Raw genomic sequence first — 115343 nt, 5'->3', positions numbered from 1 at the left:
CCTCCAGTCCGCCGTCATCCCAGAGCCCTGGACCAACCACCCCGGCAACAGGCACTCCAGCAACCGTTACGCCGTTGACGGGCGGAACGCCGGCAGTCACCGGTTCCCCCGCGACCACCGCGGCTATCGACTAAAGGCCGCGAACAAAGGCCTGCGCCGACGGTTTTTGATGCCTCGGGCAATTGAAATTCAAATGCCGTTGGCAACCGTCAAATGATCGTTTAGTTGAACCGGTGCGTAATGTGTCCGTTCGCTTGCGGAAAGTATGCGGACCGAATAGCCGTTTTGCCCGAGAAGGCCATGGGTACCCGGCTGCATAACGCATTCCGGAACGGGGGAGGGTCGTAGGGAGGTATTCCTCAATGGGAATCGGTGATCGGCGTTTCTGCCCGCCGTGGGGCCTGGGGTGGTGACCATGGCTGACGCAAACAGGCCGCGCGATGCTCGCGAAGTACTGCTCGACGCGTTACTCGACAAGGTGGCCGACGAGCCGTATCCGTCCGCCACGATGCTCGATCAGATCGAAGCGTTGCTGGAACCGGACGAGGTCCAGATCTACGCCCGGCTGCTGGTGAAGAAGATCCGTTCGGACACCTACCCCAGCATCCCGATGATCCGGCGGGTCGCCGCCTTGGTGCAGTGATCCCGGATCACTGCGCACCGTAACTGTTTGTTGCCGAAAGCCACTTGGGGACCGCTCCGAGCTGGCACCACCACTGTGTAGGGAGAGTCCATGAATACCAGCGCCAAGGTGGCGGCTGCCGTCGCGAGCGGGTATCTGCTCGGCCGCACCAAGAAGCTGAGGCTGGCGATCACTGTCGGCGGCCTGCTGGCCGGCAAGCGGATCGCTACTGATCCGCGCGCTATCGCCCAGCAACTCACCACCGTCATCGAGCAGAACCCCGAGCTGTCGAAGCTGTCCGACCAGGTTCGTGGCCGGCTGGTCGCGGCGGGCCGGGAGGCCGCGGTCGCGGCGGCCAGCAACCGCCTCAACCGCGTCAGCGACTCCATCAAGGACCGCACGGACCGGATGCTGTCCTCCGGCTCGGGATCGGACGATTCCGAGGAGTCCGGGGAGTCCGAGGAGCAGGAGGAGCGGGAGGAGCGCCCGCGGCGTCGCAAGCGGCCGCGGCTGAGCAGCGTCGGTGGCCGCAGAAGCCGCGGTGACGACAGCGACGGTAGCGACGACTCAGATGACGGCGACGAGCGGTCCAGCCGTGGCGAGCGGTCCAGCCGTGGATCGTCGGATGACGACGGTGGTAGCGGCGGCGGGTCGCGTGAGCGGTCCGGGCGAGGCTCCCGGCGTACGAGTAGCAGCAGCCGCAGTGGTGGCAACCGCAGCAGCAGCGGCCGTAGTGCCGGCAGTCGGCGTGGCAGCAGCGACAGTAGCGACAGCGGGAGCGGCGGCCGGCGTAGCAGCAGCGGCGGTAGCGACAGCGGGAGTAGCAGCGGTCGTAGTACCGGCGGCCGGCGTAGCAGCAGCGGTGACAGCGACAGCAGCAGTGGTCGTAGCACCGGCGGCCGGCGTAGCAGCAGCGGCAGTAGCGACAGCGGGAGTAGCAGCGGTCGTAGTACCGGCGGCCGGCGTAGCAGCAGCGGCAGTAGCGACAGCGGCGGCTCGGCGACGAAGAAGACGGCGGCGAAGAGGGCGAGCAGCAGCTCGGGTTCCTCCTCGTCCGGCTCGAGTGCGCGCAAGACCACCGCCGCGTCGTCCAGCCCGCGCAAGACGACCGCCAAGAAGACGTCGAGTTCGCCGGCCAAGAAGGCCTCCGCGCCGGCGAAGAAGGCTCCGGCCAAGAAGGCCGCCGCCGCCAAGAAGTCGGCGCCGCCGCGTAAGGCGGCCGCCAAGAAGACCGCCGCGAAGAAGACCACGGCGAAGAAGACCGCGAGCAAGTCGACGAGTGGATCCTCGGCGCGGAAGCGCGGGTGACCGAGATGGCCGAACGATCGCGCACCAAGGACGAACCGCGCACCAAGGACGACGCGCGCAGCAACGACGAATCGCCCGCCGAGGACCAGAACGGTTTCAAGTCGATCCTCGACGAACTCCCGGTCGACCGGCTGAAGAGCGAACTGCAGGGAGCCCTCTCCGCGGCCGCCGAGCGCACGGCCGTGATGGCCGCCGACAAGATCTCCGACCTGACCGACAAGCTGACCGATGTCGCCTCGAACAGCGGTGTCGCGGGCAGTGCGCTGGCCGGCGGAGGCAAGGCCGCGACGAGCGGTGGATCGCCGGTGATGGGCGCGTTGAAGGGTGGGCTGACAGGGGTGAAGGACAAGGTCATGGACGCGATGAGTGGTGATTCCGGCGGCTCCAGCGGCTCCGGGGGCAAGCACCCGACCAAGGCCACCACGATCATCGAGTCGATCGACGTCGGCGTACCGATCGAGGTCGCCTACAACCAGTGGACCCAGTTCCAGGACTTCTCGGGCTTCATGAAGAAGGTCGAGCGGGTCGAGCAGAAGTCGGACGAGAAGCTCGACTTCAAGGCCAAGATCCTGTGGTCGCACCGCAGTTGGGAGGCGACCATCCTCGAGCAGGTGCCGGAGGACAAGATCGTCTGGCGGTCCAAGGGCGAGAAGGGCCATGTCGACGGCAGCGTCACGTTCCACGAACTCGCGCCGAACCTCACCCGCGTGATCGTCGTGCTCGAGTACTACCCGCAGGGCATGTTCGAGCGGGTCGGCAACCTCTGGCGCGCGCAGGGGCGCCGGACCCGGGTCGAGCTGAAGCACTTCCAGCGGCACGTGATGACGCGCGTCATCCTCGACCCGGACAAGGTCGAGGGCTGGCGCGGCGAGATCCACCGCGGCCGGGTGCAGAGCAACGGCCAGGGCGAGGACGTCGAGGGCGACGAGGGCGAGTACGACGACGAGTACGCCGATGAGTACGACGACGAGGACGAGGGCGACGAGGGCGACGAGGACGAAGCCGGCGAGGACGAGGACGGCGAGGGTCAGCCCGAGGACGAGTACGACGACGAGTCGGACGAAGACGAAGACGAGGACGCCGACGAGGACGTCGCTGACGAGGACGACCTCGAGGACGAGTACGACGACGAAGAGCCGGCCGACGAGTACGAGGACGACGAGGAAGACGACGACGTCGCCGACGAGGACGAGGACCTGGCCGACGAGGACGAGGACCTCGCTGACGAGGACGAGGATCTCGCCGACGAGGACGAGGACCTGGCGGACGAGGACGAGGATCTCGCCGATGAGGACGAGGCCGGCGACGACGAGGTCGAGGACGAGTACGACGAGGACGACGAGCTAGCTGAGGACGAGGCCGGCGACGAGGACCTGGCCGACGAGGACGAAGACCTCGCTGACGAGGACGAGGATCTCGCCGATGAGGACGAGGACCTGGCCGATGAGGACGAGGACCTGGCCGGCGAGGACGAAGCCGACGAGGACGAAGACCTGGCCGACGAGGACGAAGCCGACGAGGACGACCTCGAGGACGAGTACGACGACGAAGAGCCGGCCGACGAGTACGAGGACGACTACGAGGACGAAGAGTACGAAGAGGAACCCGACGAGCGGCCTCGGCGCCGAGCCAGCTGAGCCCTCGAGACCGATTGGAAGGTAGACCCATGACCGTCGCCACCACAGGTCAACGCCGCTCCGGTGGCTACCTGGAAAGGCCGGCCCCGAGCAGCCTCGGGGATGTCATCGACAGCATCCTGGACAAGGGCCTCGTGATCGATGCCTACATCCGGGTGTCCCTGGTCGGCATCGAGCTGCTGACCATCGACGCCCGCATCGTGGTGGCGAGCGTAGACACCTATCTGCGCTTCGCCGAGGCCACGAACCGCCTCGACCTGTACGAGAAGGGCGGCAAGGACCTCCCCGAGATGATCGGTGAGCTCTCCGAGAAGGGCGCTTCGGGCAAGTCGAAGGGTTTGCTCTCGGGCGCCAAGGAGGCCCTGCTCGGTCGAGAGGACGAGGACGACAGAGACGGGCGCCGGCGCGACGAGGACGAGGACCAGAACGAGCTCGAGGAAGCCCGTCCGCGCCGGCGGCCGGCGAAGAAGGCCGCGGCTCGTCGCCGGAGGACTGAGGAGTGACGGTGACGACGCCGAGTGACGTCGGCCTGGCGCTGTACCTGTACGGCATCGTCGCCGCGGATTTCGTCGTACCGGCGGATCTCCGCGGCGTCGACGGGCAGCCCGTCGAGCTGGTGCCGTTCGGCGAGGTCGCCGCGGTCACGAGTCCGCTGGACGCCGACCGCGCGCTGGCCGGCCGGGAGGACCTCTTGGCCCACAGCCGTGTCCTCGACACGGTTGCGGCCCAGGGGTCCGTCATCCCGGTCCGGTTCGGCTCGCTGCTGCAGGATCGCGAAGCCGTCGAGGCTGACCTGCTCGAACCGGGTCATGACGACTTCCGGTCGATGCTGGCGGATCTGGCCGGGCATTCGCAGTTCACGGTCAGAGCCCGGTACGACGAGCAGCAGGTGTTGAGCGAGGTCGTGGCCGAGGATCCCGAGATCGCAAGACTCCGGGCTGCGACTCGTGACCAGCCGGAGGAATCGTCGTACGGCGATCGGGTTCGGCTGGGGGAGTTGGTCGCGCGAGCCGTTGAGGCCAAGAGCGCGCAGGACGGCGAGACGCTGCTGGCCGAGCTGGAACAGTACGCGGCGGCGGTCAACGTCCGGGAGAGTGCCGGACTGGATCGCCTGCTCGATGTCGCGTTGCTGATCGAGGACAGCCGGCGTACCGAGTTCGAGGAGGGCGTGGAGGAGATGGCGCGCGCCTACGCCGGCCGGGCGATCCTGAAGCTGGTCGGCCCGACAGCGCCGTACGACTTCGTGTCCGCGGAGGAGTGACATGGGCCTGTTCACCCAACTCCTGACCCTGCCGCTGGCGCCCGTGCGGATGACGGTCGCCGTGGCGGAGCAGATCCGCAAGCAGGCTGAGCGCGAGTACTACGATCCGGCCCGGATCCGCCGGCAACTGGACGAGATCGGGGCACTCAGGGACAGCGGAGAGATCGATCCGCAGGACGCCGACGCGTTGGAGAACGACCTGATCGCACGATTGCTGGTCGCCAACGATCGACCGCAGAGGGAGAGCTGATCGTCAATGCCGACACCCCGGAAGTCCGCCGAGCGGAGCACTCCGGCCAGGCGAAGTCCCGCGAAGAAGACCTCCGCGCGGGCGTCGAGCAACGGGCAGAGCGAGTCCGCCGGTACGCCGCGCAAACGCGCGGCGGCGCCGCGGAAGTCGCTGCGCGCGATCGCGGTCGGCGCCGCCGCCGAACTGGCCGAACTGATCGGTCAGATGCCGGAGGGGATCGTGGGGGTCGAGAAGACCGACGACGGCTGGCAGGTCCAGCTGGAGGTGGTCGAGTCGCGCCGGATCCCGGAGACGACCGACATCCTCGCCATCTACGAGGTCGACGTCGACACCGACGGTTCGGTGACCGGCTACCGGCGACTGCACCGGTATGTCCGGGGCCGGACCGAGGAGTGAGGGACAGGCGATGACAGAACCGACGATCTCGCCGCGCCGGCCCGCGATGGACCGGTACGGCGTCGCTTCGGCGGCTCCACGGCCCGAGGGCCTGGCCGACATTCTCGAGCGGGTGCTCGACAAGGGCATCATCATCGCCGGCGACATCCGGGTGAACCTGCTGGACATCGAGCTGCTGACGGTCAAGATCCGCCTGCTGGTCGTCTCGGTCGACAAGGCGATGGAGATGGGCATCGACTGGTGGACCCGCGATCCGATGCTGTCCGGCGACGCGCAGGAACTGGCTGACGAGAACCGCGAACTCCGGCAGCGGCTGGAGGAGCTGGAGCGCGAGCGTGGCTGAGACCGGAACCTACGTCTACGCGGTCGGGCGCGAGCTGGACGGCGAGGTGCTGTCCGGCCTCGCGGGGGTCGGCGACGCTGCTGTCCGGACGCTGGCGCATCGCGATCTGATGGCGGTGGTCAGCACGGTCGACCTGGCCGAGTTCGGTGAGACCGCGCTCCGCCAGAACCTCGAGGATCTCGGCTGGGTGGAAAGGACGGCCCGCCGGCACGACGAGGTGGTCCGGCGGGCAGCGGCGATCACGACCGCGCTGGCCCCGTTCCGCCTGGTCACCATCTACCGATCGGACGACGCCGCCCGGGACCGGATCGAGGAGCTGTACGACGATCTGTCCGCTGCCCTCGACCGGATCGACGGACGCAGCGAGTGGAGCGTGAAGATCTACGGCCGCGGTCAGGCGATGCCGACTGCACCTGTGATGACAGAAGGTATGGGGACGGGCGTCGCCTACCTCGAACGACGCCGCGCCGAGATCCGCGGAAGGCAAGCAGCGGCTGCCGATCAGCAGGCGCTGGCCGATCAGCTGTTCTGGGATCTGGTGCCGGCTGCCGCCGCGACTCGGCGGCTCGCGCCGCAGGACCAACGGCTCAGTGGCCGGCGTCAGCCAATGGTGCTCAACGCAACCTTCCTGGTGGACGACGAGCGGAGTACCGAGTTCTTCGAGCTGATCGACGCGCTGCGGGCGCGGTACTCGACGTTCGACATCGAGGTGAACGGGCCCTGGCCGCCGTACTCGTTCGCCGTTCTGGACAAGCCGTGACGGCCGGGCCGATCGAGCAGCGGGCAACGATCACCGAGGAACCGTCGCTGGTCGATCTGCTGGACCGGTTGCTGGGCAAGGGAGTGGTGATCACCGGCGACGTGGTCATCTCGCTCGCCGACGTCGAACTGGTGCGGATCCAGTTGTCGGCCGTGATCCAGTCGGTGCGCAAGGAGATGAAACCGCTATGACCGAGCCGGTACTGCCGTTGGCCGAGAAGATCGAGGCGAACGCGGACACGGTGGAACGGGAACTGCTGAAGCTGGTGCTGACGATCGTCGAACTCGTCCGCCAGTTGATGGAGCGGCAGGCGATCCGCCGGATGGACGAAGGCGACCTGCGCCCGCAACAGGTCGAGGAACTCGGGCTCGGGCTGATGCGGCTCGAAGAAGCGATGACCACCCTGCGTGAGCAGTTCGGTCTGCAACCGGAGGATCTGAATATCGATCTCGGCCCGCTCGGCTCCCTCCTGCCCGGTGACGACGTCAGCGGACGGTAATTGCTGCACCGCGGCGGATTGAAATTACCGGTGCAGGGCACTTGGTATTAGAGGGTTATTCCTCACTCAATTCATCCTTGCATTTGGCTGGACGTGGTGAGAATGAAAGTACTTCGCGGGATCGGTGCGGCGCTGGTGTGGCTGCTGGCCACGGTCGTGATGATCGTGGCGGGCGTTCTGTGCATCACGCTGATTCTGCTTCCCCTGGGACTGCCTTTGATGGCTCTCGGGATGCGGTTATACGCGTACGGCGTACAGCTGCTCGTTCCGCGCGCGCCGGAGGTGAAGCGCGGTGTGCGCAAACGCCTCGGCCTGCGGGCGCGCGGCTCGGTCGCCGGTGATGTGAAGCGGGCCGGCAAGCGCGGCAAGAAGTCCGGCCGCAAACTGCGGAAGAACGCCGACAAGGCCGGTAAGAAGGCGGGCGGCGTCGCGGACCACGTGGGCAAGAAAGCCGGCGGAGTGGCCGACAAGGCAGGGAAGAAGGCCGGCGGGGTGGCTGACAAGGCGGGCAAGAAGGCCGGCCGCGGACGGAAGAGGCTGGCCGGCCTCCTCCACAGCTGACTGGAGACAGGTTCATGAAGCTCTTGATGCGACTGGTCGTCAACGCGATCGCAGTCGCCGCTGCCGCCTGGCTGCTGAACGACATCTCCATCACCGGATCGACCACCACCAACAAGGTCATCACGCTGGTCGTCGTGGCCGCGATCTTCGGTCTCGTCAACGCGGTGGTCAAACCACTGGCCACGCTGCTGTCGCTGCCGTTCATCGTGCTGACGCTGGGCCTGCTGATCTTCGTGATCAACGCCCTGATGCTGTTGCTCACCTCGTGGATCAGCGACGGGCTCGACATCCCGTTCGAGGTCGAAGGCTTCGGCACCGCGCTGCTCGGCGCGCTGATCATCACGGTCGTCAGCTGGCTGATGAACGTCCTGCTGCCGGACAAACTCGAAACCGATTGAAGGAACGATCATGCCGGAAGAACGGTTGGGCGAGAAGGTAGGCAACAAGCTCGAGGAAGGCCTCGGGCAGGTGACCGACAACGTCAAGGACCTCGCGGCGAAGGCCGGGGTGGGATCCGGGAGCCACTCGTCGTCGTCCGGCCGCGGGAATGACACACGGACAGTCGGCATGACTGGTGTCCGTGCCCGCTCCCGCGCCGCGACGGACCGGACCAAGGACGAGCTGTACGCCGAAGCGGCCCGCCTCAACATCAAAGGCCGTTCCAAGATGACCAAGGCAGAACTGGAGAAGGCCCTCCGCCGAAGCTGACCACCCGATTGCCGGCTCGCAGCGAAGGGGCCGCTGCGAGCCGGCCGACGTAAGGGCGCGATAACTGCTGGTCTCTGGGCAGCAACGGACACCAGACAAGACCACGGTCGACGTGGTGAAGTTGCCGGGAGCAAATGTCGCCAGACTGACCTTCCAGCCAGGCTGGCGCTGGTACGAGTGCATCCGCCCCGTCGTCGGCGGCGACTCCTGCCAGGTCCGGCACGTGGGTGCGCTGATCTCCGCCAAGCCGTAGCCGCGGAAACCTCCATCACCGCAGGCGAATAGACCTTCCGCACCAACGGAGCACTTTGCGGATAAGGCGCCCACGTGGTCATCGGGCCTCCCGATCTGGACTGAGGAGCGGAGGGAGCGAAGCGACCGCAGCGACGAGGGAAGATCGGGAGTTAAGCCCGATGACCCGCCGAGCCGAAGGCGAGGCCAAAAGCCTAGAGGAGGTCCGCAGTTTGGAGTTGTTGCCAGATTTCGGATTGGTCTACTACGGGGACGCCTTGTTTTTCGGCTTTGGTTAGTTTGCTGGCGCCTACGTCGGCTCCGGTGATCAACAGGTCGGTGCTGGCTGAGACTGAGGAGGCGATGGTGGCGCCTGCCTTCTCGCACAGGCGTTGGAAGGCTGGGCGGGTGACTTTTTCGCCGGAGCGGGGGTCGCTGATCGAGCCGGTGACGACTACCGTCTTGCCGGCTAGTGGGGCGCCGGCGACGACGACTGGTGGGAGGTCTTCTTCGCGGACGTCGAGTGAGACGCCGGCCGCGCGGAGACGCTCGAGCTCGGGCCGCAGCCGGTTGAGGTGCTCGATGAGGGAGGCGGCGACCTTCGGGCCGATGTCCTCGACGGCGACGAGTCCTTCGACACCCGCGTCGGCGACCTCTTCCAGGGATCCGAATCCCGCGCGGCACACCCTCGTCGCGGTGCCCTCGGACGCCATCGGGATCGCGAGGCCGATCAGTGCGCGGCGGAGGCCGACCTGCCGGCTGGCGTCGATCGAGTCGATCATCCGGGCGGCCGAGATCTCACCGATACGGTCGAACTCCAGCAGCTTCTCCTTGGTCAGCCGGTAGAAGTCCGACGGGTGTTCGAGGATGCCCGCCTCGGCGAGCCGCTCGATCCAGACCCCGCCGATCGCGTCGATGTCGGCGGCGGCCCGGGACGCCCAGTGGATCAGGCGCCGGACAGTCTGGGCGGGGCAAGCAACGTTGGTACAGAAGAGTTCGCGGCTGTTGCCCTGCTCGGTCAGCGGCTGCTCACACGACGGGCACACGGTCGGTGGCACGATGTCGCGCTCCGCGCCGGTGCGCTTGGACGCATCCAGGACGCCGGCCACAAAGGGGATCACGTCGCCGGCGCGGCGTACCAGCACGGTGTCGCCGATCTTGATGCCGCGGGCCCGGATCACCTCCTGGTTGGCCAGCGTCGCGCGGGTGACCGTCGTACCGCCGACGAAGACCGGCTCCAGCCAGGCGACCGGCGCGATCTTGCCGGTTTTGCCGACATCCCAGACCACGTCGGCCAGCACAGTCGTCTTCTCCTCGGCCGCGAACTTGAACGCCAGCGCGCCCCGCGGCGAACTCGATCGGGTGCCCGCGGCGGCGAAGGCGTCGCGATCGGCGAGCCGCAGTACGGCGCCGTCCAGGTCGTAGTCGAGGTCGTTGCGTTGCTGCTCGATCGTGGTGATCACCGCCTGCGCGGCGGCCGCGTCGTCGCAGTGCCGCATCTCGGCGACGGTGAACCCGAGCTCCCGCAGCGCCTGCTCGAGATCGGAGTCGGTGTTGTCGGACTCGCTGAGCAGGTCGAAGGCCAGGAACTGCAGTCGCCGCTCGGCCACAGTGGCCGGGTCCTTGGCACGCAGCGTGCCGGCGGCGGCGTTCCGCGGGTTGATCAGCGGCTTATCCGGGTGGGCGGCGTTGTAGGCGGCGAAGGTGGAGCGCAACATGACGGCTTCACCGCGGACCTCGACCCGCCCCGGTACGCCGAGCCGGTCCGGCACCCCGTCGGCGAGGGCCCGCACCAACGGGGTCACGTCGTCGCCGGTCGTCCCGTCGCCGCGGGTGACCGCGCGGGCCAGCCGGCCTTTCTCGTAGACCAGTGCCAGGGACAGGCCGTCCAGCTTCGGCATGACCACCACCGACTGGCCGGGAAAGCGGTTGAAGAACGCCTCGACCTGCTCCGGACGAGTCGCCTTCTCCAGAGACAGCATCGGTCGCGAGTGCCGGATCGGCGCGTGCAGGATCGCGGGCGCGCCCACCTGGTCCAGCGGGTTCGGATCGGGCGCCAGCTCCGGATTGGCCTCGATCAGCGACCGCAGCTCGTCCTCGATCGCGTCGTACTCCGCGTCCGCCACCACCGGTGAGCCCTGGTAGTAGGCGTCGCGCATCACGACGATCTGGTCGGCAAGTTCCTGAATACGCTCCCCAACGTCCACGGCCCAGACCCTACCCGCGCCCACCGACAATCCGGGCGAATTCAGGGCCGCCGGCCAGCAGCGTCGTGCGCGCGGACTGATAGGGACAGCCGGCGGCTTCGAACGCCGCCGCGGTGGCCAGCACCGCCTCCTGATCGCCGTCGAGCAGCGCCGCGGCCCGCTCGACCATCGCACCGGCGACCGGGTTGCCGGCGACGATGCGCTGGGCCTCGGTCACGCGGTCATGCGCAGAAGGGCTCCCGGCCAGTACGGCGGCCTCGGCGCGCAGGGCGACGTACCAGTGGTGCCAGATCCAGGTGACCCATTTCCACACCTGGGCGGGCTCGACCTCCGTCCGCTCCATTGCCTCTGGCAACTGTCCGTGGTGGAGCAGGAGCATCGCGTCGAAGACCGCTCCGTAGCCGTAGGCCCGCTCCGGTGAGTTCCCGAGCTGGTCCAGCACCTCCAGCCATTCGCGCCTGGCTTCCGCGTCGTCGCGGAGACCGTGGACCATCGCCACGGCGGCCACAGCCGGGCCGAGGAACGACCGGGCAGGTTCGCCCGCCCGCCGCCACGCGTCGAGGAAGCGGATGCCGCCGGTGAGCACCTGCTCGGTATTGCCCGCCAACGCGTCGGCGACCAGCAACCAGCTCACCGCGCGATGACCGACCTCGGCCAGCAACGGATGGTCGGCGAGCTGCCCCGCCCATCGCCGAGCGCCCACCAAGTCGCCGGTACCAAGGCTGGCCTCGGCGGCCTCACCAAGCGCCTCGATCAACTCGTGCGTTGCGGCCGGCGTACTTGGAGCAGACGACAACAGCGCGATCCGCCGCTTGGCCGTAGTCGCTGCGCCGAACGTGTCACCGGCCCAGCTGAAAGCACCGGTCAGTACGTCGAGCGCAGCCGATTCGGCCAGCGGATCGCCTGTACTACGGGTCATTTCGACCGCACGTTCCGCCCGCGCAATCGTCTCGGCCACGGACGTGCCGGGCTGCCCCTGGGCGGTAGTAATCGCAACAAAGAGCGCCTGGCCGGCCTCGGCCAGAGCCACATGAGCCTGCGCCACTGGATCATCGCCAGCCAACTCACGAGCCTCGGCGATCAACCCGGCCGACTCCTCCGGTGGCAGCGGCCGCACGAACTTGCTCGAGAACCGGTACGACGTGGTCGCGATCGCCGCCAGGTCGCGGGCGGCGCCAGCAGTCTCCCCAGCGCTGAGGGCTGCTTCGGCCGAAGCGCGGTACAGGCGGTACATGTCGTCCCCGTGCATCCGGCAGCCGGCTACAGCTGCGGCCTGCCGCAGTGCAGAGGCTGCCGCTTCCGGAGCTGGGGCCAGCTGGGCCGCCTGCTCATACCGCTGCTGGGATTCGCCGATCAGGTTGCGAGTGAAGGTCAGTTCGGCCAGGTAGTGGGCCAGCCGGTACGCCCCCTCGCGCTGCTCCGGCTCCTGCGCCGCCCACGCCAGTGCAGCTCGCAGGTCGTCGGCTACTGCGTCAAAGCCGGCCCGCCAGTCCCGGCGTACTGCTGCAAGACTCCCGGCCTTGTCCAGGCACCACTGCAGGTGCAGGGCTCGTACTGCGGCCAGCTCACCAGCCTCGGTCAGCTGCTCGGTCCCGTACTGGCGAATGGTCTCCAGAGCCCGGTACTCCGTTCCGCCTGGCGCCGAGGTGACCACGAGCAGGCTTTGGTCGGCCAGCCGGGACAGCCCGTCGGCGACCAGGTACTCCTCGGACTCGGCGATCTCCGCCGCCGCAGCTGCCGTGAACGGCGCCACGAACACCGACACCCGGCGCAGCAACTCCCGATCGGCTGGCTCCAGCAGTGCATGACTCCAGTCGAGCGCTGCCCGCACCGAGCGGTGGCGCTCATCGGCACGGAAGCCACCGGTGAGCATCCGCAGCGGATGAGACAGAGCTGCTGTGATGCCGTCCAGGCCAAGCGTGTGATACCTGGCGGCGGCCAACTCGATCGCCAGTGCCATGCCGTCCAGCCGTTCACAGATGGCGGCGATCTGGTCGCGCAGTGGCGAATCCAGCGGCCGCCCTACCGCGGCTGCCCGCTCCAGGAACAACGCGACCGCGTCAGACTCACCACCGGCGGGCAGCGACAGCGGCGGCACCGGGTACACCTGCTCGAACGGCACCATCAGTCGCGCTCGACTGGTCGCCAGCACGGCCACCCGGGGGCAGGCGGCCAGCAGCCGCTCAATGAACAGTGCAACCGCGTCCAGCACTTGCTCGCAGTTGTCCAGGACGAGCAGGGCGTGCCGGTCGGCCAGTGCGGCGACCACGGACTCGGTCATGTCGCGACCAGGCTGCTCACCGAGGCCGAGAGTCCCCGCGACGGCGGTCGCGATCATGCCCGGGTCGGTCACCGGTACGAGGTCGACGAACCACACGCCGTCGGAGTACTCACTGACTGCCTCGGCGGCCACTGCCAGCGCGAGCCGAGTCTTGCCCACGCCACCGGGACCGACGGCCGTCACCTCGCGGTGCGACTTGATCAACTCGGTCAGCTCGGACTGCTCGGTCGCCCGGCCGACGAACGAGGTCAGCGGAGCGGGTAGAACTGTGACGGGGTGAGACGGATCGGCTCCGGCCGGTTCCGGTGCGCGCTGGGCCAGCGCCCGCCGATCCGGTACCTCGAGCTTGCGCAGCAGCGAGGAGACGTGGCTCTCCACGGTCCGCACGGAGATGTGCAGCCGGGCCGCGATCTCGGCGTTGCTGAACCGGGCACCGACCAGCTCCAGTACGTCGCGTTCCCGCGGCGAGATCTCGACTGCTGCTATCACCGGACCATCTTCCCTCATGCCTCCGTGCCGGCGCCGCAATCGCCACTGAGCGGCCTCGGTGCCGGGCTCCGTGCCCGCATTCCGTGGAGCGGCTACGTACTGAAGTTCCGTGGTTTGCACGGATGTGTGGGGGACGGCTCCGGCGACAAGCTGTGACTACGCAAACAGCGCAACGCCGAAAGCCAAGACCACAGGAGCGACCGTGACCAGCCCACAGGGAACCACCACCGTCACCGAGGGAATCAAGACCGTCCTGCACCCGGTGTCCGACCTGGCGAAGGCCAAGGCGGTCTACGCGGCCCTGCTCGGTGTCCCGCCACAGACCGATTCGCCGTACTACGTCGGCTTCGAGGCCGAGGGTCAGCACATCGGCCTGGTACCGGACGGAGGCCCGCAGGGCATGACGTCGCCGGTCGCCTACTGGCACGTGCCGGACATCGAGGCCAAGCTCGCCGAGCTGACCGCCGCCGGCGCCACCGTGAAGGAAGCCGCGCACGAAGTCGGCGGCGGCCGCCGGGTGGCCACCGTCATCGATCCCGACGGCAACGTCCTCGGGCTCATCCAGGACCGCTGAAACACCCGCAAGAACCCCACCAGCCACTTCTTTGCAAAGGATCCATCATGACCTCCTTCGAATCCCTCACGCTGGAAGTTTCCGACCTCGAGACCGCCGGCACCTTCTACCAGGCGGTCGGCCTGAGCCCCTACCTGAACCTCCGCGCCACCGACGAGGCGACCACCGGCTTCCGCGGTTTCGCCCTCTCCCTGGTGGTGTCCCAACCGGGCAACGTCGACGCGATCATCGAGGCCGGCCTCGCCGCCGGTGGCACCACCCTGAAGCCGGCCGAGAAGAGCTTCTGGGGCTACGGCGGCATCATCCTCGCCCCGGACGGAACGATCCTCAAGGTCGCGAGCTCGAAGAAGAAGGACACTGACGCCGTTAGCAAGACCATTGACCAGGTCGCGCTCCTGCTGGGTGTCGCGGACGTCAAGGCGAGCAAGCGGTTCTACGTCCAGCAGGGGCTGACCGTGGCGAAGAGCTTCGGTGGCAAGTACGTCGAGTTCGAGACGTCCGCCTCGGCCGTCACGCTGGCGCTCTACCCGCGCCGCGCCCTGGCCAAGGACGTCGCTGTCTCCGACGACGGGACCAGGCCCCGCCGGATCGTGATCGGCAGCGACACCGGTTCGCTGACCGACCCCGACGGGTTCGTCTGGGAGTCCGCGGCCGCCTGACTCCGCAGTACCGACACCCAACCACTGCAGCGTTCGAAGGAGAAACTGACATGAGCACCACGTACGAGGGATTCAGCGCCGAAGAGCGGGCCGCGATGAAGGAGCACGCCCAGGACCAGAAGAAGGCAGCGCGTCGGGCGAGCAAGGCGGACAAGGCCGCCGAGGCGGTGCGGGACGTGATCGCGAAGATCGCCGAGATGAAGGACTCGGACCGGGTGATGGCCGAGCGGGTCCACGCTGTCATCACCGCCGGCGTGCCGGAGCTGGAGCCGAAGCTCTGGTACGGGATGCCCGCCTACTCGCTGAACGGCAAGTTGGTCTGCCACTTCCAGAGCGCGGACAAGTTCAAGTCGCGCTACGCGACGCTCGGTTTCAGTGATGCGGCGGCGCTGGACGACGGCGCGATGTGGCCGGCTGCCTTCGCCCTGACCGAGGTGACGCCCGAGGTCGAAACCCGGATCGCCTCCCTGGTGAAGCAGGCAGTCGGCGCGGACGGCTCCTGAGCGAGTGGCTCGGGGCTGGACTTCAGGACCTACCGGCTCAGCGGATCGCCTGACCGAAATCCTCCAGGACGAAACGGGGGATCAGGTCGGCGATACCGCTGAGGACCGGGAGCGTGGCGAAGGCCTGCCGCAGGGTCCAGGGGGTGGGGGAGTAGGTGACCAGCAGATTGCCGGAGATCCGGAAGCTCAGCTCGTGAGCGAGCAGCCACTCCATCATCCGCGGATGCACCATCGCCGAGCAGAAGCGCTGATCGTCGCAGGCCACGAAGTACTTGTCGTTGAAGGCCGCGCTCTCGGCGTCGAACCGGTACATCGGGTCGAACAGGTCGTCCAGACTGACCACGAGGTCGGGTAGCCGAACGGGTAGCTCGATCGCGATCAGGTGGTTGGTGCTCGTCGAGGGCAGTTTCTCCCTTTTGACGTAGAGGAAGTCAGCCATCCGGATCCGGCGGCCGAGGTGCTCGCTGACCATGATCCGGCGCAGGTCACCGTGATGGCCGAAGCACCGGTACCCGGCGGTCGCGAGCGTCCCGTCGGGGTCAGCACCCGGCAACCAGCCGTGCCGCCCGGCGTCGGCCTGCTCCCGGGCCAGCTGAGCCTTGGCCCGGTCCACCGACGGTCCGCCGACGTGGAGAATGAACCACCCGAGGAGCGCGAAACCACCGAGGAAGATCCCCGCTCCGATCTGCATCCCGACCAGAGCGTCCAGCCAGCGGGGCACCTCGAGACCAATCACCCCCGCAACCTAACGGACCGAACGGCCAACCAGCGGAAGGCGCGAAATCCGCTGCGCAGGACGGTAAAATGTTGTCACGAGTCGTTGACTCGGACGGCTCCTACGGTTGAAGGGGGCGATGGATGTGTCTGGGGTTTCTCCGAACGACCGTCTGGCGATCGTGCCGGTTGTTGTCTACGGCCGGGCAAGGTGTGAGTTGAGCGAGGGCGTACGCCGCTATCTGGAGCGCGCCGAGACGCCGTACCACTGGGTCGACCTGGACTCGAACCCTCAGGACGCGGCCCGGCTCGCGTGGGTTACCGGAGGTCGGGTGCACAGCCCGGTGGTGTCGGTCGGTGGCGAGGTGCTCGTCCAGCCGACCATCGGTGAGCTCGACTGGGCGCTCACCAGAGCACGGAGACCAGTGTCGGCGTGACCGCGACGCCGGGCTCGCGACGCCTGCTCCGCTGCGCGGTGGCGGGCCAGGTGCGTGAGGCCGGCGTGTGGGGTGGGCTCGCGGCGCCTGCTCCGCTGCGCTACGCCAGCTGCATCGCCGGTTAGTGCTGGCGCTGACGCGCATCACCGCGCGGCGGGTGAGGCTAGCGTGAACGGGGTGCCGTCTGGCCGACGGGCGAACCGCTTGGGGCTGAACGGGCCACGGGCGGTGCGGTCTCGGCGGCGGGCTCGCGACGCCCGCTCCGCTGCGCTACGCCGGCTGCGTCGCCGGTAAAAGCTGAAGCCGACATGCACAACCCTGCGATGGCGAACTGGCCCGCGGCTGCGGTGGTTGGACGGCTCGCGACGCCTGCTCCGCTGCGCTGCGCCGGCTGCATCGCTTGTGAGTGCTGGCGCTGACGCGCGGGACCTCGTGGTGGCGGACCAAGTGCGTGAGGCTGCATGAGACCGGCGTGTGGGCGACGCCCGCTCCGCTGCGCTCCGCCGGCTGCATCGCCGGTAAGAGCTGAAGCCGACACGCACAACCCTGCGATGGCGAACTGGCCCGGGGCTGCGTGCCCGACCTTCACCGCGGCGACCGGCATGGTCACCATCCCGGCACATGGACAGCGTCAAGGTTCCCCTCGTGAACTCTTCAGGCGCCGATTCGCGTGATCTGGCGTTGGTGGAGAGGGTGTGACGATGCAAGGTACTGAGCTGGGTCGAGTGGCTGCATTCAAGCAGGGCCTGCCGTGGCGGGTGGTGTTCCCAGACCTCCAGCACGAGGCAGTGTCGGGGTTTCTCGTGAGCTGGTAGCAGTCGGACTGCTCTCCTGCGACGTTGCGCAGCTACGCCTACGACCGGCTGCGGTGGTTCCGGTTCCTGCATAGCCGGTGGACGGCGTGGGAACGAGCTGAGCGTCCCGACGTGCGCGAGTTCATGGAGTTGTTGCGCGAGGCACCGGTCCGTCAGCGGTCGAACCGACGTCCTGATGCTCCGGCGTCGGGTTCGGCGAACCCTGTCACGGGCAAGGCGACGCTCGGTACGACGTACGCCGCGAGGACGATCAACCAACGATTACTCTCCTTCCAGCCGTTCGGTTGAGTCCGGCTCATCGTCGTTGGTCTGGTGCACGAACTCGCCGATCACCATCACGGCGATCCCCGGCAAGAACAGCAAATCTTGGTCCAGCAACGCTCCGGCCACGATGAGAGGGCCCGCTGCAGCGCTGATCCAGGCCAAGTGGCGGTGTTTGCGAACTGACAGCCACGTGGTCGAAGCGCGAGAAGTAGAGCCAGGCCGCAGAGGAAGGCCAGTTCGCCAGTCAAGTGGAGTCTCCAAACTTAGAAGCTAGGCGTGTTGCGTCCTGACAGCGATCGATAGAAGCCATAGCTGGCGAACGGGACGGGCCGGCGATCGGTACGGTCTGCGCTTGGATGCGCGCCTGACGCTGAAGTAACTGTATTCGCGGTTGTACCACCGGCGTACGCGGTTTCCCCGATAGTGGCGTTGTTTCTAATCTTGCCCATGGACCGAACCGCTTTGAATCGGCCAGCGAAGATGTCGATCGCCGTGTTCAACTCCACCTGACCGAACTCCTTTGGCGCCGATTGGAAGGATCGATGTTTGACGCGAGCGCATAGGTGCTGCACGGGACTGCTGTCTCGGGCAGATTCGAAGACTCGGTATCTCACCTGTTCGAATCACAGCGTCGCATCAGGCTCCGGATATCGTTCCAACGCTGATCTGACACCTGAGTTCTTGACAGTCGCCGGGCCAGAAGTGACGATCTCCGAGGCAGGCCGCTATCTCGACTCACGCTCGGGATCGAGACATTCATCATCGTCTCCGATACCGAGAGCCGCCCCGGCGAGCGTGCATGTCGTTTCTAGCGCCTGCTTCGTTTCGTGAGGAGGCGACAAACGTGGGGAATTGGACAGCGACCTCATCAGCGGGTCGGAACTCAAGAATAATTCGGGCAGTCGTGGCCACATTTTTCGTGGCTGCGCTTTTGATTGCCCGACCCGTCGAGGCACAGGGCGATACGCCCCAGCCGGACGGTCCACCGGACACGGGAAGCCACTCGTGGTGTTACCTGTCCGGATTCAATCAGAGGACGACCGCTGATGCCGCGATGACGTGGCTGCGCGATCAGACTGTGGTGCAGACGCTGTATCCCGGAGCTTGCGACGCACACACAGATGTTCGCTGGGGACAAGGCAATCTCAGTGGCGCGTACGGTGAAGCCAGGTGCCGGACCCGGTGGGACAACGGACGGTGCGACACCTACAACGTGACGCTCGACATGGGGGCGATCAACAATGCGGCTCGCCCCAACGAACAGCTCTCGAAGACCGCCTGCCACGAGTTGGGTCACACCGTCGGGGTGCGCCATTACTTCGACAACGATCTCCCCGGGGGCGACACCGCTCACAGTTGTCTTCGGTCCGGAGAGGTCCAGGCGTCGTGGACCAACCTCAGAGTCTATGGCCATCACCACCGCACCCAGCACATTAACCCGTGGTTCAGCTGACGAAGGGACGAGCTATGACGATTCGTAAGTTGCCGGTCGCGGCCGGCCTGGCGGGGTTCGTGCTGGTTTGTGCTGCCGCGTGTGGCGGGGTGGGCGATCCCCAGTCGTCGCAGCGGGTGGAACAACCCTCGGCGGAGCAGTCTTCGTCACAGTCGACCGAGACCAAGAAGCGACCACGTGTCGATGCAGCAGTCGTCCGCGGGATGACCGACTACGACTACGAGCGAGTGACCTCGCTGGCGGCCCTGGCCCGAAGGGCTCCTTCTGTCACCCTCGGAACGGTGGTCGGCTGGACCGACGGCCGGTCTCGGGTCGAAAAGAATGGCAGCGGCTATGTGGACACCTCTCTCTTCGCGGTCCTGGAGATCAAAGTTCTGAAGTCCTACCGTGCTCTGGACGGCCGCGGCGGAGATCGCGTCTACGTCGAGGTCCCGAGGGGAGGAGAAGTCCGGGTCGACGGAAAACTGCCCGAGGGCACGAAACCCGTCCTCGCGACGATCGATGAACTGAACTCGGCTGTACCGAGAGGCACCCGCGTCATCGTTGTCGGCCGAGCTGCGCCGACAGCTACTGAGCTGGAAAAGCAGACGCCGGGCAGCACAGTTCACAACGTTGCGGCCGGACATCCGCAGGGAACCGGGCTGTTGAGAGCTCATGTGCAAGGGCTGATCTTCGAGGACGAGCAGGGGAACTTTGTCAGCGGTCTTGCCGACGAGGAGAAAGAGTGGGGTTGGGTTCCCTCCGGCAAGTCTGCCGCCGGCGGCGGATTCTCCCACCTGACTGACCAGCTCGACGCGCTGGGAAGGTAGCTACCGGGCCACTCACCGCTCAGGCGAGGCTGCGGTGGCAGGCGCCCGACGCAAAATTGTGAAACGACTGCAGCACCGGGGTTGCCGGTGCTGCAGTCGTTCGCATCGCGCCTCCCCGCCTCCGCAGCGACCGCCTTCCAAACCCCGCTCCCAGGCGCCTGACAAGTGGGGGTCCAAGGCCCGCAGTCGCCACCGATCGCCAGCAGCTCGAAGGCTGCGTAGGCGGCTGGGACGGCAGCGGCCTTGGCGCAGGTCTTCGACGGGCTGGTGACCAGACGCTGCTGGAGCGCGTCGAAACCGAGCCGGCCGTCCGTGCCGAGATGACCAATTTGCCGTTGATCTCGAGTGATGTCGTTGGAGCCATCGTGTAGAGGCGGCTCGCGTGTTGTGGACATGCCCACAACGAAGGGTGTCGGGCGGTGGCGTTGCACTTCCCGATGGCAGCGGGCCGCCTCGGCAACCGTCAAGGCACCGACGACGTTGGGGTCAAGCCCGCTGGCCGGGCGGGCGGCAGCAGTGCGTCGACGTTCAGTGAAGTCTGGCTCGCTGCGCCTGCTCCGCTGCTACGCCGGCTGCAGCAGGTAAACGGATCTGTCCGGACTGACCTCTATATCTTGACAGCGTGAAGTAAGTGTTCCAATATCCTATCGGATCCGTGTTCCTGGGAGACGTGTGGATGAGTGCGAACACCAGGGATCGCGGCTGTCAGATGATCAGAGAGGTCGCCGCTCATGACCAGATCCCTTCGACACCAGGCGATGCGCGGCGTGGTCGCGCTCGTCGCTGTCGCCGCCTTGCTCCCCGCGAGCGCCGCGGCGACGTCCGCCGTACCGGGCGCCAGAGGTCCGCAACCGGGCCCTCAAGGCGCCACCACCAAGAAAGCTCCCAGCGCGGCCAGCATCAGCAGCCCTGCGACCGTCACCACAGCAGCCGGTACGCCGCAGGGCCCGGCCGGCGATGCGGCGCTGAAGCCCTACATGGGCTGGAGCAGCTACAGCATGCAGGTCTACTCCAACGACGGCGGCAACTGGATCTCGGCCGCGCAGATCATCGCCCAGTCGGATGCGATGCGGAAGAAGCTCCAGCCGTACGGGTACAAGTACATCAACATCGACGCCGCCTGGAACGGCGGTATTGACGGGTACGGCCGGCCCGTTCCGAGCAAGAAGTTGTACCCGAACGGTCTGCAGGCCGTGATCGACCACATCCACGGGAACGGCCAGAAGGTCGGGCTCTACGCCATTCCGGGCATCTCGAAGGCGGTGCTGGACGCCAACCTGCCTGTCTACGGCAAGCCGGGATGTACGACGGGCAATCTGGCCAAGCAGCCTCTGCAGCAGGGGGACTACTGGGGTTTCGGCTATCGCGTCGACATGACGAACCCGTGCGCCCAGGCGTACATCGACTCGATCGTGGACCAGCTCGCCTCCTGGGGCGTCGACTTCCTCAAGTTCGACAGCGTGACGCCGGGTTCGGGCAAGAACGACCTGTCCCTCGACGCGCGCGACGAGGTCAAGGGCTGGTCGCAGGCGCTGGCTCGGCACAAGATCTGGCTCGAGCTGTCCTGGGCTCTCGACATCAACTACGCGGAGTACTGGAAGCAGTGGTCGAACGGCTGGCGGGTCGACTGGGACGTCGAGTGCTACTGCCCTGGTGAGGCACTCACCGCCTGGCCGAACATCTCGCGGCTCTTCCCGAAGGTCGCCGACTGGTGGCGCCACGGCGGGCCGGGTGGCTGGAACGACCTCGACTCGCTGAATGTCGGCAACGGCACGATGGACGGGCTGACCAAGGACGAGCGCCGTACGGCGGCGACGCTGTGGGCGGTCTCGGCGGCTCCGTTCTACGTCGGCAACGACCTGACCAAGCTCGACTCCTACGGGTTGGAACTGCTCACGAACCCCGAGGTGATCGCGGTCAACCAGGCCGGGCGCCCCGCCCAGCCGGTGTCCACCAAGAGCAATCGGCAGGTCTGGTACTCGCTCAACGCGGACAACTCCTACACGGTCGCGCTGTTCAACCTCGGCACCACCGAGGCGAACATGACGGCGAACTGGGCGGACCTCGGTCTGACCGGTGCGGCGACGGTCCGCGACCTGTGGGCGAAGAAGAATCTCGGCCAGTTCGCGACCGGCTACACCGCCGCGACCGTGCCCCCGCACGGAGCCCGGCTGTTCAAGGTCACGCCGCAGAAGGGCTCGGTGATCCGCGTCAACGACGACGATCTGCGGGTCGGGTACGACGGCGCCTGGCAGCGCAACGGCAACCGCGAAGTCCCGGCCGTGTCGGAGCCGCTGACCGTCACGGTCACCGATTCGGGGGGATCCACCACCGGCCAGCCGGCCACCACCTCCGGCGTACGGACCGTCGAGTTGAACAACGACGACCCAGGCATTGTCTACACGGGTTCGTGGAGTCGCAGTACGGGCCGTGGGTTGGGTGACTATCAGGACGACGTGCACTACACCGAGGCCAACGGCGACGCCTTCTCCTACAGCTTCGTCGGCAACGGCGTCGACTACGTGACGGAGAAGGACCCGTCCCAGGGCGAGGTCGAGATCTACGTCGACGGTGCCCTGAAGGCGACCGTGGACACCCACGCGGACAGCCGCTCCGCCCAGCAGGTGGTGTTCAGCATCTCGGATCTGCCGAACGGGAGCCACACGATCCGCGGCGTGAAGAAGTCCGGCCAGTTCATGCTGGTCGACAAGCTGGTGGTCCGCCAGGAGAGCCTGCTGAACCCCGGTACTGCGTCCTTCGACAAGGCGACCCCCGCCGATCTGACCACCGAGATCGCCCGTGACCCCGCCGAGCTGGCCGGGATCGCGAACGGCAGCACGGTCCTTGCCAAGGGCACCGACTACACAGTCGACGGCAAGATCGTCACCATCAGGAAGGAGTACCTGGCGGCACAGCCGGCCGGAACGACGAAACTGGAATTCCGGTTCCGTGGTGATCACCGCGACGACGTCCACGCCACGACGGCGAACGGCGCGGCGATCGACTTCACGTTCCGCGGGACCGGCGTCAGCTGGGTGACAGCACTGGGCCCGGATCAAGGCGAGGCCGAAATTTCCGTCGACGGTAAGGTCGTCGGCCGGGTGAGCCTCTTCAACGAGTCGCGCGTCACGGCCCGGCAGGTGTTCACCCTTCCTGGCCTGAAGGCTGGGCAGCACACCTTGCGGATCGTGAAGCTCTCCGGCGAGGTACTACGAAACGACGTGATCCGCTACACGACCGGCTAGCGGGAACGCGTGGGTGGGACCTGGTACGACGACGCTGACCAGGTCGCCGGGTCGAGGTGCGCCTTGACCCGGCACCCGCGCCACCAACCGGGTGTTCGTGTCGGCGAGGTCGAGCCGGACCATCGCATCTGGTCCGTGGTACGCGATCGAGACCACGCGGGCAGCCAAGCCAAGGCCGACCGTCCCGAGGACGACCTGCTCGGGGCGAACCATGACCATCACCTCGCCGGTAACCGGTTCGGCGAGCTCGAGAGTGCCCAGAACACAGTCGACGACCCGCCCATCGGCCAGTCCCGGCAGCAACATCGTGTCGCCGAGGAACCTCCCGACCTCAGGCGTTGCGGGCGCGTCGTACACCTGAGCGGGGCTGCCGATCTGGGCGAACCGGCCGTCGAGCATCACCGCGACCTGGTCGGCGAACGAGAGCGCCTCGGTCTGGTCGTGGGTGACGAGCACGGTGGTGGCGCCGCGTTCGCGCAAGGCGGTCAAGGTCGCCTCGCGGGTCGAAGCGCGCAAGGCGGTGTCGAGGGACGAGAACGGCTCGTCGAGCAGTACGACGGCAGGCTCACGAGCCAGCGCCCGGGCCAGTGCGACCCGTTGCTGCTGGCCGCCGGACAGCTGGTCCGGCCGGCGCCGAGCGAGGTCGGGGGACAACCCGACGAGTTCGAGCAGCGCGCCGACCTGGGTGGCGCGGCGGCGTTCGGCCCGGGGGAGTCCGAAGAGAATGTTGCCGGTGACATCGAGATGCGGGAACAGCGCGCCGTCCTGCCGGACGTAGCCGATCCCACGGCGCTCCGGCGCGACCAGCACCTTGCCGTCGGTGAGGACCTTCCCGCCGATCTCGATCTGGCCGCTCGACGGCCGGACGAACCCAGCGAGCGCTCGCAGGAGCGTGGTCTTGCCGCTGCCGGACGGACCGAGCACGGCGGTGGTTCCGCCCGGGCGCACCTCCAGGCTGACGTGGTCGAGCACCGCCGGACCGCCGTACCCGACGGTCAGGTCGCTGATCTTGATCCCGGCGCTCGTCATCGCCGGTCTAGGATCTGCCGGCGGAGCAGCACGGTGAGCGGTGCGGACAGCGCGATCATCGCCGCGGCGTACGGCGCGCTCGCCTGGTAGTCGAGCTCGTCACTCGCCGACCAGAACGCGGTCGCCAGCGTCTCGGTCCCGGTCGGGGCGAGCAGCAGGGTCGCGGTCAGCTCGGTCACCGTCGCGAGGAAGACCAGGACGAACCCGGTCAGCGCGGAGGGGAGGACGAGCGGGAGCACCACGCGGGCAAAGGTACCCGGCCCGGACACCCCGAGCGAACGCGATGCCTCGATCAGCTCGGTCGGCGCCGCGGCCAGACCGGACCGCCAGGCCACCATTGCCCGAGGCAAGAACAGGATCGTGTACGCCGCCACGGCGAGCGCCGCGGTCTGGTAGACCGGGCGGGCCCACTGCACGGCCAGGGTGACGAGCGCCAGCCCGATCACCACGCCGGGCAAGGCGCTCGCGACATAGGTGACTCGCTCGAGGCCGACCGCCAGCCGGGACGGGTACCGGTGCAGCAGCCAGGCTCCGGGCAGCGCGGCGAGGGTCGCGGCCAGTCCCGCCAGGACCGCCAGACCGACCGTCGAAGCAGTTGCTGAGAGCAACGGTCCGGCTTCCACGCTACCGGCGCCGATCGCCCGCACCAGCCAGCGCAGCACGATTCCTCCAGGCACCATCACTGCCAGTCCGACCAGGATGGTCAGCGCGCCGAGAGCGGGTACCGTCCAGAGACCGAGGCGGTGGGCGACAGGTGGCTGCCGGGTTCCCGTGCCGAGTCTGGCGATCCGGGCGCGGCCGCGTAGCAGCACCTCGATCGCCAGAATGCCGAGGCACAGCACCACGAGCGCCGCGGCGAGCAGGCTGCCGGCGGTGTTGCTGAACCCAACCGCGAACTGCTGCAGGATCGCAGTCGTGAACGTGGGGAACCGCATCATCTGCAGCACGCCGAACTCGGCCAGGAGGTGCAGCGCCACCAGCAACGCCCCGCCGGCGACAGCGGGTCGCAGCTGCGGCGCGACCACCCGGAGTACGGCGCCGAGGCCTGAGGCTCCGAGGGAGCGGGCGGCGTCGACGTGGCCCTGGTCAAGTGCACGCATCAGAGCGGCCGCCGGGAGGAAGACGAACGGGTAGTAGGCCAGGGATGTGACCAACACCGCGCCGCCGAGGCCCTGGACCGATGGCAGCACTGAGGTCCAGGCATAGCTGCTCACGAACGCGGGGATGGCGAGTGGGGCCAGTAGCAAGGTGCGCCAGACCCCGGCGGCGGGCAGTGTCGTGCGTTCCACCAGCCAGGCTGCGGCGCAGCCGAGCACCACGGTGATGGGGACCGTGAGCACGACCAGCAGCATCGTGTTGCGCAGCAGCTCAGCGGTCCTCGGCCGGAACAACAGCCGAGACGCCTCGGCAGTGCCGGCCGCCCAGGCCTGCCCGAAAACCACCAGCACCGGGGCCAGCATCAGTACGGCGACCAGCGCCGCGGCGAGCACGACGAGCCACGGCGTCAGCGCGGACCGGTGAACCGGGACGGCCTGAGCCACCGGAGCCCCAGAACCCGGAGTCGCCGGGCCGTCGTACGGGAGGACGGCTCCGGTCGGGTCAGAGAATGCCGGCATCTGTCATCAGCGCGCTGACCTTGTCGGAGTTCAGCGCGAACGGGTCGACCGGCGGCGCCTGCAAGGTGCTGAGCGGCGGCAGTGCCGGTGCGGAGGCCACCCCGACGCCGACCGCGTACTCCATCGAGTTGGAGTCGACGAGCACCTTCTGGCCGGCCGGGCTGGTGACGTAGGCCAGGAACTTGCGCGCCTCTGCGGGCTTCTTCGAGCCGGCCAGCACCGCACCACCCGACAGCGACACGAACGCGCCCGGGTCCCGGTTGCGGAAGTAGTGCAGCGCGGTGTTGCCGCTGCCTTCCTTGCTGCCGGCCTGGTCGCGGTACCAGTAGTAGTGGTAGATCACGCCGCACGGGATCTCGCCGGCGTTCACCGACTTCATCGTGGCGATGTTGTTCTGCAGCGCCCGGGCGTTCTCCTTCAGGCCTTTCAGCCACTCGGTCGTCTTCTGCTCACCCTGCCCGGCGAGCATGCCGGCGACGATGGCCTGGAAGTCCGCGCCGCCGGGCGCGCAACCCCAGCGGTCCTTCCACTCCGGCCCTGCGAGGTCCATCAGGGACTTCGGCAGCTCGGCCTTCGGCAGCTTCTCCGGGTTGTAGACCATGACCGTGGACCGGGCGGCGATCGAGGTCCAGGCCTTCGACGATGGGGTCAGGTTGGCCGGCACCTGGCGACGGGTCGCCTCCTCGAGCGGGGCGAGCAGGTTGCTCCGCTCGACCAGCGTCATCGCCGGGCTGTTCTCGGTGAGGAACACGTCCGCGGGTGACGAGGAGCCCTCGGCAACGATCTGGTGGCCCATCGAGGAGTCGGAGCCCTTGCGGATCTGCACCTTGATCCCGGTCGATGCGGTGAACGCCTCGACCCACGCCTTGGTGACGTTCTCGTGCTGCGAGGAGTAGACCTGGAGCGAGCCCGGGTCGGCCTTGTACTCGTCCTTGGCCTTGTCCTCCGACCCGCAGCCCACCAGGCCCACCGTGCCGATGGCCCCCAGGCCGGTCAGGAACGTGCGTCGACGCATGGTCGATCCTCTCTCACAGAATTCAGCGCCGTCTGGAGACGGCGGATCAGGGTCCCACGCGCCGGCCGCGGCCCCGGCAATGGCAAGGGCAACGGCAAGGGCAACCGGCGGAGCACGAAGGTGCTGACCGCGCAGAAGGCGAGGCCGGCGGCGAGCGAGGCGAAAAACTGGACGATAGGGGTGCCGAAGAACGCGAACATCTGGAACTGGATCAGGTAGATGTGCAGCGACGCAGCGGCCAGTACGCCGAGCGGCCGGACCAGCAAGCCAGGGACCGGCACGGTCGGCAGCAACGCCAGCAACAGGAGCCCGGCCATGATGGTCAGGTTCCGCTCCCAGACCGGGAAGAACCCGATGGTCGCGGCCGCCGCGACGACAGCCGTGATCACCCGGCGCCGCCCGGTGTCCGCGAGTGCCATCGCGATACCGGCGACAAAGAGCCAAGCCACCGTACCCGGAAGGCCCCGCACCGGCCCTTCGACCAACGCGAGCACCAGATAGCGCGGTACCAGCAGGACAGCCAGGGCGACCATCGCGGTGCGCCAGGGGTTCGCGGCGTACGCCGCCCGCACGAGCGGCAGGGCGAGCACCGCCGTCGTCAGCACCGACAGCATCAGCAGGGCTTCGACGAACCAGAAGATGTTGATGTCCCGCGGCCGGACCAGCCAGTGGACCAGCGCCAGATTCGACCAGTGGATCGATCGGGAGACGAACACCATCACGGCAGCCACGACGAGAGCCGGTACTGCGATGCCGATGACCGCCCGAGTTGTCCGCCGGACCCGATCGGCCGTTCCCCGGGCGGTGAGGACGTACCTGGCGAACAGGAATCCGGCGACCGCGAGCAGGATGTGCGCCCCACCCGTCAGCTGGAACAGGTCGACGTGGCTGGCGCAGATCGTGATCACGGCCACTCCACGCAGGAGCACGGTGGTCTCGACCCGCTGCGTCATGGCACGGCGTACCGGTCGGCTCTGGCGGCGCTGGTCGGCCAGAACGGCGAGGTCGCGGATCGGCCGGTGATGCCAGTCGGGCGGCAGTTCGCCGATCAGCCGGGTCAGGCGGAGGGAGGCCATGACGTGGTTGAACGAGTCGCCTCCGAGCTCCGCGAAGGACCGGTCCGGGTCCGTCACGCCACCGCGGAGCAGCGGTGCGAGGAGGGCAACGACTGCCGTGAGCGATCCGTCGGCGCCGATCGCGGTCTCCGTCGCCACGTCATCCGATGGCAGCGCAGCCGTGGTGTGCAACGCGGCGCAGGCACGGCGATCCGGCTTGCCGTTGGGCAGGATCGGCAGCTCGGCGACCTCGTGGGTCGAGACCACGGACACCCCGAGACCGGCCGCCGACGCCGCCTGATCGCGGACGGCTGCCGGCTCGTGTCCACCCGATCGATAGGTGACTTGAAGCTGGTCGTCGGTACCGGTGACGCAGCACGGAACCCCGTTGGCGCGCAGTGCACGCTCGACCTGGCCGAGGTCGATCCGGATGCCCATGATCTTCACGTGATCGGATCGCCGGCCGACGATCCGGACCAGCCCGTCGGTATCGATCCTGGCGAGATCGCCGGTCCGCAGCTCGGTCTGAACCCGGCCCAGCGCAAGGTCGACAGGGTGTTCGGCGTACCCGAGCATCACGCCGGGACCGGTGAAGACCAGCTCGCCGACCGGACCGTCCAGAGAATCGGGCTGCTCGATGCCTTCCGGGTCCAGCCGGAACGCGGAGCCCGCGATCGGCCAGCCCACCGCGTCCGGGTACTGACCGGCCAGCTCTGGTGGCAGCACCGCCATCCGGGCGGTCGCCTCGGTCTGCCCGTACATGACCGCCAGCCCCCAGCCGCCAACGCGACCGCGCGCATCCAGTTCCTTCACCCGTACTGCGGGCAGCGCGCCGCCCGCTTGGGCCAGCAGCCGCAGCGAGGGGAGATCGTCCAGAACCCCTTGTACGTCGAGCAAATCGACCACATGGGGTGTCGCAGGCAACAAACTGACCGTGTTCCGGCGCAGTTCATCGGCGAAGGTGGGGTCGGTCACCGACCCATGCCACAGCACGGCGGTTGCGCCGGCCCGGAGCTGGGCGTGCAGCACCGACAGGCCGAAGCAGTAGTGCAACGGCAGTGAGGTGATGGCCCGGTCGTCAGGGCTGATCGACAGCGCCGCCGCAATCCCATCCGCGTTGCTGACGAGGTTCGCGCGGCTCAGCCGAACGAGCTTGGGTGAACCGGTGCTCCCCGAAGTACTCATCAGGACCGCGAGCTCCGGGTGGAGCTCGTACTGCGGATCAATAGCCTCGTCCAGCGAGCCAGTGAACGTGCCGTCGTCGTGGAGCCATAAATCCGGTGGGTAGGCGGTCGTGATCGAGGCGTGCTCGGGAGGTGTGATCAGCGCGACATGCCCGGCCTTGAGAACGGCGAGGTAGCCGACCACCAGTTCCCGCGTGGCCATCAGCGGGACGTGCACGAGCCGGCGTCCGGCCTGAACCCCCGGCAGCTCGGCGGCAAGCGCTTCCACTCGCTCGATCAGCGTTCCATAGGTCAGCGTGCCGCCTGCGTCGACGAGGACGGGACGGTTGATGTCGGCAGTGCCGGACCACAAGACAGCGCCGGCCGTCAGCCGGGCTTGGGGCTGGAACACGGAGGTGAGGCTAACCTAAGAGTTGATGCCTCCTCAACAACTCGGCCAGCGACGGTTTTCACCGCAGATGAGTGGGTTCAGCGTTAACGAGTGGCGAATGGACGGCCGGTAGCCGGCCTGGGTCGATGGCGTGAGGTCTTGACGTAGTGGTGCGGGCTCAGCGAGAGTACCTCGGACTGTTAGCGCTAACACATCATCAGTGAGGTCTCCATGCAGATCGGCACGCGCTCTTCCCGGTGGGCAGCAACCGCTGTCCTCGCCCTCCTCGGCGGCCAGCTCCTTCTGCCCCCGACCACTGCCGGCGCCGCGGCCGAGGATGTGACCGCGGGGCTGGTACTGCGCTACGACCTCGCGCAGACGTCCGGTACGACGGTGGCCGACAGCTCCGGCAACGGCCGCAACGGGACGCTGGTCGGCGGTGGGACCTGGAGCGGCTCGGACCTCACTCTCGACGGCACCGACGACTACGTGAAGCTGCCCGACAACGTGATGGCCGGGCTGGACTCCATCACCGTGTCCAGCGATGTGCTCATCGCGACCGACCAGGCCACGCCGTTCTTCCTCTGGGGTCTCGGCAACACCGCGTCGTCGAGTGCCGGCACCGGCTATCTGTTTGCCAGCGGCAACAGCTTCCGGGCCGGTATCACCACGACCAACTGGTCCGGTGAGAAGGTCACCGCGAAGACCCCGGCCGGCAACCTCGCGCGGGGTGTCTGGAAGACCGTCACCTACACCCAGACCGGCACCACCGGCACTCTCTACGAGGACGGGGTGCAGGTCGGTCAGAACACCGCGGTCAGCGTCCTGCCGAGCCAGGTCGGCGGCGGCGTGACCACGAACAACCTGCTGGGCAAGTCGAACTACGGCACCGACCGCACGCTGAAGGGCAAGGTCCGGAACTTCCGTGTCTACAACCGCGCACTCAGCGCGGAGGAGGTCGCGTTGATCGCACTGACCGACCAGGCCAAGGCCGACGGTGCCGCCGCGGCGCTCTCCGTCGTCCACGCCGACGACGTCCGTGGCAATCTGACCCTGCCGGCGACGGGCGAGTACGGCGCCTCGGTCACGTGGGCCTCATCCGCTCCGGACGTGGTCAGCAGCGCAGGTATCGTCCACCGGCCCGTGAACGGCGCTGGTGACGCCCAGGTCACGCTGACCGCGACCACCAAGGTCGGTGCGGCCACTGCCACCCGGCAGATCGCTCTGACGGTGCGCGAGCTCAAGGCGGCCGCGCCGTACACCGGCTATGCGTTCAGCTACTTCACCGGCAACTCGATCGCGGGGGAGAAGATCTACTTCGCCGCCAGCCGGGGCAACACCGCGCTCAAGTGGGACGAGCTCAACAACGGCCGGCCGGTGCTCGAGTCGACCAAGGGCACGCTCGGACTGCGCGATCCGTTCCTGATCCGTTCGCCCGAAGGCGATCGGTTCTTCCTGATCGCGACCGACCTGTCGATCGGTCGCAATGGCGACTGGGATGCCGCGCAGCGCCAGGGGAGCCGCTATCTGGAGGTCTGGGAGTCCACCGACCTGGTCACCTGGTCCGAGCAGCGGCACGTCCTGGTCTCGCCCGAGACCGCCGGGAACACCTGGGCGCCCGAGGCGTACTGGGACACCGAACTCCAGTCGTACGTCGTCTTCTGGGCCTCGAAGCTGTACGCCGCCGACGACCCCGGCCACACCGGTTCGACGTACAACCGGATGCTCTATGCAACGACTCGTGACTTCCGTACCTTCAGCAAGCCGGAGATCTGGCAGGACCGGGGCGAGTCCCGGATCGACTCGACGGTGATCAGGGAGAGCGGCACGTACTACCGCTTCACCAAGGACGAGGGCGGTGGCGGTACCGGCTGTTCGGACATCATCCAGGAGAAGTCCTCGTCGCTGACCGCGGTCGACCTGCCCGGCAAGGCCGCCTGGGCGATGCAGGACTCGTGCATCGGTCGCGACGCCGGTACGTCGGCCGTCGAGGGACCGACCGTGTTCAAGGCCAACCCCGGTGACACTTCCGGCTCGAACTACTACCTGTTCGTCGACGAGTACGGCGGCCGTGGGTACATCCCACTCGGGACGAACGACCTCGAGGCGCCGGACTGGAAGGTCCCGTCGACGTACTCGCTGCCGGCCAGCCCACGCCACGGCACGGTCCTGCCCGTGACCCAGGCCGAGCTCGATCGGCTGCGCGACGGCCTGGTGCTGCCGGAGCCGGTGAAGGCCGATGCGAACGGGATGGTTGCGCACTACCCGCTGGACCAGAATGCGAACGACGTGACCGGCCATGGGTACGACGGCGTTGTCTCGGGTGATGCGACCTGGGCCGACGGCGCGCTCAACCTCGGCGGCGTCAACGGCCATGTGAAGCTGCCCGACAACATGATGACCGGGCTGGACGCGATCACCGTCTCGACCAAGGTCTGGATCGACAGCGGCCAGGCGACGCCGTACTTCATCTGGGGTCTCGGCAACACCGCCGGCGACATCGGCAACGGCTATCTGTTCACGACCGGCAACAACTACCGGACGTCCATTGCCTCGGGCAACTGGTCGACCGAGCAGACCGCGACCGCGTCCGGGGCCGTACCGCGGGGTGTCTGGAAGGCGCTGACCTACACCCTCACGCCGGACGGCATCGCCACCATCTACCTCGACGGAGTGCAGGTCGGCCGGAAGACCGGCGTCACCATCGCGCCGGGCGACATCGGCGGCGGCCGGACGACGGCCAACTACATCGGGCGTTCCGTCTACACCTCCGACAAACACCTCAAGGGCAAAGTGCGCGATTTCCGGCTGTACAACCGGGCCCTGTCGGCCGCCGAGGTCAGCGACCTGGACGCCGATCCGCGAGCGATCATCGGCGCCGAGCTGGCCAGTCTCAAGGTGCCGGCGATCATCGACGACGCGTCGTCGACCGTCACGCTGCCGGTCGTCCCCGGCACGGACCTGACCAAGCTGTCGCCGGTTCTGAAGGTGGTTTCCAGCTCGACGATCTCGCCGACCGGCACGGTCGACCTCTCGACGCCGAAGACCTTCACGGTCACGGCCAAGGACGGAACCACGCGCACCTGGACGGTGAAGGCCCTCGTGATGCGCTCGCCCGTGCTGGCTGGGTTCAACGCGGATCCGAACATCGCGCGCTTCGGCGACACCTACTACCTCTACGTGACGACCGACGGAGTCGCCGGCTGGGGTGGCAAGGACTTCTACGTCTGGAAGTCGAAGAACCTGCTGGACTGGCAGCGATCGGCGCAGCCGTTCCTGACCCTTGATGGTGCCAATGGCAACGTTCCGTGGGCCGGCGGCAACGCGTGGGCGCCGACGATCATCGAGCGGGGCGGCAAGTACTACTTCTACTTCTCCGGCCACAACCCGACGTACAACCGCAAGACGATCGGCGTCGCGGTGGCCGACAGCCCGGAGGGCCCGTTCACCGCACAGCCGGCCGCGATGATCCTCAACAACGAGGCGGTCACCTCCGGACAGGCGATCGACCCGGCCGCATTCCAGGATCCCGTCACCGGGCGGTACTACCTGTTCTGGGGCAACGGTTCACCGGTGTACGCCGAGCTGAGCGACGACATGCTGGCCATCAAGCCGGAGACCCTCAAGAAGATCAGCGGTCTGACGGACTTCCGCGAGGGGACCTTCGTCGACTACCGCAGGGGGACGTACCACCTGACGTACTCGATCGACGACACCGGTTCACCCAACTACCGGGTGGGCTACGCGACCGCGACGAGTGTCGACGGGCCGTGGACCTACCGTGGCGTCATCCTCGAGAAGGACCCGGCCCAGGGCATTCTCGGGACCGGCCACCACTCGATCGTCCAGGTGCCCGGCACGGACGAGTGGTACATCGCCTACCACCGCTTCGGGATGCCGGGTGGCGACGGCACACATCGCGAGACCACGATCGACCGGCTGACCTTCGGCGCGGACGGGAGGATCGCGAAGGTGATCCCGACCCTGACCAGCATCAAACCCGTAGTCCCGTTGACGCCGGCACCGAAGCTGGTGAAGGTACCTAGAGCGGAAGGCAAGACGGTCGCGGGGTACACCCTGACGGCCACGCCTGGCGCGTGGGGCAAGACCGGTCTGCGGTTCGAGTACCAGTGGATGCGCGACGGAGTGTGGCTGCCAGGCGTGACGACCAAGCAGTACCGCCTCACCCAGGCGGATGTCGGTCATCGGCTGGCCGTGCGAGTGACAGCTCTGTACCCAGGTGCCGCGCCCGCGATCGCCCACTCGAACGCCACGGCCGCGGTAACCCCCGGATAGGTCTGGCCCCGTCCAACCCACCTGAGCGGGTTGGACGGGGTTCGACCGTACTTCGTCCGCGTCGTCAGCCGAGGCGGACGTCGAGCACGCGGATCGGCGACGGCGTAGTACCGGTGGAGCGTTGCTGGTACTGGAACGACAGAACGCCGTCGACCGCCACTCTGGACGCGTCGACGTTGACCTCACCGAACGCGTTCAGCGACCGGTCGAAGACCAGAGTCCAGTCGGTCCAGCCGGTCGCCTTGCTCGCCGAGACGATCCGCCCACGCGGCATCACCAGATACGCGTTGTCGTTGCGATCGAGGACCAGCTTGGTCCGCTGCGTGCTCCCCGGCGCGACCGGAACCTCGCGTTTGGTCCAGCTGCCGTTCGCGTTCCGTACGACGTGGAAAGTGCGCCCGTACTGCGTGCGCTGCTGCGCATAGTTGGAGACACACTGCGTGAACCGCCCCGGCACGTAGCTGATCACGACATGCGGCGTACCGGTGGAGTCCGCGCCCTGCCCTTCTTGGTTCATCAGACCGTGGTTGGGGTCCAACGGGTCCGCGACCAGGCCCGGCGAGTTGATCGAGACCCTCGTACCACCGGTGCTCCCGACGACCGTGCCGGCGCCATTGCGCCAGGTCCGGCCGCGGTCGTCGCTGTAGACATAGCCGGTGTCGTGGTTGGTCAGGCCGCCGGAGTTGCACAGCACGCGCGAATTGCCCTCACGCCAGGTGAATGCCGCGTGCAGCCGACCGCGGCGGTCGTAGGTGAGGCCGTGGAGATACATGTTCCGCGTCGTGGACACGACACCGTTCGGCCCGGTGTAGTTGCCGGTGGCGGACGACCACACGCCGAGCTTCCGCCAGGCTCCGTTGGAGTACTCGGCCAACTCGTTGACGCCGTTGCCCGACCCGCCGGTCCGGTAACTGAACTGCAGGGCGCCTTCCGGCGTCACGACGAACTGCGGATAGGTCAGGTTGCCCAGCTCGACCCCGCCCAGAGTCCGTTGCACCGTACCGAAGACCGCTGCGGACCATTGGTGTGAGCCGGGTTGGGTGGTGAGTCCCGCCACCGACTTCACGTAGTACAGGCGGGTGTTGTGGGTGTCCATGCCGACGTGCAGGGTGCCGTCGCGTGGGGAGATGCCGAGTGAGATGACGTTGTGGGAGTCGTTGATGCTCAGACGATGGGGGAGGACCGCCTTCTGCCAGGTGCTACTGCCCAGGGCACGCCTGGCGATGACGGCGTTGCGGGTGGAGGTGTACCACGCGGCGTACTGGTAGCCGTTGTAGGTGACCAGGGCGTCCTGGAATGCGTTGTTGTTGACCAGGCCGTCGTACGACACGAAGTACAGGGCGGACTGGTCCAGGAGGGTGTCGGCCAGGACGGTGACGCCCGGGCCCGCGTGCGCGACGGTGGGCTGGGCGATCGGCTGGATCAGGCAGGTGGCGAGCGCGATGGCCGCCACCGCTCTCTTCACCGGGCGACCCCGTCGATCTGGATTGTCTGTACTGCGCCTGCCGCGAAGGGGACCCGGACCGACTTGCTGGTCACCGTGAGGTCCTGGCGTCTGGTGTAGCGGTCCCCGGAGCCGGAGGTCAGGGTGGACCAGCGGGTGGCTGTGCTGTTGGGGACCGTGGCGAAGGGGGTCAGGTCGAAGGTCAGGTTCTGTGCGGCACCGTTGTTCGCGGCAACGATCACCAGGCGGCGCGCGGCCGGGTCGTGGGCCGCTATCGCGTAATCGACGCCGGTGTTGATGATCCGCATGCCCGGCCGGATGTGCCGGGTGAACTGGGCCAGTACGTAGAGCTTCGTCTCCACGGCGCCGGCCTGGCCCGCGTTGCCGTCGTACCGGATCGCGCCCCAGCCGGCCGTCGGGTCCATGATCTGCCAGTAGCACCAGGCCGTCGGCTTGAGCCAGCGGAAGTCCATCAGCAGGCAACGGGCCGTCATCATCCCGCTGCCGTCGCTGTCGCCGTGCTCGGAGTTCCACAGAATCTTGCCCGAGGCACGCACATCGTTGCCGAGCAGATCCCGCCGGCCGCTCAGACCTTGATAGCCATGCACATTGACCTGTCGCACCCGGCCCTTGGTGGCCGAGTCGAAGCCGTTCCACGTCGTCCGGGCGAGGTCGTAGTTGGTCTCGTCGGAGGCCGAGATCCCTATGCCGGTCAGGCCCAGCCGGTCCAGCTCGGTGCGCATGTTGGTGATGACGCTGCGCTGGGTGGTGGCGTCGATGTGGCAGCCTTCCTGCCCGCCGTCGGCCTTCCACCAGTTCGACGACGGCTCGTTGAACGGGTCGACCGTCCGGAAGTTCACACCCCACTGGTCACGGGCGCGGCGAGCGGTGACGGCCAGGTGCAGAGCGTGCTGGCGATGGTTCCACGACTGGAGATTGTTGCCGCCGTCCGCGGCGCCGGACGGGTTGTGGTTCGAGCACATCCACCACATCGGCGAGTTCGCGAAGAGTTCGCTGATCGCGCCGCGCTGGGTCGCCTTGACCAGCATCGCGCGCTGCTTGGCGTCGGCGTTCCAGTTCCAGGCCGAGGACGCCGGGTCCTCGTTGCCCCAGTCCTGCCAGAATCCCTCGATCTGCTTGAACCGCGGAATGTTGGGTGAGGCAACCATGCGCGCGCTGCCGACGGCGTTCCAGCTGCACGCACCGAGGTTGTAGCGGGCGATGTTCATCCCCAGGCCGGGCAGCGAGGCACCGTTGTAGCTGACCGTCTTGGTGGTGAAGAACAGGTCGGCGAAGTCGTCCCGGTCGCCGAACACGTTCGCCCACCACGCGAGTGAGGTGCCCCAGCCTTCCCACCCACCCTGGTCGCTGGCCGGGTCGACGCGGACGGTCGCGTCGGCGTGCGCAGTACCGGTGCTGAGTACTCCGGTTGCGGCCGTGACGCCGGCCGCGGCGAGCAGAGTTCGGCGGTTGATCCTTGCTGGTGAGTTCATGGGGGCGGTCTCCTCACTGACAGGTGGAAGACCATCCGAGTGGCTGGTCTGGTCTGCCGTCAACGTTCCGAACATGAACGATCACAGTCGACCAAACACAACCAACAGTTGTGGCGCGCCGCCGCCTCGGTTGTTTGTGCGCGCCGACCGGCCCTGGTTACATCGGCGCCTTCGGCGATCAGGAGGAGCAGCAGTGGCGGACTACGACATCCCGAAGGATTTCCGGCAACGCGTCGAGCGGGCGATCCGCGTGACCGAGCACCTCAACACCCTCCGGTACGACGAACTGGCGGCGATCCGCGCGACCTGGGCCGACCTGACCGGGCAGCCCGTCGACGACACGTTCGTCCTGATCCCGCCGGTGTACTCCGACCACGGGATCAACCTCCGGCTCGGGCGCAACGTGTTCGTCAACCAGGGCTGCCGGTTCAACGACATCGGCGGGATCGAGATCGGCGACGAGGTGATGATCGGCCCGGATGTCAGCCTGATCACCTCAGGCCATCCGCTCGACCCGGCGACGCGTCGCTCGGGCATCACCGCGGACCCGATCCGGATCGGGCGCAACGTCTGGATCGGCGCGCGGGCGATGATCCTGCAAGGCGTGACGGTCGGAGACGACGCGGTGATCGGCGCCGGCGCGATCGTCACGCACGACGTCCCGCGCGCGACGCTGGCCGTCGGCGTACCGGCGAGGGTCATTCGCCATCTCGGTACGCCGACAGGCCCCTGACGCGGTGCGGCCGGCGATGACCCTGTGCGTCGAGTTCACTGGATGATCTGCACGAGGCGTTCGTCAGGCACCCGGGGAGGTCGAATGCTCACCTTGCGGTTGAACGGGGTGGATCTGAGCCGGACGGTGGTGCGGTCGGCGCCGTCAGCGATGTCCGAGCTTTCCGCCGCCGGCAAGCGGATCATGCAGTCCTTGCCGGTGCCGCCGCATCTGGCCGCTTGGTCGGCTCGTACACGGGCGGCTGTCCGGCCGGTGATGGCGCCGTACCTGGAGCTGTGCCGGGTGCCGCGCTGGATGCCGGACTTCCTGACCCCGGTCTCGAGTGACAGCGACTTCGCGACCGCGCTCGAGCAGGTGCTTGCCACTCCGGCTGAGACGATGCTCGCCGAGCTTCGGCCGCGGATCGAGAGTGGAGACCTACCGGACCGGACCGCTCGGCTAGGTGATCCAGCGGCGCTCAGGCGGCTCCGCGCGGCCGCCGAAGCCTTTCACGCGGTGGCGGTCGCGCCCTACTGGACGGACATCGTCGCCTCGGTGCACGCGGATCGGGCAGCGCGTGGCGTCACCCTCGTCGACCAGGGCATCGACCGGGTGCTGCACACCCTCAGCCCTCAGCTTCGGTGGCAGGCCTCGACTCTGTCGTACGAATGCCCGGGCGGCGCCGACCTGGTGATCACGCCGGGCGGACGCGGCGTCACCCTCGTTCCGTCGTACCTGGTGCCGACTCCGAACTTCATGGATGTCGGTACGTCGCCGGTGATCCTCACGTATCCGATCAGCCACCAGCCGGACGAGTTGAGCTTCACCGAACCGCTCGGCGACCTGCTCGGACGGACCAGGGCGGCAGTACTCGCGGCGGTGGTCGGCGGGCGCAGTACCAGTGAGGTGGCCGCGGTCGTCGGGATCTCGGCCGGGTCTGCCAGCCAGCATGCCTCCGTACTGCGTTCGGCGGGTTTGATCACCACCCACCGGACCGGCTCTTCGGTTCGTCACCTGGTCACGCCGCTCGGGAGCGACCTGCTGAGTCGCGGGGTTCACGACGGCCGGACGCGCGGATCGATGAAGGCGTAGGCGATGTCGACGAGGGCATTGGCGACGATGACGAAGACCGTCACCACCAGGACGACGGCCATGATGACGGCCAGGTCGACGCCCAGCACCGCGTCGATCGTCAGCCGGCCCATGCCGTAGATGCTGAAGATCTGCTCGGTGATGATGGCCCCACCGAGCAGGCTGCCGAGGTCGAGGCCGAAGAGGGTGACGATCGGTGCCAGTACTGCGCGGAGCCCATGCCGGTAGATGACCCTGGTCTCGCTCAGACCTTTGGCCCGTGCGGTGACGATGAAGTCCTCGTTCATTACGTCGATCATGGTGGCGCGCGTCATCCGGGTGTACAGGGCGGCGTAGACCATGGCCAGCGTGATCCACGGCAGGGTGTACGACTTGAGCCAGGCTCCCAGCCCTGCGGACAAAGCGAAGTTTGCGGTGTCGGGGTGGGGAAAGAGCTGGAGCTTGACCACGAAGGTCAGGTACAGCAGGTTGCCGATCACCAGTGTCGGCATCGACGCACCGATCAAGGCCAGGCCGACTGCTGCTTTGTCGATCCATTCGCCTCTGCGGAGTGCGGCCGTGACGCCGAGCAGCACGCCACTGGTCAACCAGAGGACGGCACCGCCCGCCGCGAGCCAGAAGGTCGGCCAGAAAGCTTCGGTGATCGAGCCCCAGACCTGGACACCGGTGTGGATGGAACGGTCGAAGCACGGCCAGTCGCACTGCTCCTTCGTTCCTTCACTGCCCAGCTGTCGGCCGTTGGGGTTGACCAGCCCGCTCATGTAGGTGCCGTACTGGACGATCAGCGGTTTGTCGAAGCCGTAGGTCCGGTCGATCTCGGCGAACCGCGCGGTGGTGCAGTTGTAGTTGCAGATCTCCCTGGCCGGCCGTGCGTTCGACGTCCAGAACAAGGCGAAGGTGATGACGCTGATCAGCCAAGCGGTCAGCACCATCTGCAGCACCCTGCGAACGACAAAAGAGATCACGGCTCCGAGCGTGAACCGCCGAACAACCCCAGCCCACACCATTCGACTCTGCCTAAAAGGCGGAACACTCTGAAGTCAAGCGGTGACAAAGAGCGACATCGGTTACATACTGAAGCCGGTCACTGTCAGTGTCCGGGATCGCCCGGGCACGAGCGATCTGCTCTGGGGAGGGCGTATGGCCAGTGAGTTTCAGCGGCGCAAGGTGGCCGCGGTGTTCGAGGCGATGGATGCGGACGGTAGCGGGTATCTGGAGGAGTCCGACTTCGAGACGCTGACCGAGCGCTGGGTCGGCATCCGCGAGTGGCAGCCGGGCAGCGCGGAGTACGAGCGGATGCGGGCGATCATGATGGGCTGGTGGTCCGCGGTCACGACGCTGTCGGACGCCGGTCAGGACGGCAAGGTGTCGCTCGACGAGCTGATGACGGTCGTCGACCAGTTGCCGGCCATGGACGACGCGGTGTACGCGACAGCGGACGCGATGTTCGATGCGATCGATCAGAACGGCGACGACCGCATCGCGCTGGCGGAGCACAAGCAGGTCGTCTACGCCTGGAAGGGCTCCGCTGACGGTATCGAGGACGCCTTCGAGAAGCTCGACCTCGACGGTGACGGCCAGCTGTCGCGGACCGAGTTCCGCGACCTCTGGGCAGACTTCTGGCGAGGCGACGACCCGAAGTCACCGTCCCAATGGGTCTTCGGTCGGTACTGAGCTGGACTTCCTCTCGTGTTTGCGGGGGAGGAGCAAGGCGGGCACCAAGGTCAGGCCGACCAAGGCCCAGGCGACCCAGTACGTGTGGGAGAAAGCGGAGGCGGCGTCAGTCAGGCCGCGGCCGATGGCGGCGGGGTCGATGTTGAGCGGGCCGAGGCTCTCGGGTCTGGTGCTGGACAGGATGGCCGCCTGGGTCTCGCGGAGGCCCCCGCCCAGCCCCGGGATGTTCTGCGTGCCGGGAATGATCGGCGAGTCGTTGAGCCGGTTGGTGAGGATCACGGACATCGTCGCCACACCGACGGAGGAGGCGATCTGCTGGGTGATGTTGAGCAACGTCGAACCGCGCGCGACCTGGGCTCCGGAGAGGGTCCGGAGTGCGGTGGTGAACAGCGGCATCATGGTGGCGCCCATCCCGAAACCCATCACGACCAGCATCGCGATGATCAGCGGGTACGACGTCGTGGCGGTGATCTGGGTCAGGCCGAACATGCCCACCACGATCAGCGCGAGCCCGACCGGCACGATCCGGCCGACCGGAATCTTGTCGACCAGCCGGCCGGCGATCGGCATGGTCACCATGGCGCCGAGGCCCTGCGGTGCCACCAGGAGGCCCGCGTTCAGGGTGGACTCGCCACGGATCTGCTGGAAGTAGGTCGGTACCAGGAGCAACCCGCCGAAGAACGCGGCCGCGAACAGGAACATCGTGATGATCGAGATGGTCAGGTTCCGGTCGCGGAACAGCCTCAGGTCGAGCAGCGGGTGCTCCGGCCGGAAGGAGTGCCAGACGAAGGCCGCCATCAACACCACTCCGACCAGCATCGAGATCCACACCCGTGGGGCACCGAAGTCACCACCCTCGGCGGGGAGCGAGGAGACGCCGAAGAGGAACAGCGCGAGCCCGGGGGACATCAAGGCCACACCGAGGAAGTCGAACGACTCCGACCGCTCCGCGTGGTCCGGGGCCAGCGCGAACCAGGCGTAGACCAGCGCGATCGCGCCGAGCGGCACGTTGATCAGGAAGATCCAGTGCCAGCTCGCCACCTCGATCAGCCAGCCACCCAGGATCGGACCGAGAATCGGGCCGAGCAACATCGGTACGCCGAGAATGGCCATCAGCCGGCCCATCCGGTGCGGACCCGCGGCCCGGGTCATGATCGTCATGCCCAGCGGCATCAGCATGCCACCGCCCAGCCCCTGCAGGACCCGGAAGGCGATCAGCATGTCGATACTCGACGCGGTCGCGCACAGGGCCGATCCGGCGGTGAAGAGGAAGATCGCGGCCATGTAGAGCCGCTTCGTCCCGAACCGGTCGGCCGCCCAGCCGGTCAGCGGAATGACGGTGGCGAGCGCCAGTGTGTACGCCGTCACCGTCCACGCGACGTGCGAGTAGGCGACCGGGCTGTCGGGCGAGCCGAACTCGTCCTGGAAGGTCGGCAGGGCGACGTTGACCACGGTGATGTCGAGGATCGACATGATGGCCCCGAGCACCACGACCCCGGCGATCTTCAGCACGGCCGCATCGATGTGGTCAGGGTAGTCCGGCTCGGCAGCTGACTGGCTCACGATTCTCCCCTCGGCACGATTTTCGACCCTGCCGACGTTACGCGCCCGCCCCCGCCAGACACGAGCACTTTCTTTCAACTCGGTGCCCCGGCGTCGGCTCGCCCCCTCGACTTTCGCCGATGACTTACCTTTCGGAATTATTCGAAGTGAGCACTCCGATGTGGCATTTCCGGAAGCGGAACTCCGGCTCCGGATAATCATTTCGATGGTGGTTGCCAACCGGTCATGAATGGAACCCTTGGCTGTTACCTTGCGTTCATGATGGACCAGTCCGCCGGCCACCGGCCTGTCGAATCCGCCGCCGGAGAGGGCGAGGTCAGGCTTGCGACCGGGCGGATCCTGTTCTCGATCTGCGCGGGAATCATGGCGCTGCACATTGTTTCCGTGGTGACGCGCAGCGTCGTCGAGCCGGGCGAGGGGGCCTTCGACGACGTGCTGGCATTGCTCAACGCAGCGCAGGAGCGTTCGCTGGCCGGTTGGTGGACCGCCGCATTGTTGATGACCTGTTCTCTTGCCGCTCTCACGGCTTTCCGATTGGCCGGCGGTCCAAGTACTGCGGCCAATTCCCGCCGGGTCGCGTGGCCTTGGCTGGTCCTGGCCGTGGTGTTCGCGCTGCTGTCCCTCGACGAGATCGTCTCTCTGCACGAACGCGGAGCCAGATGGACCGCGGCCGTCGTCGACAGCAGTTCACCACTCGCGCGCCTGGGCTGGACGATCCCGGCGGGCGCGATCCTGCTGGCCTCGCTGGCGATCCTGATTCCCGCCTTCCGAGCCCTTCCGGCCCGTGCTCGGACCCTCGTCCTGATCGGTCTCGGCACGTCGATCGCGGCCGCGCTGGGAATGGAGCTGGTCAACGTCGCGCTGAGCTCGGCCGGTGCGCCGTACGCGTCCCGGCTGGTGGCGATGGCCATCGAGGAGGCTGCCGAGATGACCGGCGTGGTCATCGTTCTGCTCGGCGTACTGACGGCCGTCCAGGTGCGCTGGACCAACCACCACCTGACCCTGGCGTACGCCGACTAAGCTCTGCCGAATGCAGAAGGATTCCGTTGACCGGATGATCGAGACCTGGGCGGAAACCCATCCGGAATTGGATGTCGGCCCACTCGACGTCGCCGGAAGACTCCTGCTCTGCGCCCATCACCTCGAGCGCCGGTTGGTGGAAGCACTTCAGCCGCTGGGGCTGACCTTCGCGGACTTCGACGTACTCAACACCCTGCGGCGACGCGCCGAGCCGGCCGGTACGAATCCGAGCGACCTGGCCGAGTCGGCGCTGATCACCACCGGCGCGATGACCACCCGCTTGCACCGGCTGGAAGCGGCGGGATTCATCAAGAAGGTCGCCGACCCCGACGACGGCCGCGCGGTCCGAGTCAGCTTGACGCCCCGCGGCCGCACGATCGCCCAACGAGCCCTGACCAAGGTCCTGGCCGCCGACGAAGACTTCCTCACCCCCCTGACCGCCACCCAACGCCACCAAACCGCCTCCGCCCTACGCCAACTCCTGGTCCATACCGAGGAGAACCTGTAGGGAATGTTCCCGCGGCTCCGATGGTTTAGCTTGGTGTCAAGCTAAGTGGCTTGATGGCAAGCTAACTGTGGAGGAGGCGGAGATGTCGTTCAATAATTGGGCTTTCATCTATCTTGGTCTGGGTGACGAGGATCCGGCGCGCGACCGGGCGGTCATCAGCGTGGGCGGTCTGACGACGACGATCGTCGCCGTACCGGAGCGCGCCCAGGCGGCTCAGGTCGCCCGCGAGCTGGTGGCGGCCGGGGCTCAGTCGATCGAGCTCTGTGGCGGATTCGGACCGACGGTCGTCGCCGAGGTCATCGCGGCCACCGAAGGCAAGGTCCCGGTAGGCGGCGTCAACTACGGCGTAGAAGCGATGCACCAACTGGCCGACCTCTTCCCACGCTCCACAGCCTGAGTCCGAGCCCGACGACTAGCCGGTTGTTACGTGGGCTACGCCGGGACGGCCGTTTTCGACGTGGATGGTGGCTTGGGTTTTTATCGGGGCGCCGGGGGTGTTGACGTAGGGGACTACGCGGTAGGCGGTGTGCATTTCGTGGCGGCCTAGGTGGCAGACCTGGTAGCCGCGTTGGGCGTTGTGGAACTTCATGTGCGGGTTCTCGGCGAGCCAGGTGACGCCGAGGGGGTCCATCGCGGTGCCGTTGCCGCCGGAGCTGACCGACGTACCTAGGAACTCGGTGCCGACGGTGCGGGAGGACGGGTCGGCGAAGTTCAGTTTGAGGTCGGCGGCGACGCTCCGGTGGGCGTCGCCGGTGACGATGAGGAAGTTGTCGAGGCCTCGCGCCGCCACCCCGTCGAAGAGCCGCTGGCGCGCTGCGGCGTACCCGTCCCAGGGGTCCATTCCGAATCGCTCACCCGGGCCGGCGGTGTGGTCGGCTTCCATTGCGAAGGTCTGGTTGCCCAGCACGTTCCAGCGCGCGGTGGACGCACCGAGCCCGTTGAGCAGCCAGGCCTCCTGCTCGGCACCGAGCATCTGCCGGTTCGGGTCCCAACGCAGGGACGGATCGGTCAGCTGCCGGTCGCGGAAGCGACGGGTGTCGAGCACGTTGAGCTGCATCAGGTCGCCGAACTGGAGCCGCCGGTACACCTGCATCTCCGGACCCCGCGGGATCGACGAGGCCCGCAGCGGCAGGTTCTCGTAGTACGCCTGGTAGGCGGCGGCCCGCCGGAGCCGGAAGACCGCGGGGTCCTGGTCCGGTTCGGTGTCGGGCTGAGAGTGGTCACCGGCCCAGTTGTTCTCCACGTCATGGTCGTCCGGTGCGACCACCCATGGCGCCGCCGCGTGCGCCGCCTGCAGCGCCGGATCGAGCTTGTACTGCGCGTACCGGATCCGGTAATCCGTCAACGAGAAGGTCTCGGCCGCCGGCAGATGCGCGCGCCCGATCGAACCGGCTCCGGCACCCTCGTAGATGTAGTCGCCGAGATGGACGACGAGATCCAGGTCCTCCCGGGCCAGGTGCTCGTAGGCGGTGAAGTAGCCGTCGGGATAGGCCTGGCAACTCACGAACGCGAAGCTCATCGATCGAAGGGCGCTCGAGGGACGCGGCGCAGTACGGGTGCGGCCGACCGGGCTGACCTGGTCAGCGATCCGGAACCTGTACCAGTACCCGCGATCCGGCCGCAGACCGTGTACTTCGGCGTGCACCGAGTGGCCCCATCTGACGGTGGCCCGCTCGATACCGCGGCGGACGATCCGGCGGAAGTTCTCGTCCTCGGCCACCTCCCACCAGACGTTCACCGCGCGATCGGGCATCCCGCCGAGCCCGTCGAGAGCCAGCGGCTCCGGCGCCAGCCGGGTCCAGAGCACGACCCCGTCGGGCTTCGGATCACCGGACGCGACCCCCAGCGTGAACAGGTAGCCGGGCAGCACGACCCGGCCGGCCGGCTCGACCGACCGTGCCGCGGCCGGCTCCGCGGCGAGGATCGCCGAGCCGGCGGCGATACCCCCGAGGGCGAGGAAGTGACGGCGAGGCAGAGGGCGTGGCGACTGCGACATGGGGATGAACCTTTCCACTGGCGGTCCCGCTGAAACAGGTTGGAGCATGGCGTGGACGAACCACGGGGCAGGAAAAGGTGGGCCACAATTACGGAAACAGTGCGGAGCGATTCCTTTGGAGGTGGCGCGGCGTCTGTATCTGGTCCACCTGAGCGGGATCGTCTGAAGTGAAGGAGTGGCCGTGGCCGACGAGGATGTCCTGCTGCGCGAGCTGGAGCGCTTCCGTCATGAGCTGGTCGCCCACTGCTATCGCATGATGGGCTCCGTCGACGAGGCGGAGGATCTGGTCCAGGAGACCTACCTGAACGCCTGGAAGGGCTACCCGAACTTCGACGGCCGCGCCTCGGTCCGCGTGTGGCTCTACCGGATCGCGACCAACGCCTGTCTGACCGCGCTCAGGCACCGCAGCAGGCGGGTCCTTCCGTCCGGGCTCGGCGCTCCGTCGGACGACCCTGACGCGCCGGTGCGAGAACTCAGCGGCGACGTCGCCATGGTGCAGCCGATTCCGCACGCGCTCCTCGACCCGGCGACGATCGTCGGCTCCCGCGAGACGCTGCGACTAGGGGTGATCGCGAGCCTGCAGCATCTACCGGTCAGCCAACGGGCGGTCCTGCTGCTGCGGGACGTGCTCTCCTTCTCGGCGGCCGACACGGCGAAGGTGCTGAACACGACCTCCACCGCCGTGAAGAGCAGCCTGCAGCGTGCCCGCGGCAAGATGGCCGAGGTGACGCCGCAACTCGAGGAGATCGCGGAACCGGCGGACCCGGAGCTCAACGCGCTGCTCAACCGGTACATCTCCGCGATCGAGACGAGTGACGCCTCGGCGCTGGCGGAGGTACTCCGCGACGATGCCACCCTGCAGTCGGCCGGGTCGCGGACCTGGTTCTCCGGGAGCGAGCACTGCCTCCCGTTCCTGGTCAACCATGTCATCGGCGACCCGGGCAGCTGGCGGATGCTCCCGACCGCGGCCAACGGACAGCTGGCCGCAGCCGGCTACCAGCTCCAGCCAGACGGCTCGTACGCCGCGTACGGGCTGGTCGTCCTGGAGCTGACCAAGACCGGGATCGCGGCCATCACCTCGTTCGGCGATCCCGGACTGGTGGCGAAGTGCGGTCTGCCGCTGGTCCTCGAAGGCGGCTAGATGCCCACCACCTCGGCGAACTCCCGGATCGCGTCCGGCTCGGTGGCGTGGTGGAAGCCGACGACCAGTTCGTCGACGCCGGCCTTCTCGTAGGCTTTCACCCGCGTCTGGATCGTCTCGGGCGTTCCGTAGAGCAGGTACGACGCGAAGTCGTCGGCGTAGAACGCGCCCATGCTCGGGTGCAGCAGCGCCTGTGCCTCCTCGTCGGTTCCGGACACCAGAGCAGCGGTCGTGGCGGTCACCCGGATCGTCTCGACATCGCGGCCGACTTCCTCGGCGTGCCGGCGGAGGATCTGCAGCTTGCGGTCGATCTCGGCCGGCGAGGTCATCAGGTTGCAGGCATCGGCGTACTCCGCGACGATCCGCAGCGTCACCTTTTCGCCGCCACCGGCGATCATCATCGGGATCCGCGGTTGCTGGACGCCCTTGGGTTCGGCGTACGCGTTCTTGAGCGTGTAGAACTCACCGCTGAAGTTGGTGACGTGCTCGGTCCACAGCGACTGGATCACCTGGACCGCCTCGCGCAACTCCCGCAGCCGCTGACCCGCGCCCGGGAACTCGTACCCGAAGGCGTCGTAATCGGCCTGGTACCAGCCCGCGCCGATCCCGAAGGTCAGGCGTCCGGCGGACAAGGCGTCCAGAGTCGACGCCATCTTGGCCTGGAGGGCCGGATTCCGGTAGCCGTTGCCGGTGACAAGCTGGCCGACCCGGATCGTGCTGGTCTCCCGGGCGACCGCAGTCAGCAGCGTCCAAGCCTCGAAGACGTAGCCGTCCGACGGCGGGATGGTCTGCAGGTGGTCAGGCAGCCACACCTCGGAGAACCCGGCGGCTTCGGCGGTCTGCGCCAACTGGATCACCCGCTCGGCAGCCTCCGCAGGGTCGCTGAAGGCTGAGAATTCCCCGCCGAATCCGGTGGGAAGGAAGAGGTTGAATTTCATGGAGCACTCCTGCGTCGTCTGGTCGCGGTTACCAGGTACAGACGTGGTCCGAGCGCAGAAGGAATCGCAGCATGCGGTGACCGTGCCCGGCAGCACTTCTGCTGCCGAGCACGGTTTCGCGTGGGTCAGTTGCGGTAGCGGAAGATGATCCGGCCGCGGTTCAGGTCGTACGGGCTCAGCTCGACCAGCACGCGATCCTCCTGGAGGATCTTGATGTAGTTCTTCCGGATCTTGCCGCTGATGTGGGCGAGGACCAGATGGCCGTTGCTGAGTTCGACCCGGAAGTTGGCGTTCCGGAGGCACTCGACGACGGTGCCCTCGACCTCGATACCGCCTGCGGTTCTGGGCATGGTCAGACCTTTCCCTGCTGGTGAACCAGCTCCAGGTTGCCGCCGGTCCGGCGAGCGCCGATCCGCTGGAACAGTCCCATCGCCGCCTCGTTGGATTCGTCGACCTCGGCCGAGACCGTTTCGACCCCGGAGCGATGCAGGTCAGCGAGCACCTGGCCCAAGAGAGCCCGCGCGACCCCGCGACGTCGTTCGCCGGCAAGGACCGCGATCAGCCCGATGCGCGGCTGGCGGGTCATCGTGGCCAGCCGCACCAGACCGACGTACCGGCCCTCTCGAACAGCGACCGTGTACTTCGAGGGGTCGATCGGCGTCGTCCCCCCTTGCCAGGGCAGCACCTCGGCCGGCATCGTCTGCCAGCCGACGGTGGACCGGACCTCGCTGCGGATTGCTCGGTCCAGTTCGCGAAGCGGACCCTCGGCAGCCTTCTCGATGACTACCCCCGGCGGCGGCGGCGCGGTGAGGCCGGTGATCCGCGGATCGGTCGGTACGACGAATTCGCGCTCGCGCCGCCAGTTGGTGAAGCCGGCCCGTTCCCAGCCGGCCGTGACGTCACGGTCGGTCTCGTCGACCATCGTGTACAGCGGCGCTGGGTGGTCGGTCAGCATCGCGTCCGCGAGCCGGTCGAAGACGGCTCCGCGCCACGTGTCGATGCTGAGGAAGGTCCGGCCGTCGAGCCGGCGCGATGCGTGACCGCGCCCGACGACGAGGTCGTTCTCGACCGCGTGCCACTGGTTGTCCGCGACCCGGACGACCGTGACCGCGTGATCGCCGAGAGCTGGACTGAAAAGCAAAGAGTTCATAGGTGTTCCCTTCGGGAGTGCCGAATTTCTCGGGGGCACTCCCGGCGACACCTATGTCAATCGCCCGCCCGTGACCACGAGGGGGAGCACCCACTGCGCTACAGCGTTCATGGGGCCTCAACTCCAGATGTGATGTCACGGACCACGGCACGGTACCAACCCGGCCACTGCTCCGGCCAGCCAGTTTCGCGGCCGGCCTCGCGACCACCCCTGGGGTCGCTACCTGTGGGCGCCGGCCTCCGCGTCGCGGATCAGTTCGGCGGCGACGTCGCGGAGTTTGCGGTTGGTCTGGCGGCTGAAGCGGACCAGCGTCTCGAAGGCACGGCTGGACGTGATCGAGTAGCGCTCCATCAGCAGGCCGACCGCCTGGCCGATCAGGTCGCGGGTCTCGAGGGCGGCGAGCAGGTTCTCCTCCCGCTGGGCGCCCGAGTAGGCGACCGCGGCGTGGGCGGCGAGCAACCTGCCGACGTGTTCGGACTCGTCGGTGAACGCGTCAGCCTCGCCGGCGTACAAGTTGAGCGCACACAGGCTGTCGTCCTTCACGAACAGGGGGAACGCCAGCATGCTCAGAGCTCCCAGCGCGGCGGCGCGCGGCGCGAACAGCGGCCAGCGAGCTTCGCCGCGCATGTCGTCGACCCGGATGATCCGGTGCTGCAGCAGCGCGTCCAGACACGGCCCTTCGCCGACCTCCGACATCACGGCGTCGACACTGGCCGGCAACCCGCCCGACTCCGCCTTGTGGACTACCCGCTTCCCGCCGTCGAGACTCGTCACGGACCCGGCCTCGGTTCCGGGGACCAGTTCCATCGCGGCCTGCACGGCCTCCCGCAGTACGTCGTCGGGGTCGTCGACGCGGTGCAGGTCCTGGGCCAGTGCGCTCAGCGCGTGGGCCAGCCGGTCCGGCCCGGACTCGACGTCTCGCGGTACCGGCCGGACACTCCACAACCTGCGGTGATCGGCCACGACCCTTCCCTGTTCCTTCCGGCTTAGCACCACCCGGCCGTCCAGTCCAGCCCGGGCGAGTTCGGGAACAGGGTTGATCGACCCACCTCCGGCAGGTCATAGTGGTGCAGCCTCAGACAGCCGGGCTTCGATCTTTCGACCTGCCGGGGCCTCTATGCGCGATCACGACACCAGGACAGCTCGCGAACTGATCGCCGCTCTGCTGGCCGCCGAGGCGGAACTGCGAGCGGCTCGCTGTACCGCCGATCTCGATCGGCTGACTGCGCTGATCCGAACCAAACGGTCGATCCTGCGCGAGCTCCGCCGCCGGCTGCATCGATCCAGTGTGGCGTGAGGCGGTTCCGACGGCGAGCGGCTCCGGCGGGGAGCGGTCAGTCGCAGGTGTCGCAGATTCCGTTGGCCGGGGTCTGCAGGTTGCAGTGCGGGCACTTGTTGATCGGGCGCTCGGCGATCGCGGCCTTGCGGGCGCGGGCACGGGCGGCGCCGAGCTTCGGCGGGATCATCGCGTTGCCGCCGTCCGCCGGCAGGCCGGTGGCCTCGAAGTGCCGGTACGCCGCGAGGCGGGCGTGGGAGGCATGGACATCCGGGTCCGGGGGAGTCGTGCCGGTGGCCGCGCCGACGATCGCGGCGTACCCGTCGAAGACGCTCTCGTCGGGGTTGACGCACAGTGCCGACAGCATCGGCTCACCGCGCCGCAGGCTCTCCGCGGACACCTCGGCGAGCACGCCGCCGATCCAGTACCGGGTCGGCTGCTTGGTCCGGATGCCGGTCAGTTCCTGGACACCGGCGGCGATGTCCTTGTGCTGGACCACCGCCTGGTACTTCTTGGCGGCGACGAGCAGCATCTCGCGCGCCGCGCCCGCCCACTCGACCCGCGCGGCGGCGACACCGACATCGGCGACGTCGCGCCAGGCGCGTTCCGCTACGTCCGGGAGTTCGTGGTCAGGTGCGGCGACATCGAAGGAGGACACCGGGAGACCCTAACCGGGCCACCGGCAATCAGCGAAAACCGCGCCTCAGGAGGAGGCTCCCGGCCCGCCCCGTGGTTGCTTGTCGCGCCGGCCCTCGACCGGCCGTGCCGCCCTGCCGGGATCAGTGGGTGAGTCGGGATCGGCGTCCGGGTCGGGATCAGCCGGTGTGGCGGGATCGGTCGGCTGGTGGGGTTCGAAGGTGACTTCGATCTTCTCAGCAGCCTTGTGCCGCTGCGCCTGGGCGTACATCGCGTAGGCGCGGTGGTCGGCCGGTGTCAGATCGGTGGCGGAGTCGGTGAACAGGGCCAGCAGCGAGCGCGGGTACAGCCGGTGCGCGATCACCGAGTTGAGCTCGGCGCCGATGACGGCGATCACCGACGCGGCGTAGATGAGGCCGATCAGGCCCAGGGTCAGCGCGAAGACACCGTTCACCTCACTGGTCTTGGCCAGTACGTCGTTGACGTAGATCCCGCCGAGACGCTCGAGCAGGTGCCAGCCGAGAGCGGTGAGGAAGGCTCCCGGGATGATCTTGCGGAAGGCCGGCCGGGGACTCGTGCCCGGCCGCAGGCACAGAGTCAACATGGCGGTCAGGACCAGGACCGAGCCGATGTCGACCAGCCAGCCCGTCGCGAACTCGCCGGCCCGGCTGCCGACCAGGAGCGTCAGGGTGGCGAAGGTGAGGACGGTGAGCCCGGCCAGCGACAGCAACGCGCCCGACCGCAGCCGGCCGTGGAACGGGTTCGGGCGCCGGTTCCGGGGGACTCCCCAGGTCACGTTGACCGCGTTCTGGACCGCCTGCCCGAGCCCGATCACGCCGTACACGGCGGCGAGCGAACCGACGATGACGGCCGCGGTGCTGCCTTGCAGACCCTGCGGCGTCGCCAGCTGAGTGCCGACGATCGGGAACTCCTTGAGCGCCGACTGCAGGACAGCCTTCTGCAGGTCCTCGTTGCCCTGCAGAAAGAACCCGAGCACGGACGAGGAGATCAGCAGCATCGGGAAGATCGCGGCGAAGGCGTAGTACGTGACGATGACCGCGAGATAGCTGCCTTGGTCGTCGAAGAACTTGTACACCACGGCGAGCGGAAACCCGAGCCGACGCCGCCGCCGCTGCGCAGCATCCAGCCGCCCCAAGGTACCCACGCCCCCAACCGTACGATCCCCACCCCGATTCCCGGCGCCGCGACCCACGTCAGGTGGTCAGAACCCGGTACCGCAGATGAGTCGCGTCGCGGCCCTCCAGCCGCCGGACGAGCTCGAGTTCGAGGTGCTCACTGTCCCGCGGCGCGAACAACGGCCGCCCGGCGCCGAGCAGCACCGGGACGAGGTGGATCTCGAGTTCGTCCAGCTCGCCGGCTTGGAGGAGGGCCTGCGCGGCACCGGCACCGTGGACCATGACGGCCCGGTCCTTCGACTCGGCACGAGCCTGGGCGGCGCAGGCGACGACGTCGGAGAAGAACGTGGTGTTGGTGACTGGTGCGCGGTCTGGCTGTGAGGTCAGGACGAGGATCGGTACGCCGTCGTGGTGGTCGCCCTGCCAGCCGTGGGCGAGGTCGAAGGTGCGTCGCCCCGAGATGATGGCGCCGGTGCTGAGCGCCTCGGCGTACACCTGGCCGTTGATGCCTGGCGACATCCGGTCGTCCAGCCAGTTGAACAGCCGTCCACCGTCGCGCCCGAGTTCTTGTCCGGCCTGGTCGTCGGGGCCGGCGATGAAGCCGTCCAGGCTCATCGACATGTAGAGCCGAATCGGCGAGGCCGTCACGGGTGCTGAACCTCGTAGCGCAGGTGCAGGACGCCTGGGGCTTCGAGTGTGCGGACCAGTTCGAGCTCGACGTGTTTGGGCGGCAGGCCGTCGAACAGCAGGCGGCCCTGGCCGAGCAGGACTGGTCTGAGCTGGATCTCGATGACGTCGAGCACGCCGGCCTTGAGGCATTCCTGAGCGGTGTAGGCGCCGTGCAGCAGGATGTCGCGGTCACCAGCTGCTGCCTTGGCCTGCTTGACACACGACTCGATGCCGTCGGTGACGTAATGGACCCGCTCGTACGGGTTCTCTGCCGACGCTTGATGCGTCGGAACGAAGATCGGTACGCCGTCGTGGTGGTCGCCGCCCCAGTAGCCGGCGAAGTCCCCGGTTCGTTTGCCGGTGATGACCGCTCCGGTAGCCATCGCCTCGTCGTACACGATCTGGCTGTTCGGGGCACCGGGCCGATACGCGTCCACCCGGTCGTTGTCGCCGGTGTTGTCGCCACCGCTGTCGACGTTGCCAAGCCAGTCCATCAGACGCATGCCGTTGACACCGGCCGGGTTCTGCGCGTCGTCGTCCGGTCCGGTGATGAAACCGTCCAACGACATCGCCATGTACAAGGTCACTCGAGACATCCTGTTGTTCCTTCCAGTTCGATGCTTTCGAAAAGTAGTCGGCACGAGCCTGGGCGGCTTGAACAAATCGCGCAACCGGCAATTCCCCCTTGCGTTTCACCTTGATACCCCCCTAGGGTATATAGGAAACGGCTTGTGAAGGAGGCAGGGATGTCGGCAGGCAGCTACTTCGAGCGGGACGGCGCCACGATCGCCTACCAGTACTCCGGTGCGGGGGAGCCTTTGGTCTACGCGCACGGTGTGCCGTTGAGCCGGGCGGCCGTGCGGCGCCTTGGGCTCCTGGATCTTGACGCGCTGGGTGAGGGCAGACGCATGCTGACCTACGACGCGCGCGGTCATGGCGAGTCCACCGGCCGGCCGGCTGCCGATGACTACACGTTCGACAACCTCGGCCGCGACGCGCTGGCGCTGATTGATGCCCTGGGCATCGATCAGCCGATCGACTTCACCGGCTCGTCGCTGGGAGCAGACACCGCACTGCGCGCCGCCATCGCCGCACCGGAACGGTTCCGGCGCCTCGTACTGATGATCCCGCCGGCCGCCTGGGACGATGCGCCGTTCGCGCAGAACCTGTACGCCGAGATCGCCTCGGTCATCGAGACGGAGGGGCCTGACGCGTGGCGAGAACAGTGGGCCACCACCGACCCACTGCCGATCTTCGCCGACTACCCCGCGTTCGATCTCACCCCGGCGGTGCCCGACAACCTACTCGGCGCCGTCTTCGCAGGCATCAGCCGAAGCGACCTGCCCGCGCAGGACCAGATCGCCACCATCACCCAGCCGACCCTCATCCTCGCCTGGGACGCCGATCCATTGCACCCTGTATCCACTGCGCAAAACCTGCAGGAGTTGCTGCCCAACGCCGACCTCCACGTCTCCCGCACCGCCGCCGACGTGAAGACTTGGAGCAACCGCATCACCAAGTTCCTGACCTAACGCCGGATCGGCCAGTGCGCGACGCGGGAACGCCGAACACCGGGTTGGTGCGCGCGACACCGCTGTGGCTGGAGATCGGAGTCCGCCGAACCGCCCACCCACTCGACCGCGATCGGGCCAACCACCGCTGTGGTCGAACCGCGCGACGCGGGAACGCCGAACAGTGGGTTGGCGGGAGCGACACCGATGCTGGAGATCGGAGTCCATGCAACCGCCCACCCCACTCGACCAGCGATCGGGCCAACCACCGCCGCGGTCGAACCGCGCGACGTAGGAGCGCATGACGGGTGGGTGGGAGCGGTCGAACGAGCGCGCGACGTAGGAGCGGGCGTCGGAGGTCGCGTGGGGCAACTCAACGACGGATGTCGACGAACGTCGGAGTCCGCCGAGCCGCCCACCCACCCGACCGCCGATCGGGCCAACCACCGCTGTGGTCAATCCGCGCGACGTAGGAGCGTCAAACACCACGGGTGGGTGGGAGCGGTCGAACGAGCGCGCGACGTAGGAGCGGGCGTCGGAGGTCGCGTGGGGGCAACCTCAACGCCGGATGTCGACGAAGATTGGGTTGGCGTAGAACCAGAGGTCTTCCCAGGGGTCTGCGTTGGCGAGGGTGTCGATGACTGGGCCGTGCGGGTCGACGTGGGCGCCGAACGGGCCAGGGGCGGTGCGTTTGCCGTCGGTGCCGCGGAGGCGGAAGTAGCACGGTCCGTCGATGTCGACGGTGTGGGAGAGCGTCAGCGTTCCGGTCGTCTGTGTGATGTCCCAGGACTTGATGACCCGGGTGTCCGGAGCGGTCATCGTGTCGGGGTCGGCCGGGCCGGTCACCTTGCCCATGATGAGATCGACCCGACCGAGCCGCGGATGCAGTTGCGCGTAGTTTCCACCTTCAGCGAGTTCGATCTCGGCGGACACCCGGACAGACGAGCCCCGCCGAGCGTTAACTCGCCCACCCATCGGCGCGCTGTCGCCGCCCGAGGTGCGCAAGCGGAAGTCGAGACCGGAGATGAGATCGCCATGGCAGACCCACATCCGGCCGGCCCGAATCGCGTCCATCACCTGGCGGTGACCGCGGCCCGTAGTACCGAGCCAGGTTTTGGAATAGGCGCCGGGCGGGAGGCCGCTGTAGGTGAGGATCGGCTTGCCCGCGTTGACCGGATCGGGGAACCGGCCGGTGGTCATGAAGGTCCGGCCGGTCTCGTCGTAGGGCAGGTTGTCGTAGGACTTCTGGTCGAGCGCGTCCACCGGGTTCTTCACCCAGTCGCCGCAGGCTTGATGGCCGTCGGAGCTGACCGTGATCCAGAACGGCTTGCCTTCCGCGAGCATGCTGTCCCACACCCCGCCGACGGTCGCGGCCATCCAGTCGAACCCGCCGTGGGTGCGGTAGGCCTCGGCGGGGAGGCCCGGGAACGAGTAGCGGCCCGGCTTGCCGTCGTACAGGCCGCGGCCTCTCGCCATCCCGGGGGCGGGGAGCCCGGCGGCCTGGTGGCCGGGCGCGCCCTCCATGCCGAGGACGATCTCGGGCGCGGCGTCGCGCCAGGCGCGGAGCTCGTGGGGCGAGTCGAGCCCCACCCGGGACGGATGATTCGCCAGCACCAACGCATCAGGAATCTCTCCTGCCCGTACGCCGCGCCGAAGGGCCCGGATCGCCTCGATCGCCAGGGCCTCGTTCGCCGGCGTCCCGTCCCGCGTGTTGGTGACGCGCGCGTCGTAGCGGGTGACGAACTGGTTCAGGAAAGCACCTTCACGGTTGCCTGGGGCAAGCATCAGGGTGGCGTGCTCGGCGCCGGGCACGTTCCACTCCATCCCCAGGAACACCAGGATGTCGTCGGCCTTGGCCTGCCGCGCGGCCCGGACATCGGCGGCGAGCATCGGTACGCCGTACGACGAGAAGGCCGTGTTGCCGTGGTCGGTGATCACCATCCAGTCGAGTCCGTGGTCGATCGCTCGCTGGACCTGGTCGTCGACCCGGAACATCGCGTCGTTGCTGTACTGGCTGTGCAGGTGATGATCGCCGGCCAGCCACAGATAGCCGCCTCGCCTCCGCCGACCGGGCCATCGCGCGGGCTCCGGCGATGCTGCCGCCGGTGTGGTGAGCATGCCTGCCGCCGCGACGCCGGCGCTCGTCAGTCCCGCACCGCGCAGGAACCGTCGGCGTGTGCTGCCCGAGGAGACAGCTGTCGAGGTCGCGCCGTGCGGGTCGATCTGGTCATTCATAGGTCGTGGATCCTTTTCGCCGTCAGGGTTGGTAAATCACGCCGAGCTTGTCCACGCCGTCACCGGAACGCCCGGTGAAACCCGTGATCTGCCACCCGGTCGGTGCGGTGTAGGTGACCGCGTCAGCAGTCGGTACTCCGGCCGCCAGCGTCCGGCCGCGGTCGGTGGTGACTGCGGCCGAGAAGAGTCTCGTGCGGCCGTTGTACTTGCCCCTGGTCAACGTGATCCGGACGATGCGCTCGTTCGGCTCGAGGATCAGCTCTGTCTCGATACCGGTGTTTCCGCCGTGGGCGAGAATGGTGCCGTTGGCAAGCGTCAGTCCGATCCGGTCAAGGCGGGCACCGCCGCGCAGTCGCACGGAACGGACCGCGGTCCCGGCGGCAAGTCGGTGCACGTCGGTGAACGGGTCGCCGTGCGGGCCGCCGAACTGGTCAGTCATCCGGATGCCGTCGTTGAGCGACCAGTTGAAGCGGACCAGGTGGGGATAGTGGTCCGACAGTGGCTTCCCGGCGCTGTCGAGGAACTTCTGGTTCTCGTTGTTGTACTGCGTCGCGGTGAGGTTGATGAACCTGTTGCCGCGGTACAGCACCTTGTCGACCACCTCGCAGGAGTTCGTCACCGCCGCGGGATCGCAGACCAGGGCAGGGCTGCCGCTGGCCGGGGCCTGGCCGCCACGAATCAGCTGGACCCATGCGTCGGTCAGCCCCGCACCCGTGGTGAGTTCGCGGATGTTGTCCTCGGCCCTGGTGTAGCGAGTGTTGGTGTCGCCCATCACGATCACGGCGTTACCGGCCGACTTGGCCGCGATGTACTGCGTGAGTTGGGTGATGTTCGCCCGTCGCGCTGCCAGGTCCGCAGTCGCGACGCCTGCGTTCGGATGCAGGTTGTAGAGATCGACGTACACGCCCTCGGCCAGCCGGATCCGGTTGAGGCTGAATCCCTTGGGGGTCAGGCAGTCGGTGCCGTTGCAGTTCGACCACTTGGTGCGGTCGAAGTCGTCGAAGGGAAACCGGGACAAGGTGTTGAGGCCGTCGCCGAACGGGACGCCGCCACTCGTCGCGGTGCGATAGGGATGGTTGTCGCCCGCGTACAGGGCGGCGTGATAGTTGAAGTCCTCTTGGACGGTGACTACGTCGTAGCCGGCCAGCCGGGGACTGATCAGCGGGGTGTTCTTCTCCGGGTCACCCGACGACAGACCGTCGGGCAGGCCGGCCACGTTGTAGGTCAGGACCGAGAAGGAGCTCGCGGCGGCCTCAGTTGCTGGAGCCGCGGCGGCCGGCGTACCGGCGGTCAACACAACGGCGGTCAGGGCGACGGCGGACAGGCCGGCCAGGATCGATCTGTACATGGGGCGGTATCCCTTGCGCTCGGGGCGGAGACGACACAGAGCATGTTCACGTTAACTTCCACTGTTTTGATGTCTTCCGCAAGAACGCCGGGTGCCCATTTCGTGTCGGATGCCGTGGTTAGGCTGTCTGCGTGACCGACGATTTCGTGGGATGGCCGCGGGGCGCCATCGACGTGCTGCTGCAGCTCGAGGGTGAGCCCTCCGTCGAGGTCAGACGGCAGTGCAGGCGGGACCGGGAGGAGCTGGTACGCCGGCCGATGATCGAGCTGCTCAATGCGGCGGCGGACGCGGATCCGGCGTACGAGGACTTCGCTGTCTGGCGGTACGGCGAAGTTCTGCTGGAGGCCTGGCAGCGGCAGGGTGCGATCGTTCGGATGGGGCGAAACGTCGAACTCAGTGTCCGGTTCGATCTCGACGGCCTGCAGGTCTCCGCGGCGTGGTGGTATGCGCCGGCGGAGCAGATCGAGCGGTACCGGGCCGCGGTGGCCGATGACGGCACTGGGCGGCGGCTGACTGCCATCATCCGGAAACTCGAGAGGGAGGGATTCGAGATCTCGGGCGACCTGCTGAAGCGGCCGCTGCGGGGCCATCCGGCCGACCATCCGCGGGCCCAGTTGCTGAGGCACCGCTCGCTCATCGCGACCCGGCCCCTCGGCTGCGAGGACTGGATCCACACACCTGCCGCGGCCGACCGAGTCGTTGCCGCCTTCACCCAGTTGCGGCCGCTGTCCCGATGGCTCGTGGAGAACGTGTCACGGGCGTAGATGGGTGCCGTCCGGGTCGCGCAGGCAGGGAAGGATGCGGGCGATCTTCTTGCTGTGCAGGCCGGCCGAGAGGAGCTCCTGGATCAGGATCACCCGGTCGACGGCGCGCTCTACGGGGCGCGGGTGGGGATCTGGCGCACGATCGACAGCCTGGACAAGTACGGCGTACGGGCCAGCACGTTGCTCAACTCGCTGGTCGCCGAGAAGAACCCGCAGATCATCAAGGCCGGAGTGGAACGCGACTGGGCCTGGCTCGCCCATGGCAGCACCAACTCCATCCTGCACACCGGCCTGGAGCCGGCCGAGGAGCGCGAGGTCCTGGCCGAGATCGTCGGCACGATCGAGTCCGCGACCGGCCGCCGTCCAAAGGGCTGGATGGGACCGGCGTTGACCGAGACGGCGAACACACCCGCGTTGCCGGCCGAACTCGGCCTCAGCTACGTGCTCGACTGGACGAACGACGACCCGCCCTATCACCTCAACGTCCCGGCATGCTCAGCGTCCCGTACACCGTCGAGCTCAACGACCTCGGCATCTTCCTTCGCGGTCTCACCGGCCCGGACTTCCTCCAGATGGTCAAGGACCAGTACGACGTACTGCGCGCCGACGCCGAGCACACCGGCCGGGTGATGGCCCTGGCCTGCCCCCCTTCGTCATCGGCCAGCCCTTCCGCGCGAAGTACCTGGACCTCGCGCTGGAGTACATCACCTCCCAACCCGACGTCTGGCTGACCACCAGCGACGAGATCGCAGACCACTACCGAGCTAGTCGAGGCTGATCGTTGCCTCGGCCGCGTTGCCGGTGACGAAAGGAAGAAGCAGCTCGGCCTCTGCCAGTACTGCGGAGGCGTCGGCCCGCGACAGTGGGCGGAACGGGGTGAGGGTCAGGGCCGAGTTCTTCAGCGACCACGAGCCTCGGACGAGGCCGTCGACGAGGAAGGTCGGTTCGACCCAGGCCTGGCCGGGGCAGACCCGCTTGCGATCCTCATCGCTGATGATGCGGCTGCGGTCGGCATGGCCCAGTACTGCGTTGTCGAACGCGGGCAGGAAGCGTACGGGTGCCGGGGTGTCGTCGTCGGCGAGCGACGCCTCGGGCAGGTCGAACAGTTCCGTGCCCTGCTCGGTCTGAAACACCTGCAGCGCCGGGCGGAGGCCGTCGACGACTTCGCGCAGCCGGGTGAGTCCGGACCAAGCCTGCAGGTCCCGGACGCTGGCGGGACCGAACGCGGCCAGGTACCGGTGGATCATCAGTTCGAGCTGTCTTTCCGTCGCCAGCGGTCGTCCGATCCAGGAGTCGGCGAACGCTACCGAAACCGAGGCCGGGCTGCCCCAGCGACCCCAGGCGCTGTCGGGTGGCGGGTGCACCATCGGTACCTTGAGTTCCACCGCGGAGGCCAGCCTGCCGCCGTGGCGGCCGGGGTAGCGCTCGACGAACAGACGACCGAGCTGACGGCGGGTGAGCGTGCTGTCGGCCAGGAGCTCGCGGCCCGCCTCGACGAGTTGGTCGAGATCGATCCCGGTGATCTTCTCGGTGAAGTACGGACTCCGCAGCGCACTGTCCACGGCCGGCTGGATGGTCGGCCGCAACCAGCGGAAGTCGTTGCTGCTGGCAAGGTGCTGGGTACGGCGCAGCAACGTCGAGCGGACCACGGACCGATCGTGCAGCAGCGAGGTCAGCTCGTCGTGCCGGAAACCGTCGACCCTGGTCCACAGCCCCACGTAGGGCCAGTTCGGCTCCTGAGCCTGCATCGCGACGAGTCGCTCGATGACGTCGACCACCGGCAGCGAGGTGCGGTCGGTCAGGAACTGCCGCGCCAGCAGCGTCCGGTTGAGGGTGCGTCGGGAAAGTAGGCGAATCACGGGAAGAACGCTAGAGGGAGTACAGGCCAGATCCTGTCCTCAACTGAGGAGGTTGAGGGTGTGGGCGTGAGCGGTGGCTTCGGTGCGGATGGTGGCGTTGAGTTTGGTGAGGATGCGGGAGAGGTGGACGCCGACCGTGGCGGGGGAGATGTAGAGCTCGGCGCACGCTGCCCTCGGGGCGCTGGATCAGTTCTTCCTCCGGCCGGCCGTCCCTCGTCCTCCAGCGACTCCACCGTGCGCTTGTACTTGCCATCCGTTGATTTCGGCGCGGTTGTCGAGCCCTTAGCTGCTTGGTGAAAAAGCCGAGTGCCGGCCGGAGGTGGTGGAAACCCGGCCGGCACTCGGTGACTCCTGCTAGTTGACGATGATCTTGTCGACCTCGATGGTGAGGCCCTTGACGAGTGGCGTCGACGTCCCGGTGGTGACCGTTCCGGTGCCGTTCTGCACACCCCTGATGTTCATCGAGTACGTCATCGTGCCGCCGGGCGCACCCGGCGTACTGGTGATCCGGTAGTCCTGGACCGGCGGACCGGTGATCTGGCTACCGGCTGACCCCTCGAAGTTCTCGGCCCCGACCGTCAGCCCGTACGCCGGGCCTGGGTCGCCCGGCAGGTTGGCCGAGTTGTAGGTGAACGAGATGTCCTCGACCCCGTTGACGCCGATCCATTGCTGGTGCACCTTCAGGGCGTTGGTGCCGAACAGGTTCGCCCGCCACTCGATGACGAGCCAGGTACTCACCCCGTCGGTCAGCGTGCCGGCCAGGATGCCCGGAGCGCCGGTGCCGTCGAGATCGGTCCAGTAGGACGCGAGCACATTGTTCGGGCGCGCGGGATCGGGCAGGTTCTGCGGGGTGAACTGGATGTCGTCCGACCCCGACGTACCGCCGGCCACCGCGTAGCCGTTGGAGACCACGCCGATCTGGGTGTACGACTGCCCGGCGAAGACATACGACGGGACGTTGAAGTTCACGGCCTCTTCGTCACCGATCGGCACCGGCGTGATGCCGAAGGCGTCCAGCGGCAGGTAACCCGCGGGACTCGTTCCCGGTGCGATGACAGGCCGGTCGGGTTCGCGCCCTTCCAGTGTCTGCGTCTTGGTGGCGATCTGGCTGCCGATCTTGGTCGCACCCGTCACGCTGTTCAGCCGCAGCTGCGAGCTCAGCGTGCTGACCGCGGTCACGTCCGTGGTCTGCAGGCTGTTGTTCTGCACGGTGACCGTGCAGGTCGACGCGCCGGTGTTCCGTGCGATCGTGCTCGGAACGCAGGTCTGGTCGATCGGCACGATGCCTTCCTGCCGGAAGAACGCCACCGGCAGGTGCAGGGCCCGGCTGCCACCGATCTGCTTGAGGTTGACCTGGCCGAAGTACTGGCCGTCGGGCAGGTCCGGTGCGGTGATCGCGATGGTCAGCTTCTGCGACCTGCCTGGGCCGACCTCGAAGGCGGGCGGCCAGACCGTGATCTTGGCGCCGTTGACGGTGCTACCGCTCGCGGAGAAGCGGAGCTTGGTGTTGGTGACGTTCTTGACCACCCGCTTGGCCGTGATCGCGCCCGGCATGGTCGGCGCGTTCACCGACGGCAGGTTGAGGTCGATCCGGTTCAGCGCGCTCGCGGCCGAAGCGGCGTAGTTCGCCGCCGTCTCGTCCAGGGTCAGTCCCGGGTCGCCGGCCTTCGTCAGGTCGATGCGGCCGCCGCCGTAGTCGAACGGGTCGGCCTGCGTGACCCGGTCGGGCTTCTTGACGGTGGTCTTGGCGGTGGTCTCCAGTGCGGACTTCACCTGGCCCGGCGTCCACGAAGGATTCAGGGCGAAGAGCAGTGCGGCCGCGCCGGCGACGTGCGGTGACGACATCGAAGTACCGGCGATTGCCTGGTACAGGTTTCCGGGTGGGCCTTCGGACGGCGACTCGGGGGTCGGCGTCGTACCGGCGAGGATGTGCAGACCAGGTGCGGTGACGTCCGGCTTGAGGAAGTCGCCACCGGGACCGCGCGACGAGAACGACGTCATCACGTCGCCCTGCCAGGTGGTCTTGTTGCCTTGCGTCATCGTTGCGGTCGTGGTCGGGTGCGCTGCGAGGAACGCGAGCAGCGCGTCGGCGTCGGGCTTCTCGAGCTGCGCCGCCGGCAACCAGTGGTTGTCGGTGAAGACGTCGGACGGGAAGGTGGTGTTGTACATCAGCATCCCGACGGCGCCACCCTGCTTGACGTTGAAGCCCTTCATCACCCGGCCCGGCGTGAACTGACAGGCGACGATCTTGCCGGCCAGCGTGCCGGCGGGAGCCGCCGTGTTGCAGGTCGTGTCGGTGTAGCCGGGGGTGGCGGCACCGGGCCGTACGACGGACGTCGGCGTACTGATGCCCGGGGTGACCGACGCACCGGTGACGGTGGCGGTTGCGCCGTCACCCGACAGCGTGATGGTCGAGCGGAAGGTCCGGCTCTGGGTGGAAGCCGCGACCGTGGTGACCCACGGGCTGCGGTGATCGGTGGTGTTGGGGCCCGGACCGGAGTTGCCGGCCGAGGCGGCCACGAAGACACCCGCGGCGTACGCGTCCAGGAAGGCGAGCTCGACCGGGTCGCTGTACGGGTCGCTGCCGCCGGAGATCGAGAAGTTGATCACCCGGACGCCGTCGAGGATGGCGCGCGCGACTGCCGCCGCCGAGTCGGACGGGAAGCAGCCTTCCGCGCCGCAGACCTTGTAGACCGAGACGGCCGCTGCCGGGGCGATACCGCGGATCGGTCCGCGGCTGATGCCCAGCGTGTTCGCGTTGGCGACCGGGCCGCCGGCCGAGGTGGTCGCGGTGTGCGTGCCGTGCCCGTTCGAGTCACGCGCGGAGTCGGGGTAGACGTCGCCGCCGATCACCGCGTTGTAGGTGTCGAGGAACGGCCGTCCGCCGATCAGCTTGTTGTTGCAGGTGTAGATGTCGCTCGCCGGGGTCAGCGGGTTGTCGCCGAAGTCGCACACCCGTGGGGTGGCGTCAGCGGTCGGCGGTGGCGCCGGGAGGGTGCCGGGATCGGTGTACGACGGGTGCTCCGGCCACGCGCCGGTGTCGAGGATGCCGACGATGACGCCCTTGCCCGAAGAGGCCGAGCCGCCGAGTTTGCTGTAGATCGTCGGGGCGCCGATGAAGTCGCCGCTCGAGTCGGTCAGCAACTTCTGCGGGTTGTCCTGCTGGACCGCGGCGACGCCGGGGAGTTTGAGCAGGTCGCGAGCCTGGTTCGCCGGCACGCTGAGCGCGAGACCGCCGTACACGGTGCGCAGCTTCTGGCCCGCTCTGGCGCTCGGGACCTTGGTCTGCATCGCGGAGAGGAAGCGGTTCTCCAGCGCGGTCACGTGCTTGAGGTACTTGGTGGCGTTGGCACCCTTGGGATCGAGCCGCTTGCCGGTGACCGAGGGGCTGGTACCGGGGAGACCCTTGATGCCACCGCGGTACGCGGCCAGCGAGTCGTAGTCGAGCTTGACGACGACGCGAACCTGCTTGGCCGACGTGCTGTTGATCAGAGCCGGGTCGCTCTTGGCGAGCTGACCACTGGGCGATTTGGCGCCGTTGACGGTACTGGCGACTTTGAGCGGTGTAGCCGTCCACTCCCGGCCGCTCGGGCCGACCGGCGACGGGTCGGCGGCAACCGCGCCCGTCGGGGTGAGAGTGGCGGTCAGCAGCAGACCGGCGGACAGCCCGGCCGTGGTGATACCCATGGTTCGTCGGTGAGTCGGTGACCTCATGTGTTGGCCTCCCGTGAAGGCAGATGACGCCGTCACCGCGAGAAGTCAGCCGTAGAACCTCAGAGCTCATTCCCCCAGGGTGGCGCAGCAACCCTTCAGCCCTGTGACCGACCGATCCCCCCCGGGTATCGGCGTACCGGCCGGCACCCCCACGGTGCCTGCCTGAGCCGAGGCTAAGCCCAAACCGCCACCACGACCAGACCTCACACATCGGGTCGGCGCGGGCAGCCGGGTTTGAGGCGGTGGCGGCGGTACTGTCCGGGCGGTGAAATCCCGCCTCTTTGCTGTTGTCGTACTTGTCCCTTTGATGCTCAGTGGTTGTTCGTTTCCCCAAGCTGGGGCCGATCCGGGATCGGTGGGGACTTCGGTCAAGCCGCCGACTATGGGGCCGTCGGGTGGGGTGGTTTCCGGTACGGCGAAGGCGATTGTCGGTGAGTTGGGTCGGGTGCGGGTGGTGGCGGCGCGGCCCGAGGTGCCGGGGTACAAGCGGGATCAGTTCGGGCAGGCCTGGTCGGACAATCACTCCGGGCTGGGTGGTCACAACGGTTGTGACACCCGCAACGACGTCCTGGCAGCGCAGTTGCAGGCGCGCAAGTATCGCGGGAAGTCCCGTTGTGTGGTGATCGCCGGTGTTCTGCCCGTCGAGCCGTACACCGGGAAGCGGATCGAGTTCCGCAAGGAAGCCGCGTCCGAGATTCAGATCGACCACATCTACCCGCTGTCGCGAGCCTGGGACATGGGTGCCGCGAAGTGGTCGAAGCAGCGCCGGGTCGACTTCGCCAATGACGAGGCGATGAATCTGATCGCCGCCGACGGCCCGGCCAACGCGTCGAAGGGCGACTCCGGGCCGGGGGAGTGGATGCCGATCAATCGCGCCTACCGTTGCACGTACGTCCTGCGCTACCTGCAGGTCGCCCGCAAGTGGTCGCTTCCGATCACCGCGGCCGACCGCGACTCGGCGAAGGCCATCACCCACATCTGCCCGTAGCCGGGGCGCTGGGGTCAGGCCGTTCGCGTGCTGAGCTTGGCGATTTCGGTGGCGAAGCGGTCCGGTGCGTCGAGCGCCACCAACGTCTTGGCCTGGGGAACGGACACGAACTGCGCGTCGCGGAAGGCCGCGGCGAGCCGCTGACCGAGCTTCGGCGTGAAGGCCCGGTCGTCCTCGCCCCAGACGACCGCCACCGGCCCTTCGAACCGGTCGAGGCGGGTGGAGACCTCGTTCAGTTCGGCAGGGCTGACCCGCCGGAGGAAGCGCGCGATGTCCTGCCGGATCGCCGGGCTGTCGATGCTCGGCGCGAACCACCCGGCGGTCCGCTCGGGCTCGAGCGTGTGGGCGAGCGGTCCGATCCCGAGCGGTGAGTGCCGCAGGGCGCGCCACCGCATCGCCTTGAGAATCAGGCCTGCCAGCCCGGGGTGCTTTCCCGCGTTGAAGACCGCTTTGAACTGAGCCGGGGGGAAGGTGGTGAAGGCGTCGCAGTTGGAGAGCACGACAGCACCGATACGGCCGGCATCCGTGTCGAGGAGGAACTGGCACACCGCGCCGCCCGTGTCGTTGCCGACCAGTACGACGTTCCGGAGGTCGAGCTCCTCGAGGAACGACAACACGACCTGCGCGACGCCCTTGGGGGAGAGATCGGCATCGGAGTTCATCGCCGTACGGTGCGCGCCCAGAGGCCAGGTCGGCGCGATCGCGCGGAATCCCTGGTCTCCCAACCGCTCCGGTACGTCGCCCCACACGGTCTCGTCGACGAGGAATCCGTGCACGAAAACGACCGGCCGGCCGTCGTCGGGCCCGGCCTGCCGGTAGGGGATCGGACCGGCTGGAAGGGTGAGTTCGCGGTACGTCGTACGGGCCGCCATGGCTCCTCCGAGGTAAGGTTACGAACAGGTTGTATCGAACTTACGGACAGGTTGTATGGAAGTCAAGCGCACCCAAGCACAACGCACCGCGGCCACCCGGGCCGCGCTGGTCGCGGCTGCCCGCCCGCTCTTCGCCGAGCACGGGTACGCCGCGATGTCGACCGACCAGATCGCCAAGGCCGCCGGAGTGACCCGCGGCGCGCTCTACCACCAGTTCGCCGGCAAGGAGGAGTTGTTCGCCGAGGTGGTCGAACAGATCGAGGCTGAGATCGCCGCGGACATCGCCGCCGCCATCGACGTCGCGGCACCGACCGACGTCGACGCGATGATCGGCGCCAACATCGACGCCTTCCTCGCGGCCTGCGCCGAACCCGAGGTGCACCGCATCGCGCTCCTCGAAGCACCGGCGGCGCTCGGCTGGGAACGCTGGCGGTCCATCTGTTTCAAGTACGGCGTTGGCAGCGTCGAGCGGGTGCTCCAGTCGCTCATGGACGCCGGACTCGTCGCCGTGCAACCGGTCCGGCCGCTGGCCCACGTCGTGGCCGGCGCACTTGACGAGGCTGCCCTCTATGCAGCTCGGGCGGACGACCGCGAGCTTGCGGTCAAGGAAGTCCGCGGAGCACTGCACGCGTTGGTCGCCGGGTTGCTGACCCGCTGACCCGCTGACCCGGCGTCGGCGGAGTAGGGTTTCGCCGTGACACCTTCAGTACGCACTCGTCGTCCTCGGCCGGCCGACATGACTGTCCCCGTCGGAGCCCGCTCCGTCTTCACCGACGGCGCCTGCTCGCGCAACCCTGGACCCGGCGGCTGGGCCTGGGCGCTGTCGACGACCGAGTACGCCGCCGGCCACGAGGCGGTCTCCACGAATCAGCGGATGGAGATCCGAGCCGCCCTCGAGGCGGTGCGGGCGAACGAGGGTCCGCTGCTGGTCGTCTCGGACTCGACGTACGTCGTGAACTGCTTCCGCGACGGCTGGCACCGCGGCTGGCTCGAGCGCGGCTGGCTCACCTCCGCCAAGAAGCCGGTCGCCAACCGCGACCTCTGGGAACCCCTGGTGGAGTTGGTGATCGACCGCGGAGACGTCGCCTTCCAGTGGGTGAAGGGCCATTCCGGTCACCAGATGAACGACTTCGTCGACGGCCTGGCCGTCGCCGCCTGCTTCCCCGAGCACTGAGCTGGGTCGAAGACGCCGACGGTGGCGTCTTGTGACCGTCCGTCGCGAGTGCTTTCCTGGTCGTGGGGGTGCGGTGAGGACGGGTGAGGTGCCCGCGATCGCCGCAGCAGACCATGAGCAATGGATCGAGTACGCCGTACCTCGTGGTGGAAACCGGAGCGCACGAGGGGCAGCGGATCAATCTCACCGGCGCCCGCTTGACGGTCGGCCGGTTGCCGAGTTGCGAGGTCCGTTTCGACACCCCGTACCTCAGCCGGCAGCATGCGGCGCTGTGGCAGCAAGACGGTGCGGACTACATCGAAGATCTGGGCTCGGCCGGCGGCACCTTCGTGAACGGTCAGGCGGTCACGGCGCCGCGGCGGTTGTACCCGGGGGACCGGGTCGCATTCGCGGACCTGCAGCTCCGGTACGGCGCGGGCGAGGGCGCGCCGGCCTCCCAAACTCAGGCTGCACTGCGCTATGACATCGGCGATCAGCGCGCTCGCACGATCAACAACGTCGGCCGGGATCAGTACGTCCAGCAGGTGATCCAGCAACGGGAGAACTTCTTCCGCGAGATCGCCGCGACGAGGACGAAGGCCCGCGGGCTGATCTGGACCGGTGTGGTGGTCTTCCTGGTCGGACTCACGATCGCGGCCGTCGGCTGGTACCAGTACTTCGGCCAGATCATGGACCTCTCATCCGCCTCGGGCATGCCCACGCGGGAGGACGTCAGCGGGTTCCTGGTGTTCGCGCTCGGCGGGCTGGTCAACGTGGTCGGCGTACTGCTGATCATCGCCGGGATCGTCATGCACATCGTCGCCACCGCTCGTCGGCGGCGCGTCGACCGGGAACTACCGCCACCCCAGCTCGGGAGCTGAATCGCGATGACTTTCAACATCGGCAACCAGAACGCCGCCAACATCAACAACGTCGGCCGCGACCAGCACATCACGGGTGGGCAGACCGGCATCGTGGTGACCTCGGAGCAGGCTTTGCAGGCGCTCGCCGAACTACGCGCGGGCGTCAAGGCCACGCGGCTCGACCCGGTGGCCTCGATCGCGGCAGAGAAGGAGCTTCGCGACATCGAGGCAGATATGAGCCGGCCGGAGCCGGATCGGACCCGGATCGCGCCGAAGGTCGAGCGGCTGACCCGCGTCCTCCTCGCCGCCGGATCACTGGCCTCGGCCGGATCGGCGCTCGTCGGGCCCCTCGGCATGCTCGCGCACTGGCTGGGAGCTCTCGGTGCGCCGATCCTCGACCTGTTGCCGGCCCTGCTGTGACTACCGGCTGATCACTTGGTCATCGCGACGGCGATTCGGGCCGCGATGGCGGCGTTGTTCCGGGCCAGTGCAAGGTTGGCCGGGATGCTCTCGCCGTCGGTTTCCTTCTCGATTCTTCCGAGCACGTACGGCGTGACGGCCGGGCCGGTGACGCCGGCGCTCGCCTTCAGGGCGGCGGCGAGTACGGCGGTGATGCGCGACTCCGGGATCTCGTCGGCTTCGGGGATCGGGACAGTGAGCAGTACGCCGGTGTTGGGTCGCGCGCGATACCGCAGTACGTCGCAGACCGTTTGTTCGTCCTCGACTCGGTGGGGGACCGGCAAGCCGCTCGATCGCGTGTAGAAGGCCGGGAACCAGTCGTGCAGCCAGCCCAGGACCGGGACGCCCGCGGTCTCGAGGTATTCGAGGGTCCGTGGCAGGTCGAGGAAGGCCTTGGCGCCGGCGGAGACGGTGATGACCGGGTGGTTGGCGATCGCGTCGAGGTCGGCCGAAATGTCTCCGGTGATTTCGGATCCGCGGTGGACGCCACCGATACCGCCGGTGGCGAATACCGAGATACCGGCCGCGTGGGCGAGCGCAACTGTGGCCGAGACTGTGGTGACGCCGACATCCCACTTCTGTGCGCGGGCGACTGGCAGATCGCGCTCGGCGACCTTTCGCGTGCCCTGCAGCACTCGCTTTTCTTCGTCCGGCGTGAGCCCGAGATGAGGCCGGCCGTCGAGGATCGCGGCCACCGCCGGGGTGGCGCCCTGATCGAGAACTGCTTGCTTGCAGACCGCAAGTGCGTCGGCGTTCGCGGGGGCGGGCAGGCCGAGCGTCGAGAAGATGGTCGACTCCAGCGCGACGACGGCGCGCCCTTCGCCCAGGGCCCGCGCTACGTCATCGGAAAGGACGAACTCGGCGCTATCGGAAAGGACGAACTCGGCGTTGTCAGTCACGAACAGCTCCCTGCTCCTCGGTGGTCAGAACGGCGCCAGGTTGACTGAGAACCTTCCTGGCAAGTTTGTGGCCGGCGGCAACCGCTTCGATCGGCTCGGCATTGTCCAGTACTGCGGCCAGAAAGCCGGCCGCAAACGCATCACCGGCACCGGTCGTGTCCCGCACGTCGTCGACCGGGTCGGGCCGGACAGTCACAGTCTTGTTGCCATCGGCATGGATCTCGGTCGGATCACTGCCGTTCTTGACCACCAGCGTCGTACCGGGACCGACGAGTTCGCGCAGGGAACCAAGCTGGGCTTCGGCTCCGTTGGCGAAGATGTACGTCGGCCGCAGGGTGCTGAGCAAGGCACGGAAGGCCGGCGGACCGACGGAGTCGATGAGCGCGACACTTGCCGCGTCGATGGTGAGGATCGCCCGCTCGGCGTGAGCGATCTCGGAGGCTCGTCGAAGTACAGGCCAGGAACGGCCGGTCAACGAGTACGCCGAGAGGTGGCACGCATCGGCGCCGGCGATCCACGAGTCCGGGACCTCGGCGAGCTCGGCCGCCGCGGCTCGGTCCGGGAACATCGTGCGCTCCCCGGACCCATCCACCACGATGACGATGGCCCCGGTCCGTCCTTCTCGCTGGACCTTGGGCTCAACACCCGCCCGGACCAGTTCCAGCACCAACGCCTCACCGGCCAGATCGTCCCCAACCCGCCCGACGAACCGCACCGAAGTACCAAGACTGCTGGCGAAAACAGCCACGCTGGCGGCCGCACCCCCACGCACCCGCTGAATCCGCGCCGGATTGTCCGTCCCAACCCACGTCACGCCACCCGCCCACACCACAACGTCCTCAACCAGATCCCCAACACACACCAAGCGACGCATACCACCACCCTATGGTGAAGAGGTCCCCGACGAGATGAGATAGGACCATGGTTCAGCTCAATCACACCATCGTGAATTCCCAGGACAAGGAAGAGTCCGCCCGATTCCTGGCAGAACTTCTCGGCGTCGCCGACCCCACGCCGTACGGGCCGTTCCTGGTCGTGCAGGTGGCGGAGGTGTCCCTCGACTTCGCCGACGCGGACGGTCCGGTCACCCCGCAGCACTACGCGTTCCTGGTCGACGAACCGGAGTTCGACGCGATCTTCGGGCGCATCCGGGAACGCGGCTTGGACTACTGGGCCGATCCCTTCCGGCGACGACCGGGCGAGATCAACACCAACGACGGCGGCCGCGGCGTGTACTGGCTCGACCCCAACGGCCACATCCTGGAAATCATCACCCGCCCGTACGGCGGCTGACCACTAGGCGGTGTAACCGAGGATTTGTTCGGGTGGGGGGAAGCCTTCGCGGAGGTCGATGCCGTGGACGTCGATGCAGTGGTTGCGGAACCAGTGGTCGAAGGGGTCGTCGCTGGTGGCCAGGCCGGTGAAGGCTGCTTGGAGATCGTCTGCCACGAGGTGGACTACAGCGACTGTGCCGGTGGGTGTGGTCTGGAGCCACACGGATTCGCTGGTGATGCCGAGCTTCTTTCGGGACGCCTCGTAGTCGGCGCGGCGGTCGCCGTGCCAACAGGAGTGCATGGCGGCCTTGTCCTGTTCGGTCTTTCCGGGCAGCAGCGGGATGGCGAAGGCAACGGCTGTGGACATCTTGGTCTCCTCGGTCGGTCCGCCGCGGTCCGGCGGGTTGCTCCGAGCATGCGGCCGGCCGGCCGGGCGAACCACCCACCCGAATCTGGGATCTTTCCTGCACCCGGCTTGCGGTCCACGACCCAGCGCCGGACACTCCAGATATGGCCGGGTGGGATGCCGATCGGCTCGTGGCGGAGGTGCAGCGTCTCGGGATCAGGAGCCTGCCGCGCGACCGGTACTTCGAGGAGCTCGGTGCGCGGCTTCGGCGGACCTTGCCCATCGACGCCGCCTGCTGGCACGGGCTCGACCCTCGCACCCTGCTCCTGACGACGGCCAATCCGGTCGAGCTCGTCGAGCGAGGCTTCCTGTCCGAGCAGACCGAGCCGGTCGCCGCGCGCTCGGTGATTGCCAGCGAATACCAGCGCGAAGACTACAACACCTTTGCTGGCCTCGCGAGACGCCGAGCCCCGGTGGGCATTCTCAGCGAGGCGTGTCGCGGGCGTCCGGAACGGAGTGCGCGGTACCGGGAGTTCCTCGCACCGAGCGGGACGCCGTTCGAGCTGCGCGCTGCGATGGTGACCCGCGGCCGGGCGTGGGCGTGCGTAGTACTCCATCGGACCGCGGCGACCGGTGACTTCCAGCCGGCCGAGGCAAGACTGATGGCGCGGCTGTCCCGGCCGATCGCCAACGGCGTGCGCGCTTCCCTGCTACGAGATGCGGCGTTGCGCTCCGAGGACGAGGGAGCGCCGGGCATGATCTTGCTCGGGCCGCGGGACGAGCTCGAGCTCATCACCCCACCGGCCGAGCGTTTCGTGGAGCTGCTGCGCGAAGAGAGCAGCTCGTCCTCAACGCTGCCACCCCCGATCCTGGCCGCCGCGGCCAGCGCACGGCGTCGGCCGGCGGACGCGGTCGAGGGCGTCACGCTGCACGTGCCCAGCGGTATCGGATGGCTCACCCTGTACGCGTCGTACCCGCAGGGTGTGCGGTCCGGGCGAGTGGCCATCGTCATTCAGCTGACCAAAGGTGAGACGGCATCAGCGCTGCGGCTCGAAGCCCACGGCCTGACCAGCCGGGAGCAAGAAGTGGCCGCTCTGGCAGCGCACGGCCTGACGACCGAGGCGCTGGCCGAGCGCCTGTTCCTTTCACCGTGGACCGTCCAGGACCACCTGAAGTCAATCTTCGACAAGACCGGCACCCACAGCCGCCGCCAACTGCGCGCCCAGATCTTCCACGAGACCTACCTCCCCGCGATAGCCCGGCAAAGCCCTCTCGACGCGAACGGCAGCCCGGTCCCTCAATAGGACCGCTGGCAAGTCCTTGTCATTTGCAGCGGGGCTTGGGTGCTGGAAGGTGAGAGGGAATCGCTAGGCCTTCCTGGTTTCGCCCCTGGAGGAGGTTGGTGTGTCCGCACCGGACCCGGCTCGGCTGTATCCGGACGCCTATGGCCCGAATGCCGGTTTGATCAGGGGTGATCCGCAGGTCGTGTTTCTCAAGGCGCTGGTGCAGTCGCCGCTCACCTCGGTCGGCGACTACACCTATTACGCCGATCCGGTCGACCCGACCGGGTTCGAGCGGCACAACGTGCTGTTCCACTACGGGCCGGATCGCCTGGTGATCGGTAAGTTCTGCGCGCTGGCCCGGGGGGTGCGGTTCATCATGGGCGCGGCCAATCACCGGCGGGCCGGGGTGTCGACCTTTCCGTTCCCGATGTTCGGTGGCGACTGGCTGGAGTACATGCCGTTGTTCGCCGAGCGGGACTTTCCCGGCGACACCGTGGTGGGCAACGACGTCTGGCTGGGCTACGACGCGACGGTGATGCCGGGTGTTCGGATCGGTGACGGCGCGATCGTCGCGGCCAAGTCGGTGGTGACGTCGGACGTACCGGCGTACGCGGTGGCCGGGGGTAACCCGGCCCGGATCATCCGGTACCGGTTCGAGCCGGACGAGATCGACAGGCTGGTCCGGCTGGCCTGGTGGAACTGGCCGATCGACGTGGTCTCCAGGCATATCGCCGACATCATGAGCGGCGGGGTGGCAGAGCTGGAGGCGGTGGCCCGCAAACACGGTCTGGAGGAGGACCCGCAGTGATTTTCACGCTGCTGTTCTACAGCGACGAGAAGGCGATCGCCGCGATGTCGCAAACCGAACGCAATCGCCTGGTCGAGGCCCACGTCGCGTACAACTTCGAGTTCCTGAGCAAACGCTGCACAGTCCTGGCCAGCCGGGCCTTGATGCCGACGGCAACAGCAACGACCGTGTGGCCGGACAGCGTGACGCCTGGACCGGCCGTCGTCAGTGACCCGCCACTGACCGGCTTCTACCTGATCGACTGCGCGGACCAGGCCGAGGCGGTCGAGCTCGCTCGCGGCTACCCGATGCCCGCGGACCTCGGCAGGATCGAGGTGCGAGCCGTCATCCAGGAGTGGGACTACGCGCCGAGCGTGGAGACCACCGCCTCGCCGGACGCGATCTGGAGCCAGTACGCCGACGTGGCGAGCTGGCCCGAGTGGAAGCACCAGGTCGAGCGCGTCGAGCTGGACGGACCGCTCGCGACAGGCATCACCGGCCGCATCGTCATCGAGGGCCGGCCGCCGATGCCGTACCGGATCGTGTCGGCCACCCCCGGTCGGGGATACGTCTCGGAGACGGAGCTGGGCGAAGGAATCGTGCTGCGGATCGAGCACGTCCTGACGGAGCTGCCCGATGGCGGCACCCGGATCACCCATCGGGTGAACGTGCCCCGGGCGGCGCTCGACCTGCTGGGGCACGAGTTCAGCCCCGCGCTGAACGACGGAATGCGCCGGACCCTGCACGCCTTGGCGGAGCGGGTCGCGACTGATTGACACTCCAATGTGGGAGATCTAACATTCCACATTGGAAGGTCTACCGGCTGCGTCCCCGGACCGGAAGGAAGAGATGACCATGGCTGCCACCGGCTCGCCTCGTGTCCGTGTCGTGCGCTGGCTGGTTCCCTCCCTACTGATCCTCGTCTGGCTCGGAGCCGGTGGCTGGCTCGGCGCGGTCGGCAGCAAGCTCGCCGAAGAGGTCTCCAGCGGTGCCGCGACCTATCTGCCCCGCAACGCCGAGGCCACCGAGGTCGCCGCGATCAACCAGCGCTTCGGCGAAGCGGAGACATTGCCCGCGATCGTCGTCTACAGCCGTGACATCGCCCTGACCGCTGCCGACCGCCGCGCGATCGCCGACCAGACCGCGGCGATCAACCGCGACCTGGGCAGCAAGCTGGCGGGTCCGGCGACCGGACCACTGGTAGCTCCGGACGGCCGCGCTGCAATGGTCGTCGTACCGTTCGCCGGGACCGACTCGGCCAAGATCGCCGAGCACGTGCCAACCGTGCGTGGGTTGGTCAGCGGTGGCGAGGGCCTCGCCGTGCACGTCACCGGCCCGGCCGGCATCCAAGCGGACCTCAAGGAGGCGCTGGGTGCCATCGACCTGATGCTGGTCGCGGTGACGATGGCCGTCATCCTCGTCATCCTGGTCGTTGTCTACCGCAGTCCGTTGCTGCCGTTCCTGGTTCTGCTCGTCGCCGGTCTGGCTCTGGGCACGACCCAGGGCGTCATCTACCTGCTCGCCAAGCAGGACGTCCTGTCCTTGGGTGCCGAAGTGCAGGGCATCCTCAACGTCTTGGTGCTTGGTGCCGGTACCGACTACGCGCTGCTGCTCGTCTCGCGGTACCGGGAGGAGTTGCGCCGGCACCAGAGCCGCTTCGACGCCATGCGCGTCGCGTGGCGCAACTCGCTCGGCCCCATCGCGGCCAGCGGTGGGACCGTCGCGCTCGGCCTGCTGTGCTTGCTGATCAGCGATCTGAGCCTCAACCGCGACCTCGGTCCCGCCGGCGCGATCGGTATCGCCTGCGCCTTGCTGGCGATGCTGACCCTGATGCCGGCCGTGCTGATGCTGCTCGGACGGGCCGCGTTCTGGCCGCGCCGCCCGGAGTACGGATCCGAACCCGCTGAGCTGGCCGGGGTGTGGTCGCGGGTCGCCCGCTTCGTGGATCGGCGGCCGCGGATCCTGTGGATCGGTACTGCGCTGGGTCTCGTCGTGATGGCCCTGGGCGTGGTCCGCCTGGACGCGACCGGCCTTCCGCAGAACGAAATGATCCTTTCCAACGACGTGGAGTCGGTGGACGGTCAGCAGAAAATGACCGAGCACTTCCCGGGCGGCAGCGGCAGCCCGGCGATCGTGATCGCCAACGCCGACCGGATCACCGACGTGGCCACCGCGGCACGCCGGGTCGAGGGGATTGCCTCCGTCGCCCCGTACGTCGGCCCGAGGGCGGGCGCGCCGGCGCCGGGTGCTCAGCCCGTCGTCGTGGACGGGTTGGCCCGGCTCGACGTCACCCTCACCGACCCCCCGGACAGCAAGGCAGCACTGGGCACGCTCGAGCGGCTCCGCGACGCGGTAGGCGCCGTACCGCAGGCGGACGCCAAGACCGGTGGCTACACGGCCGTCCTGATGGACTTCAACGATGCGGCGGCCGCCGACCGCAAGGTCATGCCGTTGCTGCTGCTCGTGGTGGGGCTCGTCGTCGGTTTGCTGCTGCGCTCGATCGTGGCCACCCTGCTGTTGCTCGCCACCGTCGTGCTGTCCTACCTCGCCGCGCTCGGCCTGTCCGCGTTGGTGTTCCGCGACGTGTTCGGCTTCTCCGCGGTCGATGCGACCTTCCCGTTGCACGCCTTCGTGTTCCTCGTTGCCCTGGGCATCGACTACAACATCTTCCTGATGACGCGGGTCCGGGAGGAGTCCGTGCGAGCGGGCACCCGGCGGGGCATGATCCTCGGCCTGACCGTCACCGGAGGAGTCATCACGTCGGCAGGTGTGGTGCTGGCCGCGACCTTCGCGGCGCTGGCGGTCATCCCGCTGGTGCTCCTGGTCCAGCTGGCGTTCACGGTCGCGTTCGGCGTACTGCTGGACACGTTCATCGTGCGTTCCTTGCTGGTGCCGGCGCTCGCTCTCGACGTCGGCCGATGGATGTGGTGGCCAAGCCGGCTCAGCCGGGCGCCACAGCAGCCCGCTGCGAAGGCTGCCGAGCCGGCGGTGCTGGAACACAGCGGGGCTGACTCGTGACGGTCGACACCAAGGTCCGACGCAAGCGGCGACGCCGGATCGTGCTGCGGGTCCTGGCGGTCGGCTTCGGGCTGCTCCTGGTGGCCGAGGTCATCGGGCTGCTGCTGGTCTTCCGGCAGACCCGGAACTATCCGAAGTACTGGGCTGACCAGGCATCGCAGCCCGCGGCTCCGGAGGCCTTGCGCCTGGTTGCGTTCGGCGACTCCGCCGGTGTCGGCGTCGGCGCCTGGAAGCCCGAGGACAGTCTGGTCGGCCGGATCGCCGAGCATTTGCACGAGCGCACCGGGCGGCCGGTCCATGTGGCCAATTACTCGTCGCTCCGTGGTGGCACCTTCGGCAGTATCCTCACCGACCAGCTGCACCGGGCCGACGTGGCGAGCGCGGACGTGGTGGTGGTGGTCGCGGGCTCCAACGACACCGGCGGGAAGGTGCCGCTGGACACGTACCGGGCCAATGTCACCAAGGTGCTCGAGGCGCTTCCCGCCGATCGGACCGTGCTGTCCGACGTACCGCTGCAGGGCGGGCGGGACAACTACCAGCGGATCCTGGCGGAGGAGGCCGATGCCCGCGGGGTTCCGCACGCCGACTTCGCCGGCGCCTTCCGGGCGGCTCGCCGCCTCGACGTGTGGGCCCCGGACTTCACCCACGTCAACAGTGTCGGATACCGGATCTGGTTCCAGGCCTTCCGGCCGCACCTCGACACGATCGCCGGACGGCTGCAGCGCTAGTCGTTGGCTCCCCGGAGCTTGGTGGGCAGCGCGTCGAACCATTCCAGTACTGCGCGCTCGTACCGTACGCCGAAGTCGAGGGTCGCGGCCGCGTAGGGATCAGGCTCACCCGCCGGCGCCTCGGCGAGTTCCTTCTCGTACATGGCCAGGCGTTGCGCATGAAGGTGCCGATGCGTGGTGATCACTTCGGCGAGCCGCTCGGGCGGTACGTGCTCGCCGAACATCACCACGAGCAGGAGCGGGAAGCGGATCAGCTCCTCGGTCACGTCGCCCTGCAGCCACTCGCCGAAGGCCTCCCGTCCAGCGTCCGTCAGTGCGTACGGCCGCCGGGCGCGAGGTCCGGGATCGCCCGCCTCGACCAGCCCGGCCTCGGCCATCGCGGTCAGTTCCCGGTAGACCTGGCTCTGCGTCAGCGACCAGAAGTCGCCGATCCGCTGCTGGGCGGTGGCAACCAGGTCCCATCCGGTCATCGGGCCCTCGTGCAGGAAGCCGAGCAGCGACGCGGCGGTGGCGTTGAGGGTGCGGGTCATACGTCCCATTGTGTCAGGTCGCGGGCAGTTGCAGCTTCGGGAGGAGCAAGCTCAGGCCGAGCGACACGACTCCCACCGCGAGACTGATGCCGCCCAGGACGAGCACGACCACGAAGCCGTTCGGTCCGGTCGCGCCGTCGCCCAGCGCGGACACGAAGAAGCCCGTGGACATCAGCACGCCGGCCACCGGAATGGCGAGCCGGGCCAGCCAGCCTACGGCCCCCCAGGCGACGCGGGCTGCGTCGGCGAGCAGGACCGCGGTCAGGCTGAGGATGGTCAGCACACCGGCGTGCGCATGGCCGGCACGCCAGAACGAGGCCTGGAAATCCGTCCTCTCCACGTTTCCGGTGACGACCTGTGTCATGAAGACACCGCCGATCTCGACGGTGACGATCATCAGCAGCAGGATTCCGGCAATCACCTGCGAACGTCTGGTCAGCATCCGAACTCTCCTTCGCGCAATTTCACCGACACATCCCTCCCCAGTAGAACGTGTCCCGAGCGACTACGCAGGTGATGCCGTGGCGACCGCGATCGCCTGCTCGGCCACGAGTTCGGTCGACGCCGGGTTCTGGCCGGTCACCAGCCGGCCGTCGACCACGACATGCGGCAGGAACGGTCCCGCCGCGTCGTGCTTGGCGCCGCGCTCGACCAGCTCGTCGGCCAGCAGGAACGGCACCACCGAGGTCATCCCGACGGCGCGTTCCTCGTCGTTGGTGAAGCAGGCGACGTTGCGTCCGGCAACCAGATACTCGCCGTTCGACAGCCGGGTGCCGAGGAACGCGGCCGGACCGTGACAGACCGCGGCGATCACGGCGTCGTTCTCGTACGCGTCGCGCAGCAGGGCGGCCAGAGCTTCGTCGTACGGCAGGTCCCAGATCGCGCCGTGCCCGCCCGCGGTGAAGACGATCTGGTACGCCGTGGGGTCGACCTCCCGAACCGGCAGGGTCGAGGCGAGCGCAGCAGTCATGGCTTCGTCGGCGAAGAGCGCCTGTTGCGCCGGATCCCCGGTGTCGACCGCCTCGAGCGGTGGCCGGCCGCCCTGGATCGAGGCCACCTCGACCCGGTAGCCGGCCGACGCGAAGGTCCGCCACGACTCGGCCACCTCGGACGCGTAGGCGCCGGTCGACCGGCCGGTGTCCCCGAGGACGCCGTTGCTGGTCAGGACCAGCAGCGCGGTTCGTGAACCTGCCGGACGACCGGGCACTCTGCCGGTCACTGCCGGCCGGCCAGCTCTTCGGCCCGCCGGGCGAGCGTCTCGACGGTCTTCGGTACCCCCGCCTTCACCTGCGGGCCGAAGCTCTTGCCGAAGTGCTCGGCCGCGGGACCGACCAGGTCGACCCGCAGGTCGATCCGGGTGCGGCCGTCCGGCAGCGGGGTCAGCCGGTTGGTGGACCGCAAGGTGACGGTCTCGGCGATCTCGGTCTCGGAGACGTAGCCGGAGTTCTCGGTCGCTTCGACGATCGTGAACGGGAGCGGTCCGGCCCCCGGCGGGGTCAGCCGGCCCGTCGTACCGGCGCCGAACGGCCCGTCGAGTTCGACGTTGCTGACGGCAACGTTCCAGTCGGGCCAGCTGGCAACGTCCTGGTAACAGCTCCAGATCGCCTGGGGTGGCGCGGCGGCTTCCGCGCTGTGCTCATACGTCCACATCTGTCAGGTCTCCGGTGTCGTCCAGCGGATCGGTAGGTGCTTGATGCCGTTCTGGAAGTTGGACCGCAACCGCTCCGGCGGCCCGTCGGCCGCCACCTCGCCGAGCAGTTCCAGTACCGCGCCGAACAGCGCCCGCATCTGCACCCGGGCCAGTTGAGCCGCGATGCAGAAGTGCGGCCCGTGCCCGAACGCGATGTGTGGGTTGGGATTGCGGGTGATGTCGAAGGCGTCCGGATCGGCGAACACGGTCTCGTCCCGGTTCGCGGACGCGAAATACACGACCACCTTGTCGCCCTCGCGGATCTCCACGCCGGCCAGGCTGGTGTCCCGCGCCGCGGTTCGCCGGAACTGCGTCACCGGGCTCCACCAGCGCAGCATCTCCTCCACCGCGGAGTTGAGGAGCGAGCGGTCGGCGCGCAACTTCGCGTACTGGTCGGGGTGGGTGAGCAATGCATACATGCCGCCCGGCAGCGCGTTGCGGACGGTCTCGTTGCCGGCCACCGAGAACAACCAGAACAGCTTCTCCCACTCGTCGTTGCTGACCCGGCCGCCCTCGCTGTCGACCTGCTGCATGAGCAGCGACATGATGTCGTCGGCGGGTTCCTTGCGCCGGTACTGCGCCAGCTCGCGGGCGTAGGCGTACAGGTCCGCCATGCCGGACGGCACCCGCGAGTCCGGCATCCGCCCGTTCTCGTCCGGGTCGGGCCGTACCTGCAAGGCGCGGATCGCCATCTCGGTCGCGCCGCTGGTGTCGAACTCGCTGCTCGCCTGGTACTCCGCGTCCTGGACGCCGATGACCCGGTTGCTCCAGTCGAACATCAGCCACCGGTCGCTCTCCGGTACGCCGAGGATGTCGGACAGCGTCAGCAACGGGAGGTCGGCCGCGATGTCGCGGGCGAAGTTGCAGCTGCCGCGATCGACGACGGCGGCGACCAATTCGCGGGCATGGCCGGCGATCCGGTCCTCCAGTTTCGCGACCGCGCGGGGTGCGAACGCTTTGGTGAGGAGCCCGCGCAACCGGGAGTGGTCCGGCGGGTCCATGTTGATCATCATCTTCCGCAGCGGCGGCAGCAGGGGCGGGGGAGCGTCGTAGATCTGGGTGAGGCCGAGGCTGGACGAGAAGACCTGCGGGGACCGCAGTACGGTCTCGACGTCGGCGTAGCGCAGTACGGCCCAGAAGCCGGGACCGGCCGGCCAGTTGTCGACGGCAGGCTCGGGCACCCACACGACACCGTGCTCGCGTCGCAGTTGCCCCATCAGCTCGTGCGGTACGCCGGTGACGTAGGTATCAGGGTGGAACAGGGCCTCGGTGCCCCCGGTTTTCGTCGGCGCGTTCATGAGCGGTCTCCGCTGGCGGGCTTGATGTTGTGGTTGAAGCGGAACGTGTTGCCGGGGTCGTACTCCGCCTTCACCGCGGCCAGCCGGCGCATCCGCGCGTCGTTCCAGAAGGTGCTCACCCGGTCGACGTCTTCGTCGTCGGTCACCAGGTTGAGATAGGTGTCGCCCGATCCGACGGCGCGCAGGTCGGCACCGGCCTGCTTGGCCCAGGACCGGCAGCGGTCGGTGTCGGCCGGATCGGTCCACTGGCCGAGGACGTGGATCAGCCAGCTCTCCTGCCGGTGGCTGAAGGCGGTCGCGTCCGGCGGCACCCGGGTGACCGCGGCGTTGAACGGGATGACCTCGATGATGGAGTGCCGGTCGGGCAGCGTGCTGCCGTACGTCGCCAGCGTCTCGATCTGCTTGCTGCCCAGCTCGGGGAGGTACTCGCCGGTCCAGTAGTGCAGGTTGCCGTTCGGGTTCAGCGGGTCGAGCATCTGCTGCACCATGACGTACGGCATCGGATAGACGAAGTTGAGGACCGGCGATCCGAACTCCTGCACCGGCTTGACGACGCGCTGACCCTCTTCGGGCGATCCGGCGTACCGGAGGAAGATGCCGATCAGCCGGCTGCCGCGGTGCTCCTCGGGGATCACGTCCAGCGGTGGGGCGAACTGGAAGATCGCGTCCGCGCTGAGCTCTTCCGGCGCGTCGGCGATGAAGTCCCGCAGGAACGCGAGCACCTCGGGCGCCTGCTCGACGGGGTACGCGACCAGACCCGCCAGGATGATCGGCCCGACCGGGTGGCAGCGGAATTCGAGCGAGGTCACGACGCCGAAGTTGCCGCCGCCACCGCGCAATGCCCAGAACAGTTCCGGGTGGCTGTCCGCGCTGGCGGTGACGAGGTTGCCGTCGGCGGTCACCACGTCGGCCGACAGCAGGTTGTCGCAGGTCAGTCCGTACTTGCGCTGCAGCATCCCCATGCCGCCGTTGAGCGTGAGGCCCGCGATCCCGGTCATCGAGACCTGACCACTGGGGGTGGCCAGACCGAACAGCTGGGTGTCGCCGTCGAGGTCGGCGAGGGTGGCGCCGCCGGCGACCCGAACGGTCGGGCCATCGGGGCCGGCCGGGTTGACGTGGACGCCACGCATCAGCGACAGGTCGACGAGCGCGCCGCCGTCGCAGGTGCCGTGTCCCGCGACGCTGTGGCCGCCACCCCGGATCGCGACGGGCAAGCCGTTGTCGCGCGCGAACTGCACGGTCTTCACCACGTCGGCGACGCCCTGGCAGCGGGCGATCAGCGCCGGACGGCGGTCGATCATGCCGTTGTAGACCCGCCGGGCGCTGTCATAGCCGGGATGGTCGGGTAGGACCAGCTCACCGCGGAGGGCCATCTCCAGCTGGTCGGTCGGTAGCTGATTCATGCGGGAGCCTCCCAGAGCGGTGGTGATGTCAGCGGGGTGAGACGACGGGGAGCTGGTTCAGGAAGACTTCCAGCTGTTCGTCGGACAGTTCGTCGTCGGTGATCTCTCCGGCCTGGAAGGCCGTGTACGCGCCGAGGTCGAAGTGCGCGTGGCCGGTGACGAGCACCAGGATCGCCTGCTCCGTACCGGTTTCCCGGCAGCGGACGGCCTCGTCGATGCAGGCCGCGATTCCATGGGTGGCCTCGGGCGCGGGCATGATCCCTTCGGTCCGGGCGAACCTCAGGCCGGCCGCGAAGCACTCGGTCTGCGGCTTGGCCACCGGCTCGATCAGGCCCTTGTTGACGGCGTACGAGACGAGCGTCGAGACACCGTGGTAGCGCAGGCCGCCGGCGTGGATCGCAGCCGGGACGAACGCGTGGCCGACCGTGTACATCTTCATCAACGGCGTGAGGCCTTCCATGTCGCCGTAGTCCCAGGCATAGCGGCCACGCGTCATGGCCGGGCAGGCAGTGGGCTCGACGGCGACGACCCGGAGGTCTCGGTTGCCGGTCAGCTTCTCGCGCAGGAAGGGAAAGGCCAGGCCGCCCATCGACGAGCCGCCGCCGACACAGCTGATCAGTACGTCGGGATAGTCCTCGGCGAGCTCGAACTGCTTGAGCGCCTCTTCGCCGATGACGGTCTGATGCAGCAGAGTGTGGCCGGCGGTACTACCGAGCGCGTAGCCGACACTCTCGTCGGCGAGGGCGATCTCGACCGCCTCGCTGACCGCCAGCCCGATGCTGCCGAGCGGCTTGCTGCCGGCCGGCTCGGCGGCCAGCGCCTTGCGGCCGACCTCGGTGCGCGGGGTGGGGCTGCGGTGCACGGTCGCGCCGAACGCCTCCATCATCGTCTTGCGGTAGGGCTTCTGGTCGTACGACGCACCGACCCAGAAGACCTCGCAGTCGACCCCGAACTGGGCGCAGGCGAAGGCGAGCGCGGAACCCCACTGGCCGGCGCCGGTCTCGGTGGTGAGCTTCCTGATGCCCTGAGCGGCGTTGTAGTAGACCTGCGGTACGGCGGTGTTGACCTTGTGCGAGCCGGTCGGGCCGAGCCCTTCGTACTTGTAGTAGATGCGCGCCGGCGTCCCCAGATCGCGTTCCAGGTTGCGGGCCCGGTACAGCGGGCTCGGCCGGAACATCCGGTAGACATCGCGCACCTCGTCGGGGATGGCGATGAACCGCTCGGTCGAGCCGTCCTGGCGCAGGAGTGCGGCTGCCGACAGCGAACCCATCTCGGCCGCCGACATGGGCTCGTGAGTGCGCGGGTGCAGCGGCCGCGGCGGCCGCTCGGGCAGGTCCGCGACGAGGTTGTACCAGTGGGTGGGAATATCTTTCTCGTCCAGCAGGTATTTGATCTGGCCGCTCATCATCGTCCCTGTCAGCCGGCGGTCTCACTGGTGACAGCCAGTGGTCGCGCGGGGTTTCCCTGCCGTACACGTTGGCTGTCCAGAAATGCCTCGAACTTCTCGTGGAAGGAATCCGGGGCGCGCATCCGGAGACCTTTCTTCAGGTCGACCAGCGCATGCCCGGACTTCGCCTCGGCAATCAGCTGGCCGCCTTTTTTGCGGTAGATCTCGTAGAAACAGTCCAGCCGCGCCGTGGGTGTCGTCGCCCAGGTGCGGATGAGCAGGTCGTCGAGGTAGACCGCGGGGCTGTGGAAGCGGATGTGGAACTCGGTGGTGGTGATCTGGTAGTTCCAGTAGTCGACGCCGGCCGCCAGCGCGAAGGCTTCCCGGCCGAGGTCGCACCAGGCCATGTAGTTGCCGTAGTAGGCGTGGCGCTGGCCGTCGCACTCCGACCAGCGCACCCGGGCGGCCGTCTCGACGTACCCCCAGCGCATCACCCGGGGCGCCGTCTCAACCCAGCGGGGCATAGACCGTCATTCCTTCCGTTCGGTGTTCGCGGCGTCACTCAGGCTGCTGGCGACGCAGTTGCGGTGTCAAGGTGTTCGCGGCGGAGTGGCTGATTACTGCTACGCCGCTGGTGGTAGATATTTCAATTGCCATTCCGGTTTCGACGAGAATGCGGAGTTTCGCAATTCACGATGGCTGGGTCCAGCTAATGCCGGAGAAGTTCTTGACAGCTCAGGTTCCGCATTCGTAGCGTCGGCGCCGTCCGGCTGGAATATGTCCGGGCAGCATTCTTTGCTTACCGTCCGTGCAGTGCAACAGCTGTTTGTGGGGTGCTTCGTCATGAGTCGATCGACCGCCGTCGCAGCGGTGGGTGAGGTGCTGACGGTGACCCGGATACCGGCCGGGCGGTTGTGGGGTGCCGGCGTCGACGTCATCGATCACGACCGCTTCGCGCTGGCGATCCGGCGGACCGGTCCCGGGTTGTTGCGCCGGGTGTTCGACGACAGTGAGCGGTCCGGGACGGACTGGTCCCGCGACGGCGACGAGCTGGCCCGGCTGGGTCGCCTGTTCGGCATCAAGGAGAGCGTCGTCAAGATCGCGGGCGGTCTGCCGACCGGGGCCGGCTATCGCTCCATCGTGGTCGGGGAGGCCGGCGACGACGGCGTCCGTCCGATCGAGCTGCGCGGTGCGCTGGCCCGCTGGGCCGTTGGCGAGCAGGTGAAGCTGGTCGGCGGCGTTCTGCCCGCCGGCCGGATGCTGCCGTCCGGCCCGTCCGGGCCGCACCTCGATCTGTGCTGGGCCGCCGCGACGTGTGGTGAGAGCGGAACGGAGCAAGCATGGTGAGCACGCGGGACAGCATGCGCGACCTGGCGTTCGTCTTTCCTGGACAGGGAAGTCAGCAGCCCGCCATGGGCCGGGAGCTGACCAGATGCGGCGACGAGGCCCGCGCGCTGATCGGCCGGGCCGAGGAGTTGTCCGGCGTACCGGTCGGTGAACTGATGATGCGGGCCGACGCGGCCACCCTGGCCGATCCCGAGATCGCACAGCTCACCATCTTCGTGTGGTCGAGTGTGCTGGCCGCGGAGCTCGCCACTGCTGGGGTACGGCCGGACGCGGTGGCCGGGCACAGTCTCGGCGAATACCCGGCACTGGTTGCGGCCGGCTGCCTGAGTTGGGAGTCGGCGCTTGCCCTGGTGGCGCGCCGGGGCCGGGCGATGGCAGAGGCCGCGCGCCGGCGGCCTGGCGCGATGGCCGCCATCGTCGGCCTGTCGCTGGAGCAGGTCACCAACCTGTGCCGGCAGTTCTCGAACCGGCACGGCGCAGTCCTCGTGGTGGCGAATTTGAACGCGCCCCGCCAAGCGGTCATCTCCGGCACCAGCGAGCAGGTGGACGAGGCAGCCGAAGCAGCGAGGTCCGCGGGAGCGTTCCGGGTGAAGCGGCTTCCGGTCGGCGGCGCGTACCACTCGCCGCTGATGGCCGAAGCCGAACGAGAGCTGGCTCCGCTGATAGCGGCAGCTGACCTGCGCCCGCCGCAGGTGCCGTTCGTGTCGAGCGTGACCGGCTGCCTCGTCGACGACATCGAGCGGTACCGGCGGGTGCTCGCCACCCAGATCACTCGCCCGGTGCACTGGGCGGACACGGTGGAGAGGCTCGGCCGGCTCGGCGCGACCACCTTCGTCGAGGTAGGGCCCGGGCGGGTGCTCAGCGGGCTCGGCCGGAACATGCTGCGAACAGCCGAACATCTCGCCGGTACCGAGGCCCTTGGAACCCTCCTCGCGGCAGGGCAACAACGATGAGCATGGACGGACAGGTCGTGCTGGTGACCGGTGCGACGAAGGGGATCGGGCTCGGCGTCGCGACCGGCCTGGCCGAAGCCGGCGCCAAGGTGTTGCTCAACTACCGCCGCGACGCCGAGCAGGCCAAGGAGGCGCTCAGCCAGGTGCGGCAGCATCAGCCTGACGCCGAGCTGGTGCAGGCCGACGTCGCGCAGGCGGCCGAGGTCGACAAGATGTTCCGTCAGATCCGCGCCGAGCACGGCCGGCTGGACGGCTTGGTGAGCAACGCCGGGATCGCCAACGACGGCTATGCCCTGATGATGGGCGAGCAGAAGTGGCGCACCGTCGTCGACACCAACCTCACCGGCTCGTTCCTGGTCTGCCGCGCGGCCGCGCGGGTGATGGCCTCGCAACGGTCCGGCGCGATCGTCGCGGTCGCCTCGACCAGTGGCGTGAACGCCCCGGAGGGGCAGGCGAACTACGCCGCGTCCAAGGCCGGCCTGCTCGCGTTGGTCCGGGTGCTGGCCAAGGAGCTCGGCAGCTACGGCGTACGGGTGAACGCGGTGCTGCCCGGTTTCGTCGACACCGCGATGACACGCTCGATGCCGCAGAGCCAGCTCAGGGCCTTCGTCGACCGCGTACCGCTGGGCCGGATCGGCGCACCCGGGGACGTCGCGCCGGTGGTCCGGTTCCTGCTCAGTGCCGAGGCGGCGTACGTGACCGGAGCCTCCGTCGTGATCGACGGCGGCCTGACCTGCTGAGCCACTCAGCCACTGACGACCGACATCCCGACGACTGGACAACGACGACAGGAGAAGCCAGATGGTGGCAACGCTGGAAGAGACCAAGCAGGCGGTCAAGGCCCGCCAGGAGCTGTGCGGTGAGATGAAACACCTGCTGGTGGACAGGCTCGCCCTCACGGTCGATGCCGAGATGATCGGTGACGACCAGCCGCTGTTCGGGCGCGGACTGGAGCTCGACTCGATCGACACCCTCGAGCTGGCGATGGCGGTCGAGGAGAAGTTCGGCGTGGTGATCACCGACGACGACACCGAGAGCCTGCTCTCGCTGAACCGTCTCGTCGACCACGTGGTGGCCAACCGATCATGAGCTCCCCAGCCCTCGGGCAACAGACCGCAGACCGGCCACCGGCCGGCGACGGCCTGACCGCCGACGACATCGCCCGGTTGCTGCCGCATCGGTACCCGTTCTTCCTGCTGGACAAGGTGATCTCGGTCGAGCCGGGCGTCCGCGCGGAGGCGATCAAGAACATCACCTCGTCCGATCCCGTGCTCGCCGGGCACTTCCCGGGCCGGATGCTCTATCCCGGCGTGCTGCTGGTCGAGTGCGTGGCCCAGCTCGCCGCGGTGATCTACGGCAGCGCGGCGGCCTCGCGGGCCACCGGAGAGCTGGTCGCCGACGTCGCGGACCGGGTCGGCTACCTGGCCGAGATCAAGCAGGCGAAGTTCCTGCGCACGGTGCTGCCCGGCGACCAGGTGGTCATCCGCGCGCACACCGGTCCCCGGATGGGCAGCCTGATGTCGGTGACCGGACAGGCATCGGTCGGCCGTGACGTCGTGATGACGACCCGGCTCGTCGTCACCGAACGGAACGAAAGCGAATGAAGGAGAGCACGATGCAGAACGTCTATTCCGGCACCGACGCAGAGTACGAGCAGCTGCGCGGCGCGTGCGGCCTCGTCGACTACACCGGCGTCGGCCTGATCCGGGTCGGCGGCCCTGAGGCAGCCGCGTTCCTCGGCCAGGTCTCGACCCGCAGCGTCGACTTCCTGCTCGAAGGCCAGATCTCGGCCGCCCTGCTGCTGAAGCAGGACGGCACCGTGCTTGCGGAGGCACTGATCCATTGCCGCGACGCCGACTACCTCGTCGAGGTGTGGCCCGCGCAGGCGTCCGCAGCGGTGGAGCACCTGACCACCGCCGGAGCAGCCGGGACGCACGACGTAACTGTCCAGGACGTGTCCCAGGAGTTCCGGGTCTTCGGTATCGAGGGTCCGCAGTCGCCGGCCATCGCGCAAAAGTTCCTGCCGTTCCCGATCTCTTCCATGTCCTACGCCAGCTTCGTCACGACGCCGTGGCGCGACGACCTGGAGTTGCTGGTGAGCCGCTCCGGCGTCACCGGTGAGTACGGCTACAAGCTGCACGTGCCGGCCGCCGCCGGCGGTGAACTGCGCGAGCATTTGCTCAGCCTCGGTGCCGCCGAGGCCGGACTCGACGCGGTGGACATCTGCCGGATGGAGATGCGGTTCGCGAACCTGGAGCGGGAAGCCGACGGCGTGACGCCGTTCGAGGTCGGCCTGCAGTGGATGGTCGATTTCGGCCACGAGTTCACCGGCCAGGAAGCCCTGGCCACGCAGTGGAAGGCCAGACTCGACCGGCGCCCGGTCTGCTGGCTCGCCGCCGACGGGCTCGAGGCGGCCCCCGAGCGCGGTACGCCGCTCACGATCGACGGTGAACAGGTAGGAGCCGTCACGCACGCGGTCTACTCGCCGCGCCTGTCCCGGGTGATCGGCACCGCCCGTGTCGATTCCGAGGTCGCGGCGGCCGGGATCGACTTCACCCTCGACGAGCTCAACCACCCGGTCCAGACCGTCGCCGCGCCGTTCCTCGTCGCGACCAGCTTCGGCGTACCGCTCGAATAGCGGCGGCAGCCGCAGGAGGAGTAACCCATGAACACTACGGGGGTCAGCCCAGCCGGTGAGCCGGCACCGCCGACAGCCGTCGCCATCACGGGCGTCGCGATGACGTGTGCGCTCGGAACGGGCACCGAGGCCGTCTGGACCGGAGTACGCGATGGTGCGACCGGGATCGGGCGGACCCGCCGGCTGGACACGTCGCCGTTGAGTTGCCAGTACTCCGGTGAGGTGGCCGAGATACCCGTACCACCGCAGCGCGGCCGGGGCCGGGTCGACCGCGCGATCGGCATGGCGCTGGGCGCGGCGGCCGAGGCCATTGAGCACTCCAAGCTGGACATCGCCTCACTCGATCCGTACCGGGTCGGCATTGCGATGGGTACGTCGGTCGGCGGCCTGGACGCGGGGGAGCAGTACCACTGGGAGTTGCTGCGTGGCGAGGGCCGGGTTGAAGCGGCCTCGCGGCATCATCTGCTCACCTATCCGCTGTACACCTCGACCGATGCGGTGAGCGCAGCCTTCGGGCTCAAGGGGCCCAAGGTGGTGATCTCCAACGCGTGCGCGGCCGGTGCGAACTCGATCGGCTGGGCGATCGACGCGATCCGCGACGGCCGGGCCGACGTGATGCTGGCCGGTGGCGTGGACGTACTCGACATCCTCTCGCTGGCGGGATTCGACAGCCTCAAAGCGCTGGACGACCAGCCCTGCGCGCCGTACTCCCGCAGCAGCGGTCTCAACATCGGTGAGGGCGCGGCCATGCTGGTCCTCGAGTCCGAGCAAGCTGCCCGGACACGTGGCGCGCAGGTGCTCGCGTACATCCTCGGCTACGCACTCAGCAGCGACGCGCACCACGCAACAGCACCGGATCCGGTGGGTAGCGGTGCCTTGCGCGCGATGCGGCGGGCGCTGGAGCAGGCGGGCTTCGAGGCCGGCGACGTCGACTACGTCAACGGTCACGGCACCGGTACGCCGGCCAACGACAGCGCCGAACCCAAGGCCGTCAGCGCGCTCTTCGGTGCGACCGGCATTCCGCCGATGAGCAGCACCAAGTCGCAGGTCGGGCACATGCTGGGTGCGGCCGGAGCGCTGGAGGCCGCCGTCTGCGCGATGGCGTTGCGCGACCAGGTGCTGCCGCCGACGGTGAACGTCGATGAGGCAGCGATCCACGACAGCGCCACCGCCAAGCAGGGCCACGACATCGTGCCGAACCGGTCACGACCCGCCGAGCTCGACGTCGTGGTGTCGAACTCGTTCGCCTTCGGCGGTAACAACTGCGCGCTGGTGCTGGGTCGTACGCCGGGCAAAGCGCCGGTCCGGCCCGACCGCCGGGTGGTGCTGACCGGTGCCGGGATCGTCTCGCCCATCGGCCTCGGGCGCGAAGGGTTCATCACCGCACTGAAGGACGGCAAGGTCGGGATCGGCCAGGCGGCGAGCATCGACACCAGCCAGTCCGCGAGCCGGCTCACGGCCGAGATCACCGATCACGACTACCGGCGCTGGATCAATCCGGCGTACGCGCGCCGGCTCGACCAGCTCGGGCTGCTGGTCCTGGCGGCGACCCGGAGTGCCTTCTCCGACGCCGGCTACCAGATCACCCGGCAGAACGCCACGCAGGTCGGCATGGTCTTCGGTACCTTCACCGGCCCGCTGGAAACTGTGGCGCAGCTGACCGAAACGATCGGCAGCGAAGGTCCGCACCGGGTCAGCCCGCGCCTGTTCCCCAACTCGGTGATGAACGCGGCGCCCGGGCACGCCTGTCTGTCACTACAGATCAAAGGTCCGCTGTCGACGCTCGCGATCGGCTGCGCGTCGGGGGTCGCCGGCCTCGGCTACGCCGCCGACCTGGTACGTCGCGGCGAAGCCGAAGTGATGGCCGCGGTGAGCGCGGACGAACTCACCCCGCTGCTCCATCTCGGCTACGACCACCTCGGACTGCTCTCGTCGGACGCGGTGCGCCCGTACGACCGCGACTCCAGCGGATGCGTGATCGGCGCGGGCGCGGCAGCGCTCGTGGTGGAGTCGCTGGAACACGCGCAGGCGCGGGGAGCGACGATCCTCGCGGAGATCCGCGGGCACGGCGGTACCGGTGACGCCTACCGGGTGGCCGGCAACGACCCGTCCGGCGAGGCATGGGCGCAGAGCCACCGCAACGCGCTGGCCCACTCGGGGCTGACCGCCGCGGATGTCGGTGTCGTGTACGGCGACGCCCGTGGCACGGCGGCCATCGATCGGGCCGAGGCGAATGCGGTCGCGGCGGTGTTCCCGGCCGGCTCGACCCGGCTGGCCAACCTCAGTGGGCAGGTCGGTCACATCCACTCCACGACAGCGCTGATGTCGGTGCTCAGTGCGGTGGAAAGCATGCGGACCGGTTGGGTTCCACCGATCAACGGGCTGCGTGACCCGTTGCCCGGGCTCGAACCGTACGTCGGGTCCGACCACGATCCCGCCGGCCGCGCCGCACTCGTGACGGCGGCCAACTGGGGCGGTACATACGCCTCGGTTCTGCTGACCCCCTGGCCGTCACAGTGAAAGGAATCTTTCAGGTATCCGCGATGCAGGCGCCGGCGGAGCCGAGCTGGTCGCAGCTGGTCAGTCCGGCCGAGCTGGCGTACTGCCTCGACCTCGAGTTGGTCGGTGAGCACGTGGCGGCTCGGGTGGCCGCGAAACGCGCGATCGCCGAGGCGCTGCGCTGGCCCGGACCGGTGCCGTGGTCGAGCATCGAGATCCTGCGGACGCCACCTGGCCGACCCGCGGTCCGGTTGAGCGGCGAGGTCGAGCAGTGGCGTCGCCAGCTCGGGTTGCCGGTGCCGCGGGTCTCTCTCAGCCACGCCGCCGGGTACGCCGCAGCGCTCGCCTGGCTACCCGCCCGACGCAACGACCCGGAGGACTCCTGGTGACCACAAACGGTCTGGCGGGGCGGGTGGCTCTGGTTTCCGGCGCGGCTAGTGGCATCGGCCGGGCCGTGGCCGAGCTCCTGGTGGGCGCCGGCGCCGGCGTTGTACTGGGGGATATCGACCGTGGGCGGTGTGAAGCGGTAGCCAAGGAGCTTGCCGCGGGCAACTTTCCGGGTCGGGTCGTCGCGACCGAGCTGGACGTCACCGACGCCGCGGCCTGGTCTCGTTTCGCCCGAACCGCACGCCGGTCCTTCGGCTACCCCGACCTGCTGGTGAACAACGCCGGCGTGCTCGGGATCCACGGCCTGGAAGGCGTCACCGAGGCCGAGTGGAATCAGGTCGTCGACGTCTGCCAGCGCGGCACCTGGCTCGGCCTGCAAGCCGCCGTGCCGTCCATGCACCTGGCCGGACGCGGCGCAATCGTCAACGTGTGCTCGGTGTTCGGGCAGATCGGTTCCGGTGCAGCGTTCGCGTACCACGGCGCCAAGGGCGCGGTCGCCGCGATGACGCGGGCGGCGGCCGTCGAACTCGCGCATGCCCGTATCCGCGTCAACGCGGTCTCTCCCGGCATGGTCGAGACGCCAATGACCACCGGCTTACCGGCGCAGTTCGTCAGCGATTTTGTCGCCGCCACACCGATGAAGCGGATGGCGACACCGCACGAGGTTGCTGCTGCAGTGCTGTTCCTGCTGTCCGACGACGCGTCCTTCATCACCGGTACCGACCTGCTGGTCGACGGCGGATACGCGGCCCGATGAGACCCGTGACAGAACCTGGGAGGTCCTAGCCATGTGCGGCATCACCGGATGGGTCGACTGGGAGCGGCGCCTCGCCAGCGAGCCGGCCGTCCTGCAAGCCATGACCGACACACTTGCCTGCCGTGGCCCGGACGCGGGCGGGACCTGGCTCAGCGAACAGGCTGCGATCGGTCACCGCCGGTTGGCCGTCATCGACGTGGAAGGCGGCGCGCAGCCGATGGTCGCGCACCGGCAACCGGGGGGCCGGCCGGTCGTCCTCACCTTCAGCGGCGAGGTGTACAACTTCGCCGAGCTGCGCAGCGAGCTCCGGACCCGTGGCCATCACTTCACCACCCGATCGGACACCGAGGTCGTCCTGCGGGCGTATCTCGAGTGGGGCGCGGACTGTGTCGAGCGCCTGGAGGGGATGTTCGCGTTCGCGATCTTCGACGACGAGACACAGCGGCTGCTGCTCGCCCGCGACCGGCTCGGCATCAAACCGCTGTACTACTACCTCTACGCCGAGGGCATCGTCTTCGGCTCCGAGCCCAAAGCACTGCTGGCGAGTCCGGTGTTCGAAGCCGCGCTGGACGACCAGGGCGTGCTCGAGTTGTTCGCGATGTTCGGCACGCACACGCCGGGCAGCGGAGTACTGCGCGACTTGCGCGAGGTACGGCCCGGCACAGTGCTGGAGTTCGACCGCAACGGCGTCGAGTCTCGCGCGTACTGGCGTCTTGCCAGCGCCCGACACACCGACGACCTCGACACCACGGTCGAGACGGTTCGCGCCCTGCTCTCGGATGCGGTGACCCGCCAACTCGTCTCCGACGTACCCCTGTGTGCGTTGGTGTCCGGCGGTCTCGACTCCAGCCTCATCGGGGTGCTGGCCAGTCGAGCGGCCGGGGCGCTGTCCACGTTCGCCGTCGACTTCGCGGGCAGTGCCGACGACTTCCGGGCGGACGCGAACCGGCCGGCCCTCGACGCGCCGTACGTCCGGACCTTGGTCGAGCAGATCAAGTCGGAGCACACCGACGTGGTGCTCGACGTACCGAATCTGCTGGGCACCTTCGAGCGGGCGACCCGCGCGCGTGATCTGCCGTGTCTGGGCGAGCTCGACGCTTCGCTCTATCTGTTGTTCGACGCGATCGCCGGCCGCTCGACGGTGGCGCTGTCCGGTGAGTCCGCGGACGAGGTGTTCGGCGGCTACGCGTGGTTCCACGACGAGCAGGCGGTGGCCCGGAACGGCTTCCCCTGGAACCTCGACGACACCGGCTTCGCCAACGTCCTCGCGCCGGGGCTGAAGGAACGGTTGCGGCCGCGGGAGTACGCGGCGGACCGGTACGCCGAAGCGCTCGCCGAGGTGCCCCGGCTGCCTGGCGAGCAGGGCTCCGACCGGCGAATGCGCGAGGTGTCGTACCTCGCGCTGACCCGTTTCCTTCCGGTGCTGCTCGACCGCAAGGACCGGATGAGCATGGCGGTCGGTCTGGAGGTCCGGGTGCCGTTCTGCGACACCCGGCTGGTGGAGTACCTCTGGAACGTGCCCTGGGCAACCAAAGCGATCGACGGTACGCCGAAAGGCCTGCTCCGGCGGGTCGCCGCCGGACTGCTGCCGCCCGAACTCGTCAGTCGGCCCAAGACGATGTACCCGACCGCACCCGATCCGAAGTACGACGCGGCCGTGCGTGCGGCAGCGCGATCGCTGCTCGGCAGCGAGTCGACCATCGGGCCGCTGCTGGACGCCGAACGCGTCATCGCCCTGATCGACGGCGACAGCCGGCGACCCGCATGGATGCAACGGATGGCGCTGGCCTACCTCACCCAGATCGAGCTGTGGCTGCGGCAGTACGAGGTGAAACTCATGGTGTCGGTGTGATGGCCAGGTGGAAGGTGACCGTCGACCAGAACGCGTGCACCGGCAGTGGAATGTGCCTCGGGGTGGCACCCGGCCACTTCGAGTTCGGGCCCGACCGTCGATCGCGGCCGCGGGCCGCCCTGGTCGACTCGGACGACGCTGCGGCGACTGCGATCGCGAGTGCGGCGGAGTGCTGCCCGATGGCGGCGATCGTCGTCGCCGACGCCGGCTCCGGCCGGCAACTCGTCCCCGAACCGGCCGAATGAGCTGGAAAACCAGGAGGTTCCCGTGCGACCTGTTGTGATGCTCCTGCTGGGCACCCGGGGGATCCGGGTCACCGAAACCGTGCAGCAGTTGCGGCCGGTCGGCGATGTCGTGGTGGCCACCAGCGCCGACATCCTCGACGCGCGTGCCGATCGGCTCGACGACGACCTGCCGGCCACTGTGGTGATCGCCGAACACAGCGACGGCCTGATCGACCGCGCGGTGGCATACGCGGCCGAGCACCGAGTGGACGGAGTACTGACCTTCTCCGACGACCTGGTCGAGGCGACGGCTGCGGTCGCCGATCGGCTCGGCCTGCCGGGACAGCCGCCCGCGACCATGGCGGCCTTCCGCGACAAGTACGTTCAACGCAGTACGTTGGCCGCCGCCGGGGTTCCGACGCCGCGTTTCGCCCGGCTCGCAAGCGCCGACGACGTACCGGCAGCCCTGGCTGAGGTCCCGCTGGCGGCGATCCTCAAGCCGACCCGGGGGAGTGGCGGCGCCCTTGCCTCCATCGTCACCGCGCCGGACCAGTTGGCCGACCGAGTTGCGGTTGCGTTCGACGACGCGGCCAGGGCCGGCGGAGCGGTGGACCCCGGGACCGAGTTCATCCTGGAGGAAGTACTGGTGGGCGATCCGGCCAGGGCCACCCCGGCCTTCGCGCCGTACGTCAGCGTCGAGTCGGTCGCGGTCAACGGCGTGGTGACCCATCTGGCGGTCACCGACCGGTTCCCGACCGCGCCGCCGGTGCTGGAGACCGGCATGATGCTGCCGTCCGGACTGGGTGCCGGCGAGAAGACCGAGGTGCTCGCGATGGCTGATCAGGCGCTCAGCGCGCTGGGTTTGTCCTGCGGCCTCGCGCATACCGAGCTGATGCTCACCGCCGACGGACCGCGCATCATCGAGGTGAACGGCCGGGCCGGCGGAGCGCTGCCGTACCTCTTCCCGATGGTGTCGGGCGTGAACCTGATCGCCCGGGCGGGTCAGGCGGCGCTGGGCCTCGACAGCGGCGAGCTGCCGTCGTTTACCGGGCACGCGGTGTTCGTGAGCCCGCACCATCCGGTCGGAGTGGAGATCGAGAAGGTCGAAGGCCTCGACGAGATCGCCGCGCTGCCGGCCGTCCGCGCGGTCATTCCCCTGTCGGTCGGACCAGGACGAACGGACGCACACCGAGACACCCTCATCGCCGCAATCCTGGCCACCGTGCCGACCCCGAACGCTGCCGCCGCGGTCTGGCGGGAGGCGATGGCGCTCATCCGTCCGCGGTACACCCTTTCTTCCACAGTTTAAACTGAGCGGTAATTTCTTATTCAGTGATCAACTATTGTGAATTCGGCCTGAACGTTTGCCGACCGTTTAGTCTTGGCGGCCCCGGTTACTGTTAACGTGCATATAGACGCCATATCTGGAAAACAATATGGGGGAGCATGTCCGGGGGGCGCGGTACAGGCAGCACGAATAGCATCGGTGGAGACCGTCAGGTCAAAGGTTTGATACATTCACCGGCAATCGATTCGGGGTCCACGGCGCACTGGGCCGTGGGTCTGCCGCCGCCGACACCGCTGGTCGGTCGTGACAGCGAACGGGCCGCGCTGCAGCGGATCGTCCTGGGCCCCGCCCGGCTCGTCACCCTGACCGGATCAGGCGGTACCGGCAAGACCCGGCTCGCGCTGGCCGTCGTCGGGGACGTGCGGCCGGCCTTCAGGGACGGCGTCTGGCCGGTGGAGCTGGCCTCGCTGTCGGAGCCCGCCCAGGTCCCCGGCGCGGTCGCCGCGGCCTGCCGGGCCGCCTCGGGCAGTGACACCCAGCCCGCGAACGATCTGCGCGACTGCTTGCGCGACCGCGACGTCCTGCTGGTCCTGGACAACTGTGAACATGTCGCCGATGGGGTGGCCGACCTGCTGAGCTTCCTGCTCCCGGAATGCCCCGGCCTGACCGTGCTGGCGACCAGCCGGCAACCGCTGCAGATCTACGGCGAGCGGCTCTACCCCGTCTTGCCACTGCCCCTGGTCAGCTCGCTCCAGGTGCCGCTGACCGAGATCGCGGAGATTCCGTCCATCGCGCTGTTCGTCCAGCGTGCCCGGGCCGTCGTGCCCGACTTCGCCCTGACCGCGAAGAACGTCGCTGACGTCGCCGAGATCTGCCGGCTGGTCGACGGCCTGCCGCTGGCGATCGAGCTGGCCGCGTCGAGGCTCCGGCTGTTCAGCCCTCGCGCCCTGCTGGCCCGGTTGCGGGACGGCATCGACATCCTGCGCCGCGGGCTGGCGGACGTGCCGCCGCGTCAGCAGACGATGCGGGCGACCATCCTGTGGAGTTACGAGCTGCTGACCGACGAGGAACGCAAACTCCTCACCAGTCTGGGCGTCTTCGCCGACGGCTTCAGTGTCGCCGCCGCGACGGCCGTCGCCGGGTTCTCCCAGGACGAGGTCGAGAACCTGCTGGAATCCCTGCTGGACAAGGGCATGCTGACGACGTCGGTCGGCGTCGACGGCGAGCCGAGGTTCCATCCGCTGCACATGATCCAGGCGTTCTGCGTCGAACGGTTGCGAGACACCGACGACGAGGAGGTCGTGCGGAGCAGGCACGCCGACTACTTCCTCGGTGTGGTGGCCGCGGCGGAGAAGGAGCTGACCGGAGCCCGGCATGCGGCGTGTGCCGCGCGGCTGGTCAGCGAGTTGTCCAACCTGCGCGCGGCGTACCGGCAGCTGCGGGCCCGTGGTGACGCGAACGGCGCGCTGATCTTCGCCACCGGGCTCTGGCGGTTCATGTTCGGACACGGCCGCCTGCGCGAGGGCCTGCAACTCCTGGAGGAGGCGCTCGCCGACGAGTCCGTCCCCAAGCAGGGCCGCCGGTACGCCGATGCGCTGCACGCCGCCGGGACGCTCGCGGCGGCCGTCGGTGACTACCAGGCCGCGGAGGACTACCAAGGCCGGGCCGCGGAGGCCTATCGCCAGCTCGGCGAGTTGACCGGGCTGGCGGCGGCCGTCAATCACCTCGGCAACCTGGCCCGGATCCGCGGCGAGTTCGCCGAGGCCCGCAAACTGTGCGAGCAGAGCCTCACCCTGTGGCGGGGGGCCGAGGACCGGCGCGGGGCGGCGGTCGTCCTGGTCGACCTGGCGATGATCTCGCTGAGTCGCGGCGATGTGGCGGCGGCCGACGAAGCGGTGAACTTCGCCCTGCCGTTGGTGGAGGCGCACGGCGACGATCGGAACACCCGGAACATCCGCGCGCTGGCGGGCCTGATCGCTTTCCGGCGTGGCGATCAGGAGGAGGCGGAACGGACCTGCCGCGCCGCGGCGGCCGGTGTCGTGGACATGGGCACAGACCCTGACACGCCGTTCGCGTTGGAGGCCCTGGGCCTGGTCCTGGCCGGTCGCAAACAGCCGGCCACCGATCTGGCCGCGGTACGTCTGCTGGCGGCGGCGAGTTCCATGCGCGCCGAGACCCACAGCTTCGCCTGCGCGGAAGTGCTCCCATTTGTCGATCGCGCCCTGCAGAACCTGCGCGGCCGGCTCGGCGATGTCGCATTCGACAATGCCTGTATCGCCGGCAAGGCGCTGCCACTCGCCACGTTGCTCGACGAACAGGTCGGGGTCGTCGAAACCCCGGTCGAGGATGCGGCGGGCGCCGGCCACGAACAACAGTCCGATGCGCTGCTCGAGGCCGCTCTCACCGCCCGGGAGCGCGAAGTGGTCGTCCTGGTCGCCGAGGGGATGACCAACCGCCAGATCGCCAGCACCTTGCAGATCTCGGAGTGGACGGCCATCAACCACGTCCGGCACGCGATGCGGAAGCTGGGTGTACCGTCCCGGGTTCACGTCGCCCAATGGGCCACCCGGCACCGACTCAGACAACACTCTTCCTGATAGGAGGCCACCACCATGTGGCATACCGTGTTCATCGTGCTGCACGCCGCCTCCGGGGTGGTGGCGTTCGTCACTGGCTGCTTCGCAGTACGGCGGCAGGCCGTGTTTCCGTATTACTTCTGGGGGATCGCGGCACTCGACGTCTTCATGGTCATCTCGGTGTCGGTCGGCTGGGTAGACATGAGCACGACCGAGCGGGTGGTGTTCTCCGGCCTCATCGTGCTGGGCGGCTACATGATGTGGCGCGCGATCCAGGCGTCGCGAACCCGTCCCTCGGCCGGCCACCCGCCGTCGGCCGGCTACCTGGACCACCTCGGCTTCACCCTGATCGCGCTGTTCGAGGGTTTCGCCATCGTGGCGGCCATCGACCTCGGCGCTCCCACCTGGCTGGTGGTCGTCATCGCCCTCGGCGGCGTCCTCGCCGGCCACCTGACACTGAACAACCTGAAGGCCCGCCTCACCGTCTCCGACTCCGTCTAGGGCACCTCGACGACTTCCTGGGTTTGGGCGCCGTCGGGGGCGCGGAGGACGAAGGTGATGACCATCGGGGGTACCAGCCGGATCAGGAGCTGGTACTCGTGCGGTGGGTTCTGGGTGGTCCGGACCGCCTGGATGATGTCCGCGCTCGGGAACGGGCCCGGGCGGGTCGGCAGGTCGTCCAGTTCGAAGCGGGCCCTGACCGGCGGCGGCAGTGGACCGATGGGGAACGGGCGGCGGGTTCGCTGAGCCTGAACCGCCAGGATATAAGGCGGTTGGGCCTCGACGTCCGCGTCCGAGCGCAGTCGCACCACCACGCCGCGATTGCTGATCGTGAAGACGTCGAGCACGTCCAGGCTCGGCGGTTCGGCGACGAAGGCCGCGACGGTGATCCGCTGTTCGGTGAGCCGGCCGAGCGGGTCGACCAGCCGCACCGAGACGTCGACCGGCTGTCCGCTGTCGGGGCGCGTGAGCCAGAGGCCGAGTGGTGTCCGGCCGGCCGCGCGCGGTCCGCGGAAGAGTGCCACCCCCGGATCGGCGTTGGCCGGCGGCGGCCCGGCAACCGGTCCTTCCGCTACCTCTTGAAGCGGCAAAGGAGCAACGTCCAGCACACCGGCAGCGCCCTGTACTGCGACCGACACCCGATGGTTGCCCAGAGCAACCGCACGGGCCGGGGCGGAGGTGGAGGTCGTCAACCGGATCAGCTCGCCCGTCCCGAGGGGTGTGGCCAGAAGCGGGGCCAGGTCCGGCGCGGTTCCGGGGAGGACTGTCACGACAACCGGTTCGCAGGCCGTCGACGGCAGGCCGCGCACCGCTTCGACCGGAACAGCCTCAACCGGTACTGCGACGGCGCGCACGAACCAGTCGTCCCAGGACGGAGCAAAGCCGCCCGTCCAGCTGGCTGTGTAGGTCAGCTCGCCCGTGACCGGGTCAGGCGGTTGCCCAGCACCCGGTGGGAGTGCCGGTACGACGGCGAACGCCGGTCCCATCGACTCGAACGATCGCGCGGCCACCTCGGAGCGAGTCCGGAACAGCCGGAACTCATGGACCGGTACCCGGCTCGCCGAGGTCAGCGTGAGTGCGACGCTGCCGGCGGCACCGATGACCGAATTGACGACGGGCGCCGCCGGTCGCCGCAGTCTCGGGGCAGCAACCGCCTGCAGGTGTTCGTGCGGAGGCGCTCCGCCCGGCCAGGCCGACTCGATCCCCGAAGTCGAGAGCGTCGTGACGGTGAACAGGTGGATGTCCGTCGATCCCTTGGGCAGGGCAACGTCCGCCTCGCGAGCCGACCCGGGTAGCACCAGCAGCCGGCGGAAGATCGACCTGCGGCGGTCGGCCGACAGAGCGTCGTACGAGTCCCAGAGTTGCTGCAGGCGGACGCCTGGCAGCGTGCCTTCGGCTGCTCTGGGCGGCAGACCGACGGACTGGCGAAGCGCCGTCTCCGCGATCTCCCAGACGATGATTCCCTTCTCCGCTTGGAGTTGCGCGCCGGCCGGTACGGACCAGTGCACGCGGGCATGCGAGCAGCCCTGCGCGTCGGGCGCGCTTCCCATCGGAACACCGGGCGGCAGAGGCGGCGGAATCGGCGCGATCGGTACCGGTGACGCGGCGCTCGTCAGCGCCGGACTCGCCGGGGCTGGTGTCAGGGCGGACGTGACTCCGATCAGAAGGTGAGACCGCGTCCACAGCGCCGCACCCCAGCGCGCCGTCACCCCGAAGTCCAGCACAGGTACCGAGATCTGCAACCTGTACCGACGCCCTTCTTCCCCCTGCGCCGACCCAGCCGGTACGACGTTCTCGCCCGCCGAATCCAGGTGTTCAACCTGTACTCCGGCACCACCCTGCAACTCCTGACCCGCGAAGCTCAAAGACACGTCCCGCCGGAAGCAACCAGCCGGCGCAGCACCAAAGGGCGTGACTCCGACCGGTGGGCCGCTGGTCGGCGACGCCATCGGGAACAGGACCAAGCGCAGGTCGACCGCGACCGGCGTACGGTCTTCCCAACTCACCGCGAGCTCGACTTCGAGCGTGGCGGGACAAGAGGTCGAGCCGGTGAAGGTGGACCTCAGCGCCAGCGCGATGATGCGCGGCCGGGGAGGTGCTGGTTCGTCGCCGGCGTAGAGCGCGTCCTCCCATTTCGACCAGACTCCGAAGACGTCCTGCACCGCGACCGGATAGCCGGGATTGCGGCCGCCGCTGCCGATCGGGATCTCGGCAGCGGCATCGACGATGCTCGTCCGGCGGAAGTCCTGGTGATCCTCCGGGCCGTCGGGAACCGGTAGCAGCGGCCGGAAGTCGCCCGCTGGCCGTAGCGGCAGCAAGCACTCGGCAGTGGTGTCGGCCGGCGACTCGAAGCGAGCCAGCGACCCGCCTGTTCCCTGGCCCAGCGCTGCCGTCGCGGGTGGCCGGAACCACGAGATGCGGACCGTCTCGCGCCACGCCTGATCCGGTACTGCGGGCGCGACCAGCCCGTCACGAACGGCCGCGACGTTGACCGGCGTACGGGTGTTGGCGTGCTGCGGGAAGGACGGGAGGTAGGCCGCCATCGTGACCGGACCGATCCGGTTGGGCGTGTCCGAGTACTCGGCGGTGACCATCAGGTCGTCACCACCCACCCCCGGCAGGTCGTGGGTGCGTTCCTCCAGGTAGCTCGTGCCGAAGCCAAGACCGAGCGCCAGGAACGGGTCAGCACTGGCCGGGAGGGTCAGCAGTGAGAGCGACGGCAACTCGGCAGTCGCCGTCAGGGACGAGCCACTCGGGCCGTCGACGGGTCCACTGTCGAGGACGTTCTGCTGCTCGTACGGCGGAAGGGCCGGGCGGTAGATCCGCTCGATCCGGGGCAGCGTCTCGTTCCGGATCTCCTTGAGCAACATCTTGTAGTCCGGTGGAGACCACAGGGGCGCAGTACGACCGGTGGCGGTGACTGGGTACCAGCCGACCGGGGGACCGCCTCGCTCGAGTCGCTGCAGGGCTGCCTCGACCGGGTCGACCAGGTTGTCGAACAGCCCCTGCGGCCCGGTCTCGTACGACGTACCGAGCCAGGGCTCGTCCACCGGCAGACCTACTCGTTCGAGTGGCTTCCACTCGTCGCTGTCGAGCACCTGCTGGAGTAGCTCGATCCGGAGGTCAGGACTGTGTCCGTTGACCAGGAGCGCTCTCGTGCCACCCGGGCAGCGGACAACGAGCCGGACCCGAGCACCGTTGACGCTGCTGACAGCGGCCGCTCCCACAGTGGAGTCGAGCCCCAGACCACCCCGGGTGACCAGCAGCCCGACCGGGCGAGCCGGGTCGATCGGATCGCACTCCACTTCGACGTACGACGCGACTCTGCCCCAGGACAGCCCGAGGCCGCCCTTGACCGGGAACTGGTCGAAGTCGGCTCGCTCCGGCTCGTCGTCCCGCCCCGGCCGCTGCCAGACGATGAACGGCTCAGCCGGTACGCCGAGTTCCTTGGCGCAGCTCCACCGCAGCTGGATCTCGGTGGGCCGCTTCTCCCGGATGGACTTCAGGTGTTCCAGCAGCCAATCGTCGACCACCACATGGTGCTGACGAATCTGCTGCAGGTGCTGCTGGGCGATGACCGGCCAGGGAACCTTGGCGGCCTCGGCCCGGAACCAGTAGGGCCACGCGATTCGACGAGCCATCAGTCCTCCACCTCCCAAGGCGCTCGGTCCAGGGCGATCCGCAAGGCCTCGGCCCGCTGTTCCGGAGTACCGGCGAGTGCGTCACCGGCGAGTACGAGGTCCAGCCGCAGCTCGGTGCCGCGGGAGCCTGGAGTCAGCAGGACAACGGCCCGGGTGCCGCCGGCGCCTTTGACCAGCCGGGTGATGCCGGCCCTCGGTAGATCGCCGACGGCAGGTGCGGCTGTGCTCGGCTGGAGCGACAGCCAGTCAGCTTCGACTGCGGCCCACCACTTGTGACCAGGGCCGGCGGATGGATCTGGTGGGCCGGCAACGACAGTAGGCATCGGCCGCGAGCGCCACATCGACTCGCTGCACTCCACCACGACCGCAACCGGCTGCGGCACGGCCTCCCCGGACCACAGCACTTCCACCGCGGGATAGCGGGGCACTTGCGGTACCGCGAGTCCTGCGGCCTGGTACGTCGTATCGAGTACGGCACCAGCCGGTGCGACCGGCAGGGTGGCCAGAGCGGCAGGTGTGGGCACGTGGCGGTGGGCGCGGGTTGCGAGCAGTACGAGTCTGGCCAGGTCCGACACCGTGTTGAAGCGGGAGGTGGTGAAGCCGACGCGGAATACGCGTCTGCCGTGAGCGTTGGCCGCTGCCCCCTTCGGGACGGCTTCTATGTCGACCAGGTAGTCGGTGAGCGGCTGCAGGTCGTAGGGCAGCTCCAGGATCGTGCCGTGCGTGCTGCTGCCGCTGCCATCGGTGCAGGGCAGCTCGTCGAGCAGCTCGGTCACTGCCTGCTGCCATGGGGTCATCACTGCACCCAGGGCTGGGGTCAGGGCGCCCATCACTCCACCTTGGCCTGTCAGCTGGTAGGGCAACGTGAGTGAGGCACCTGGCAGACCGCCACCAGGCGGTTCGGGATGGAATCCCGACGACGCCTGCACGCTGACGCGCAGCTCCTCGCCGTACGCGTCGAACAAGGCGGTGACGTTCTGGGTGGCGAGCGCGATCCGGATCGGTTCGGCGCAGAAGATGCCGGTCTCGTTCATCGCGGGAGCGGTGGCCAGCAACCATGGCCCGAGATCAGTCGGTACCTCGTCCGGACCGTCCGCCGCGAACCGGTAGGTCCGTTGGGCCTCCGTTCCCCAGTTCTCCGGTTCGGTAGCCGGCGGCTTGTTCTCGCCGGCCACCGACTGCGCGCGGTACTTCACCGTGACCGTGTAGGACTCCGACGGCACCAGGAGCGCGACGTCGGTCGGGTCCTGCGTGATGGTCGACTCGAGTAGATCGCGATCAGTGGTGATGACCTGGCTGTCGTAGTCGAAGCGCCATCGCTCGACGGTTGTGATCCCGGCGGCGGCCAGCAGCCAGTACGGCGTACCGGTCAGGGACTTCTCGCGGCGGTCGGCACCGAGTTCCACTGCGGCGACGGTGCTTGGTAGGTCGACGACGACGCGACACAGCAGCAGGTCGCGTTCCCCGGCGACGACCCGGGCCGCGATCCGGCCGGCGCGCTCGATCGGGTTCGCCCAGGGACCGGCCGAATCGGTCCACTCGCCCGGCAACGGGTTGCTCGAGGTCACCATGCTGTCCGGAGTCACCGGCTGCTGCGCGACCACCGAGCCGTCGCTGTCGCGGCAGGTGACGAACAACCCTTCGTTGAGCATCCGCTCGGACACCAGAAGCAGCAGCTCGAGCGCCTCCAGACCGCCGTCGACGGTGAGCCGCAAGGTGTTGCCGAAGTCCGACGGCCGGAACCCGGTCTCCTCCCAGACCTTCCTGATCACCTCGCGGTCATCCTCGGTGCCGTACGGCGCGGGCTCGGGTTGGTCACCCGAGGGTGAGCGCAGGATCCGCCCCTGGCATCCCAGCGGCTGGTCGGAAAGGCCTTTGTCCCAAGCGGTTTCGACCCAGGCCGCGCCGACGTCGGCCAGCGAAGTACCGGTCGCCAACAGGTCGACAACCTCTTGCAGAGCCTCGCCGTTCATCGGTAGCGCGGCGTTGCTGAAGGTCAGCGGGTTGCCGCTCTGCCAAACCTGGATCGAGTCGACGTGATCGATCCGGCCGGTCGGGCAGGGCACCGAGTCCCCGACGACGACCGCGGGCTCCGTGCCCTGCAAGAGATCCGCGACGGGGTGGTGCGTCCGCCAGGTCTCGGTGACCTCGAGCTTGGCGTCGACCGGCGTACTGCGGAAGTCGCCCGGCTGGTCCGGCCACGGGACGCCCGTCAGACGCCAGCCGGCCGGACTCGGGCCGGTCGGCTTGTTGTCGAAGGTCCACAGCACGGGCGCGGGTCGGGCGGCATCGCTGCAGATGTGTCCCCACCGGTCCTTGACCGTGGTGGTGAGGCTTTCGCCGTACGGGACGGCCCGTGGTGCGGGGGTCGGCAACCAGCTGAGCAGCGCAAGGGCGGGGTCGAGCTGGGACTGCCCGGCCGGGTTGCGGGCCCACCAGGTCGCCGGAGTCTTGCCCGCGGGCGGATCGGGTTGCAGGTCGCCGGTCAGTTCGACGCCGGTGATCTGGAAGCGCCACCAGTTGTCGCCGTGCCGGACCCAGGGGTCGGCACCGGCTCCGGACGTACCGCGGGCCTCGCCACCGAGGATGATGTTGCCGGGAGCAACCATCGGCGCCGACTTGAACAGCACCACGGGAACCGCGTCGAGGGGCACCGTCGGCACCGGGTCGTCGGCCTTCGCGGCCGCGTCACCCAAGGCGCCGTCGACCGCTCGATCGGTGGCGCTGCCCTCGACCAGGGCAGGGGACCGGCTGACGAGTTTCACCCCGGCCACCAGCTCCGGCGGTGTGGGTGGATCCGGGGGACCGCCGCCGATCTCCAGCTTGACGCAGCCTTCTACGTCGAAGAAGAAGAACTCGACCTTGCCGCAGACCCGGCCGATGATGCTGGTGGTGTCGGTGTCACCGCGGCGGCCGACCAGCACGGTGAGCTCGGCCCGCGCCGAGATGCCGACGATCCACAGCCGCAGTTCACCGCGGGCGTAGATCATGCCGCCCAGGCCGAACGGCTCGAACGAGATCAGCGCGTCGAATCCCGCCGCGACCTCGAAGTACAGGCCGATCGACTTGCTGCCCATCAGCACGCACTGCAGGTGGAAGCCGACCGCGATCGCCAGGCCGTTGGTGCTGATCGGCAGCTTCGGATTGGCCAGGGTGGTGCCGTCGCCGTGGATCATCAGGTAGCCGGTGCCGCGGAAGACGTCGAGGATCGAGACCGTCACCGGGTCGGTGTAGGTGCCCAGGTCGATGAACCAGTTCTGCGCCTGCGACAGGTGGAAGAACGCGGTCACCGGCACCCGGATCTTCAGCAGCTTCAGGATGCTGTACTCCGCCACGATGCCGATCGTGATCGTGCCGCGGCCGAAGTCGAGATCCAGCACGGCCAGGAAGGTCGCGGTGGTCTGCGCTTTCAGCACCGGCGGCAGCTTGAGCACGTCGGCCTTCATCACCAGCATCAGCCGCGGCCCGGGGACCTCGACAAGCACGATCCCCTTGAGGTGGATGAGGAAACCACCCTCGGCGGTGCCGAGCATCATGCCCGCGGCGATCGCGAAGCTGCCGGGGTTGAGCTCCCAGCCCGCCGGGTGCATCACGCTGAACCCGCGAGCCGGCGTGAGCTGGCTCTCCAGCCACTTCAAGGCCGGTGCCTGTACGCCGGTCTGCTCGAGCCGCCGGTAGTTGACCCCGACACCGCCCAGGAACCCGAAGATCCCCAGACCCGAGTTGCCCAACGGCAGCGGCACCGGGAACTCGACTTCCGCACCGACCAGTACTCCGGTCGTCCCGGCCCGGCTCTCCAAAGCCAGCGTCGCGCTCGCTCGCAGCCCGATGGACGGGAAGGTGAGATCGAATGCGCCCTTGAACCCGAGGTCGGTGATCTCCAGATACCCGGTGCCGTGGATCGCGCCCGGGATGTCCAGGGTGGCGCCGAGCTTGGTGAGTTGTGGTGTCTCGAATGCGTCCAGCCGGAGCCGGACCCGGACGGTGTCCACGGTCACGATGCCGAGATCGACTCCGAGTCCTACTTCCACTTCGAGGTACGTCGGATTGAGCCGGCTCACCCGGACGCCGAGCACCCGGAGCAGGGAGTCCAGCGGAGGCGCGGCCATCAGCGACCCGGCCGGTACGTCGAGTGTGTAGCCGCGACTCGGGTCGAAGACGGGCAGCGGTACGTACTCGACCGTCCCATCGCCGTTGTCCTCGGTGTCCCAGGTGCTGCGGAGGCCGACCGCTTGGTAGCGGGTCACGATCGGCTTCTGCGGATCGACTTTGATGAACCCGAGGTCGAACGAGAAGGCCGTTTCGAGATCGAGCAGGACGCTCACCTGGGTGGTGGTCGGGCCGCTGCCGGTGGCCGGGTCGACGAGTCCGTCGGTGACCACGAGCTGACCGCCGCGCAGTACGACGTACTGGGTCTGGATCTGGCCGCCGGCACCGAGGCCGACCGCGGCGCTGCCGAGAACGACGAGCGGCACGAGTTCGCCCGCTGTCGGGCTGGGCGGCGTGACCGCAGCCAGCAGCGGCGACAGGGCCGAGACGGCGCCGAGGATGTTGAGTGCGGTGTTCGATCCGGTCGCTGCTCGCTCGACCTTGGCGAGGCCGTCGAGATCGCCTTCGATGGCGCGGAACTCGGCGCTCGTCTCCCACGACGAGCGATCCTCGGCGACCTTCAGCCGGACCAGGAACGTGCAGATTCCGTCGCTCGGGTTGGTTCTGGCCGGGAGTTCCTCGTCCGTGTGCTCGTCCAGTCGCGCCTCGGCCGCGGTACGGACGTCGAACTCGCCGTAGATCTCGGCCCGCACGAAGGTGCCGCGGATCAGCTCGACCCGGACGCCGATCTTGCGGAAACAGTCGGGGACCAGCGGGCGGGACGGTTCGGGGTCGACCTCGGTGGTGGTCGCGGCCGCCGGGCGAGTCAGCTCCGCGGTGACGGTTTCGGTGATCGGATCTGTCAGCGCCGGCTCTGCTGTCGCTCGCCACCAAGACGGGGAGCGGGGTGTGGCATCGGCAGCAGCGGCGCCTTGGCCATGCGCAGTACCGGGAGTCACGGCGGTGAACCCCAACTCCGTTTTCAGCAATTGGACCAAGGCATCCCGTCGCCGCCGGCTGAGCTCGAGGTTGTGCTCGACCTTGCCGGGATCGGTCGCACCCTCGAACGATGCGAAACCCTCGACGACCAGGGGTGTCGACTTCGGGATCTGCGCCAGCCGGGCCCGCGAGTCCGGGCCGAGAAACGGTTGCGCGTTCCCCCAGTTCTGACTGGACGACGCGGGGGAGGTGCGGAGGTTGCCCTCGACGGTTGTCCAGTTGGTGCTGGCAGTAGTGGGGAACTCGGTCGTCTTCGGATGGTCGAACAACATGTAGGCGCTGAAGGCTTCGATCGCGGCCGGCGTGACCGTCCTGGTGGCCGTCACCGTCACGGTCGCGCCGGCGGCCACCGGGAGCTCGGCGGTGTCGCCGTTCGCGGAACCGCCGGGCCACGACCAGGCGATGTCGCCGCCGTCGTCCGGACTCAACCTGACCGTCGCGTGGCTGGCCGTCTGCGCGGTCACGATCACCCGGTGACCGGTCGTGGTCACGGTTCGCGGTAGGACTTCGCCACCTGGCGGGGGAGGCGGAATGGTCGGCGCGGCAGTCGCTTTCCGAACCGTGAGGGTCCTGATCAGCTCGTGCAGACCGGCGTCGGTGACCTTGACGTCGAGCGTCATGGTCCCGCTGGCGGGGAGCAGGATCGTCCGCCGGTCGAGCGTGGTCGGGTCGCCTCCGTCGACGGTGATCCGATACGTGTACGGCGCGAGTCCGCCGCCGGCCGAGACGTACAGGGTGGCGCTGTCGGGCAGTTCGACCGGGCTGGGTATCGGGTCGGTGTCCGATACCGGGTACCACTCGCCGGCCGGACCCTGGAACGCCAGCCGGACCGTCGGCGACTGGCCGCGATTCACCACCTCGGCCTCGAAAAGTCCGGTCACGCCGGCATGCTGACCGAGCCCGATCCAGAGGTCGCGGACGCCGGCACTGACCGCGAGGCCTTCAAGCCCGGTCGGTGCGACGAAAAGCCTGACCTCGGGCAGATACAGGCCTTGCCAGTCGGTCGGTTGAGTCCGCGCATTCGCCGGTACGCCGGCCGGGCCGGCGTCGCCGGTCAGGTCGAGGGTGGCGCTGCGGAAGGCGAAACCGACCACCTCGCCCGGACCGATCAACGCATGCGCGGGCTCCATCCGGATGAAGTCGAAGATCTGGTCCTGCGGCGGCCGCCCACCGACCGTGCTGCTGAGCAGCTTCACCTCGAGTCCTTGCCCGGCCGGCCGCAACAGCCGGATCTTCAACGCAGGGAGGTGAAACCGGACATCCGGGTTCGCCGGATCCGCCCGCAACTGGCCCTGCGCGTCGAGTTTCGCGCCGCGCAGGAACGGCAACCGCGCGATCGCCCGCGGCGTCTCGACGACCAGCCGCACGGTCCCGTCCGGATCGCCACCCGGCGCGTCCAGGCGCAAGGCGAACTCGATGCCGACCCGCGGATCGGGGAAGGTGATCGGCGTACCGGTGCTGTTCACCGCGGCAGGACTGCGGCTGAAGGAGCCCGTCGCCGGATCGAGACTGAGCGGCAGATCGCCGCCGGCGGTGGTCTTCCACATCCGCCAGGTGAACCCGTCGTCCTCGACGCGGTCCTCCTGGGTCGGTGTGTCGACGCTGTCGAGGACCGGCTCGAGCGCGTCGAGCGCCCCGCCGTTCTTCACCGACGCAGGCGTGTCATCCCAAAGACTCATCCGCACTTCCCCCCAAGAAAGCCCTGCTCCAGGACAGCAGTTCCCGGCGGCGGAGGAAACCCTTCGGAACGCGCGAGATTTCTCGGCGTTCCGTGACGACTGGCAAACACAGGGTAATCCACACATTGAGGTGTGAGTCTTCGAAAATCCAACCCCTTGCGTTGCCGGGCAGGAACGGAGTGCACTGCCCCCAAGGCCAATCGGCCAGGGGAGAGGACCGGATCATGACTTTGTCGGATACGCCTGCGCGCCACACCAGGTATCGCCGCAGGCCCGTTGCCGTGTTCGCCGCCGTACTCGGGCTGGCAGCCGCAACGCTCGTCGGGCTGCCAGGCGCGTCCGCGAAGCCAGGGGGAATCGACGCCGCGAGCCGGCCGGATCCGAAGTCCGACAAGGGCATCGGCGAGGCGGACCGGGCCAGGATCGCCGCGGCACAGTCCGCCGGGAAGAAGACGGTGACGCTACTGGTCGCCGCGGAGCCCGGCCAACTGGCGAGTGCCGCCAGCCAGTTGCGCGCGCTCGGGGGCGTCGTACTGAAGTCCGACGGGGATGTCGACTACCTCAAGGTCGAGATGCCGACCGGCAAGGCCGAGCAGGCCGGGCAGCTGAGCTCGGTCGAGGCCGTGGACGTCGACGGGCTGGTCCCGATCGACGACCCGCAGCCGGAGGGTGCCCAGCTGCCGACCCCGCAGACACCACCCAGCGCGAGCACGCCGCGGATCAACCCGTATATGCCGACCGGCGACACCCAGGCGGCGCAGTTCGCGCTGGCCAACCCGCAGTGGGACGGTCGCGGCACCACGATCGCGATCCTGGACTCGGGGATCGACCTCGACGCCCCGGCGCTGCAGACCACGACGACCGGGGCGCTGAAGATCGTCGACTGGTACAACGCGAACTCTCCGACGTCAGGTGACGCGACCTGGATCAGCACCACCGGACGATTCACCGGCACCTTCACCTCCGGCGGGCGTGCCTGGACCGCGCCCGCGACCGGTGGGCCGTACGCTCACGGTCTGCTGCGTGAGGCAGCCGGTGAACTCGCCGCGGGCGAGCTCGGTGGCGACATCGACCGCGACGGCGTGACCGCCGAGTCGATCGGCGTCCTGCAGGACCGCACCAGCAAGCACGTGTACGTCGACCTCGACCAGGACGGCGACTTCACCGACCAGACCCCGATGATCGACTTCAAGGTCAACCGGGACACCCAGTTCCTGGGCACCGACAATCCCGCGACCGCGGTCACCGAGCGCGTCCCGTTCGTCGTGGTGACCGACCGGTCGGTCTACAACCCCAGTTCGGACGCCGGCTCGGTCGTCAACCTGGGCATCGCCGGCGCGCAGCACGGCACCCACGTCGCCGGCATCACCGCCGCCAACGGCATGTTCGGCGGAGCGATGAGCGGTGCGGCTCCAGGTGCGCAGCTGATGGCCGTCAAGGTCTGCCTGACCACCACGTCCTGCACCAGCAGCGGCCTCATCGACGGCGTCCTGTACGCCGCCCACAACGGCGCTGACGTGGTCAACATCTCGATCGGCGGCCTGCCTGGCCTGAACGACGGCAACAACGCCCGGGCGACGCTGTACAACCGCACGATCGACGAGTTCAACATGCAGATCTTCAATTCAGCCGGCAACAGCGGCGCGGGCGCGAACACCGTCGGCGACCCGTCGGTGGCGACCAACTCGCTCAGCGTGGGCTCGTACATCACCCGTGCGACCTGGCTGGCGAACTACGGCTCCGACCCGTTGAGCGACAAGGGCCTGCACCCGTTCTCGTCCCGCGGCCCGCGGGAGGACGGCGGCTTCAAGCCCGACCTCATCGCGCCGGGGGCGGCGATCTCCACTACGCCGCGCTGGCAACCGGGTGGTCCGGTGCCCGGCACCTACTCCCTGCCGCCCGGCTACGCGATGCTCAACGGCACCTCGATGGCAGCTCCGCAAGCTGCTGGTGCCGGTGCGTTGCTGGTCAGCGCTTACAAGGCGACCTTCGGCACGCGGCCGACTGCTGCCGCGCTGCGCAGTGCGATCCGTTCGAGCGCTGTCCATCAGCCGCAGCTCGGCGCCTACGAGCAGGGGAGCGGCCTGTTCGCGGTGACGGCGGCCTGGGATCAGCTTCGCGCCGGACAGCGGCCGAACGCGATCACGGCGTCCGTGCCGGTGAGCACGGTGCTCAGCGGTCAGCTGGCGACGCCGAACGTCGGTGTCGGCATCCACGATCGTGAGGGCGTCACGCTCGGGGTGAAGTACAACCGCACGTACACCCTGACCCGGACGAGCGGCGCGGCCAAGCCGGTACCGCACGACGTGCGCTGGGTCGGGAACGACGGCACCTTCAACTCGCGGACGAAGGTGAACCTGCCGCTGAACGAGCCGGTCGACTTCGCAGTACAGGTCAATCCGTCCAGTCCCGGCGCGCACTCCGCCGTACTGCAGCTCGACGACCCGACCACGCCTGGCATCGACCTGAACACGATGAACGCGGTGTTCGTGCCGAACGACCTGACCGCCGCCAACGCGTACAAGTTCGAGACCAGCGGTACGGTCGGCCGCAACGGCACTCGGCACTACTTCGTCCGGGTTCCCGTCGGCGCCAGTGCGCTCAAGGTCGACCTGACCGGTGGCGGGGACACCGCGGGCGCCGGCCAGATCCGATTCCTGCGGTACAGCCCGCTGGGCCTGCCGGTGGACAGCACCTCGAGCCTGAGTTGCTACGACCCGGACGCGGGCGGGGGTTGCGCGAACGGCACAGCCCACAGCCGCACGGTGGTCAACCCGGTGCCGGGCGTCTGGGAGCTCGTGGTCGAGTCACGCCGTACCTCCGACGCAGCGTCGGCGCCGTTCGGGCTCTCGGCAACAGTTCTCAGTACGACGATCGCGCCGAACCCGGACGTGGTGGCGTCCGCGACCCTCGGTGTGCCGCAGGTCCGCAACTACACCGTCACCAACCAGTTGGCCGCCTTCACCGGACGGCTCGTCGGCGGGGGAGCGTTGGGCAGTACGCAAACGCAGCGGCCGACGGTTGCGCATCAGGCGTCGCAGAGCTTCGACGTCACGCTGCCGGCCGGCGTCACGTCGTACACGGTCCGGACCGGGAACGCATCCGACATCCGTTCGGACATCGACCTGGTCGTCTCTCGCTGTGCGCCCACCTGCGTGACCGTCGGATCCAGCACCGGCGCAACGTCTGTCGAACTGGTGACGCTCACCAACCCGCCGGCCGGCCTCTACCGGCTGAGGATCGACGGCTTCTCGGTACCGGACGGCAGTACGGCGTACGACCTGGTCGACTCCTACGTGTCACCGGCGCTGGGCAGCCTCACCAGTAGCGACGCCAATGCCAACCACCCCTCCGGTTCCTCCTGGAACCCGACCGCCACCCTGACCGCCACCGGCCAGCCAGGTGTGGGCCGGAAGCTCACCGGCACGCTGACCGTCCAAACCGACACCGGCGTCACGGTCGGCGCAGGCAGCCTGGTCGTCGACACAGTGAACTAGGGCGGCTGGCCTCCTGGCGCACCTCGAGCGCCAGGAGGTCAGTCATGTCTGCTGAGCAACGAAATCGCGGAATCGTGCGGCGGCCGGTGACAGCTCCCTGCCGAGCCGCCAGGTCAGCCCGATGTCTCGACGCGCTCTGACGCCGGCCAGCGGAACCGGCGTTGCGCCACTGTCGGAACCGCGAACAGCTCCAGCCGGCAGTACTGCGACGCCGAGGCCGGCGCCGACGAGTCGGTCGATGGTCGACAGGTCGGTGGACTCGAAGGCGATCGCCGGAGCGAAGCCGGCCGCGCGGCACAGCTCGTCGGAGACGCCGCGGAAGCCGAAGCCGGGACGAAGTCCGATGAACGGTTCAGCGGCTGCCTCGGCCAACCTGACTCGCTTCCGGCCGGCCAGCGGATGGTCCGGTGGGACGTAGAGACAGAGCCGTTGACGTTCGAGCAGGTGCCAGCCGAAGGTGGCCGCGTCCGGGCGGGAACCGGTGATGCCGAGCTCGGCTTCACCGGATTCGAGGTCGCGGACGATGTCGTGCGACGGTTCCTCTCGCAAGGCGAAGCGGATTCGCGGAGCCGTGGTCCGGAAGGATTTCAGCAGGTCGGGGACCAGTCCGGTGGCCACCGAGTGGAGGAAGGCGAGCCGGACCGTGCCCGCGTCCGGATCCTGCAGAGCCTCGATCCGCGAGCTGGCCGCGTCGACCGCGGCGATGCTCACCCGTGCCGCTTCGAGGACCAGCCTGCCGTTGGGGTTGAGCTGCAGGCCGCGGTGCTCGCGCTCGAACAGGCGCGCTCCGAAGGCGGTCTCGACCCGGGCGAGCGATCGGGACAGCGTCGGCTGGCTGGTCCCCAGGATGGCGGCCGCGTCGGTCAGGTGCTCGGTGTCCGCGAGCACGACGAACCAGCGGAGATCCTCGACATGCATGCGGATAGCGTATCGATTGGGTTCAGTTGTGACATTTTACGTATGCGTGCAGCTCTGGCACCGTCATGAGGGTGCAGACGATCGTTGCCCGCGGCTACCTCCCTGGCGAAGCCGGCTATCGCCGGCTGTCGGTCGCGTTGTTCGCGGCGGGGATGGCGACTTTTGCCATGCTCTACAGCACCCAGGCGCTACTGCCCGAGCTGGCTCGCGTGTTCAGGGTGTCGTCCAGCCAGAGTGCCTTCAGCGTGTCCTTCGCCACGATGGGCCTTGGTGTCGCACTGCTGATCGCGGGTCCGGCCTCCGAGGTCCTCGGCCGCACCCGGCTCATGCGCTGGTCAGTTGCAGCCGCGGCCGGGATCGCTGTCCTCTGTGCGATCGCGCCGACTTGGCAGACACTGCTTGCGCTCAGAGGACTGCAGGGGATCGCGATGGCAGGTCTGCCTGCTGTCGCCATGGCCTACTTGCGTGAGGAGGTCCATCCCGACAGTCACGCGAGAGCGAGCGGGCTGTACATCGCAGGCACGGCCGTCGGTGGCATGACCGGTCGACTGGTCGCCGGGGGGCTGGCCGACCTCGGCGGTTGGCGCGTTGCCATGAGTGGCATCGCCGTGCTCGGCGTCGTGTGCGCAGTACTGGTCGCCAGGTTGTTGCCGGACTCGCGGAACTTCGTGCGTTCGACAGGTAACCGCCAGACCCTGCGGGTGCTGAGGGACCCTGCACTGCTAGCGTTGTATGGCGTTGCGGCCACAGCGATGGGCGCGTTCGTTGCCGTCTACAACGCGACCGGCTTCAGGTTGGCCGAAGCGCCGTACGGGTTGGGGCCTGGGTTGGCCGGTCTGGTGTTTGGTGTCTATCTGGTCGGCTCCGCAGCGTCTGCTCTGGCGGGGAGGTTGGCTGATACGTATGGCCGACGTGCGGTGGTGCCGGTTGGCTGTCTGGTCACATTGGCAGGCGTGGGGTTTACGCTCGCGGGGCCGCTGCCTTTGGTTGTTGCTGGACTGGCGGTGATGACAGCAGGGTTCTTCGCGGTCCACGGCGTGGCCAGCGGGTGGGTCGCAGTACGGGCTCACGCGGGTGGTGGCGGTACCGGCCAAGCAGCAAGCTTCTACCTCTTCGCCTTCTACCTGGGCTCCTCAGTCTTCGGCGGCCTGGCCGGTACTGCGTGGACGCACGCCGCGTGGCCCGGAGTCGTCGCAGAGGCAGGCACCCTCCTGCTCATCACCCTGCTCTTGGCGCTGCTTCTGAGGCGTAGCGCCAAGTTGGCCGGCTGAGTGCTGCAGACTCGGGGTATGCCAGAGACGTTTGCCGTCGCTTCGGACGGGGTCAGGATCGGCTGCCAAGTCGAGGGTGCCGAGGGCAACGATCCGCCGTTGGTCCTGCTGGCCGGGCAGTCGAACAACCACCATTGGTGGGATCCGGTGCGTGACGACTTCGGTCGCCGTACGGTGACGATCGACTACCGCGGTACCGGGTCGAGCGACAAGCCGGACGAGCCGTACTCGACACCTGGCTTCGCGGCGGACGTGCTGGCGGTGCTCGACCATCTCGGCTTCGACCAGGTCGACCTGTACGGGACGTCGATGGGCGGCCGAGTCGCCCAGTGGTTCGCCGTCCTGCACCCCGACCGCCTCCGCGGCCTCGTCCTCGGCTGCACCTCACCAGGAAAGACCCACGGGCACGAACGCAGCCGGGAGATCCGCCGCGCTCTCGCCCGATCCGATCAGGCCGGACGGGACGAGGTGCTGGCCGACCTGATGTACACACCACAGTGGCGGCGGGAGCACCCAGGCCCTTATCCGGTCCTGGGCGACGCGTCCATGCCGGCGTACGCCAAAGGCCGCCACCTGGTGGCGAGCAACAGCCACGAGGCGTGGGCGGAACTGCCATCGATCAAAGCACCAACACTGATCCTGCACGGAACCGATGACATCTTCAGCCCGGCCGCCAACGCCCAACTACTGGCCGACCGCATCCCCCACGCCCACGCCGAACTGATCCAAGGCGCCCGCCACGCCTACTTCCACGAATTCCAATCCGTGGCCAGCCCGCTAGTCACCGCTTTCCTCAACGCGCTCTGACTGCGCGGGGCAACCACGCTCCTCCAGCACAACGCCTTCGAGCTGAAGCCCGCGAGGCTCACCCTCATCAACACCAGCTACCAACTGACCCTGTTCCTCGCCATGTCCCTCCCAATCGGACTGCTGTAGTGAGTGAGTGGTCTGCGACTGTGCTCCCATGGATCATGGACGAGGTACCGCCGCGGCGTGCTCGTGCGGACCAATGAAGGAGCGGCCATGCAGGGCAGACTGAACCAGGTCGGCGCGACAGTGACGATCGTGGGTTCGATCCTGTTCCTCGTCGCAGCCTTTCTCCCGATCTCCTACCGGGTGTTTCCACAGCCTTCGGCCGGGAAGAAGCTGGAGAGCATCAACGCTGCCCGGACTGAGTGGCTGGTCGCGCAGGTCCTTTTCGGTCTGGGCGCGGTCGTCACCGTGATCGGGATCGGTCTGTATGCGTACTACGCTCGCCGGGCACCCTTTGCAGGTCTCATCTGGTCCAGCGTGGCGTTGCTGACGGTTGGCGTTGTGCCCTGGTTGTGGCAGGTGTACGCGCGCGCTGCGGATCCCGAGTGGTTTGCGCAGGATTCGTTCCCGATGTGGCCCTATCTCTTCTACTTCCTCGTGACCGAGGTGGGCTTGGCGGTCCTCGGCGTGGCGCTCTTGTCCGCTCCGGTCCCGACCTGGGTCGGATTGGTCGTCATCGGCAGCATGGTCGTGCTGGTAGTCCTGACCCTGATTTTTCGGGACATGGTTCCGCTCGCCTTCTACATCGTCACGCTGCTGGCAGGAGTGATGTTCTTCAGGCAGTGATGGCGAGGCTGCTGTAGCGCCGGGGTCGCAGCGGCCGAACTAGGGCTCCTGTGTTCCGGCGACAAGCTCCCTCACCTGGCGGCGGCGAGGATTGCTTTGGCGAGGGTGTAGTTGTGGGCTGCTGGGCCATCCGGGCCCAGGGCTTGGACCGAGGCGTAGGCGCCTTCGAAGATCAGGGTC

The 115343-nt window shown here is 68.3% G+C and carries 106 protein-coding genes (2 of these 106 cut by a window edge); 65 read left to right on the top strand and 41 right to left on the bottom strand.

Translation table 11 applies throughout. The features are described 5' to 3' along the window. The 16 genes from ACQPYM_RS24450 to ACQPYM_RS24375 form a co-directional block, all read left to right on the top strand. Window positions 1-134, top strand: partial view of a protein kinase domain-containing protein gene (locus ACQPYM_RS24450; protein ID WP_433004114.1) — the 3' portion only. Its footprint begins 1339 nt before the window's first position; the window shows 134 of its 1473 coding nt (coding positions 1340-1473); the start codon falls outside the window, past its left edge; the stop codon is at window positions 132-134. A gap of 281 nt (window positions 135-415) precedes the next feature. After that, window positions 416-643, top strand: coding sequence for a hypothetical protein (locus ACQPYM_RS24445; protein WP_433004111.1), 228 nt, complete (start codon window positions 416-418; stop codon window positions 641-643). A 90-nt stretch (window positions 644-733) separates the two neighbouring features. After that, window positions 734-1930, top strand: coding sequence for a hypothetical protein (locus ACQPYM_RS24440; RefSeq protein WP_433004108.1), 1197 nt, complete (start codon window positions 734-736; stop codon window positions 1928-1930). Window positions 1931-1935: 5 nt separating this feature from the next. After that, window positions 1936-3567, top strand: a complete 1632-nt coding sequence (locus tag ACQPYM_RS24435; RefSeq protein ID WP_433004105.1) for an SRPBCC family protein — start codon at window positions 1936-1938, stop codon at window positions 3565-3567. 29 nt (window positions 3568-3596) lie between these two features. Next, on the top strand, window positions 3597-4070 hold the full coding sequence (gene gvpJ, locus ACQPYM_RS24430) for a gas vesicle protein GvpJ (protein WP_433004102.1): 474 nt from the start codon (window positions 3597-3599) through the stop codon (window positions 4068-4070). A gap of 2 nt (window positions 4071-4072) precedes the next feature. Beyond that, window positions 4073-4828, top strand: coding sequence for a GvpL/GvpF family gas vesicle protein (locus tag ACQPYM_RS24425; protein ID WP_433004099.1), 756 nt, complete (start codon window positions 4073-4075; stop codon window positions 4826-4828). A gap of 1 nt (window position 4829) precedes the next feature. Next, complete coding sequence (locus tag ACQPYM_RS24420) at window positions 4830-5078, top strand: gas vesicle protein GvpG (protein WP_433004096.1); 249 nt, start codon at window positions 4830-4832, stop codon at window positions 5076-5078. 6 nt (window positions 5079-5084) lie between these two features. Further along, on the top strand, window positions 5085-5474 hold the full coding sequence (locus ACQPYM_RS24415; RefSeq protein WP_433004093.1) for a gas vesicle protein: 390 nt from the start codon (window positions 5085-5087) through the stop codon (window positions 5472-5474). 10 nt (window positions 5475-5484) lie between these two features. Beyond that, the gene (locus tag ACQPYM_RS24410) at window positions 5485-5817 is read left to right on the top strand and encodes a gas vesicle protein (protein ID WP_433004090.1); all 333 of its coding nucleotides are present in this window, start codon (window positions 5485-5487) and stop codon (window positions 5815-5817) included. Next, the gene (locus ACQPYM_RS24405) at window positions 5810-6577 is read left to right on the top strand and encodes a GvpL/GvpF family gas vesicle protein (protein ID WP_433004087.1); all 768 of its coding nucleotides are present in this window, start codon (window positions 5810-5812) and stop codon (window positions 6575-6577) included. The genes ACQPYM_RS24410 and ACQPYM_RS24405 overlap by 8 nt, the downstream gene beginning before the upstream one ends. Beyond that, on the top strand, window positions 6574-6768 hold the full coding sequence (locus tag ACQPYM_RS24400; RefSeq protein WP_433004084.1) for a gas vesicle protein: 195 nt from the start codon (window positions 6574-6576) through the stop codon (window positions 6766-6768). Before ACQPYM_RS24405 ends, ACQPYM_RS24400 begins: the two co-directional genes overlap by 4 nt. Further along, a complete protein-coding gene (locus ACQPYM_RS24395; RefSeq protein WP_433004081.1) occupies window positions 6765-7076 on the top strand; it encodes a gas vesicle protein K in 312 nt (103 codons plus the stop codon). The genes ACQPYM_RS24400 and ACQPYM_RS24395 overlap by 4 nt, the downstream gene beginning before the upstream one ends. A 102-nt stretch (window positions 7077-7178) precedes the next feature. Next, window positions 7179-7637 carry a hypothetical protein gene (locus ACQPYM_RS24390; protein ID WP_433004078.1) on the top strand — a complete coding sequence of 153 codons (459 nt, stop codon included), beginning with the start codon at window positions 7179-7181 and terminating at the stop codon, window positions 7635-7637. Window positions 7638-7651: 14 nt separating this feature from the next. Then, complete coding sequence (locus ACQPYM_RS24385; RefSeq protein ID WP_433004075.1) at window positions 7652-8035, top strand: phage holin family protein; 384 nt, start codon at window positions 7652-7654, stop codon at window positions 8033-8035. A 10-nt stretch (window positions 8036-8045) separates the two neighbouring features. Further along, the gene (locus ACQPYM_RS24380; protein WP_433004072.1) at window positions 8046-8345 is read left to right on the top strand and encodes a hypothetical protein; all 300 of its coding nucleotides are present in this window, start codon (window positions 8046-8048) and stop codon (window positions 8343-8345) included. A 115-nt stretch (window positions 8346-8460) separates the two neighbouring features. Further along, window positions 8461-8598 (top strand): hypothetical protein, encoded by a 138-nt coding sequence (locus ACQPYM_RS24375; protein WP_433004070.1) that lies wholly within the window; start codon window positions 8461-8463, stop codon window positions 8596-8598. A gap of 193 nt (window positions 8599-8791) precedes the next feature. Here ACQPYM_RS24375 and ligA read toward each other — a convergent pair whose 3' ends face one another. Together ligA and ACQPYM_RS24365 are read right to left on the bottom strand one after the other, a co-directional pair. Next, a complete protein-coding gene (ligA, locus tag ACQPYM_RS24370) occupies window positions 8792-10783 on the bottom strand; it encodes an NAD-dependent DNA ligase LigA (RefSeq protein ID WP_433004067.1) in 1992 nt (663 codons plus the stop codon). Window positions 10784-10793: 10 nt separating this feature from the next. Then, complete coding sequence (locus tag ACQPYM_RS24365; protein ID WP_433004064.1) at window positions 10794-13553, bottom strand: ATP-binding protein; 2760 nt, start codon at window positions 13551-13553, stop codon at window positions 10794-10796. Between the two features lie 202 nt (window positions 13554-13755). Between ACQPYM_RS24365 and ACQPYM_RS24360 the strand changes: the two genes are divergently transcribed. From ACQPYM_RS24360 to ACQPYM_RS24350, 3 genes are read left to right on the top strand one after another with little or no spacing between them, the layout of a single operon-like run. Next, window positions 13756-14127: a VOC family protein gene (locus ACQPYM_RS24360; protein WP_433004061.1), complete on the top strand. Its 372-nt coding sequence runs from the start codon at window positions 13756-13758 to the stop codon at window positions 14125-14127. A gap of 47 nt (window positions 14128-14174) precedes the next feature. Next, complete coding sequence (locus tag ACQPYM_RS24355; protein WP_433004058.1) at window positions 14175-14786, top strand: glyoxalase; 612 nt, start codon at window positions 14175-14177, stop codon at window positions 14784-14786. Between the two features lie 50 nt (window positions 14787-14836). Next, window positions 14837-15289 (top strand): iron chaperone, encoded by a 453-nt coding sequence (locus ACQPYM_RS24350; RefSeq protein ID WP_433004055.1) that lies wholly within the window; start codon window positions 14837-14839, stop codon window positions 15287-15289. A 37-nt stretch (window positions 15290-15326) separates the two neighbouring features. Here ACQPYM_RS24350 and ACQPYM_RS24345 read toward each other — a convergent pair whose 3' ends face one another. After that, window positions 15327-16025 carry a hypothetical protein gene (locus ACQPYM_RS24345; RefSeq protein WP_433004052.1) on the bottom strand — a complete coding sequence of 233 codons (699 nt, stop codon included), beginning with the start codon at window positions 16023-16025 and terminating at the stop codon, window positions 15327-15329. 118 nt (window positions 16026-16143) lie between these two features. Between ACQPYM_RS24345 and ACQPYM_RS24340 the strand changes: the two genes are divergently transcribed. The 5 genes from ACQPYM_RS24340 to ACQPYM_RS24320 all read left to right on the top strand — a co-directional run bounded on the left by ACQPYM_RS24340 (window position 16144) and on the right by ACQPYM_RS24320 (window position 23026). Then, complete coding sequence (locus ACQPYM_RS24340; RefSeq protein WP_433004049.1) at window positions 16144-16440, top strand: glutaredoxin family protein; 297 nt, start codon at window positions 16144-16146, stop codon at window positions 16438-16440. Between the two features lie 839 nt (window positions 16441-17279). Next, window positions 17280-17543, top strand: a complete 264-nt coding sequence (locus ACQPYM_RS24335) for a hypothetical protein (protein ID WP_433004046.1) — start codon at window positions 17280-17282, stop codon at window positions 17541-17543. 880 nt (window positions 17544-18423) lie between these two features. Further along, window positions 18424-18972, top strand: coding sequence for a hypothetical protein (locus ACQPYM_RS24330; RefSeq protein ID WP_433004044.1), 549 nt, complete (start codon window positions 18424-18426; stop codon window positions 18970-18972). A gap of 203 nt (window positions 18973-19175) precedes the next feature. Then, complete coding sequence (locus tag ACQPYM_RS24325; RefSeq protein ID WP_433004041.1) at window positions 19176-19781, top strand: hypothetical protein; 606 nt, start codon at window positions 19176-19178, stop codon at window positions 19779-19781. 731 nt (window positions 19782-20512) lie between these two features. Next, entirely contained in the window at window positions 20513-23026 is a 2514-nt protein-coding gene (locus ACQPYM_RS24320) for a X2-like carbohydrate binding domain-containing protein (protein WP_433004038.1), read from the top strand. Here the strand turns inward: ACQPYM_RS24320 and ACQPYM_RS24315 are convergent. From ACQPYM_RS24315 to ACQPYM_RS24300, 4 genes are read right to left on the bottom strand one after another with little or no spacing between them, the layout of a single operon-like run. Further along, window positions 22991-24055: an ABC transporter ATP-binding protein gene (locus ACQPYM_RS24315; protein ID WP_433004035.1), complete on the bottom strand. Its 1065-nt coding sequence runs from the start codon at window positions 24053-24055 to the stop codon at window positions 22991-22993. The genes ACQPYM_RS24320 and ACQPYM_RS24315 overlap by 36 nt on opposite strands. After that, entirely contained in the window at window positions 24052-25671 is a 1620-nt protein-coding gene (locus tag ACQPYM_RS24310; protein ID WP_433004032.1) for an ABC transporter permease, read from the bottom strand. Before ACQPYM_RS24310 ends, ACQPYM_RS24315 begins: the two co-directional genes overlap by 4 nt. Further along, complete coding sequence (locus ACQPYM_RS24305) at window positions 25655-26686, bottom strand: extracellular solute-binding protein (RefSeq protein ID WP_433004029.1); 1032 nt, start codon at window positions 26684-26686, stop codon at window positions 25655-25657. Before ACQPYM_RS24305 ends, ACQPYM_RS24310 begins: the two co-directional genes overlap by 17 nt. After that, window positions 26665-29316 (bottom strand): AMP-binding protein, encoded by a 2652-nt coding sequence (locus tag ACQPYM_RS24300; RefSeq protein WP_433004026.1) that lies wholly within the window; start codon window positions 29314-29316, stop codon window positions 26665-26667. Before ACQPYM_RS24300 ends, ACQPYM_RS24305 begins: the two co-directional genes overlap by 22 nt. A gap of 210 nt (window positions 29317-29526) precedes the next feature. Here ACQPYM_RS24300 and ACQPYM_RS24295 point away from each other — a divergent pair, with 210 nt between their 5' ends. Continuing rightward, window positions 29527-33591 carry a family 43 glycosylhydrolase gene (locus tag ACQPYM_RS24295; protein ID WP_433004023.1) on the top strand — a complete coding sequence of 1355 codons (4065 nt, stop codon included), beginning with the start codon at window positions 29527-29529 and terminating at the stop codon, window positions 33589-33591. A gap of 64 nt (window positions 33592-33655) precedes the next feature. Here ACQPYM_RS24295 and ACQPYM_RS24290 read toward each other — a convergent pair whose 3' ends face one another. Together ACQPYM_RS24290 and ACQPYM_RS24285 are read right to left on the bottom strand one after the other, a co-directional pair. Continuing rightward, on the bottom strand, window positions 33656-35056 hold the full coding sequence (locus ACQPYM_RS24290) for a BNR repeat-containing protein (protein ID WP_433004020.1): 1401 nt from the start codon (window positions 35054-35056) through the stop codon (window positions 33656-33658). Next, window positions 35053-36528, bottom strand: a complete 1476-nt coding sequence (locus ACQPYM_RS24285; RefSeq protein WP_433004017.1) for a glycoside hydrolase — start codon at window positions 36526-36528, stop codon at window positions 35053-35055. Before ACQPYM_RS24285 ends, ACQPYM_RS24290 begins: the two co-directional genes overlap by 4 nt. 193 nt (window positions 36529-36721) lie before the next feature. On the opposite strand from ACQPYM_RS24285, the gene ACQPYM_RS24280 reads away from it, so the two are divergent. Both ACQPYM_RS24280 and ACQPYM_RS24275 read left to right on the top strand, forming a co-directional pair. Continuing rightward, window positions 36722-37261, top strand: a complete 540-nt coding sequence (locus ACQPYM_RS24280) for a sugar O-acetyltransferase (RefSeq protein ID WP_433004014.1) — start codon at window positions 36722-36724, stop codon at window positions 37259-37261. Between the two features lie 84 nt (window positions 37262-37345). Further along, window positions 37346-38332, top strand: a complete 987-nt coding sequence (locus tag ACQPYM_RS24275) for an ArsR/SmtB family transcription factor (protein ID WP_433004011.1) — start codon at window positions 37346-37348, stop codon at window positions 38330-38332. Here the strand turns inward: ACQPYM_RS24275 and ACQPYM_RS24270 are convergent. Continuing rightward, window positions 38296-39297 carry an ABC transporter permease gene (locus ACQPYM_RS24270; protein WP_433004008.1) on the bottom strand — a complete coding sequence of 334 codons (1002 nt, stop codon included), beginning with the start codon at window positions 39295-39297 and terminating at the stop codon, window positions 38296-38298. The genes ACQPYM_RS24275 and ACQPYM_RS24270 overlap by 37 nt on opposite strands. A gap of 175 nt (window positions 39298-39472) precedes the next feature. On the opposite strand from ACQPYM_RS24270, the gene ACQPYM_RS24265 reads away from it, so the two are divergent. After that, entirely contained in the window at window positions 39473-40006 is a 534-nt protein-coding gene (locus ACQPYM_RS24265; protein ID WP_433004005.1) for an EF-hand domain-containing protein, read from the top strand. Here the strand turns inward: ACQPYM_RS24265 and ACQPYM_RS24260 are convergent. Next, window positions 39974-41569, bottom strand: coding sequence for a DHA2 family efflux MFS transporter permease subunit (locus ACQPYM_RS24260; protein ID WP_433004002.1), 1596 nt, complete (start codon window positions 41567-41569; stop codon window positions 39974-39976). The two genes, ACQPYM_RS24265 and ACQPYM_RS24260, sit on opposite strands and share 33 nt — an antisense overlap. 258 nt (window positions 41570-41827) lie before the next feature. Here ACQPYM_RS24260 and ACQPYM_RS24255 point away from each other — a divergent pair, with 258 nt between their 5' ends. The 3 genes from ACQPYM_RS24255 to ACQPYM_RS24245 all read left to right on the top strand — a co-directional run bounded on the left by ACQPYM_RS24255 (window position 41828) and on the right by ACQPYM_RS24245 (window position 43494). Beyond that, window positions 41828-42589, top strand: a complete 762-nt coding sequence (locus tag ACQPYM_RS24255; protein WP_433004000.1) for a hypothetical protein — start codon at window positions 41828-41830, stop codon at window positions 42587-42589. A gap of 10 nt (window positions 42590-42599) precedes the next feature. After that, window positions 42600-43097, top strand: a complete 498-nt coding sequence (locus tag ACQPYM_RS24250) for a MarR family winged helix-turn-helix transcriptional regulator (RefSeq protein WP_433003997.1) — start codon at window positions 42600-42602, stop codon at window positions 43095-43097. A gap of 82 nt (window positions 43098-43179) precedes the next feature. Next, window positions 43180-43494, top strand: a complete 315-nt coding sequence (locus tag ACQPYM_RS24245) for a DUF6506 family protein (protein ID WP_433003994.1) — start codon at window positions 43180-43182, stop codon at window positions 43492-43494. A 15-nt stretch (window positions 43495-43509) separates the two neighbouring features. Here ACQPYM_RS24245 and ACQPYM_RS24240 read toward each other — a convergent pair whose 3' ends face one another. Further along, the gene (locus tag ACQPYM_RS24240) at window positions 43510-45093 is read right to left on the bottom strand and encodes an alkaline phosphatase D family protein (protein WP_433003991.1); all 1584 of its coding nucleotides are present in this window, start codon (window positions 45091-45093) and stop codon (window positions 43510-43512) included. A 181-nt stretch (window positions 45094-45274) separates the two neighbouring features. On the opposite strand from ACQPYM_RS24240, the gene ACQPYM_RS24235 reads away from it, so the two are divergent. Continuing rightward, window positions 45275-46234 (top strand): RNA polymerase subunit sigma-70, encoded by a 960-nt coding sequence (locus ACQPYM_RS24235; protein ID WP_433003988.1) that lies wholly within the window; start codon window positions 45275-45277, stop codon window positions 46232-46234. Here the strand turns inward: ACQPYM_RS24235 and ACQPYM_RS24230 are convergent. From ACQPYM_RS24230 to ACQPYM_RS24215, 4 genes are all read right to left on the bottom strand, one after another. Further along, complete coding sequence (locus ACQPYM_RS24230; protein ID WP_433003985.1) at window positions 46231-47172, bottom strand: TIGR03560 family F420-dependent LLM class oxidoreductase; 942 nt, start codon at window positions 47170-47172, stop codon at window positions 46231-46233. The genes ACQPYM_RS24235 and ACQPYM_RS24230 overlap by 4 nt on opposite strands. A gap of 125 nt (window positions 47173-47297) precedes the next feature. Continuing rightward, window positions 47298-47522 carry a translation initiation factor IF-1 gene (gene infA, locus ACQPYM_RS24225; RefSeq protein ID WP_360281247.1) on the bottom strand — a complete coding sequence of 75 codons (225 nt, stop codon included), beginning with the start codon at window positions 47520-47522 and terminating at the stop codon, window positions 47298-47300. Between the two features lie 2 nt (window positions 47523-47524). Beyond that, window positions 47525-48322, bottom strand: coding sequence for a GNAT family N-acetyltransferase (locus ACQPYM_RS24220; RefSeq protein WP_433003982.1), 798 nt, complete (start codon window positions 48320-48322; stop codon window positions 47525-47527). A 219-nt stretch (window positions 48323-48541) separates the two neighbouring features. Further along, a complete protein-coding gene (locus ACQPYM_RS24215) occupies window positions 48542-49285 on the bottom strand; it encodes a GAF and ANTAR domain-containing protein (RefSeq protein ID WP_433003979.1) in 744 nt (247 codons plus the stop codon). A gap of 154 nt (window positions 49286-49439) precedes the next feature. Here ACQPYM_RS24215 and ACQPYM_RS24210 point away from each other — a divergent pair, with 154 nt between their 5' ends. Further along, on the top strand, window positions 49440-49619 hold the full coding sequence (locus ACQPYM_RS24210; RefSeq protein ID WP_433003976.1) for a hypothetical protein: 180 nt from the start codon (window positions 49440-49442) through the stop codon (window positions 49617-49619). A 37-nt stretch (window positions 49620-49656) separates the two neighbouring features. Here the strand turns inward: ACQPYM_RS24210 and ACQPYM_RS24205 are convergent, their stop codons facing one another. Genes ACQPYM_RS24205 through ACQPYM_RS24190 form a run of 4 tightly spaced genes read right to left on the bottom strand, consistent with a single transcriptional unit; the run spans window position 49657 to window position 52635 of the window. Continuing rightward, window positions 49657-50256 (bottom strand): hypothetical protein, encoded by a 600-nt coding sequence (locus tag ACQPYM_RS24205; RefSeq protein WP_433003973.1) that lies wholly within the window; start codon window positions 50254-50256, stop codon window positions 49657-49659. A 45-nt stretch (window positions 50257-50301) separates the two neighbouring features. Beyond that, window positions 50302-51399, bottom strand: coding sequence for a YihY/virulence factor BrkB family protein (locus ACQPYM_RS24200; RefSeq protein WP_433003970.1), 1098 nt, complete (start codon window positions 51397-51399; stop codon window positions 50302-50304). A 49-nt stretch (window positions 51400-51448) separates the two neighbouring features. After that, window positions 51449-52018 (bottom strand): dihydrofolate reductase family protein, encoded by a 570-nt coding sequence (locus ACQPYM_RS24195; RefSeq protein WP_433003967.1) that lies wholly within the window; start codon window positions 52016-52018, stop codon window positions 51449-51451. Further along, complete coding sequence (locus ACQPYM_RS24190; RefSeq protein WP_433003965.1) at window positions 52015-52635, bottom strand: dihydrofolate reductase family protein; 621 nt, start codon at window positions 52633-52635, stop codon at window positions 52015-52017. Before ACQPYM_RS24190 ends, ACQPYM_RS24195 begins: the two co-directional genes overlap by 4 nt. A 150-nt stretch (window positions 52636-52785) precedes the next feature. On the opposite strand from ACQPYM_RS24190, the gene ACQPYM_RS24185 reads away from it, so the two are divergent. Next, entirely contained in the window at window positions 52786-53571 is a 786-nt protein-coding gene (locus tag ACQPYM_RS24185; protein ID WP_433003962.1) for an alpha/beta fold hydrolase, read from the top strand. Window positions 53572-54108: 537 nt separating this feature from the next. On the opposite strand, the gene ACQPYM_RS24180 is transcribed toward ACQPYM_RS24185, so the two are convergent. Continuing rightward, window positions 54109-55785, bottom strand: coding sequence for a PHP domain-containing protein (locus tag ACQPYM_RS24180; protein WP_433003959.1), 1677 nt, complete (start codon window positions 55783-55785; stop codon window positions 54109-54111). Between the two features lie 22 nt (window positions 55786-55807). After that, window positions 55808-57133, bottom strand: a complete 1326-nt coding sequence (locus tag ACQPYM_RS24175) for a jacalin-like lectin (protein WP_433003956.1) — start codon at window positions 57131-57133, stop codon at window positions 55808-55810. A 131-nt stretch (window positions 57134-57264) separates the two neighbouring features. On the opposite strand from ACQPYM_RS24175, the gene ACQPYM_RS24170 reads away from it, so the two are divergent. Continuing rightward, a complete protein-coding gene (locus ACQPYM_RS24170) occupies window positions 57265-57897 on the top strand; it encodes a DUF2461 family protein (protein ID WP_433003954.1) in 633 nt (210 codons plus the stop codon). Next, window positions 57898-58527 (top strand): polysaccharide deacetylase family protein, encoded by a 630-nt coding sequence (locus tag ACQPYM_RS24165; RefSeq protein WP_433003951.1) that lies wholly within the window; start codon window positions 57898-57900, stop codon window positions 58525-58527. Window positions 58528-58661: 134 nt separating this feature from the next. On the opposite strand, the gene ACQPYM_RS24160 is transcribed toward ACQPYM_RS24165, so the two are convergent. The 3 genes from ACQPYM_RS24160 to ACQPYM_RS24150 form a co-directional block, all read right to left on the bottom strand. Further along, on the bottom strand, window positions 58662-59756 hold the full coding sequence (locus tag ACQPYM_RS24160; protein WP_433003948.1) for a winged helix DNA-binding domain-containing protein: 1095 nt from the start codon (window positions 59754-59756) through the stop codon (window positions 58662-58664). Between the two features lie 39 nt (window positions 59757-59795). Next, entirely contained in the window at window positions 59796-59906 is a 111-nt protein-coding gene (locus ACQPYM_RS24155; protein WP_433023373.1) for a LuxR C-terminal-related transcriptional regulator, read from the bottom strand. A 204-nt stretch (window positions 59907-60110) separates the two neighbouring features. After that, window positions 60111-63443, bottom strand: coding sequence for a S8 family serine peptidase (locus ACQPYM_RS24150; protein ID WP_433003945.1), 3333 nt, complete (start codon window positions 63441-63443; stop codon window positions 60111-60113). A 382-nt stretch (window positions 63444-63825) separates the two neighbouring features. On the opposite strand from ACQPYM_RS24150, the gene ACQPYM_RS24145 reads away from it, so the two are divergent. Then, window positions 63826-64458: an HNH endonuclease family protein gene (locus ACQPYM_RS24145; RefSeq protein ID WP_433003942.1), complete on the top strand. Its 633-nt coding sequence runs from the start codon at window positions 63826-63828 to the stop codon at window positions 64456-64458. Window positions 64459-64472: 14 nt separating this feature from the next. On the opposite strand, the gene ACQPYM_RS24140 is transcribed toward ACQPYM_RS24145, so the two are convergent. After that, window positions 64473-65330 (bottom strand): alpha/beta fold hydrolase, encoded by an 858-nt coding sequence (locus tag ACQPYM_RS24140; protein WP_433003939.1) that lies wholly within the window; start codon window positions 65328-65330, stop codon window positions 64473-64475. Between the two features lie 55 nt (window positions 65331-65385). Between ACQPYM_RS24140 and ACQPYM_RS24135 the strand changes: the two genes are divergently transcribed. The 4 genes from ACQPYM_RS24135 (at window position 65386) to ACQPYM_RS24120 (ending at window position 67766) form a co-directional block, all read left to right on the top strand. After that, the gene (locus ACQPYM_RS24135; protein WP_433003936.1) at window positions 65386-65988 is read left to right on the top strand and encodes a TetR/AcrR family transcriptional regulator; all 603 of its coding nucleotides are present in this window, start codon (window positions 65386-65388) and stop codon (window positions 65986-65988) included. 36 nt (window positions 65989-66024) lie between these two features. Then, window positions 66025-66504: a ribonuclease H family protein gene (locus ACQPYM_RS24130; protein WP_433003933.1), complete on the top strand. Its 480-nt coding sequence runs from the start codon at window positions 66025-66027 to the stop codon at window positions 66502-66504. Between the two features lie 113 nt (window positions 66505-66617). Further along, window positions 66618-67364 (top strand): FHA domain-containing protein, encoded by a 747-nt coding sequence (locus ACQPYM_RS24125; RefSeq protein WP_433003930.1) that lies wholly within the window; start codon window positions 66618-66620, stop codon window positions 67362-67364. A 6-nt stretch (window positions 67365-67370) separates the two neighbouring features. Continuing rightward, entirely contained in the window at window positions 67371-67766 is a 396-nt protein-coding gene (locus ACQPYM_RS24120) for a hypothetical protein (protein WP_433003927.1), read from the top strand. Between the two features lie 11 nt (window positions 67767-67777). On the opposite strand, the gene ACQPYM_RS24115 is transcribed toward ACQPYM_RS24120, so the two are convergent. Beyond that, complete coding sequence (locus ACQPYM_RS24115; protein WP_433003924.1) at window positions 67778-68704, bottom strand: pseudouridine-5'-phosphate glycosidase; 927 nt, start codon at window positions 68702-68704, stop codon at window positions 67778-67780. Continuing rightward, window positions 68697-69578 (bottom strand): carbohydrate kinase family protein, encoded by an 882-nt coding sequence (locus tag ACQPYM_RS24110; RefSeq protein WP_433003921.1) that lies wholly within the window; start codon window positions 69576-69578, stop codon window positions 68697-68699. Before ACQPYM_RS24110 ends, ACQPYM_RS24115 begins: the two co-directional genes overlap by 8 nt. 47 nt (window positions 69579-69625) lie before the next feature. Between ACQPYM_RS24110 and ACQPYM_RS24105 the strand changes: the two genes are divergently transcribed. Further along, window positions 69626-69997, top strand: a complete 372-nt coding sequence (locus tag ACQPYM_RS24105) for a VOC family protein (protein ID WP_433003918.1) — start codon at window positions 69626-69628, stop codon at window positions 69995-69997. 3 nt (window positions 69998-70000) lie between these two features. Here ACQPYM_RS24105 and ACQPYM_RS24100 read toward each other — a convergent pair whose 3' ends face one another. Beyond that, a complete protein-coding gene (locus ACQPYM_RS24100) occupies window positions 70001-70345 on the bottom strand; it encodes a hypothetical protein (protein WP_433003915.1) in 345 nt (114 codons plus the stop codon). 143 nt (window positions 70346-70488) lie between these two features. Here ACQPYM_RS24100 and ACQPYM_RS24095 point away from each other — a divergent pair, with 143 nt between their 5' ends. The 5 genes from ACQPYM_RS24095 (at window position 70489) to ACQPYM_RS24075 (ending at window position 76140) form a co-directional block, all read left to right on the top strand. Then, window positions 70489-71628, top strand: coding sequence for a helix-turn-helix domain-containing protein (locus ACQPYM_RS24095; protein ID WP_433003912.1), 1140 nt, complete (start codon window positions 70489-70491; stop codon window positions 71626-71628). 85 nt (window positions 71629-71713) lie between these two features. After that, window positions 71714-72415: a CatB-related O-acetyltransferase gene (locus tag ACQPYM_RS24090; protein WP_433023371.1), complete on the top strand. Its 702-nt coding sequence runs from the start codon at window positions 71714-71716 to the stop codon at window positions 72413-72415. Further along, on the top strand, window positions 72412-73170 hold the full coding sequence (locus tag ACQPYM_RS24085) for an SRPBCC family protein (protein ID WP_433003910.1): 759 nt from the start codon (window positions 72412-72414) through the stop codon (window positions 73168-73170). The genes ACQPYM_RS24090 and ACQPYM_RS24085 overlap by 4 nt, the downstream gene beginning before the upstream one ends. Before the next feature lie 79 nt (window positions 73171-73249). Continuing rightward, on the top strand, window positions 73250-75412 hold the full coding sequence (locus ACQPYM_RS24080) for an MMPL family transporter (protein WP_433003907.1): 2163 nt from the start codon (window positions 73250-73252) through the stop codon (window positions 75410-75412). Next, the gene (locus tag ACQPYM_RS24075) at window positions 75409-76140 is read left to right on the top strand and encodes an SGNH/GDSL hydrolase family protein (protein WP_433003903.1); all 732 of its coding nucleotides are present in this window, start codon (window positions 75409-75411) and stop codon (window positions 76138-76140) included. Before ACQPYM_RS24080 ends, ACQPYM_RS24075 begins: the two co-directional genes overlap by 4 nt. Here ACQPYM_RS24075 and ACQPYM_RS24070 read toward each other — a convergent pair. The 8 genes from ACQPYM_RS24070 to ACQPYM_RS24035 form a co-directional block, all read right to left on the bottom strand. Further along, complete coding sequence (locus tag ACQPYM_RS24070) at window positions 76137-76670, bottom strand: PadR family transcriptional regulator (RefSeq protein ID WP_433003900.1); 534 nt, start codon at window positions 76668-76670, stop codon at window positions 76137-76139. The genes ACQPYM_RS24075 and ACQPYM_RS24070 overlap by 4 nt on opposite strands. Window positions 76671-76683: 13 nt before the next feature. Further along, window positions 76684-77112, bottom strand: a complete 429-nt coding sequence (locus ACQPYM_RS24065) for a hypothetical protein (protein WP_433003897.1) — start codon at window positions 77110-77112, stop codon at window positions 76684-76686. Between the two features lie 63 nt (window positions 77113-77175). Beyond that, window positions 77176-77889, bottom strand: coding sequence for a type 1 glutamine amidotransferase domain-containing protein (locus ACQPYM_RS24060; protein ID WP_433003894.1), 714 nt, complete (start codon window positions 77887-77889; stop codon window positions 77176-77178). Further along, entirely contained in the window at window positions 77886-78320 is a 435-nt protein-coding gene (locus ACQPYM_RS24055) for an SRPBCC family protein (protein WP_433003891.1), read from the bottom strand. Before ACQPYM_RS24055 ends, ACQPYM_RS24060 begins: the two co-directional genes overlap by 4 nt. A gap of 3 nt (window positions 78321-78323) precedes the next feature. After that, window positions 78324-79658 carry a cytochrome P450 gene (locus ACQPYM_RS24050; protein WP_433003888.1) on the bottom strand — a complete coding sequence of 445 codons (1335 nt, stop codon included), beginning with the start codon at window positions 79656-79658 and terminating at the stop codon, window positions 78324-78326. Continuing rightward, window positions 79655-81061 (bottom strand): FAD-binding oxidoreductase, encoded by a 1407-nt coding sequence (locus ACQPYM_RS24045; protein ID WP_433003885.1) that lies wholly within the window; start codon window positions 81059-81061, stop codon window positions 79655-79657. The genes ACQPYM_RS24050 and ACQPYM_RS24045 overlap by 4 nt, the downstream gene beginning before the upstream one ends. 28 nt (window positions 81062-81089) lie before the next feature. Continuing rightward, on the bottom strand, window positions 81090-82466 hold the full coding sequence (locus ACQPYM_RS24040) for a TrpB-like pyridoxal phosphate-dependent enzyme (RefSeq protein ID WP_433003882.1): 1377 nt from the start codon (window positions 82464-82466) through the stop codon (window positions 81090-81092). A gap of 11 nt (window positions 82467-82477) precedes the next feature. Further along, window positions 82478-82972, bottom strand: a complete 495-nt coding sequence (locus ACQPYM_RS24035; protein WP_433003879.1) for an acyl-CoA thioesterase — start codon at window positions 82970-82972, stop codon at window positions 82478-82480. Between the two features lie 319 nt (window positions 82973-83291). On the opposite strand from ACQPYM_RS24035, the gene ACQPYM_RS24030 reads away from it, so the two are divergent. The 14 genes from ACQPYM_RS24030 to ACQPYM_RS23965 all read left to right on the top strand — a co-directional run bounded on the left by ACQPYM_RS24030 (window position 83292) and on the right by ACQPYM_RS23965 (window position 97470). Further along, window positions 83292-83795 (top strand): 4'-phosphopantetheinyl transferase superfamily protein, encoded by a 504-nt coding sequence (locus tag ACQPYM_RS24030; protein WP_433003876.1) that lies wholly within the window; start codon window positions 83292-83294, stop codon window positions 83793-83795. After that, window positions 83789-84748: an ACP S-malonyltransferase gene (locus ACQPYM_RS24025; RefSeq protein WP_433003873.1), complete on the top strand. Its 960-nt coding sequence runs from the start codon at window positions 83789-83791 to the stop codon at window positions 84746-84748. The genes ACQPYM_RS24030 and ACQPYM_RS24025 overlap by 7 nt, the downstream gene beginning before the upstream one ends. Beyond that, window positions 84745-85488: an SDR family NAD(P)-dependent oxidoreductase gene (locus tag ACQPYM_RS24020; protein ID WP_433003870.1), complete on the top strand. Its 744-nt coding sequence runs from the start codon at window positions 84745-84747 to the stop codon at window positions 85486-85488. The genes ACQPYM_RS24025 and ACQPYM_RS24020 overlap by 4 nt, the downstream gene beginning before the upstream one ends. 61 nt (window positions 85489-85549) lie before the next feature. Further along, on the top strand, window positions 85550-85837 hold the full coding sequence (locus ACQPYM_RS24015; protein ID WP_433003867.1) for a phosphopantetheine-binding protein: 288 nt from the start codon (window positions 85550-85552) through the stop codon (window positions 85835-85837). Beyond that, on the top strand, window positions 85834-86352 hold the full coding sequence (fabZ, locus tag ACQPYM_RS24010; RefSeq protein ID WP_433003864.1) for a 3-hydroxyacyl-ACP dehydratase FabZ: 519 nt from the start codon (window positions 85834-85836) through the stop codon (window positions 86350-86352). Before ACQPYM_RS24015 ends, fabZ begins: the two co-directional genes overlap by 4 nt. An 11-nt stretch (window positions 86353-86363) precedes the next feature. Next, complete coding sequence (locus ACQPYM_RS24005) at window positions 86364-87386, top strand: glycine cleavage T C-terminal barrel domain-containing protein (RefSeq protein WP_433003861.1); 1023 nt, start codon at window positions 86364-86366, stop codon at window positions 87384-87386. A 27-nt stretch (window positions 87387-87413) separates the two neighbouring features. Next, on the top strand, window positions 87414-89906 hold the full coding sequence (locus ACQPYM_RS24000) for a beta-ketoacyl-[acyl-carrier-protein] synthase family protein (protein WP_433003858.1): 2493 nt from the start codon (window positions 87414-87416) through the stop codon (window positions 89904-89906). A gap of 23 nt (window positions 89907-89929) precedes the next feature. Continuing rightward, a complete protein-coding gene (locus tag ACQPYM_RS23995) occupies window positions 89930-90274 on the top strand; it encodes a hypothetical protein (protein ID WP_433003855.1) in 345 nt (114 codons plus the stop codon). Further along, the gene (locus ACQPYM_RS23990; RefSeq protein WP_433003852.1) at window positions 90271-91029 is read left to right on the top strand and encodes an SDR family NAD(P)-dependent oxidoreductase; all 759 of its coding nucleotides are present in this window, start codon (window positions 90271-90273) and stop codon (window positions 91027-91029) included. Before ACQPYM_RS23995 ends, ACQPYM_RS23990 begins: the two co-directional genes overlap by 4 nt. 31 nt (window positions 91030-91060) lie before the next feature. After that, window positions 91061-92881 carry an asparagine synthase (glutamine-hydrolyzing) gene (gene asnB / locus ACQPYM_RS23985; RefSeq protein ID WP_433003849.1) on the top strand — a complete coding sequence of 607 codons (1821 nt, stop codon included), beginning with the start codon at window positions 91061-91063 and terminating at the stop codon, window positions 92879-92881. Beyond that, window positions 92881-93126 carry a ferredoxin gene (locus tag ACQPYM_RS23980; protein ID WP_433003846.1) on the top strand — a complete coding sequence of 82 codons (246 nt, stop codon included), beginning with the start codon at window positions 92881-92883 and terminating at the stop codon, window positions 93124-93126. Before asnB ends, ACQPYM_RS23980 begins: the two co-directional genes overlap by 1 nt. 22 nt (window positions 93127-93148) lie before the next feature. Beyond that, on the top strand, window positions 93149-94414 hold the full coding sequence (locus tag ACQPYM_RS23975) for an ATP-grasp domain-containing protein (RefSeq protein ID WP_433003843.1): 1266 nt from the start codon (window positions 93149-93151) through the stop codon (window positions 94412-94414). Window positions 94415-94662: 248 nt separating this feature from the next. After that, window positions 94663-96990, top strand: coding sequence for a LuxR C-terminal-related transcriptional regulator (locus tag ACQPYM_RS23970; protein ID WP_433003840.1), 2328 nt, complete (start codon window positions 94663-94665; stop codon window positions 96988-96990). 15 nt (window positions 96991-97005) lie between these two features. Next, window positions 97006-97470 carry a hypothetical protein gene (locus ACQPYM_RS23965; protein ID WP_433003837.1) on the top strand — a complete coding sequence of 155 codons (465 nt, stop codon included), beginning with the start codon at window positions 97006-97008 and terminating at the stop codon, window positions 97468-97470. Here the strand turns inward: ACQPYM_RS23965 and ACQPYM_RS23960 are convergent. Together ACQPYM_RS23960 and ACQPYM_RS23955 are read right to left on the bottom strand one after the other, a co-directional pair. After that, window positions 97467-101111 (bottom strand): hypothetical protein, encoded by a 3645-nt coding sequence (locus ACQPYM_RS23960; RefSeq protein ID WP_433003834.1) that lies wholly within the window; start codon window positions 101109-101111, stop codon window positions 97467-97469. The genes ACQPYM_RS23965 and ACQPYM_RS23960 overlap by 4 nt on opposite strands. Continuing rightward, window positions 101111-107878 carry a DUF6603 domain-containing protein gene (locus ACQPYM_RS23955; RefSeq protein WP_433003831.1) on the bottom strand — a complete coding sequence of 2256 codons (6768 nt, stop codon included), beginning with the start codon at window positions 107876-107878 and terminating at the stop codon, window positions 101111-101113. Before ACQPYM_RS23955 ends, ACQPYM_RS23960 begins: the two co-directional genes overlap by 1 nt. Before the next feature lie 224 nt (window positions 107879-108102). Here ACQPYM_RS23955 and ACQPYM_RS23950 point away from each other — a divergent pair, with 224 nt between their 5' ends. Next, entirely contained in the window at window positions 108103-111375 is a 3273-nt protein-coding gene (locus ACQPYM_RS23950) for a S8 family serine peptidase (RefSeq protein WP_433003828.1), read from the top strand. A 42-nt stretch (window positions 111376-111417) separates the two neighbouring features. On the opposite strand, the gene ACQPYM_RS23945 is transcribed toward ACQPYM_RS23950, so the two are convergent. Next, on the bottom strand, window positions 111418-112293 hold the full coding sequence (locus tag ACQPYM_RS23945) for a LysR family transcriptional regulator (protein WP_433003825.1): 876 nt from the start codon (window positions 112291-112293) through the stop codon (window positions 111418-111420). A gap of 71 nt (window positions 112294-112364) precedes the next feature. Between ACQPYM_RS23945 and ACQPYM_RS23940 the strand changes: the two genes are divergently transcribed. The 3 genes from ACQPYM_RS23940 (at window position 112365) to ACQPYM_RS23930 (ending at window position 115163) form a co-directional block, all read left to right on the top strand. Further along, on the top strand, window positions 112365-113564 hold the full coding sequence (locus ACQPYM_RS23940; protein ID WP_433003822.1) for an MFS transporter: 1200 nt from the start codon (window positions 112365-112367) through the stop codon (window positions 113562-113564). Window positions 113565-113582: 18 nt separating this feature from the next. Further along, complete coding sequence (locus ACQPYM_RS23935) at window positions 113583-114371, top strand: alpha/beta fold hydrolase (RefSeq protein ID WP_433003819.1); 789 nt, start codon at window positions 113583-113585, stop codon at window positions 114369-114371. Window positions 114372-114557: 186 nt separating this feature from the next. Next, window positions 114558-115163, top strand: coding sequence for a hypothetical protein (locus ACQPYM_RS23930; RefSeq protein WP_433003816.1), 606 nt, complete (start codon window positions 114558-114560; stop codon window positions 115161-115163). A 71-nt stretch (window positions 115164-115234) separates the two neighbouring features. Here ACQPYM_RS23930 and ACQPYM_RS23925 read toward each other — a convergent pair whose 3' ends face one another. Continuing rightward, window positions 115235-115343: the 3' portion of a TetR/AcrR family transcriptional regulator gene (locus tag ACQPYM_RS23925; protein ID WP_433003813.1), read on the bottom strand. Its footprint extends 473 nt past the window's final position; only the last 109 of its 582 coding nucleotides appear in the window; the start codon falls outside the window, past its right edge; its stop codon occupies window positions 115235-115237.

This window comes from Kribbella sp. CA-294648 (assembly GCF_050943845.1).
Classification (GTDB): Bacteria; Actinomycetota; Actinomycetes; order Propionibacteriales; family Kribbellaceae; genus Kribbella.
The sequence above is the reverse complement of the archived record's forward strand: the minus strand, read 5'-3'. Positions and strand labels throughout refer to the sequence as shown.

Bases quoted from the DNA above. Each gene is read 5' to 3' on its own strand.
- ACQPYM_RS24445 (WP_433004111.1), top strand. From the start codon at position 416: ATGGCTGACGCAAACAGGCCGCGCGATGCTCGCGAAGTACTGCTCGAC.
- ACQPYM_RS24440 (WP_433004108.1), top strand. From the start codon at position 734: ATGAATACCAGCGCCAAGGTGGCGGCTGCCGTCGCGAGCGGGTATCTG.
- ACQPYM_RS24435 (WP_433004105.1), top strand. From the start codon at position 1,936: ATGGCCGAACGATCGCGCACCAAGGACGAACCGCGCACCAAGGACGAC.
- gvpJ (WP_433004102.1), top strand. From the start codon at position 3,597: ATGACCGTCGCCACCACAGGTCAACGCCGCTCCGGTGGCTACCTGGAA.
- ACQPYM_RS24420 (WP_433004096.1), top strand. From the start codon at position 4,830: ATGGGCCTGTTCACCCAACTCCTGACCCTGCCGCTGGCGCCCGTGCGG.
- ACQPYM_RS24415 (WP_433004093.1), top strand. From the start codon at position 5,085: ATGCCGACACCCCGGAAGTCCGCCGAGCGGAGCACTCCGGCCAGGCGA.
- ACQPYM_RS24410 (WP_433004090.1), top strand. From the start codon at position 5,485: ATGACAGAACCGACGATCTCGCCGCGCCGGCCCGCGATGGACCGGTAC.
- ACQPYM_RS24395 (WP_433004081.1), top strand. From the start codon at position 6,765: ATGACCGAGCCGGTACTGCCGTTGGCCGAGAAGATCGAGGCGAACGCG.
- ACQPYM_RS24390 (WP_433004078.1), top strand. From the start codon at position 7,179: ATGAAAGTACTTCGCGGGATCGGTGCGGCGCTGGTGTGGCTGCTGGCC.
- ACQPYM_RS24385 (WP_433004075.1), top strand. From the start codon at position 7,652: ATGAAGCTCTTGATGCGACTGGTCGTCAACGCGATCGCAGTCGCCGCT.
- ACQPYM_RS24380 (WP_433004072.1), top strand. From the start codon at position 8,046: ATGCCGGAAGAACGGTTGGGCGAGAAGGTAGGCAACAAGCTCGAGGAA.
- ACQPYM_RS24355 (WP_433004058.1), top strand. From the start codon at position 14,175: ATGACCTCCTTCGAATCCCTCACGCTGGAAGTTTCCGACCTCGAGACC.
- ACQPYM_RS24350 (WP_433004055.1), top strand. From the start codon at position 14,837: ATGAGCACCACGTACGAGGGATTCAGCGCCGAAGAGCGGGCCGCGATG.
- ACQPYM_RS24340 (WP_433004049.1), top strand. From the start codon at position 16,144: ATGGATGTGTCTGGGGTTTCTCCGAACGACCGTCTGGCGATCGTGCCG.
- ACQPYM_RS24325 (WP_433004041.1), top strand. From the start codon at position 19,176: ATGACCGACTACGACTACGAGCGAGTGACCTCGCTGGCGGCCCTGGCC.
- ACQPYM_RS24320 (WP_433004038.1), top strand. From the start codon at position 20,513: ATGACCAGATCCCTTCGACACCAGGCGATGCGCGGCGTGGTCGCGCTC.
- ACQPYM_RS24315 (WP_433004035.1), bottom strand. From the start codon at position 24,055: ATGACGAGCGCCGGGATCAAGATCAGCGACCTGACCGTCGGGTACGGC.
- ACQPYM_RS24310 (WP_433004032.1), bottom strand. From the start codon at position 25,671: ATGCCGGCATTCTCTGACCCGACCGGAGCCGTCCTCCCGTACGACGGC.
- ACQPYM_RS24305 (WP_433004029.1), bottom strand. From the start codon at position 26,686: ATGCGTCGACGCACGTTCCTGACCGGCCTGGGGGCCATCGGCACGGTG.
- ACQPYM_RS24295 (WP_433004023.1), top strand. From the start codon at position 29,527: ATGCAGATCGGCACGCGCTCTTCCCGGTGGGCAGCAACCGCTGTCCTC.
- ACQPYM_RS24285 (WP_433004017.1), bottom strand. From the start codon at position 36,528: ATGAACTCACCAGCAAGGATCAACCGCCGAACTCTGCTCGCCGCGGCC.
- ACQPYM_RS24275 (WP_433004011.1), top strand. From the start codon at position 37,346: ATGCTCACCTTGCGGTTGAACGGGGTGGATCTGAGCCGGACGGTGGTG.
- ACQPYM_RS24265 (WP_433004005.1), top strand. From the start codon at position 39,473: ATGGCCAGTGAGTTTCAGCGGCGCAAGGTGGCCGCGGTGTTCGAGGCG.
- ACQPYM_RS24255 (WP_433004000.1), top strand. From the start codon at position 41,828: ATGATGGACCAGTCCGCCGGCCACCGGCCTGTCGAATCCGCCGCCGGA.
- ACQPYM_RS24250 (WP_433003997.1), top strand. From the start codon at position 42,600: ATGCAGAAGGATTCCGTTGACCGGATGATCGAGACCTGGGCGGAAACC.
- ACQPYM_RS24245 (WP_433003994.1), top strand. From the start codon at position 43,180: ATGTCGTTCAATAATTGGGCTTTCATCTATCTTGGTCTGGGTGACGAG.
- ACQPYM_RS24240 (WP_433003991.1), bottom strand. From the start codon at position 45,093: ATGTCGCAGTCGCCACGCCCTCTGCCTCGCCGTCACTTCCTCGCCCTC.
- ACQPYM_RS24230 (WP_433003985.1), bottom strand. From the start codon at position 47,172: ATGAAATTCAACCTCTTCCTTCCCACCGGATTCGGCGGGGAATTCTCA.
- infA (WP_360281247.1), bottom strand. From the start codon at position 47,522: ATGCCCAGAACCGCAGGCGGTATCGAGGTCGAGGGCACCGTCGTCGAG.
- ACQPYM_RS24220 (WP_433003982.1), bottom strand. From the start codon at position 48,322: ATGAACTCTTTGCTTTTCAGTCCAGCTCTCGGCGATCACGCGGTCACG.
- ACQPYM_RS24210 (WP_433003976.1), top strand. From the start codon at position 49,440: ATGCGCGATCACGACACCAGGACAGCTCGCGAACTGATCGCCGCTCTG.
- ACQPYM_RS24190 (WP_433003965.1), bottom strand. From the start codon at position 52,635: ATGTCTCGAGTGACCTTGTACATGGCGATGTCGTTGGACGGTTTCATC.
- ACQPYM_RS24185 (WP_433003962.1), top strand. From the start codon at position 52,786: ATGTCGGCAGGCAGCTACTTCGAGCGGGACGGCGCCACGATCGCCTAC.
- ACQPYM_RS24180 (WP_433003959.1), bottom strand. From the start codon at position 55,785: ATGAATGACCAGATCGACCCGCACGGCGCGACCTCGACAGCTGTCTCC.
- ACQPYM_RS24175 (WP_433003956.1), bottom strand. From the start codon at position 57,133: ATGTACAGATCGATCCTGGCCGGCCTGTCCGCCGTCGCCCTGACCGCC.
- ACQPYM_RS24165 (WP_433003951.1), top strand. From the start codon at position 57,898: ATGGGTGCCGTCCGGGTCGCGCAGGCAGGGAAGGATGCGGGCGATCTT.
- ACQPYM_RS24150 (WP_433003945.1), bottom strand. From the start codon at position 63,443: ATGGGTATCACCACGGCCGGGCTGTCCGCCGGTCTGCTGCTGACCGCC.
- ACQPYM_RS24140 (WP_433003939.1), bottom strand. From the start codon at position 65,330: ATGGCGGCCCGTACGACGTACCGCGAACTCACCCTTCCAGCCGGTCCG.
- ACQPYM_RS24135 (WP_433003936.1), top strand. From the start codon at position 65,386: ATGGAAGTCAAGCGCACCCAAGCACAACGCACCGCGGCCACCCGGGCC.
- ACQPYM_RS24125 (WP_433003930.1), top strand. From the start codon at position 66,618: ATGAGCAATGGATCGAGTACGCCGTACCTCGTGGTGGAAACCGGAGCG.
- ACQPYM_RS24120 (WP_433003927.1), top strand. From the start codon at position 67,371: ATGACTTTCAACATCGGCAACCAGAACGCCGCCAACATCAACAACGTC.
- ACQPYM_RS24110 (WP_433003921.1), bottom strand. From the start codon at position 69,578: ATGCGTCGCTTGGTGTGTGTTGGGGATCTGGTTGAGGACGTTGTGGTG.
- ACQPYM_RS24105 (WP_433003918.1), top strand. From the start codon at position 69,626: ATGGTTCAGCTCAATCACACCATCGTGAATTCCCAGGACAAGGAAGAG.
- ACQPYM_RS24100 (WP_433003915.1), bottom strand. From the start codon at position 70,345: ATGTCCACAGCCGTTGCCTTCGCCATCCCGCTGCTGCCCGGAAAGACC.
- ACQPYM_RS24095 (WP_433003912.1), top strand. From the start codon at position 70,489: ATGGCCGGGTGGGATGCCGATCGGCTCGTGGCGGAGGTGCAGCGTCTC.
- ACQPYM_RS24080 (WP_433003907.1), top strand. From the start codon at position 73,250: ATGGCTGCCACCGGCTCGCCTCGTGTCCGTGTCGTGCGCTGGCTGGTT.
- ACQPYM_RS24070 (WP_433003900.1), bottom strand. From the start codon at position 76,670: ATGACCCGCACCCTCAACGCCACCGCCGCGTCGCTGCTCGGCTTCCTG.
- ACQPYM_RS24065 (WP_433003897.1), bottom strand. From the start codon at position 77,112: ATGCTGACCAGACGTTCGCAGGTGATTGCCGGAATCCTGCTGCTGATG.
- ACQPYM_RS24055 (WP_433003891.1), bottom strand. From the start codon at position 78,320: ATGTGGACGTATGAGCACAGCGCGGAAGCCGCCGCGCCACCCCAGGCG.
- ACQPYM_RS24050 (WP_433003888.1), bottom strand. From the start codon at position 79,658: ATGAACGCGCCGACGAAAACCGGGGGCACCGAGGCCCTGTTCCACCCT.
- ACQPYM_RS24045 (WP_433003885.1), bottom strand. From the start codon at position 81,061: ATGAATCAGCTACCGACCGACCAGCTGGAGATGGCCCTCCGCGGTGAG.
- ACQPYM_RS24040 (WP_433003882.1), bottom strand. From the start codon at position 82,466: ATGAGCGGCCAGATCAAATACCTGCTGGACGAGAAAGATATTCCCACC.
- ACQPYM_RS24035 (WP_433003879.1), bottom strand. From the start codon at position 82,972: ATGCCCCGCTGGGTTGAGACGGCGCCCCGGGTGATGCGCTGGGGGTAC.
- ACQPYM_RS24030 (WP_433003876.1), top strand. From the start codon at position 83,292: ATGAGTCGATCGACCGCCGTCGCAGCGGTGGGTGAGGTGCTGACGGTG.
- ACQPYM_RS24025 (WP_433003873.1), top strand. From the start codon at position 83,789: ATGGTGAGCACGCGGGACAGCATGCGCGACCTGGCGTTCGTCTTTCCT.
- ACQPYM_RS24020 (WP_433003870.1), top strand. From the start codon at position 84,745: ATGAGCATGGACGGACAGGTCGTGCTGGTGACCGGTGCGACGAAGGGG.
- ACQPYM_RS24015 (WP_433003867.1), top strand. From the start codon at position 85,550: ATGGTGGCAACGCTGGAAGAGACCAAGCAGGCGGTCAAGGCCCGCCAG.
- fabZ (WP_433003864.1), top strand. From the start codon at position 85,834: ATGAGCTCCCCAGCCCTCGGGCAACAGACCGCAGACCGGCCACCGGCC.
- ACQPYM_RS24005 (WP_433003861.1), top strand. From the start codon at position 86,364: ATGCAGAACGTCTATTCCGGCACCGACGCAGAGTACGAGCAGCTGCGC.
- ACQPYM_RS24000 (WP_433003858.1), top strand. From the start codon at position 87,414: ATGAACACTACGGGGGTCAGCCCAGCCGGTGAGCCGGCACCGCCGACA.
- ACQPYM_RS23995 (WP_433003855.1), top strand. From the start codon at position 89,930: ATGCAGGCGCCGGCGGAGCCGAGCTGGTCGCAGCTGGTCAGTCCGGCC.
- asnB (WP_433003849.1), top strand. From the start codon at position 91,061: ATGTGCGGCATCACCGGATGGGTCGACTGGGAGCGGCGCCTCGCCAGC.
- ACQPYM_RS23980 (WP_433003846.1), top strand. From the start codon at position 92,881: ATGGCCAGGTGGAAGGTGACCGTCGACCAGAACGCGTGCACCGGCAGT.
- ACQPYM_RS23965 (WP_433003837.1), top strand. From the start codon at position 97,006: ATGTGGCATACCGTGTTCATCGTGCTGCACGCCGCCTCCGGGGTGGTG.
- ACQPYM_RS23960 (WP_433003834.1), bottom strand. From the start codon at position 101,111: ATGGCTCGTCGAATCGCGTGGCCCTACTGGTTCCGGGCCGAGGCCGCC.
- ACQPYM_RS23955 (WP_433003831.1), bottom strand. From the start codon at position 107,878: ATGAGTCTTTGGGATGACACGCCTGCGTCGGTGAAGAACGGCGGGGCG.
- ACQPYM_RS23950 (WP_433003828.1), top strand. From the start codon at position 108,103: ATGACTTTGTCGGATACGCCTGCGCGCCACACCAGGTATCGCCGCAGG.
- ACQPYM_RS23945 (WP_433003825.1), bottom strand. From the start codon at position 112,293: ATGCATGTCGAGGATCTCCGCTGGTTCGTCGTGCTCGCGGACACCGAG.
- ACQPYM_RS23935 (WP_433003819.1), top strand. From the start codon at position 113,583: ATGCCAGAGACGTTTGCCGTCGCTTCGGACGGGGTCAGGATCGGCTGC.